110 protein-coding genes, 1 tRNA gene and 2 pseudogenes (1 of these 113 running past the window's edge) are annotated in these 115,343 nt (G+C 29.4%); 77 read left to right on the top strand and 36 right to left on the bottom strand.

Translation table 11 applies throughout. The annotated features are described in order from the left end of the window. Positions 1-1,584: the 5' portion of a M3 family oligoendopeptidase gene (locus CQA69_RS00550; RefSeq protein ID WP_137619895.1), read on the bottom strand. It extends 129 nt beyond the left edge of the window; only the first 1,584 of its 1,713 coding nucleotides appear in the window; its start codon is at positions 1,582-1,584; its stop codon lies off the left edge, out of view. Between the two features lie 9 nt (positions 1,585-1,593). Beyond that, positions 1,594-2,475, bottom strand: coding sequence for an aspartate carbamoyltransferase catalytic subunit (locus CQA69_RS00545; protein WP_137619894.1), 882 nt, complete (start codon positions 2,473-2,475; stop codon positions 1,594-1,596). 186 nt (positions 2,476-2,661) lie between these two features. Here CQA69_RS00545 and metK point away from each other — a divergent pair, with 186 nt between their 5' ends. The 6 genes from metK (at position 2,662) to CQA69_RS09240 (ending at position 5,727) form a co-directional block, all read left to right on the top strand. Next, positions 2,662-3,861, top strand: coding sequence for a methionine adenosyltransferase (gene metK / locus CQA69_RS00540; protein ID WP_137619893.1), 1,200 nt, complete (start codon positions 2,662-2,664; stop codon positions 3,859-3,861). An 85-nt stretch (positions 3,862-3,946) separates the two neighbouring features. After that, positions 3,947-4,048 carry a sugar transferase gene (locus CQA69_RS00535; RefSeq protein WP_137619892.1) on the top strand — a complete coding sequence of 34 codons (102 nt, stop codon included), beginning with the start codon at positions 3,947-3,949 and terminating at the stop codon, positions 4,046-4,048. A 137-nt stretch (positions 4,049-4,185) separates the two neighbouring features. After that, a complete protein-coding gene (locus CQA69_RS00530; RefSeq protein ID WP_137619891.1) occupies positions 4,186-4,611 on the top strand; it encodes a hypothetical protein in 426 nt (141 codons plus the stop codon). A gap of 12 nt (positions 4,612-4,623) precedes the next feature. After that, complete coding sequence (locus CQA69_RS08900) at positions 4,624-4,905, top strand: hypothetical protein (protein WP_171000279.1); 282 nt, start codon at positions 4,624-4,626, stop codon at positions 4,903-4,905. Continuing rightward, positions 4,865-5,497 (top strand): DUF2972 domain-containing protein, encoded by a 633-nt coding sequence (locus CQA69_RS09245; protein WP_171000277.1) that lies wholly within the window; start codon positions 4,865-4,867, stop codon positions 5,495-5,497. The genes CQA69_RS08900 and CQA69_RS09245 overlap by 41 nt, the downstream gene beginning before the upstream one ends. Beyond that, the gene (locus tag CQA69_RS09240; protein WP_171000285.1) at positions 5,491-5,727 is read left to right on the top strand and encodes a DUF2972 domain-containing protein; all 237 of its coding nucleotides are present in this window, start codon (positions 5,491-5,493) and stop codon (positions 5,725-5,727) included. The genes CQA69_RS09245 and CQA69_RS09240 overlap by 7 nt, the downstream gene beginning before the upstream one ends. A 25-nt stretch (positions 5,728-5,752) precedes the next feature. Here the strand turns inward: CQA69_RS09240 and CQA69_RS00520 are convergent. Next, positions 5,753-5,829, bottom strand: a tRNA-Ile gene (locus CQA69_RS00520). Positions 5,830-5,871: 42 nt separating this feature from the next. Beyond that, complete coding sequence (locus CQA69_RS00515; RefSeq protein WP_137619890.1) at positions 5,872-6,963, bottom strand: FtsW/RodA/SpoVE family cell cycle protein; 1,092 nt, start codon at positions 6,961-6,963, stop codon at positions 5,872-5,874. A gap of 81 nt (positions 6,964-7,044) precedes the next feature. Here CQA69_RS00515 and CQA69_RS00510 point away from each other — a divergent pair, with 81 nt between their 5' ends. From CQA69_RS00510 to CQA69_RS00430, 17 genes are all read left to right on the top strand, one after another. Next, positions 7,045-8,013: an RluA family pseudouridine synthase gene (locus tag CQA69_RS00510; RefSeq protein ID WP_137619889.1), complete on the top strand. Its 969-nt coding sequence runs from the start codon at positions 7,045-7,047 to the stop codon at positions 8,011-8,013. Beyond that, complete coding sequence (locus tag CQA69_RS00505; RefSeq protein WP_137619888.1) at positions 7,958-9,193, top strand: fibronectin type III domain-containing protein; 1,236 nt, start codon at positions 7,958-7,960, stop codon at positions 9,191-9,193. Before CQA69_RS00510 ends, CQA69_RS00505 begins: the two co-directional genes overlap by 56 nt. After that, positions 9,193-10,389 carry a tRNA (guanosine(46)-N7)-methyltransferase TrmB gene (trmB, locus tag CQA69_RS00500; protein WP_137619887.1) on the top strand — a complete coding sequence of 399 codons (1,197 nt, stop codon included), beginning with the start codon at positions 9,193-9,195 and terminating at the stop codon, positions 10,387-10,389. Before CQA69_RS00505 ends, trmB begins: the two co-directional genes overlap by 1 nt. A gap of 58 nt (positions 10,390-10,447) precedes the next feature. After that, positions 10,448-11,113, top strand: coding sequence for a cell division ATP-binding protein FtsE (locus CQA69_RS00495; RefSeq protein WP_137619886.1), 666 nt, complete (start codon positions 10,448-10,450; stop codon positions 11,111-11,113). Beyond that, positions 11,100-11,906 (top strand): ABC transporter permease, encoded by an 807-nt coding sequence (locus CQA69_RS00490; protein ID WP_137619885.1) that lies wholly within the window; start codon positions 11,100-11,102, stop codon positions 11,904-11,906. Before CQA69_RS00495 ends, CQA69_RS00490 begins: the two co-directional genes overlap by 14 nt. After that, positions 11,903-13,105, top strand: a complete 1,203-nt coding sequence (locus CQA69_RS00485) for a murein hydrolase activator EnvC family protein (protein ID WP_137619884.1) — start codon at positions 11,903-11,905, stop codon at positions 13,103-13,105. Before CQA69_RS00490 ends, CQA69_RS00485 begins: the two co-directional genes overlap by 4 nt. A gap of 50 nt (positions 13,106-13,155) precedes the next feature. Further along, a complete protein-coding gene (pyrH, locus tag CQA69_RS00480; protein WP_137619883.1) occupies positions 13,156-13,875 on the top strand; it encodes a UMP kinase in 720 nt (239 codons plus the stop codon). Between the two features lie 13 nt (positions 13,876-13,888). Further along, positions 13,889-14,113 (top strand): DNA-directed RNA polymerase subunit omega, encoded by a 225-nt coding sequence (locus CQA69_RS00475; protein ID WP_137619882.1) that lies wholly within the window; start codon positions 13,889-13,891, stop codon positions 14,111-14,113. After that, entirely contained in the window at positions 14,097-16,292 is a 2,196-nt protein-coding gene (locus CQA69_RS00470) for a RelA/SpoT family protein (protein WP_137619881.1), read from the top strand. Before CQA69_RS00475 ends, CQA69_RS00470 begins: the two co-directional genes overlap by 17 nt. Positions 16,293-16,301: 9 nt before the next feature. Beyond that, entirely contained in the window at positions 16,302-17,510 is a 1,209-nt protein-coding gene (gene tyrS, locus CQA69_RS00465) for a tyrosine--tRNA ligase (RefSeq protein ID WP_137619880.1), read from the top strand. Next, positions 17,507-18,601, top strand: coding sequence for a nitronate monooxygenase (locus CQA69_RS00460; RefSeq protein ID WP_137619879.1), 1,095 nt, complete (start codon positions 17,507-17,509; stop codon positions 18,599-18,601). The genes tyrS and CQA69_RS00460 overlap by 4 nt, the downstream gene beginning before the upstream one ends. Next, on the top strand, positions 18,598-20,580 hold the full coding sequence (locus tag CQA69_RS00455) for an N-acetylmuramoyl-L-alanine amidase family protein (protein WP_137619878.1): 1,983 nt from the start codon (positions 18,598-18,600) through the stop codon (positions 20,578-20,580). The genes CQA69_RS00460 and CQA69_RS00455 overlap by 4 nt, the downstream gene beginning before the upstream one ends. 4 nt (positions 20,581-20,584) lie before the next feature. Further along, positions 20,585-22,426, top strand: coding sequence for a bifunctional tRNA (5-methylaminomethyl-2-thiouridine)(34)-methyltransferase MnmD/FAD-dependent 5-carboxymethylaminomethyl-2-thiouridine(34) oxidoreductase MnmC (gene mnmC / locus CQA69_RS00450; protein ID WP_137619877.1), 1,842 nt, complete (start codon positions 20,585-20,587; stop codon positions 22,424-22,426). Positions 22,427-22,516: 90 nt separating this feature from the next. Beyond that, entirely contained in the window at positions 22,517-23,656 is a 1,140-nt protein-coding gene (locus CQA69_RS00445) for a hydrogenase small subunit (protein WP_137619876.1), read from the top strand. Between the two features lie 2 nt (positions 23,657-23,658). Next, on the top strand, positions 23,659-25,386 hold the full coding sequence (locus CQA69_RS00440) for a nickel-dependent hydrogenase large subunit (RefSeq protein ID WP_137619875.1): 1,728 nt from the start codon (positions 23,659-23,661) through the stop codon (positions 25,384-25,386). A gap of 9 nt (positions 25,387-25,395) precedes the next feature. Next, positions 25,396-26,088: a Ni/Fe-hydrogenase, b-type cytochrome subunit gene (cybH, locus tag CQA69_RS00435; RefSeq protein ID WP_137619874.1), complete on the top strand. Its 693-nt coding sequence runs from the start codon at positions 25,396-25,398 to the stop codon at positions 26,086-26,088. Further along, positions 26,085-26,618 (top strand): HyaD/HybD family hydrogenase maturation endopeptidase, encoded by a 534-nt coding sequence (locus CQA69_RS00430; protein ID WP_137619873.1) that lies wholly within the window; start codon positions 26,085-26,087, stop codon positions 26,616-26,618. Before cybH ends, CQA69_RS00430 begins: the two co-directional genes overlap by 4 nt. Here CQA69_RS00430 and recR read toward each other — a convergent pair. From recR to CQA69_RS00415, 3 genes are read right to left on the bottom strand one after another with little or no spacing between them, the layout of a single operon-like run. Beyond that, a complete protein-coding gene (gene recR, locus CQA69_RS00425; RefSeq protein ID WP_137619872.1) occupies positions 26,615-27,199 on the bottom strand; it encodes a recombination mediator RecR in 585 nt (194 codons plus the stop codon). The genes CQA69_RS00430 and recR overlap by 4 nt on opposite strands. Then, positions 27,189-28,430 carry an ArsS family sensor histidine kinase gene (locus CQA69_RS00420; protein WP_137619871.1) on the bottom strand — a complete coding sequence of 414 codons (1,242 nt, stop codon included), beginning with the start codon at positions 28,428-28,430 and terminating at the stop codon, positions 27,189-27,191. Before CQA69_RS00420 ends, recR begins: the two co-directional genes overlap by 11 nt. Then, entirely contained in the window at positions 28,427-29,098 is a 672-nt protein-coding gene (locus CQA69_RS00415; RefSeq protein WP_137619870.1) for a response regulator transcription factor, read from the bottom strand. Before CQA69_RS00415 ends, CQA69_RS00420 begins: the two co-directional genes overlap by 4 nt. 185 nt (positions 29,099-29,283) lie before the next feature. On the opposite strand from CQA69_RS00415, the gene dnaJ reads away from it, so the two are divergent. Then, on the top strand, positions 29,284-30,396 hold the full coding sequence (gene dnaJ / locus CQA69_RS00410; RefSeq protein ID WP_137619869.1) for a molecular chaperone DnaJ: 1,113 nt from the start codon (positions 29,284-29,286) through the stop codon (positions 30,394-30,396). A gap of 532 nt (positions 30,397-30,928) precedes the next feature. Here dnaJ and CQA69_RS00405 read toward each other — a convergent pair. Further along, the gene (locus CQA69_RS00405; RefSeq protein ID WP_137619868.1) at positions 30,929-32,167 is read right to left on the bottom strand and encodes a major outer membrane protein; all 1,239 of its coding nucleotides are present in this window, start codon (positions 32,165-32,167) and stop codon (positions 30,929-30,931) included. 242 nt (positions 32,168-32,409) lie between these two features. Continuing rightward, positions 32,410-34,110: a protein-disulfide reductase DsbD gene (gene dsbD / locus CQA69_RS00400; protein ID WP_137619867.1), complete on the bottom strand. Its 1,701-nt coding sequence runs from the start codon at positions 34,108-34,110 to the stop codon at positions 32,410-32,412. A gap of 161 nt (positions 34,111-34,271) precedes the next feature. Here dsbD and CQA69_RS00395 point away from each other — a divergent pair, with 161 nt between their 5' ends. The 3 genes from CQA69_RS00395 to CQA69_RS00385 are packed head-to-tail and all read left to right on the top strand — an operon-like array spanning position 34,272 to position 38,720. Continuing rightward, complete coding sequence (locus CQA69_RS00395; protein WP_137619866.1) at positions 34,272-35,432, top strand: efflux RND transporter periplasmic adaptor subunit; 1,161 nt, start codon at positions 34,272-34,274, stop codon at positions 35,430-35,432. Further along, a complete protein-coding gene (locus tag CQA69_RS00390) occupies positions 35,432-37,360 on the top strand; it encodes an ABC transporter permease (protein ID WP_137619865.1) in 1,929 nt (642 codons plus the stop codon). The genes CQA69_RS00395 and CQA69_RS00390 overlap by 1 nt, the downstream gene beginning before the upstream one ends. 1 nt (position 37,361) lies before the next feature. Further along, positions 37,362-38,720: a TolC family protein gene (locus CQA69_RS00385; protein ID WP_137619864.1), complete on the top strand. Its 1,359-nt coding sequence runs from the start codon at positions 37,362-37,364 to the stop codon at positions 38,718-38,720. 53 nt (positions 38,721-38,773) lie between these two features. On the opposite strand, the gene CQA69_RS00380 is transcribed toward CQA69_RS00385, so the two are convergent. Genes CQA69_RS00380 through ftnA form a run of 4 tightly spaced genes read right to left on the bottom strand, consistent with a single transcriptional unit; the run spans position 38,774 to position 42,852 of the window. Then, positions 38,774-39,949 (bottom strand): GDSL-type esterase/lipase family protein, encoded by a 1,176-nt coding sequence (locus CQA69_RS00380; RefSeq protein ID WP_137619863.1) that lies wholly within the window; start codon positions 39,947-39,949, stop codon positions 38,774-38,776. Beyond that, positions 39,939-40,937 (bottom strand): SGNH/GDSL hydrolase family protein, encoded by a 999-nt coding sequence (locus CQA69_RS00375; RefSeq protein ID WP_137619862.1) that lies wholly within the window; start codon positions 40,935-40,937, stop codon positions 39,939-39,941. Before CQA69_RS00375 ends, CQA69_RS00380 begins: the two co-directional genes overlap by 11 nt. After that, entirely contained in the window at positions 40,938-42,314 is a 1,377-nt protein-coding gene (locus CQA69_RS00370) for an MBOAT family O-acyltransferase (protein WP_137619861.1), read from the bottom strand. 43 nt (positions 42,315-42,357) lie between these two features. Further along, positions 42,358-42,852, bottom strand: a complete 495-nt coding sequence (gene ftnA / locus CQA69_RS00365; RefSeq protein WP_137619860.1) for a non-heme ferritin — start codon at positions 42,850-42,852, stop codon at positions 42,358-42,360. A 140-nt stretch (positions 42,853-42,992) separates the two neighbouring features. Between ftnA and CQA69_RS00360 the strand changes: the two genes are divergently transcribed. The 9 genes from CQA69_RS00360 to hypA all read left to right on the top strand — a co-directional run bounded on the left by CQA69_RS00360 (position 42,993) and on the right by hypA (position 52,150). After that, on the top strand, positions 42,993-44,309 hold the full coding sequence (locus tag CQA69_RS00360) for an MATE family efflux transporter (RefSeq protein ID WP_137619859.1): 1,317 nt from the start codon (positions 42,993-42,995) through the stop codon (positions 44,307-44,309). Then, entirely contained in the window at positions 44,285-44,935 is a 651-nt protein-coding gene (locus CQA69_RS00355) for a M48 family metallopeptidase (RefSeq protein ID WP_137619858.1), read from the top strand. The genes CQA69_RS00360 and CQA69_RS00355 overlap by 25 nt, the downstream gene beginning before the upstream one ends. A 53-nt stretch (positions 44,936-44,988) precedes the next feature. Beyond that, a complete protein-coding gene (locus CQA69_RS00350) occupies positions 44,989-46,509 on the top strand; it encodes a hypothetical protein (protein WP_137619857.1) in 1,521 nt (506 codons plus the stop codon). Beyond that, the gene (gene hypF / locus CQA69_RS00345; protein ID WP_137619856.1) at positions 46,490-48,676 is read left to right on the top strand and encodes a carbamoyltransferase HypF; all 2,187 of its coding nucleotides are present in this window, start codon (positions 46,490-46,492) and stop codon (positions 48,674-48,676) included. The genes CQA69_RS00350 and hypF overlap by 20 nt, the downstream gene beginning before the upstream one ends. 67 nt (positions 48,677-48,743) lie before the next feature. Beyond that, positions 48,744-49,478, top strand: coding sequence for a hydrogenase nickel incorporation protein HypB (hypB, locus tag CQA69_RS00340; protein ID WP_137619855.1), 735 nt, complete (start codon positions 48,744-48,746; stop codon positions 49,476-49,478). Then, complete coding sequence (locus CQA69_RS00335) at positions 49,479-49,760, top strand: HypC/HybG/HupF family hydrogenase formation chaperone (RefSeq protein ID WP_137619854.1); 282 nt, start codon at positions 49,479-49,481, stop codon at positions 49,758-49,760. Beyond that, complete coding sequence (gene hypD, locus CQA69_RS00330) at positions 49,744-50,835, top strand: hydrogenase formation protein HypD (RefSeq protein WP_137619853.1); 1,092 nt, start codon at positions 49,744-49,746, stop codon at positions 50,833-50,835. The genes CQA69_RS00335 and hypD overlap by 17 nt, the downstream gene beginning before the upstream one ends. After that, complete coding sequence (gene hypE, locus CQA69_RS00325) at positions 50,832-51,806, top strand: hydrogenase expression/formation protein HypE (protein ID WP_137619852.1); 975 nt, start codon at positions 50,832-50,834, stop codon at positions 51,804-51,806. Before hypD ends, hypE begins: the two co-directional genes overlap by 4 nt. Continuing rightward, a complete protein-coding gene (hypA, locus tag CQA69_RS00320) occupies positions 51,806-52,150 on the top strand; it encodes a hydrogenase maturation nickel metallochaperone HypA (protein ID WP_137619851.1) in 345 nt (114 codons plus the stop codon). The genes hypE and hypA overlap by 1 nt, the downstream gene beginning before the upstream one ends. On the opposite strand, the gene holA is transcribed toward hypA, so the two are convergent. Beyond that, positions 52,151-53,116 (bottom strand): DNA polymerase III subunit delta, encoded by a 966-nt coding sequence (gene holA / locus CQA69_RS00315; protein WP_137619850.1) that lies wholly within the window; start codon positions 53,114-53,116, stop codon positions 52,151-52,153. It lies immediately after the preceding gene. Then, positions 53,116-55,053: an RNB domain-containing ribonuclease gene (locus CQA69_RS00310; protein WP_137619849.1), complete on the bottom strand. Its 1,938-nt coding sequence runs from the start codon at positions 55,051-55,053 to the stop codon at positions 53,116-53,118. Before CQA69_RS00310 ends, holA begins: the two co-directional genes overlap by 1 nt. 187 nt (positions 55,054-55,240) lie before the next feature. Between CQA69_RS00310 and CQA69_RS00305 the strand changes: the two genes are divergently transcribed. From CQA69_RS00305 to CQA69_RS00290, 4 genes are read left to right on the top strand one after another with little or no spacing between them, the layout of a single operon-like run. Then, a complete protein-coding gene (locus CQA69_RS00305) occupies positions 55,241-56,383 on the top strand; it encodes a divergent polysaccharide deacetylase family protein (protein WP_137619848.1) in 1,143 nt (380 codons plus the stop codon). Next, a complete protein-coding gene (locus CQA69_RS00300; RefSeq protein WP_137619847.1) occupies positions 56,373-57,149 on the top strand; it encodes a DNA-processing protein DprA in 777 nt (258 codons plus the stop codon). Before CQA69_RS00305 ends, CQA69_RS00300 begins: the two co-directional genes overlap by 11 nt. Beyond that, positions 57,146-57,526 (top strand): Holliday junction resolvase RuvX, encoded by a 381-nt coding sequence (ruvX, locus tag CQA69_RS00295; RefSeq protein WP_137619846.1) that lies wholly within the window; start codon positions 57,146-57,148, stop codon positions 57,524-57,526. The genes CQA69_RS00300 and ruvX overlap by 4 nt, the downstream gene beginning before the upstream one ends. Beyond that, positions 57,516-58,394, top strand: a complete 879-nt coding sequence (locus tag CQA69_RS00290; RefSeq protein WP_137619845.1) for an RsmB/NOP family class I SAM-dependent RNA methyltransferase — start codon at positions 57,516-57,518, stop codon at positions 58,392-58,394. The genes ruvX and CQA69_RS00290 overlap by 11 nt, the downstream gene beginning before the upstream one ends. On the opposite strand, the gene CQA69_RS00285 is transcribed toward CQA69_RS00290, so the two are convergent. The 5 genes from CQA69_RS00285 to aspS all read right to left on the bottom strand — a co-directional run bounded on the left by CQA69_RS00285 (position 58,391) and on the right by aspS (position 63,377). Then, the gene (locus CQA69_RS00285) at positions 58,391-59,692 is read right to left on the bottom strand and encodes a Cj0814 family flagellar-dependent secreted protein (RefSeq protein WP_137619844.1); all 1,302 of its coding nucleotides are present in this window, start codon (positions 59,690-59,692) and stop codon (positions 58,391-58,393) included. The two genes, CQA69_RS00290 and CQA69_RS00285, sit on opposite strands and share 4 nt — an antisense overlap. Positions 59,693-59,981: 289 nt before the next feature. Then, positions 59,982-60,473 carry a peptide-methionine (S)-S-oxide reductase MsrA gene (gene msrA / locus CQA69_RS00280; protein ID WP_137619843.1) on the bottom strand — a complete coding sequence of 164 codons (492 nt, stop codon included), beginning with the start codon at positions 60,471-60,473 and terminating at the stop codon, positions 59,982-59,984. 48 nt (positions 60,474-60,521) lie between these two features. Continuing rightward, the gene (gene ppa, locus CQA69_RS00275) at positions 60,522-61,040 is read right to left on the bottom strand and encodes an inorganic diphosphatase (RefSeq protein WP_137619842.1); all 519 of its coding nucleotides are present in this window, start codon (positions 61,038-61,040) and stop codon (positions 60,522-60,524) included. Positions 61,041-61,050: 10 nt separating this feature from the next. Next, positions 61,051-61,626 (bottom strand): adenylate kinase, encoded by a 576-nt coding sequence (locus tag CQA69_RS00270; RefSeq protein ID WP_137619841.1) that lies wholly within the window; start codon positions 61,624-61,626, stop codon positions 61,051-61,053. Beyond that, positions 61,623-63,377 (bottom strand): aspartate--tRNA ligase, encoded by a 1,755-nt coding sequence (gene aspS / locus CQA69_RS00265; protein WP_137619840.1) that lies wholly within the window; start codon positions 63,375-63,377, stop codon positions 61,623-61,625. The genes CQA69_RS00270 and aspS overlap by 4 nt, the downstream gene beginning before the upstream one ends. Positions 63,378-63,462: 85 nt before the next feature. Here aspS and CQA69_RS00260 point away from each other — a divergent pair, with 85 nt between their 5' ends. The 12 genes from CQA69_RS00260 (at position 63,463) to mrdA (ending at position 74,212) form a co-directional block, all read left to right on the top strand. Continuing rightward, on the top strand, positions 63,463-64,323 hold the full coding sequence (locus CQA69_RS00260) for an NAD(+) kinase (protein WP_137619839.1): 861 nt from the start codon (positions 63,463-63,465) through the stop codon (positions 64,321-64,323). After that, complete coding sequence (locus CQA69_RS00255; protein ID WP_137619838.1) at positions 64,323-65,840, top strand: DNA repair protein RecN; 1,518 nt, start codon at positions 64,323-64,325, stop codon at positions 65,838-65,840. Before CQA69_RS00260 ends, CQA69_RS00255 begins: the two co-directional genes overlap by 1 nt. Before the next feature lie 87 nt (positions 65,841-65,927). Beyond that, positions 65,928-67,172, top strand: a complete 1,245-nt coding sequence (cbrR, locus tag CQA69_RS00250; RefSeq protein WP_137619837.1) for a bile resistance response regulator CbrR — start codon at positions 65,928-65,930, stop codon at positions 67,170-67,172. Further along, a complete protein-coding gene (locus CQA69_RS00245) occupies positions 67,163-67,981 on the top strand; it encodes a TatD family hydrolase (RefSeq protein ID WP_137619836.1) in 819 nt (272 codons plus the stop codon). Before cbrR ends, CQA69_RS00245 begins: the two co-directional genes overlap by 10 nt. Then, complete coding sequence (locus tag CQA69_RS00240) at positions 67,978-69,117, top strand: lytic transglycosylase domain-containing protein (protein ID WP_137619835.1); 1,140 nt, start codon at positions 67,978-67,980, stop codon at positions 69,115-69,117. Before CQA69_RS00245 ends, CQA69_RS00240 begins: the two co-directional genes overlap by 4 nt. Beyond that, positions 69,056-69,898 (top strand): septal ring lytic transglycosylase RlpA family protein, encoded by an 843-nt coding sequence (locus CQA69_RS00235; RefSeq protein ID WP_137619834.1) that lies wholly within the window; start codon positions 69,056-69,058, stop codon positions 69,896-69,898. The genes CQA69_RS00240 and CQA69_RS00235 overlap by 62 nt, the downstream gene beginning before the upstream one ends. 1 nt (position 69,899) lies before the next feature. Next, positions 69,900-70,388 carry an HAD-IIIA family hydrolase gene (locus tag CQA69_RS00230; RefSeq protein WP_137619833.1) on the top strand — a complete coding sequence of 163 codons (489 nt, stop codon included), beginning with the start codon at positions 69,900-69,902 and terminating at the stop codon, positions 70,386-70,388. Beyond that, on the top strand, positions 70,379-70,894 hold the full coding sequence (locus CQA69_RS00225; RefSeq protein ID WP_137619832.1) for a hypothetical protein: 516 nt from the start codon (positions 70,379-70,381) through the stop codon (positions 70,892-70,894). The genes CQA69_RS00230 and CQA69_RS00225 overlap by 10 nt, the downstream gene beginning before the upstream one ends. Further along, a complete protein-coding gene (locus CQA69_RS00220) occupies positions 70,876-71,343 on the top strand; it encodes an LptA/OstA family protein (RefSeq protein ID WP_137619831.1) in 468 nt (155 codons plus the stop codon). The genes CQA69_RS00225 and CQA69_RS00220 overlap by 19 nt, the downstream gene beginning before the upstream one ends. After that, positions 71,333-71,923, top strand: a complete 591-nt coding sequence (gene yihA, locus CQA69_RS00215) for a ribosome biogenesis GTP-binding protein YihA/YsxC (RefSeq protein ID WP_137619830.1) — start codon at positions 71,333-71,335, stop codon at positions 71,921-71,923. The genes CQA69_RS00220 and yihA overlap by 11 nt, the downstream gene beginning before the upstream one ends. Positions 71,924-71,927: 4 nt before the next feature. Beyond that, positions 71,928-72,410 carry a hypothetical protein gene (locus tag CQA69_RS00210; RefSeq protein ID WP_137619829.1) on the top strand — a complete coding sequence of 161 codons (483 nt, stop codon included), beginning with the start codon at positions 71,928-71,930 and terminating at the stop codon, positions 72,408-72,410. Further along, positions 72,410-74,212 carry a penicillin-binding protein 2 gene (gene mrdA, locus CQA69_RS00205; RefSeq protein WP_137619828.1) on the top strand — a complete coding sequence of 601 codons (1,803 nt, stop codon included), beginning with the start codon at positions 72,410-72,412 and terminating at the stop codon, positions 74,210-74,212. The genes CQA69_RS00210 and mrdA overlap by 1 nt, the downstream gene beginning before the upstream one ends. Before the next feature lie 228 nt (positions 74,213-74,440). Here mrdA and CQA69_RS00200 read toward each other — a convergent pair whose 3' ends face one another. From CQA69_RS00200 to CQA69_RS00160, 8 genes are all read right to left on the bottom strand, one after another. Next, positions 74,441-76,231, bottom strand: a complete 1,791-nt coding sequence (locus CQA69_RS00200; RefSeq protein WP_137619827.1) for an aminopeptidase P family protein — start codon at positions 76,229-76,231, stop codon at positions 74,441-74,443. A 928-nt stretch (positions 76,232-77,159) separates the two neighbouring features. Continuing rightward, positions 77,160-77,714, bottom strand: a complete 555-nt coding sequence (locus CQA69_RS00190; protein ID WP_137619826.1) for a hypothetical protein — start codon at positions 77,712-77,714, stop codon at positions 77,160-77,162. After that, positions 77,707-78,642, bottom strand: a complete 936-nt coding sequence (locus CQA69_RS00185) for a hypothetical protein (protein ID WP_137619825.1) — start codon at positions 78,640-78,642, stop codon at positions 77,707-77,709. Before CQA69_RS00185 ends, CQA69_RS00190 begins: the two co-directional genes overlap by 8 nt. 132 nt (positions 78,643-78,774) lie before the next feature. Continuing rightward, entirely contained in the window at positions 78,775-79,650 is an 876-nt protein-coding gene (gene era, locus CQA69_RS00180) for a GTPase Era (RefSeq protein WP_137619824.1), read from the bottom strand. Beyond that, on the bottom strand, positions 79,647-80,966 hold the full coding sequence (gene hslU, locus CQA69_RS00175) for an ATP-dependent protease ATPase subunit HslU (protein ID WP_137619823.1): 1,320 nt from the start codon (positions 80,964-80,966) through the stop codon (positions 79,647-79,649). Before hslU ends, era begins: the two co-directional genes overlap by 4 nt. Next, complete coding sequence (gene hslV / locus CQA69_RS00170) at positions 80,963-81,505, bottom strand: ATP-dependent protease subunit HslV (protein WP_137619822.1); 543 nt, start codon at positions 81,503-81,505, stop codon at positions 80,963-80,965. Before hslV ends, hslU begins: the two co-directional genes overlap by 4 nt. Further along, positions 81,505-81,948, bottom strand: a complete 444-nt coding sequence (gene rplI, locus CQA69_RS00165) for a 50S ribosomal protein L9 (protein ID WP_137619821.1) — start codon at positions 81,946-81,948, stop codon at positions 81,505-81,507. Before rplI ends, hslV begins: the two co-directional genes overlap by 1 nt. Before the next feature lie 14 nt (positions 81,949-81,962). Beyond that, positions 81,963-83,183: an argininosuccinate synthase gene (locus tag CQA69_RS00160; protein ID WP_137619820.1), complete on the bottom strand. Its 1,221-nt coding sequence runs from the start codon at positions 83,181-83,183 to the stop codon at positions 81,963-81,965. 152 nt (positions 83,184-83,335) lie between these two features. Here CQA69_RS00160 and CQA69_RS00155 point away from each other — a divergent pair, with 152 nt between their 5' ends. The 10 genes and pseudogenes from CQA69_RS00155 (at position 83,336) to CQA69_RS00110 (ending at position 94,094) form a co-directional block, all read left to right on the top strand. Then, a complete protein-coding gene (locus tag CQA69_RS00155) occupies positions 83,336-83,581 on the top strand; it encodes an RNA-binding S4 domain-containing protein (RefSeq protein ID WP_137619819.1) in 246 nt (81 codons plus the stop codon). Beyond that, positions 83,578-83,982, top strand: a complete 405-nt coding sequence (gene tsaE / locus CQA69_RS00150; protein ID WP_137619818.1) for a tRNA (adenosine(37)-N6)-threonylcarbamoyltransferase complex ATPase subunit type 1 TsaE — start codon at positions 83,578-83,580, stop codon at positions 83,980-83,982. The genes CQA69_RS00155 and tsaE overlap by 4 nt, the downstream gene beginning before the upstream one ends. Further along, positions 83,979-84,707 (top strand): LPS export ABC transporter ATP-binding protein, encoded by a 729-nt coding sequence (gene lptB, locus CQA69_RS00145; protein WP_137619817.1) that lies wholly within the window; start codon positions 83,979-83,981, stop codon positions 84,705-84,707. Before tsaE ends, lptB begins: the two co-directional genes overlap by 4 nt. Beyond that, complete coding sequence (locus CQA69_RS00140) at positions 84,707-85,957, top strand: RNA polymerase factor sigma-54 (RefSeq protein ID WP_137619816.1); 1,251 nt, start codon at positions 84,707-84,709, stop codon at positions 85,955-85,957. Before lptB ends, CQA69_RS00140 begins: the two co-directional genes overlap by 1 nt. Positions 85,958-86,073: 116 nt before the next feature. Continuing rightward, on the top strand, positions 86,074-87,630 hold the full coding sequence (locus tag CQA69_RS00135; RefSeq protein WP_137619815.1) for an anaerobic C4-dicarboxylate transporter: 1,557 nt from the start codon (positions 86,074-86,076) through the stop codon (positions 87,628-87,630). A gap of 82 nt (positions 87,631-87,712) precedes the next feature. Further along, positions 87,713-87,790 (top strand): annotated as a pseudogene (gene kdpF, locus CQA69_RS00130) (K(+)-transporting ATPase subunit F); the annotation flags it as partial. A 9-nt stretch (positions 87,791-87,799) separates the two neighbouring features. Beyond that, positions 87,800-89,491: a potassium-transporting ATPase subunit KdpA gene (kdpA, locus tag CQA69_RS00125; protein ID WP_137619814.1), complete on the top strand. Its 1,692-nt coding sequence runs from the start codon at positions 87,800-87,802 to the stop codon at positions 89,489-89,491. 13 nt (positions 89,492-89,504) lie between these two features. After that, entirely contained in the window at positions 89,505-91,550 is a 2,046-nt protein-coding gene (gene kdpB / locus CQA69_RS00120) for a potassium-transporting ATPase subunit KdpB (protein WP_137619813.1), read from the top strand. A 2-nt stretch (positions 91,551-91,552) separates the two neighbouring features. Then, positions 91,553-92,194: a potassium-transporting ATPase subunit KdpC gene (gene kdpC / locus CQA69_RS00115; RefSeq protein WP_137619812.1), complete on the top strand. Its 642-nt coding sequence runs from the start codon at positions 91,553-91,555 to the stop codon at positions 92,192-92,194. Further along, positions 92,163-94,094, top strand: coding sequence for a DUF4118 domain-containing protein (locus CQA69_RS00110; RefSeq protein ID WP_137619811.1), 1,932 nt, complete (start codon positions 92,163-92,165; stop codon positions 94,092-94,094). The genes kdpC and CQA69_RS00110 overlap by 32 nt, the downstream gene beginning before the upstream one ends. Here the strand turns inward: CQA69_RS00110 and uvrB are convergent. Continuing rightward, a complete protein-coding gene (gene uvrB / locus CQA69_RS00105; RefSeq protein ID WP_137619810.1) occupies positions 94,089-96,062 on the bottom strand; it encodes an excinuclease ABC subunit UvrB in 1,974 nt (657 codons plus the stop codon). The two genes, CQA69_RS00110 and uvrB, sit on opposite strands and share 6 nt — an antisense overlap. A gap of 160 nt (positions 96,063-96,222) precedes the next feature. Here uvrB and CQA69_RS00100 point away from each other — a divergent pair, with 160 nt between their 5' ends. From CQA69_RS00100 to CQA69_RS00085, 4 genes are read left to right on the top strand one after another with little or no spacing between them, the layout of a single operon-like run. Next, positions 96,223-96,453, top strand: a complete 231-nt coding sequence (locus CQA69_RS00100; protein ID WP_002776426.1) for a hypothetical protein — start codon at positions 96,223-96,225, stop codon at positions 96,451-96,453. Further along, a complete protein-coding gene (locus tag CQA69_RS00095) occupies positions 96,443-96,688 on the top strand; it encodes a hypothetical protein (protein WP_137619809.1) in 246 nt (81 codons plus the stop codon). The genes CQA69_RS00100 and CQA69_RS00095 overlap by 11 nt, the downstream gene beginning before the upstream one ends. After that, the gene (locus CQA69_RS00090; RefSeq protein ID WP_137619808.1) at positions 96,685-97,131 is read left to right on the top strand and encodes a type II secretion system protein; all 447 of its coding nucleotides are present in this window, start codon (positions 96,685-96,687) and stop codon (positions 97,129-97,131) included. The genes CQA69_RS00095 and CQA69_RS00090 overlap by 4 nt, the downstream gene beginning before the upstream one ends. Further along, entirely contained in the window at positions 97,128-98,966 is a 1,839-nt protein-coding gene (locus tag CQA69_RS00085; protein WP_137619807.1) for a primosomal protein N', read from the top strand. The genes CQA69_RS00090 and CQA69_RS00085 overlap by 4 nt, the downstream gene beginning before the upstream one ends. On the opposite strand, the gene CQA69_RS09045 is transcribed toward CQA69_RS00085, so the two are convergent. The 4 genes and pseudogenes from CQA69_RS09045 to CQA69_RS00075 all read right to left on the bottom strand — a co-directional run bounded on the left by CQA69_RS09045 (position 98,959) and on the right by CQA69_RS00075 (position 100,818). Continuing rightward, positions 98,959-99,411 carry a DUF2972 domain-containing protein gene (locus tag CQA69_RS09045; RefSeq protein ID WP_246023089.1) on the bottom strand — a complete coding sequence of 151 codons (453 nt, stop codon included), beginning with the start codon at positions 99,409-99,411 and terminating at the stop codon, positions 98,959-98,961. The two genes, CQA69_RS00085 and CQA69_RS09045, sit on opposite strands and share 8 nt — an antisense overlap. Before the next feature lie 50 nt (positions 99,412-99,461). Then, positions 99,462-99,911: a hypothetical protein gene (locus CQA69_RS09040; protein ID WP_246023088.1), complete on the bottom strand. Its 450-nt coding sequence runs from the start codon at positions 99,909-99,911 to the stop codon at positions 99,462-99,464. Next, positions 99,898-100,317 (bottom strand): hypothetical protein, encoded by a 420-nt coding sequence (locus CQA69_RS09035; RefSeq protein WP_246023087.1) that lies wholly within the window; start codon positions 100,315-100,317, stop codon positions 99,898-99,900. The genes CQA69_RS09040 and CQA69_RS09035 overlap by 14 nt, the downstream gene beginning before the upstream one ends. A gap of 38 nt (positions 100,318-100,355) precedes the next feature. After that, a pseudogene (locus CQA69_RS00075) lies at positions 100,356-100,818 on the bottom strand (adenylyl-sulfate kinase). Positions 100,819-100,933: 115 nt separating this feature from the next. On the opposite strand from CQA69_RS00075, the gene ispG reads away from it, so the two are divergent. Continuing rightward, a complete protein-coding gene (gene ispG / locus CQA69_RS00070; RefSeq protein WP_137619806.1) occupies positions 100,934-102,007 on the top strand; it encodes a flavodoxin-dependent (E)-4-hydroxy-3-methylbut-2-enyl-diphosphate synthase in 1,074 nt (357 codons plus the stop codon). Positions 102,008-102,035: 28 nt separating this feature from the next. On the opposite strand, the gene flgH is transcribed toward ispG, so the two are convergent. Next, positions 102,036-102,734, bottom strand: coding sequence for a flagellar basal body L-ring protein FlgH (gene flgH / locus CQA69_RS00065; RefSeq protein ID WP_137619805.1), 699 nt, complete (start codon positions 102,732-102,734; stop codon positions 102,036-102,038). A 103-nt stretch (positions 102,735-102,837) separates the two neighbouring features. On the opposite strand from flgH, the gene pta reads away from it, so the two are divergent. From pta to CQA69_RS00050, 3 genes are read left to right on the top strand one after another with little or no spacing between them, the layout of a single operon-like run. Further along, positions 102,838-104,343 carry a phosphate acetyltransferase gene (pta, locus tag CQA69_RS00060; RefSeq protein ID WP_137620027.1) on the top strand — a complete coding sequence of 502 codons (1,506 nt, stop codon included), beginning with the start codon at positions 102,838-102,840 and terminating at the stop codon, positions 104,341-104,343. 24 nt (positions 104,344-104,367) lie between these two features. Continuing rightward, positions 104,368-105,552: an acetate kinase gene (locus CQA69_RS00055; protein WP_137619804.1), complete on the top strand. Its 1,185-nt coding sequence runs from the start codon at positions 104,368-104,370 to the stop codon at positions 105,550-105,552. 28 nt (positions 105,553-105,580) lie between these two features. Then, positions 105,581-106,072 (top strand): hypothetical protein, encoded by a 492-nt coding sequence (locus tag CQA69_RS00050; RefSeq protein WP_137619803.1) that lies wholly within the window; start codon positions 105,581-105,583, stop codon positions 106,070-106,072. On the opposite strand, the gene CQA69_RS00045 is transcribed toward CQA69_RS00050, so the two are convergent. Together CQA69_RS00045 and rsmH are read right to left on the bottom strand one after the other, a co-directional pair. Then, entirely contained in the window at positions 106,060-106,971 is a 912-nt protein-coding gene (locus CQA69_RS00045; protein ID WP_137619802.1) for a hypothetical protein, read from the bottom strand. The two genes, CQA69_RS00050 and CQA69_RS00045, sit on opposite strands and share 13 nt — an antisense overlap. Further along, a complete protein-coding gene (rsmH, locus tag CQA69_RS00040; protein WP_137619801.1) occupies positions 106,958-107,899 on the bottom strand; it encodes a 16S rRNA (cytosine(1402)-N(4))-methyltransferase RsmH in 942 nt (313 codons plus the stop codon). The genes CQA69_RS00045 and rsmH overlap by 14 nt, the downstream gene beginning before the upstream one ends. 171 nt (positions 107,900-108,070) lie before the next feature. Between rsmH and CQA69_RS00035 the strand changes: the two genes are divergently transcribed. The 7 genes from CQA69_RS00035 (at position 108,071) to CQA69_RS08885 (ending at position 115,303) form a co-directional block, all read left to right on the top strand. Further along, positions 108,071-109,561, top strand: coding sequence for a peptidylprolyl isomerase (locus CQA69_RS00035; protein ID WP_137619800.1), 1,491 nt, complete (start codon positions 108,071-108,073; stop codon positions 109,559-109,561). A 2-nt stretch (positions 109,562-109,563) separates the two neighbouring features. Beyond that, entirely contained in the window at positions 109,564-110,946 is a 1,383-nt protein-coding gene (gene ftsA / locus CQA69_RS00030) for a cell division protein FtsA (protein ID WP_137619799.1), read from the top strand. 14 nt (positions 110,947-110,960) lie between these two features. Beyond that, a complete protein-coding gene (gene ftsZ / locus CQA69_RS00025; RefSeq protein WP_137619798.1) occupies positions 110,961-112,073 on the top strand; it encodes a cell division protein FtsZ in 1,113 nt (370 codons plus the stop codon). 146 nt (positions 112,074-112,219) lie between these two features. Beyond that, positions 112,220-113,032 carry a flagellar hook-basal body protein gene (locus CQA69_RS00020; protein ID WP_137619797.1) on the top strand — a complete coding sequence of 271 codons (813 nt, stop codon included), beginning with the start codon at positions 112,220-112,222 and terminating at the stop codon, positions 113,030-113,032. 21 nt (positions 113,033-113,053) lie between these two features. After that, positions 113,054-113,845, top strand: a complete 792-nt coding sequence (flgG, locus tag CQA69_RS00015) for a flagellar basal-body rod protein FlgG (protein ID WP_137619796.1) — start codon at positions 113,054-113,056, stop codon at positions 113,843-113,845. Between the two features lie 238 nt (positions 113,846-114,083). Continuing rightward, positions 114,084-114,686: a bacteriocin gene (locus CQA69_RS00010; protein ID WP_137619795.1), complete on the top strand. Its 603-nt coding sequence runs from the start codon at positions 114,084-114,086 to the stop codon at positions 114,684-114,686. Then, a complete protein-coding gene (locus CQA69_RS08885; RefSeq protein WP_171000275.1) occupies positions 114,683-115,303 on the top strand; it encodes a hypothetical protein in 621 nt (206 codons plus the stop codon). Before CQA69_RS00010 ends, CQA69_RS08885 begins: the two co-directional genes overlap by 4 nt. Positions 115,304-115,343: the final 40 nt, after the last annotated feature.

The following is a 115,343-nucleotide window of genomic DNA, read 5'->3' as shown; positions in this document are numbered from 1 at the left end:
AAGCATTTTTATATAAAGTTCTTTAAAGTTTTGATTGCTTTTTCTTTTATAAAGTCCATAAAGTGTAAGTACTAAAAGTTGCGCATAAGCATAAGCATAACAATAAAATGGACTATGGATAAAATGTGGAATATAACTCCACCAAAGTGCATAATTTTTAGTCAAATTTACACTTTCTTTAAACATTTGTTGAGATTCTTCCATCCAAATTTTAGAGATTTCTTCAGTGCTCAATTCGTGCTTATGACTATGAACACGTCTTTCAAAGCAGGTAAAATTGATTTGTCTATAAAGAGTAGCAAAAATATCTTCAATTTTTGCCGCATAGAGTGCGATGAGTTCTTCTTTTTTGAGTTTATTTTTCACATAATCAAAAACTAGCATTTCAGCAAAAACCGAAGCGGTTTCTGCGGTTGTAAGTGGTGTATTTTGGTTTAAAAAAGATACATTGTAAGATAATTTTTGATGTATGGTATGTCCTAATTCGTGAGCAAGAGTAAAGAGATCTCTTCTTTTATTGGTATAGTTTAGCAAAATAAAAGGATGTGAATCTGGCGTAGCAGAATGCGAAAATGCTCCTCCTTGCTTTTTATCCTGAGGATATGCATCAATCCAACCCTTTTCAAAGGCTTCCTTAGCTATATCTCCGAAGATAGGCGAGAAATCGTAAAAAGCTTCTAAAATAATTTTTTTACTCTCGTTAAAACTAAAATTTGCTTCTTTGCCAATAGGAGCATAGCGATCATAATCTTTTAATTGGTTAAACCCTAAAATTTGTTTTTTTCTTTTGTAAAAACGAGATACAAGAGAAAAATTTTTTTGAGCCGTTTTTATAAGCGCATCAACACTTTGCTTGGAAATTTGATTGTTTAGATGCCTTGGTGTTTCTGCATCTTCATAACCACGTAATTTACAAATATTGCCAAGTTCTGTTTTAATCATATTAAATATAAATGTGAGTAGATTTATATTTTTACTTAAGGCTTTTGTAAATTTTTTAGCGGCTTTTTTTCTTATTTTTCTATCATTATCATATAATTTGCTTAAAATTTCCTCTTCGCTTAATTTTTGATCATCAAAAGACACCTTTAAAGAACTCATACTTTCATCAAAAAGCCTACTAAAGGCATGTGCTCCGGTATTAGACATATAGAGCATAATACGTTCTTCTTTTTGACTTAGATTATAAGTTTTATTCTTGAGTAAATTGGAAAGATAAAAACTATAATCTTGACAAAATGCTATAAATTCTTTCGCTTTTTCTTCGTTTATTTTGCAAAATTCAAGTTCAAAAAATAACAAATTTTCTTCTGCTTTTTGACATTCTTGTTCATATTTAGCATAAAAAGAACCCTTGCTTGTATCTTTAGCAAAACATAAATAAGCATAAGTCATAATTTTAGAAAGGTTTAAATTTAAATTTTCATACATTTTAAGAGCATTTAAAAATTCATCTTGATTTAATAGTTCTAGTTTATTTTCATATTTTTTTTTGAATATTTCTGTTTCGTATATACATTGAGATGTTTGATTTTCTAATTCTTTTTCGCTTTGAAAAAGTATGCTAAGATCCCATTGAGTCATTATTTTTCCTTAGTTTTCTAAAATGAGTTTTTTTAAAACAGCCATTCTAATTGCGACACCGTTTTTGACTTGCTTTAAAATTAAAGCTCTTTGGTCTTTCATAACTTCATCGCTAATATCGATATTTCTATTAACTGGACCTGGATGAAGTAAAATAAGTTTTTTATCTTGTATGAGTTTGGAATTAATACAAAAATCATTAGCGTAATCTTTTAAAGAAGCATAAATCATTTTTTCATGTCTTTCAACTTGAGTTCTTAGACTCATAATAATATCTGTATTTTCAATTAATTCTTTGTTTAAGTGATAGGATTTGCGTAGTGAAGAATTTGGCATAAAATGAGGCGGAGCAACCAAAGTTATATCGAGTCCAAATTGACTAAGAAGTTCGATATTTGAAGAAGCTACGCGAGAATTTTTAATATCTCCAACGATTAAAATTTTTTTACCTTCAGTATTTCCTTGAAAGTGTTCATAAATTGTAAAAAGATCAAGTAAGGCTTGAGTGGGATGAGAGTGTTTACCATCTCCACCATTTACAACTGGACAATGCATACGCGAAGCTAAAATTTGTGGTACGCCAGAATTTGCGTGTCTTATAATAATAGCATTTGGACTCATAGCATCTAAATTTGCAGCTGTATCGTAAAGTGTTTCTCCTTTACTCGAGCTTGACTTTGAAACATCTAAACGCAACACTTTTGCTCCAAGTCTTTTTGCGGCAGTTTCAAAAGATGAATGGGTTCGAGTTGAATTTTCAAAAAAAATAGTTGTGATGCTTTTTTCTTTAAGAAAATCTCTAGGTTTTTCGTCTAAAAATTCTTTAGCTTCCTTGAAAAGCTCTATGATTTCATTTTTGTGAAAATCTTTTGTTGTAATAAGATGTCTCATTATTTTTCCATATTTTGTTAAAAATTAGTATTTTGATTAAGAAAAACCAAAATAAAACAATTATTTTTTTAAGTTTGATTTTACCGAAAATTTTCTTAATTTATATAAATTTATATGATGTTAATTTGTAAGATAAAGTATTTTTAGCTATAATACAGATTTTTATTTTAAAATAAAGGACTTTTTATGTATCTATTCACTTCAGAAGTCGTAAGCGCAGGTCATCCTGACAAATGTGCTGATATAATCGCTGATACAATAGTGGATATACTCTTGAAAAATGACAAAAATTCAAGGGTGGCGAGTGAGGTTTTTGTCGCAGGAAATAAGATTGTGATTGGAGGAGAAGTAAAATCAAATCATAAGCTTAGCAAGTCTGATTACGATAATTTGGTTAAAGATGTTTTAAAAAATATTGGTTATGATGGTGCAGGGCATTTTAGTAAAGATCAATGTTTGCATCCTGATGAAATTGATGTTATGGTATTTTTAAATGAACAAAGTCCAGATATTAATCAAGGTGTTGATCAAGAAGATGGAGAAACTGGAGCCGGAGATCAAGGCATAATGTTTGGTTTTGCAAGTTGTGAGGCCGATGAGTATATGCCAGCAGCTATTTCTTATGCAAGAATGCTTTGTGATAAAGTTTATGCTTACGCAAAAGCAAATCCGCATGAACTTGGGGTAGATATTAAAACTCAAGTGACTATTGATTATGGCACAAAAGAAAATTTTGAAAATTGTAAGCCACAAAGCATTCATACTATAGTAGTTTCTGCCCCTTGTGTAGAAAGTATGAAGATCGAAGATTTAAGATCTTTAGTGATGAAGCTTATTTTGGATGCAAATTTACCAAAAGAACTTTTTCATCCTGAAAAAACAAGAATTTTAATCAATCCTACCGGAAAATATGTTAATCATTCTTCATTACATGATAGTGGTTTAACTGGAAGAAAGCTTATTGTGGATAGTTTTGGAGGCTATTCTCCAATAGGAGGGGGTGCACAATCAAGTAAAGATTATACAAAGGTTGATCGAAGCGGACTTTATGCGGGTAGATGGTTAGCTAAAAATATCGTTGCAGCAGGACTTGCTAAAAAATGTATTGTCCAATTAAGCTATGCTATAGGTGTTGCTAAGCCAACTTCAGTGAGTGTGGATTGCATGGGGACTAATACGAGCGTGAGTGATGAGGTTTTGAGTGATTTTGTAATGCAAAATTTTTCTTTAACGCCAAATTGGATACGTGATAAATTTGGACTTGATAAACCAAGCAAAGAGACTTTTTTATATGCTGATGTTGCAGCACGTGGACAAGTGGGTCAAAAAGACTATCCTTGGGAAAAATTAGATGCATTGGAGCAATTTAAAAAACTTAAAAAATAAAAGTCCTACAAAGGACTTTTATTTATATACTTTAATTTGTGTTTATATTGTTGTAAAATTTTAAATTAAGTAGAAAGTTAATCTTATGCAAAACCCAAATTCAGCTTCAGAAAGAATTAAAAACCATTTAGCTTATAAATTCAGTCAAGCTATGATTGAATTTGATAAAAATGGGAGAGGTATTTAACCTTATTTAAAAAACTTTATAATATTAAAAAACAACATAAAAAAGAAAAACAAATCTATCGAGAAACCATTTAAAGTTTTTTCCACTCTTAAATATCCTGAATTAAAACATTGTCCTGACTATAATGAAGCTTTAAAATGTTATTTTCATTTATCTTATTGTTATGCGAAGCTTTAATAAAGTCTTATCAAACTTGGTATAAAGGCGGTGTATTTAAATTATATTTTTATATTAAAAAAGCTAATAAAGAATTTAAATTATTTCAAGAAATTTTTAAAGAATTGGAGCAGATTAATTCTAATATTCTTGAAGGTATATTAAACAATAAGCAATTACTTTTAAATCTATTAAACACTCATAAAGATTACAAACCCATTATAGAAAATATCTCTCATAATTTTGATTATGTTTTAAAGCATTTTAATCTTATAGAAGAATGGTTATTATCTGATGATTTTAATGAAAAATACAAAAAAGAAAACCATCCTTATCCATCTTTGCTTGATCCTAAAAAACTTAACGATGAAAAAGAAGAAATAAACTATACTAACATACCTGCGTAACTTGCATGGGAAATGAATTTACCTTTACCACCTAATTATGAGTTTGTGTTTTGGGGAAGTCATGGAGTAGGGAATTTTGGTTTCAGTAATTTTATGAAAAAATTAAATATAGAAAGAATTTATTATGAAAATAATAATCCATTTGAAGATTATTATAACTGCTATAATAAAATACTGTTTTTTAAAAAATCCGACAATAAAGCTTATTTTCAAATTAGAGAGTATTTAAATCAAAAAAGTTATTGGTTAGTTAGTGTTCAAAACAATATATGTATTAGTAAGAGATCCAATTAGCATTTTAAAAACTTTTTTAAATCTAAATCGAAGAAGTATTAATTATATAGACGAGTTACAATTTGGTTTTGATATTGATATTTTTTTAAAAAATAGAATAGCATATGTTGATGAGATAGGTAAAATAGATAAGCCAACTCTAAATGCTATTAATAGGGTTCTTCAAGATCATGGCTTGTCTTATTATTTTCATGATGATTTATCTGCAAAATTGTTCAATGTGTGTAATACACATTTTATTGATATGAATGAAATATTAGGCAATATGGCTTATAAAACGTTATGTAGATTATCTGATATATTTAATATAGATAAGCCAAATATCAATGATAAAGAATTTTATGAACATAATTTTGGAGAGTATAATACTTGGTTGCCTATAAAAATTAATTTATTTAATCTGATAGAAAACGATTTGATTGTAATTATTAGTGATAAACATAAAATGGAGTATCAGAACATTGACTATGTAAAATTAAATAAGTTTTTAGATTTAAGCAATGATAAATTTTTAGTTTTGCTAAAAAAAGATGATCAGGGTGTATTTTTTAAGAGTATTGATTGTTTCAAAAATAAGTTTGAAAAATATTAAATATTCTTTTTTCGTCTTTAGAGCGGCAAAAAGATATCGAACAGAAGAAAAAATTAACAGAAAATGATATCCTAAAATTTTTCAATCAAAATCAATTTTTAAGAAAAAAATTTATGCGAGTTATGGACGAAAATCATTTATCTTATATCAAAAAACATCGCCCAGATATTGTAGCTTCTTGGAAATACTACCAAGAATTTGAAAAAATATGTAAAGAGTTAGATGACTAGGTTTTGCTTAAACTTAAAAAAGTAATGGTGGATTTAGCAGGACTCGAACCTGCGACCAACCGGTTATGAGCCGGTTGCTCTAACCAACTGAGCTATAAATCCATACAAGGGGGAAATTATAGCTTATTATTGCTTAAAAATATTTTATTTATTTGTCCAATAATACCTGAAAGTAATTAAATGTTGCAATATTCCAAAAAAAATCATAAAAATAGTGAAAGAGCTTCCGCCATAACTAAAAAAAGGTAAAGGAATTCCAACTACAGGTGCAAAACCTATAGTCATAGAAATATTTACTGCGACATAGATAAAAATAAATAAAGCCACACAATTTACTACTACTCGAGTAAAATAGTCATCTCTTAGCTTATGATTGAGACTTAAAAGATGAAAAATAAGTAGAATATAGAGTAAAATTAAAATTAATCCTCCTAAAAATCCCAGTCTTTCAACTAAATACGCAAAGATAAAATCACTTGTAGATATAGGTAAAAAGTTAAAATGTGTTTGCGTGGCTTCATCTTCTGATTTTCCAGTAAGCCCACCATTTCCTATAGCTATCATTGACTGAGCGACTTGATAGCTTGGTTTTTCTGCTATGAAATCGTGGATCCTTTGTTTTTGGTAAGGCTTTAAAAGGTGAGTATAAATTATAGGAGAACTAATGCCTATAGCAAGAATAATACTTAACCAAATTTTATAATGTACGCCTATGATAAAAAGCACTCCAAAACCAACAATTAAAATAACCATAGCACTTCCCAAATCAGGCTCTTTTGCTACAAGCAAAAAGGGCAAAATAATAAAAAAACTTATTTTTAAAAATTGTTTAAGTCTATAGCCATTTATAGGAGGTGGATTTTGATATATAAGATAGGCAAGCATTAGTATAAAACTTGGTTTAAAAATTTCAGAAGGCTGGATTGTGAAATGAGTAAAAGGAATTTCTAACCATCTTTTAGCCCCCAATTTTTCAACTCCAAAAAGATCCACACTTAAAAGTAGAAAAATATTTATAAAATATGCTACAGGTATAAGCCAAATTAATTTTCGTATAGGAAGAATGAAAAAAATAAAAAATGCAATCAGGCCAACGCAAGTATAAACAAGCTGTTTTTCTGCTAATAAAGCATTTGCTTCAAAAATCAAAAAGAAAGAGAGAGCTATAATAGGAATAAATAATAAGGGCTGCATATAATCAAAATGTGTCAATATTCTTCTATCTAATATAAACAAGGTTTGCCTTTTAAATTTATAATAATGAAATTATAATTATAAACTAAGATTTTAAATTTAATAAGATAATTTAAGGGAAAAATGCAAACTTTTTTAGCAGATGAAAATTCAAGATTAGATATTTTTCTAGCAAAAACATTGAAGCAAAGTCGCAATCAAGTAGCATTGCTCATAGAAAAAAAATGCATCAAAGTTAATTCTCAAATTCAAAATAAAAATTCATTTAAGTTAAAAATTGGAGATGAAATTTCTTTAGAATTACCCTGCGTTGAACATAAAGAAAAATCGTCTTTCGATGTCGATTTTGATATAGAAATTCTATACGAAGATGAAGATTTACTTGTTTTAAATAAGCCTTCAAATTTGGTTGTACATGGGGCAAATAGCGTTAAGAGTTTGACTTTGGTGGATTGGTTGCTTGCTAAAAATTATACTTTATCTAATTTAGGTGGAGAAATTAGAGCAGGGCTTGTCCATAGGCTTGATAAAGACACAAGTGGAGCTATACTTATAGCTAAAAATAACTTTACTCATCAAAAACTTAGCGAACAATTAAGTGATAAAACTATGGGAAGAATTTATCTTGCATTAATTGACTTGTCACTAAAAGAGGATAAAATTGTAATTGAAAAATCTTTAACTAGATCTCAAACAAATGCTATTAAAAAAATAGCGGTGGATAATAAAGTTAAAGGAAGTAAATATGCTAAAAGTGCTTTTGTTAATTTAATAACAAATGAAGATGTCAATTTAATAGCAGCAAAGCTTTTTACAGGCAGAACTCATCAAATAAGGGCACATTTAGCGAGTATAAATCGTCACATTTTAGGTGATAAATTATATGGTTATAGGGGAAAATATGAATGTAGAGTTATGCTTCATGCTTATTTTTTATATTTTACTCATCCAAAAAAAAAGAAAACTATTTTTGTTAAAGCTCCTTTAACAGATGATTTTAAAGAGATCTTGCAAAATAAATTTATTTTAGGAGGGATTGATGAAAAAATTTCACTTGAATCTTTGCTTAAGCATTTTAGTTCTTTTGTTTAGTGCTTGTAGTGTTTCGCAGGTTCCAAATACTGAACTCAACAAAGAAACTTTGGTTAATGAAAGTTTGCCTAAGATGGATAATATAAAAAGTCTTAGTGATATAAGCAATATAGCTTTTGAATGGGAACCTTTATATAACGATAATATTCAAGGTTTTTATCTATATCGTTCTAGTGACAAAGATCCTCAATTTAAGCTTGTGGCGACAATTAAAGATAAATTTCAAACTCACTATATAGATACAAATCTTGAACCTAATACGAGATATTATTATAAAATGAGAAGTTTTGATAGTCAAGGATATATTTCAGAAGACGGCAAAATCTTAGAGGCAAATACGATGCCAAGGCTTGAGGCTATTCCTTTTGTACAAGCTGTAACTAATTTGCCAAATCGTATCAAATTAATTTGGCGCCCTCATCCTGATTTGAGAGTAAATTCTTATATTATTGAAAGATCAAAAAGTAATGAAGATAATTTTAAAAAAATAGCTGAAGTTAAAAATCGTTTAAGTGCTGAATACATAGATAAAGACTTAAAACCAAATGAAAATTTTAATTATCAAATCATTGCTGTAAGTTTTGATGGAATTAAAAGTGAACCAAGCCAAGTATTAAATTCTACCAGCAAAGCTTTGCCACCAGAAGTACAAAATTTAAATGCGAGTTCTAATACCTCTAATAAGATAATTTTAACTTGGAATGCATCTACTTACAAAGATTTTTCTTACTATAAAATCTATTCTACCAGTTCGAGTTTTCTTCCTTATACTCTTATTGCTAAAACAGATAAAAATTCTTATGAAGATATGGTAGAGGGATCGAATGAAACTAAATATTATAAAGTGACTATGGTTGATGTAGATGGTTTAGAAAGTCCTATGCCAAAAAATGGAGTTGAGGGCAAAACTTTGGGTATTCCTTCTTCGCCTAGTATTATTTTAGCTCAAAGTACATCCGAAGGAATTAATCTTGAGTGGATTGATGGTGATTCTAGAGCTGTAGAATATGAGGTTAGGCGTTATGGCGGAGAGCAAGATGCTATTTTTAAAGGTATTAAAGGAAAAAAATTAAAAGATATCAAAGCCTTGCCAGGTGTAGAATATAGTTATGAGGTTGTTGCTATTGATTCAGCTGGATTACATTCAAAGCCTTCAAAAAGAGTTAAGGCAGCACAATAGTGCCAAATTTTAAAGTTAAAAAAATTAAAAAATTGATTCTACCTTTTAGAAAAGACGAGGTAGAATTAGAATGGATGGCTGAAAATGATAATGTCATTTTGATATATACTAAAGTAAATGAAGAGAGTTTCTTTTTGCAAGTTAAAAAAGAAAAAGATAGTTTTATTATTAAAGGAGACAAGCATACCAAACCTTCTAAAATAGCTTATTTGCAAAAATCTTTACAAGTTTTTAGGGATTATTTTTGTCATAATGAAGATATTATTAGTGAAGCTTTTGCATTTAAACATAATGCATTGATCGAAAAAACTTCTTTGATTGCGTATGATTTTGATCAATTATTGGCACAAATTAAGGGAAAAATTTACATTGAAATAGGTTTTGGATCAGGTAGACATTTGCTTTATCAAGCTAAAAATAATCCAGATGTTTTAGTAATTGGAATTGAAATTTATAATCCAGCTATTACTCAAGTAGCCAAATTAGCAAAAAAACAAAATATAAATAATATCTTACTAATACAAAGCGATGCAAGACTTTTACTTAGTGTGCTTAAACCCAATTCTGTGGAAAAAATTTTCTTGCATTTTCCAGTTCCTTGGGATAAAAAGCCACATAGGCGAGTTATTGCAAGAAATTTTTGCGAAGAGTGTGCTAGAGTTTTAGGTAAGAATGGAAGATTTGAACTTAGAACTGATAGTTGTGAATATTTTGATTTTACACTTAAACAATTTTTATGTTTTAATTCTCCAAAATTTACTCTCAAAAAAAATGAAAATTTAGAAATTTCTAGCAAATATGAAGATAGATGGAAAAAGCAAAATAAAGATATTTTTGATCTTTGGGTGTGGAATTTAGATAATGTTTGCGATGGGCTAAATTTAGATGATTTTGATTTTTCTGATATTACATTTAATGCGAATGATTTAATTCTTTTAGAGAAAAATTTTAAGAATTTAACCTTAAAAGGAGATGATTATTTTTTACATTTTGAAAATTTGTATCAAGTGAAAGAAGGTTTAATTTTCAAAATAGCTTTTGGTGCCTTTAATAAACCTGAACATTGTTATATCGGTGTGAGTAAAAACATAGAATTTTTATTTAAAAAACCTTTCAAAATTAAAGAAAATTTAAAAGCAATAGAAAAATTAAAAAAGGTGCTTAAATTTCATTTTGATGTTATAGTATTTTCTTGAAATTTAAGTAAAAACAAAGCATAATTTAAAAATTTTGAAAAAGTAAAGAGGAAATAAAATGCCCAATTTAATTCAGGCAAATAAACTTTCTTTAGGTTATGACGAACTAGTTTTAAAAGAGGTAAGTTTTTCTTTTAAAGATGATGATTTTGTTTTTATTACAGGAAAAAGTGGTAGCGGGAAAAGCACACTTTTAAAATCTTTTTATGGAGATTTAGAACTTCTTTCAGGTCAACTTGAGGTTTGTGGCTCTTCTATGAAAAAAATTGGCAATTTAGATCTTTTAAAATTACGTCAAAGAATAGGGATTATTTTTCAAGATTACAGACTTATACAAGAATATAGCGTAGAGAAAAATGTTATGCTTCCTTTGATGATTAAGGGATATAGTAAAAAAGTTTGTCAAGATCAAGCAAATAAGCTTTTAAAACATGTTAATTTAACTTTTAAAGCTGATAAGCTACCTAATCAATTAAGCGGAGGTGAACAACAACGCGTGGCTATGGCTAGAGCTTTAGCACACAATCCTAAGCTTTTACTTTGTGACGAGCCTACTGGAAATTTGGATGAGTATTCTTCAGATATTATTTGGACGCTTTTAAAATCAGCTAGAGAACTTTTAGGAACTTGTGTAGTTGTAGTAACCCATAGAATACCGGTTAATTTAAGATTAAATTATCGCCGATTTAATATAGAAAATGGAAAAATGAATGAAATTTTTTAGAACACACTTATCTTTGATCTTACCTTTGCTTTTTATGATGTTTGCATTCGAATTTATTTTGCTTACAAATTCGACTTTAAAGTATTATGAGGAACTTGCAAATAAGGACTATAATATTATAGTGGTAAGTTCTAACGAGCTTGATCAAAATGTGATCAAAACAAAAGTACCGTCTTTTTCTAGCTTAGAAATTTTAGATCCTAAGAATCTGATAGAGCGTTTAAAAAATGATATTTCAGATAAAAATTTAAAAGCTTTAAAAAATTCTTTACCTAAATTTTATAGTATAAAATTAAATTATTTGCCAACTCAAAGCGAACTTGATACGATTAAAAATCAGCTTTTAAGTATTTCAGGTATTAGCAAAGTTGAAACTTTTGCTAAAACTCATGATAAAGTATATTCTTTGCTCGTGTTGATGAAATTTGTATTTTGGTTATTTTTATTTATTATTATTGTTCTTTCTTTTGTTTTATTTTTAAAACAAATGAGAATTTGGCTTTTTGAACATACAGAACGCGTGGAAATTATGTGTCTTTTTGGAGCACCATTTTGGTTTAGATCTTTTATGCTTTATAAGATTGTATTTATGGATTGTTTGATTGCTTTTATTGTTTTATTAATATTTTTTACGCAAATTTATGATCTTGAAATTATCCAAAGTCATTTAAAAGCTGTAGATATTATATTGCCTCCGATCAATTTTGTCTTGCAGCTTAGTTTGATTTTTTTAGCTACTTTATTTGTATGTCTATTGTTTGTAAATTCTGTAATGTTTAAGGTTAAAAAATGATAAAAAAGATTTTTTTTATCATTTTATTTTTTTTCCTATCTTATGAACAAATTAAGGCAAACGCTTTAAATGAAAAAGCAAAAAATTTAGAAGAAAATAAACGTATACAGCAACAATTAAGTAAAAAACTTGAAGATTTGGCAAATGATATATTGAGTGGAGAGAAAACTTTAAAAGATTTAAGTTTGCAAATTCAAACACTTAATTCTCAAACTATAAAGCTTGAAGAAAATGCAAAGGCTCAATATAAAGAACTCAATTTGCTTACAAGTCAAAATAGTGATCTTTTAAAAAGTAAAGCTAATATGGAAAGTAAATTAATAGCATTAATGGCGAAAGATTTTGCTTATGATTTACCTATACCTCAAGGTTATGTTGAAGGAAAAGAAAGTTTCATGGCTTTTGAAATTCTAGGTAATTTAGATCAGGTTTTAAATAGTGAGATTTTTAAGCTTTCAAAAGATTATGAAAACATTAGCAAACTTATTGACGATAAACAAGCACAAATTAAAAAAATTAATGATAGTTTAAAAGATTACAACGTGCAAATTGTTAAACTGCAGGATTTAAGAAAAAAGCAACTTGATGAAATCAATAAACAAAAAATGGATCGTGCAATTTATGTTAAAAAACTTCAAGACTTGCAAACGCAACAAGATGAATTAAGAAAAACCCTTGATCAATTAAGAATAATACAAAGAAAACAAGAAGAAAAACAAGAGAAATCTATTAATAATTCAAAAATTGTAAATAATAATCAAAAAATTCGCCAACTTGGTTCAAGTTATCAAGGCGGTGTAATCAAACGCTATACAGGAAAGAAAACAATAGCACCTCTTGATTCTTTTACGGTTAAGCAAAAATTTGGAAATTACATCGATCCAGTCTATAATATTAAAATCTTTAATGAAAGTGTTGTTTTAAAAAGCACAAAGTCTGATGCCGTGGTTAAAAATGTTTTAAATGGTAAAGTAGTTTTTGCAAAAGATACAAGTATGTTGGCACGTGTTGTCATTGTGGAGCATGATGATGGGATACATACGATTTATGCGCATCTTGATAAAATAGCTCCAAATATTAAAGTAGGAAAAAATATTAAAAAAGGTGCTATAGTGGGTAGGATTAAAAATGATTTAACCTTTGAAGTTACTCAGAAAAATTTTCATATCAATCCTTTGGAGTTGATCAGTCTAAATTAGCTAATTTTAATTCACTTTAAACTATAATTCACTAAGAATAAGGAGAGATTATGCAAGATGTAAAAAGAGTTTTAGTAAAATTTTCAGGTGAAGCTTTAGCTGGAGAAAATGGTTTTGGTATTGAAAATTCGATTTTAAAATTTATAGCGAATGAAATCAAAAAATTGGTTCAAAATAATATAGAAGTGGGTATAGTTATAGGAGGAGGAAATATTATTCGAGGTGTTTCTGCAGCTAAAGGAGGGCTTATTAAACGCACAAGTGGAGATCATATGGGTATGCTTGCTACTGTGATTAACGCTATTGCGATTCAAGAAGCTTTAGAAAGTTCTGGACTTGATGTTAGGGTTCAAAGTGCGATACAAATGGAAGCATTTTGTGAAACTTATATTATGAGAAGAGCACACAGACATTTAGAGAAAGGTCGAGTGGTGATTTTTGCTGCTGGAACTGGAAATCCTTATTTTACAACAGATACTACAGCTATTTTAAGAGCGGTAGAAATTAATGCAGATATGGTTATAAAAGCAACAAAAGTTAATGGTGTTTATGATAAAGACCCAAATAAATTTGATGATGCGGTATTTTTACAAACTTTAACTTATGATGAAGCTATGCAAGATAATATTAAAGTTATGGATGATACAGCTATTGCCTTAGCTAAAGATAATTCTTTGCCAATAGTGGTTTGTAATATGTTTGAAGAAGGCAATTTATTAAAAATTATACAAGGTGATACAAGCCTTTGTTCTATAGTTAAAAATCAATAAAGGAGAAAAATAAATGGATTGCAGAATAGAAGAAATAGTAGCAAAAGCTCTAAAAAAAATGGGAGATGATCGTTACCGTTTATCTTTAGCGGTGGCTAAAAGAGCAGAGCAATTAGCTGATGGAGCTATGCCTTTAGTTGATGTTGATAAAAATAAATTAAAATTTGCTGATATTGCTTTATTTGAGATAGCAGAAGATAAAATCACTTTAGAGGGTTTAGGTGAGACCGATCGATGAGGATTTGTTATTAGAAAAACTCATTGATGATGTTAAAAATTGTAAGGATTTAACAAGAGCAAAAGAACTTCTTTTTTGCATTTGTGAAAGTGATTCTACTTTAGAAAAAGCGGTAGAGTATTGTGTATTTTACCATGAGGGACAAGTGAGAAAAAGCGGTGAACCTTATGCCATACATCCTATTTTAGTGGCTACTTTGGTTGGCTTTTTAAGTGATAATAAAGCCGCCATTTTAGCCGCACTTTTGCATGATATTATAGAAGATACTGAATGCACTGAGGAAGAATTAGTCAAAAATTTTGGACATGATGTTTTAAAATTAGTTTTGGGATTAACCAAAATAATAGAAATTAGAGAAGATAATCTCATTCCTTCAAAATCGAAAAAAAATTTAACCAAATCCGCGCTAACATTTAGAAATATGCTTTTAGCAAGCACCCAAGATGTAGGTGTTTTAATCGTCAAGCTTTGCGATAGACTGCACAATATGCTAACCTTAGATGCCTTAAGAGAAGATAAGCAAAAAAGAATTAGTGAAGAAACCTTGGTTGTTTATGCTCCTATTGCGCATAGGCTTGGAATTTCTAGCATTAAAAATTACTTAGAAGATTTAAGCTTTAAATATTTAATGCCTGATGAATATAATATAATAGAAAATTATATCAATTCTAATGATCAGCAAATGCAATTAGGATTAAATGAATTTATTTCAAAAATAGAAATTTTATTTTTAAGCAATGGTTTTAGGCAAGGAAGTTTTAAAATTCAAAAGCGTATTAAGCATAGCTATTCTATTTATCTTAAGATGCAAAGAAAAGGTATAGGTATAGAAGAAGTACTTGATTTATTAGGCGTGAGAATTTTGGTTGAAAAAGTGAGTGATTGTTATTTGGCTTTAGGAATTTTACATACAAATTTCAATCCTTTAATTTCTCGCTTTAAAGATTATATAGCTTTACCAAAACAAAACGGATATCAAACGATACATACAACACTTTTTGATACAAAAAACATTATTGAAGCACAAATTAGAACTTTTGATATGCATAAAATTGCAGAATTTGGGATCGCTGCACATTGGAAATATAAAGAAGACGGTAGCATTGTTGCGCCAAATTTAGATTGGCTTACCGATATTTCAATACAAAGTGCCAACAATCCACAAAATGCGGAAGATTATAACGCTATTGAACTTTATGAATACGCCAAAGATAGCCTTTATGTAGAAGATATAGCTGTGTATTCTCCAAAAGGAGAGATTTTTACTTTGCCTAGAGGAGCAACAGTTCTTGATTTTGCTTATGAAGTGCATACTAAAATCGGACTTCATGCAAAAAGTGCTTATGTTAATCGGGTTAAAGTTCCTTTGCTTACAGAATTAAAAAATGGTGATATAGTTCGTGTTGTAACAAGTGAAGATAAATTTTATCGTTGTTCGTGGATTGATAGTGTTAAAACAGGAAAAGCTAAAGCTAGTATTAGAGAATTTTGTAAGCAAAAAATAAGAGAAATTAACCTTGCAAGTGCTATTAATATGCTTAGTTTTGTTTTTGGTGTGGATAAAAATAAAATAGAAGCTTGGATAGAAAAAGAAAATTTGGGAAGACGCATACGAGAAGTAACTAATGATAATACCTATCTTAAAGATATCGTCAATGGGCTTAAAAAATATGCAAAAAAATCTTATTGGTTTGATAAATATGAAATTCAAGAATATAATATAGGAAATTTTTTAATCTATTCTAATCATAAAATAGCCAATGTAGATTTTGACTATTGTTGTCACCCTAAAAGAGGCGATGCTGTGGTTGCTTTTGTAGAGGGTGGAAATGCTATTGTGCATCATAAGCTTTGTGATAGAGCTGAAAAAATGATAGAGAAAAAAAGAGATATGGTTTTTATCAAATGGGATTCTAATATACCAAAATCTTACAAACTTATTTTTTCTTTAGAAAATAAAAAAGGGGTTTTAGCAGAGTTTTTGGCAGTTTTAGCTAAAATGCAGATTAATTTATTAACAATCAATTTAGCAAAAGATATAAACTCAACCGTGGATTATTTTGAAATAACAATGGAAATACCAGAAAACATAAATCCAGATAGCGTTCGCGAGAGATTAAAAATTCATTGTAAAATTTTAGATTTTGTATCTTTAAGTGATGCTTATAAAGAAAGTTAAAGGATAAAAATGGATATTAAAGATATTTTAGCCGAAGTTAAAAGAGGGTGTGCAGAGATTATTGATGAAGAAAAAATAGAATCATTAATAAAAAATTATTATGAAAAGGGTGAAAATTTTTTTGTTAAAGCGGGTTTTGATCCTACAGCACCTGATTTACATTTAGGACATAGCGTGGTTTTAAATAAAATGGCTTTTTTGCAAAAACATGGAGCTATAGTGCAATTTTTAATCGGTGATTTTACAGGGCAAATTGGCGATCCAAGTGGCAAAAACGCTACAAGAAAAAAGCTAGATAAAGAGCAGGTTTTAATCAATGCAAAAACTTATGAAAAACAAGTTTTTAAAATTTTAGATAAAGAAAAAACACAGATCGCATTTAACTCCGTTTGGCTTAATGAACTTGGAGCTAGCGGTTTAGTAGAGCTTACTTCAACCTTTAGCGTAGCAAGAATGCTTGAGCGCGATGATTTTACAAAACGCTTTAAAGAGCAAAGTTCTATTAGTATTTGTGAATTTTTATATCCTTTGCTTCAAGGTTATGATAGTGTTTTTTTAAAAAGCGATATAGAAATGGGTGGAACCGATCAAAAATTTAATCTCTTAATGGGGCGGCATCTTCAAAGAATTTACAATACAGGCAAAGAACAAGCAATAATAATGATGCCTCTTTTAGAAGGATTAGACGGTGTTAACAAAATGAGCAAAAGTTTAAATAATTATATAGGTTTTACAGAAAAACCTAATGATATGTATGCTAAAATTCTAAGCATTAGTGATGAACTTATGTTTAGATATTATGAACTTTTAAGTCAAAAGACTTTAAAAGATCTTGAAAATATAAAAAATGATATAAAAAATGCTAAGTTACATCCTAAAAAGGCTAAAGAGGATTTAGCTTTAGAGATCGTAGAGCGTTTTTATTCTAAAGAAGAAGCGGTATTTGCAAAAGAAGAATTTGATAGAGTTCATAGTGCCAATGCTTTACCAAGCGAAATTAAAGAATTTGAATTTGAAGGTGAAAGTATTTGGTTGGCTAAGGCTTTGGTAGTATGCGAATTGGAAAATTCAACTTCTGCTGCAAAAAGAAGTATAAGTGCTAATGCAGTGAGCGTGAATTCGCGAAAAATTAATGATGAACAAATGCAATTAAATATTGGAGAATATATTTTACAAGTAGGTAAAAGAAAATTTGCAAAATTAAGGGTTAAAAAATGAGTTTTAAATCTCTTCAAATAGGAAAACATTTAATTAAATATCCTATTTTTCAAGGAGGAATGGGTTTAGGTATTAGTTGGGATAGATTGGCTTCAGCTGTGTCTTTAAATGGTGGACTTGGTATTATTTCATCTGTTGGAACAGGGTATTATGAAAATCGATCTTATGTAAGTAAGGAGTTAAATGCTAAGCCTTATGGAAGTGAGAATTTTTATTCGAGAAAAGGTTTACAAGCTTTAATAAATAATGCTAGAAAAGTTTGCGGCGATGCACCTTTAGGATGTAATATACTTTGTGCAAGTAATGATTATGCAAGAATTGCTCGTGATGCTTGTGAAGTTGGATTTAATGTGATTGTTTCAGGTGCTGGACTTCCTACAAATTTGCCTGAATTTACTATGGATTTTCCAGATGTTGCTTTAGTTCCTATTGTCTCATCTCCTAAGGCTTTAAAAATTATTTGCAAAAGGTGGCAAAATCGTTATAATCGTTTGCCCGATGCTGTAGTACTTGAAGGACCAAAAAGTGGAGGGCATCAAGGTTTTACTTATGAGCAATGTCTTGATCCAAATTATCAATTGGAAAAATTAATCACACCTGTTGTTGAAGAAGCTAAAAATTGGGGCTCATTTCCAGTAATTGCAGCTGGAGGAATTTGGGATAAAAAAGATATTGAAAATGCGATTTCTTTAGGTGCAAGTGGAGTGCAAATGGGGACACGTTTTATAGGTACTTTTGAATGCGATGCTAGTGATGAATTTAAAAATGTTTTACTTTCTTGCAAAGAAGAAGATATAGAACTCATTAAATCTCCTGTGGGATATCCTGCAAGAGGAGTGAGAACTAATTTGCTTAATTTGGTGGATAAAAGAATGGGGCCTAAGATTAATTGTATTAGCAATTGTGTAGTTCCTTGTGGCAGAGGAAAAGAAGCTACAAAAGTTGGATATTGTATAGCCGATAGACTTTTTGATGCTTGGTCTGGAAAAAAAGAAACAGGGTTATTTTTTACGGGAGCAAATGGATATCGTTTGGATAAATTGATCAGCGTAAAAGAATTGATAAATAAGCTTGTTAATGGCGAAGAATGATTAGAATTTTATTTTTCTTTTTTATTTTTTTAAATCTTTGTTTTGGGGCTTATGAAAAAGAGCTTGATAATTTTGATGATAATTTTATCAACTCAAAAAAAGATACACAAATAAAGCTTCATCAACAATTAAAAAGCCTTTATATTCAAAGTGTTATTAATGAAGATGAAAAAACTAAAATTGAAATTTTAAAAAGATTGATTATTAGCTCAAATGTCTTAAATTTAGATGATAAATCTTATGCGGAAGAATTAAAAGAAAGTGGAGTCAGCCAGTCAAGCATTAATGCTTTGAGAAAAGCTGTTATTAAAGATAAAAAAAGAGATAATTCTTCAAATAATACTGAAATTTCTACTTTTTCACAGACTCAAAATCAAGAAAATATTTCAAAGGAGAAAAAAAACCAAGATACAAAAACTTCTCAAGCGCAAAATAGCTCCCTAGAAACAAAAAAAGAAAATGATAAAATTTATATTTTAAGCTCAAATAAAATTAATCAAAGTGTTGAGCTTAGATTAAGTGCAAATTTAAATAAGAAAGATGTTAAAAGTTTTGTTTTGGATGAAAAAGGAAATTTCCGCTATATCAGTGATTTTGACGGAGTTTTAGAAGGAGGTAAAAAAGAATATAAAATGGATGACTATCGAGTGGTAATTTCTCAATATAATCCAAAAACAGTTCGTATTGTAATTTATGCCAAAGAGAAAATCCCTATTGTGCTTAATCTTGATGATAATAAAATAAAGATTTCTAAAAAAACTAGCACCACTTCAAAAAAACAAGAAGAGAAAGCATTGCAAAAAGATGCTAAAGATAGTAAACAAAATAAAAATTCTCAAGAGAAAAAAACAATAAAACAAACCAAGAAAGAACCTTTATATGTTTTAGATGTTGATAAAAATTCGAACGCTGTTGAATTAAAATTAAGCGATAGTTTAAGCAATGACGATATTTCAAGTTTTGAATCAAAAGATCGAAAATTTTTTAGACAAATTATTAGTTTTGAAGGGGTTTTGGAAGGCAATCGTAGAAATTTCACTTTCGGAAAAAATGCTATTACGGTTACTCAATATAATCCTAAAACGGTTAGAATAGTTCTTAGCTCTACTAAAGAAATTCATTTTTTTAAAAAAATAGATGATAAAAGTTTAACTTTAGGTTTTGGAGAGAAATTAACAAGTTCAAACAAAGACCAAACAAAAGGCAAAGTTCAAGCAAAAAATAAAGACCAAATAAAAAGCAAAGAACAAACAAAAAATATAAATAAAAATACTTTAAATTCTAATTTTAAATCCGGTAAAATTGTAGTGATTGACGCTGGGCATGGTGGAAAAGATAGCGGAGCCTTAAGCAATAAAAAAGGTACTTTGAAAGAAAAAAATATAGTTTTAAGCACGGCTTTAAAACTTGGGAATGAACTTAAAAAACGAGGTTATAAAGTCATTTATACTAGAAGTACAGATAAATTTATTAATTTAAGGGATAGAACCAAATTTGCTAATGATAAAGGTGCTGATTTATTTATATCAATTCACGCTAATGCAGCACCGAATATGAAAAAAGCTAAAAGTATTGAAGGAATAGAAACCTTCTTTTTAAGTCCAGCTAGAAGTGAAAGGAGTAAAAAGGCTGCCGAAAAAGAAAATCAGGGTGATTTTGAAGAAATTAATTATTTTTCCAAGCAGAGCATTCTAAATTTTTTAAATCGTGAAAAAATAGTAGCCTCAAATAAACTCGCAATTGATGTACAAAAAAATATATTAACTCAAACTCGTAAAAAATATAAAATTGTCGATGGTGGAGTAAGAGAAGCTCCATTTTGGGTTCTTGTAGGAGCACAAATGCCAGCGATTTTAATTGAAATAGGTTATATCACTCATCCAAGTGAAGGACAGAGAATAGCAAATAAGAATTTTCAAGATATTTTAGCCGAAGGTATTGCAGATGGGGTGGAAAGCTATTTTTACCACAATCGCTAAATAAATGGAAAAAGTAAATATAATTTTTAAAAATAAAACCCCATTTTCTCTTGATTTTGATGATTTTTATTTTAATTCACAAGATGGAATACAAGAGAGCAAATATATCTATTCGGAAGCTTTCAAATGGAACGATGAAGAACAATTTATCATTGCTGAAACAGGTTTTGGCATAGGGCTTAATTTTTTCCTAACCTTAAAAAGATTTCTCAAAGAGCAAGTCAATCAAAGATTATTTTATATCAGTATAGAAAAATTTTATATTGAAAAAGAGATATTAAGAGAAATTTATAAAAAACTTGGTTTTTATGAAGACTTCAAAGAAATACTTGAACCCTTTTTAAAATTTTATCCTCCTTGTAAAGAGGGGTGTTACCGATTTTATTTTAAAAATTGTTTTTTAGATCTTATTTTTGATGATGTTTCTGTTTTAAAAAGACTTGATTTTAAAGCTAATGTTTGGTTTTTAGATGGTTTTTCTCCTAGTAAAAATTTTGCTATGTTTGATGATAATGTATTACTAGAAGTAGCAAGATTATCAAAAAAAGGGACTCAAATTTGTACTTTTTCTGCAGCTAGTTTATTGCAGAAAAATCTTAAAAAATATGGTTTTAGCGTACAAAAAGTGAAAGGTTTCAGAAAAAGAGAAATGATAAAAGCTTTTTTTGAAAAAGATATAGTAGATCAGCAAATGAATCAAGAAGCGTATTTTCAAAGAGTTTTTCAAAAAAATGAAAATAAAGAAGTTGCGATTATAGGTGCGGGTATTTGTGCGGCAACTTTAGCCTATGAGCTTTCTTTAAGGGATTTTAAAGTCAGCGTTTTTGAAAAAAATACTTGTTTAGGAGAGGGTGCTAGTGGTAATGAAAGTGGAATTTTAAGCTCTTTGATTTTAAAACCAAACGTTGCTTTGGGTGAATTCTCTCAATTTGCTTTTGTTGAAGCGAGTCGTTTTTATCGTCAAATTTTAGATTTGAAATTAAATGGAGTGATAGAAATTGCACATAATGATTTAATGCAGGAGCGTTTTTTATCTCAAGAAAACAATATTTTGTTTAATATTAAAGACAATCAAGCTTTTTTACAAGATGGCGGACATATCAATCCAAAAAAACTCGTTCAAACCTTGTTTGAAAAAAGCAAGGCTAAGATTTATTTTAATCATAAATTTAAAAGTTATCAGTATAAAAATGGCATTTTTAATCTTTTTTTTGATGAGATAAAAGATATTTATCAATCAGAAATTTTAATTTATGCTATGGGCGCAGATACTAAGGATTTTGTGTCATATGAATTTATGAATTTAAGTAAAGTTCGTGGTCAAGTAACTCATTTAGAACCTTTTTGTGATATCGAATTTCCACTTTCATCAAAAGCTTATATTTGTCCAAAAAATGAAGGAATCCAAGTTATAGGGGCAAGCTATGATCGCTTAAATTGTAACCCTAATCCTCAAAGAGAAGATGATGAAGAAAATATTAAAAATATAAAAGAATTTTTAAAAGGAAATGAAAATTTGATCATCAAAGGCTCTAAAGTAGGATTTAGATCTTATTCTAGCGATAGATTTGCTATCATAGGTGCAGCTTATGATGAAGAGTTTTATAAAGCGTGCTATAAAGATTTATTATGGACAAAAAATAAAGATCAAAAATTACCCAAAAATATACCTAATCTTTATTTAAATTTTGCTCATGGATCTCGAGCTTTTTCCACAGCAGTTTTAGCCGCACGTTATCTTTGTGCTTTAATCAAGAACGAACCTTTATGTGTATATAAAGATTTTATTTCTTGTATTCATCCTGCAAGGTTTTTGATTAGAAAGCTAAAAAAAGGTTTAAAATAATAAGCATAAAAATATATTATTTTAATATTTTTATTTTATTTTAAATTATGTTATTCTATTATATAGTAATTTTATTTTAAGGAAAATTTCATGGTCGATTATAGTCAAATAGAGTCTCGCTTAGCGATGCTTGAAAAACTTCCTTCTTTAAATCCTGAAAATTCTATTCCTATGGCTTTAGAAAAAGCTGGATTTAGTAGAAGGGATTTTATGAAATGGGCAGGAGCAATGACTGCATTTTTAGCACTTCCTGCAAGTTTTACTCCTATGGTGGCAAGAGCTGCAGAATTAGCCGACAGACTTCCTGTTGTTTGGCTTCATATGGCAGAATGTACAGGCTGTAGTGAGAGTTTATTAAGAAGTGATACGCCAACTATTGATAGTTTGATATTTGATTATATATCTTTAGAATATCATGAAACTGTTATGGCTGCTGCAGGTTGGCAAGCTGAAGAAAATTTGGAAAACGCTATTAAAAAATATAAAGGCCAATATGTTTTAATGGTGGAGGGTGGTATACCTTGTGGAGAAAAAGAACATTATCTTACTATAGGACCACATGGAAAAAGCGGATATGAACTTGCTAAGATGGCGAGTGAGGATGCTTATGCTATTTTGGCAATTGGTACTTGTTCTTCTTTTGGTGGTATTCAAGCAGCAAGACCAAATCCAAGTAATGCACAGCCTTTAAATAAAGTAACCAATAAAACAGTCATTAATGTTCCAGGATGTCCTCCAAGTGAAAAAAATATTGTAGGTAATGTTTTACAACTTTTACTTTTTAAAGAATTACCAGCTCTTGATGTATATAATAGGCCAAAATGGGCTTATGGTTTAAGAATTCATGATCTTTGTGAAAGACGAGGACATTTTGATGCAGGTGAATTTGTGCAAAGTTTTGGAGATGAGGGTGCAAAAAATGGATATTGCCTTTATAAGGTAGGTTGTAAAGGACCTTATACTTTTAATAATTGCTCAAGAGAAAGATTTAATCAGCATACTTCTTGGCCTATTCAAGCAGGACATGGTTGCATAGGGTGTTCTGAACCAAATTTTTGGGATACTATGGGGCCTTTTGAAGAGCCTATGGCAAGTCACAAATTCGATACAGTCTTTGGTATGGGTGCTGATAGTGTATCGGATAAAATAGGAATTGGTGTATTAACACTTACCGGAGTTGCTATTGCTGCTCATGCAGTAATTGCTTCTATGAAAAAAAATGAGGAATAAAAATGAGTCAAAAGATAATAGTTGATCCAATTACAAGAATAGAAGGACATTTAAGAGTTGAGGTGGTTGTTGATGATAACAATGTAGTAAAAGAAGCTTATGCAGGTTCTACTTTGTGGCGTGGTATTGAGACCATCGTTAAGGGAAGAGATCCAAGAGATGCAGGTTTTATGACTCAAAGAATTTGTGGAGTTTGTACTTTTTCTCACTATAAAGCAGGCATTGTTGCAGTTGAGAATGCTTTAGGTATTGTTCCCCCTTTGAATGCATTGCTTACTAGAACTTTAATGAATGCCGCACTTTTTTTACATGATCATATTGTGCATTTTTATCAACTTCATGGGCTTGATTGGGCTGATGTTGTAAGTGCTCTAAGTGCAGATCCTAAAAAAGCAAGTGATGAAGCTTTTAAATACACTTCAAATCCTTATGCGACTGGATCTGATAAACTTCTTGAAGTAAAACAAAGACTTAAAACCTTTGTGGATAAAGGTAATTTGGGACCTTTTGCAAATGCTTATTATGGACATCCAACTTATCGTTTGACTTCAGAAGAAAATTTAATCATTCTCTCTCATTATTTAGAATGTTTAAGAATTCAAAGAATTATTGCTCAGTGTATGGCAATTTTTGGTGCTAAAAATCCACATCCGCAGAGTTTAACTGTAGGTGGTGTAACTTGCGTTATGGATCTTTTAAGTCCTTCAAGAATGGGTGAATATATGGCTAAATTTCAAGAAGTTCAAGATTTTGTTAATCGTGCTTATTATCCAGATCTTGTAATGGCAGGAAAAGCTTATGCAAATGAAGCCAGTGTTTTAAATGATATCGGAGTAAATAATCTATTTACTTTTCAAGAATTTCAACTTGGAAAAAATGAATGGTTATTTGAAAGCGGTATAATTAAAAATGGAGATTTGAGTAAAGTTTATGATGTAAATGAAGATAAAATTACCGAAGAGGCAACTCATTCTTGGTATGTAGATAATGAACCATTGCATCCTTATGAAGGCAAAACAAATCCAAATTATACAGGATTTATAGATGGTCAAAGCATAGATCATCATGGAAATAAAGTCGATTCTAAAGTTTTTGACACCAAAGGAAAATATAGCTGGATTAAAGCACCTCGCTATGAAGGAAGCCCTATGCAAGTAGGACCACTTGCAAATATAGTGGTTAATTACGCTAAGGGAAATAAAAACGTTGTTTCGGTGGTAGATGAGTTTTTAAAAGAAACAGGACTTCCTTTAAGTGCAGTATTTAGCACTCTTGGAAGAACTGCTACACGTTGTATAGAAGCAAAAATCATAGCCAATAATGCTTTAAGGGCATTTAATAATTTAGTAGAAAATCTAAAAGTAGATCAAACAACTTGTGCACCTTATGCTCCAGATACAAGTAAAATGGTTAATGGTGAATACAGAGGCCGTTATATTGGGCATGTGCCAAGAGGAACATTAAGTCATTGGTGTAGAATTAAGGACGGCGTGATTGAAAATTGGCAAGCTGTTGTTCCTTCAACTTGGAATGCAAGTCCAAAAGATGCTAATGGAATAGGTGGAAGTTATGAACAATGTTTAATAGGATTAAAAATTGCCGATGTGAAGCAACCACTTGAAATTATACGCAAAATTCACTCTTATGATCCTTGTATAGCTTGTGCTGTGCATGTTATGGATACTAAGGGAAATAATTTAAGCGAATACAAAGTTAATGTAAATTTATAGGGGGCTTTTATGCAAAACAAAAAAGAAAAATTGCAAAGAAAAGCTGAATATGAATTTAGTATAGGTTTGCGTTTGACGCATTGGATTCGTGCTATTGCTATAGTATTGTTAATAGGAACTGGATATTATCTTTCTTATGTATTTCAAAGTCCCATAAGCAATGGTGAGCCTATTAATTTTATGCAAGCTAAATATCGCTTAATCCATCAAGCAGTAGGATTTATTTTGATTGCCTGTATTATTTTTAAGGTTTATCTTTTCTTTTGTGATAAAGTAAGTCGTAAAGAACGCGTTTCAATTATAGATGTTTTTAATATTAAGCTTTGGATTCATCAAATTAAATTTTATATTTTTTTAGGCAAACATCCTCATTTAAGAGGGGTGTATAATCCTTTGCAATTTGTTACTTATTTTTTCTTTTATCTTGTAATGTTAGGTATCATTTTAACAGGACTTATTCTTTATATTCATACTTATCATCAAGGTTTAGGTGGAATGTTGTATAATCTTTTAAAACCACTTGAAGCAATGCTTGGAGGATTAGCTGAAGTTAGAACTTATCATAGAATTTTAATGTGGGTTATTATGATTTTTATCCCTGTACATGTTTATATGGCTATTTTTAATGCTCTAAAAGCTAAAAATGGTTCTATGGACGCGATTTTTAGTGGTTATAAATATGTAAAAGAGGAAGGAAATTGAAATTCCTTGTGCTAGGCATAGGAAATATAATGTTTGCAGATGAGGGTATAGGAGTTCATATTTGTAATTTTTTTAAAAAAAATTATGAATTTACTCACCCTATCCACACTTTAGATTTTATTGACGGCGGGACTTTAGCTTTACAGCTAAGTTATATAATTGCAAGTTATGATAAAATGATTTTAATTGATTGTATCGATGCAGATGATGCAAGTATAGGAGATGTTTTTTTCTTTCCTTATGAAGCGATACCAAAAAATATTAATTGGAGTGGCAGTGCTCACGAAGTTGAAATGCTCCAAACTCTACAATATATAGAACTTCTTGGCGATTTACCACAAACTCAAATTTTAGCTTGTATCCCTAAGCGTATAGAGCCGATGAGCTTTGAGCTTTCTAAAGAAATTTTAAAAGCGAGTGAAATTATGGAAAAGACCTTGCTTGATTATTTAAAAAAAGAAGGTTTTGATTACGAAAAGATTGCCGATCATTCTTTGCAGGAATTGGCAAATATTGCTTATAAAAATTAATTTTCTATTTTAATGCGATAGTTGATTGCTTTATTTAAAGATACCATATCGACATTTTCCAAACTAACTCCACTTGGAATCCCTTGCGCTATTTTGCTAAATTGTAAATTTAAATCTTTAAATCTATCCTCTATAAAAAAAATAGTTGCATCTGAATTAAGATTATGCGGTAAAGCAAATATCAATTCTTTAGCATTTTGTCTTAATATCATTTGTTCTAATTTATTTAATTTTTTACTATCTAGTTCATCTAAAACAAAGTAAAATCCTTGATAGCTTTTACTTTCTTCTATGGTTAGAATATCTTTTGGAGTTTGAACTATACATAAGGTATCTTTGTTTCTTTCTTCATCTGTACAAATTCCACAAAGTTCATTTTCACTTAATGCTCCACATTGTTGACAAGGTTTGATAAAGCGTAAAGCATTTTCAATATTGTGCGCAAGCTTCATACCTTCAAACTGATTGCCAGTGCAAATATGATAGGCAAGACGAATAGCTGTTTTTTTTCCAATAGTAGGTAATTTAGAAAAACTTTCTATGAGTTCATTAAATTTTTCTAGATCTTCTTTATAAGTCATTATTTTTTTTATCTCCAAAGAACACTTTAAAACAATGTTTGCCTTTCTCATAATAATAAGTAATCTCAAAATTATGTAACTTACATACTTCAAAAACTATATAAAGCCCAAGACCCATTCCTTTAGCTTGTTGGTGTTTTTCTCGAGTAAAGGCTTCAAAATAGTATTCTATGGGTTCGCTTAAGGCTTGTCCTAGATTTTTAATTACAAAAGAGTCTTTATAGCAATAAATTTTACAAGTCCCATCGCTTGAGTATTTTAAAGCATTATCGATTAAATTTTTTAAGATTAAAGGAAAAATTTCCATATCTGCATTGATTAAAGAATCTTGATTTAAATAAATTTTAACGATTTTGTTAAAATCGTCTTTCATTAAATAATTTTTAGCCTCTTCAAGTATGATACTAAAATGTGTAGGTTTAAAGTGTAAATTATGATTTTTTGAAAAGAGATTTTCAATTTTTGCAAATTCGTTAATCAAAGAATCCATGCGCGAAAATATATCGATAAGTCTTTCCTTTTGCTTTTGCTCTTTAATCATTTCAGCAATGATTCTTCCTTTACCTATAGGAGTTTTTAATTCGTGCATTATTGTACGTAGGAAAAGTTGTCTTGATTCTATAAGTTCTTGACTTCTTGTGAAAGCTTTTTTGAATTCAAAAGCAATCTTGCCAATTTCATCTTCTTGATATTCTGTAAATTCAAACTTTTTTCCATTCGCGGCTTTGGCAACTTGCTTTCTAAGTTTTTTAAGTGGTTCGAGTGATTTTAAAACTGAAAAATACATAAAAACGACTAAAAAAGAAAAGAAGAAAAATCCTACCAATAAAAGATTATAAACTCTATCATTTATATTTTCTTTATAGAGATTTTGAAAATTTTCACATTGAATATCAAGATAAAGATCATTTTGATATTTTAAAGAAAAATACTGACATATTTGATTATCGTTGTCATAAAAAAGAATTTTAGCATTTTTTTTAATTGCGTCTTTTAGGTTTGAATTTTTTATAATAGAAAAGTTATTGTTGTTAAAATAGGCATTTATATTAAAATTTGAATTATAAGAGCTTAACATATTTTTAACAAGAACCTTCTGTCTTATAACCCCTTCTTTTTCGTAGGAGTTTTCTTCAATTTTTAATAAAATTATAAAAAGAATACAAACTAAAAAAAAGGTTAAAACAAATAATACAACTAGTTTAGTAGAAATAGAATATTTTTTTCTCATCCTATTAGTTTATATCCTATACCCCTAACAGAAAAAATGTGTTTTGGAGATTTAGAATTATCATTTATTTTTGCTCTTAAACGACCAATGATAACATCTAGGCTCTTAGAATCTTTATCTTTAAGGCTTTTGCAGCGATTGACAAGTTGTTCTCTGGATACGCTATAGCTGTGTTGTTGAATTAAATATTCTAAAATCTCATATTCAGCTGGAGTTAAAGTTAAAACTTTATTTTGATAACTAATCTCGTGTCTTCTTTCATCGATTTTAAACGCTGAATTTATATTTTCATTACTAAAATTTTCAATTCTTTTTGTGCGACGAATAAGGCTAGTTATCCTTGCATACATTTCTTTTGGATCATAAGGTTTTGGCAAATAATCATCTGCACCAATTTGAAGTCCTACGACCTTATCGCTAAGATCTCCTCTAGCCGAAGAAACAATAATTGGAATATTGCTTTTTTGTCGGATTTCTCTACAGACTTCAAGCCCGTCTATCCCCGGTAAAGTTAAGTCCAAAATCAAGCAATCATAACCTTGTATTCCCATACTCAAAACTTCTTTTGGAGTTTCAAAATTTGTAATTTTTATATTAAACTGAGCTAAATATTCAGATAAAAGTTGTGCGAAGTCAGGATCGTCTTCTATCATTAATACGTTAATCATTTATGTTTTCCTTTAAAAAAGTATTTAATATTTATTATATTATAGCAAATAGAATATTTTACATAATTTTATTTAAATTTTGATAAATTATTGAGTTTATTTTTGCTAAAATTACGTTTTAATTTTTAAAATGTTTTTTAGTGGTATAAAATTTGAAATTTTGCGTTGATATTTAAGGAATTAAAATGGAATTAGACTATTATGAAATTTTAGAAATTACACAAGGTGCTGATAAAGATACCATAAAAAAGGCTTATAGAAAAATGGCTTTAAAATATCATCCAGATAGAAATCAAGGAGATAAAGAAGCTGAAAATAAATTCAAGCTAGTTAATGAAGCTTACGAGGTTTTAAGCGATGATGAAAAACGTGCTGTTTATGATCGATATGGAAAAGATGGCTTAAAAGGAGGCTTTGGCAGTAGTTCTGGTTTTGGTGGTTTTGAAGATTTAGGCGATATTTTTTCTAGTTTTTTTGGAGATGGCTTTGGAAGATCGTCTCGTCGTAAGAAAACAGGTGAAGAAAAATTTTCGAGTGATTTGATTGTAAATTTAAGATTGAGTTTTAAAGAAGCTGTTTTTGGATGTAAAAAAACTATAGATTTTATTTATAAGGATTCTTGTAAAACTTGCAATGGAACGGGTTCTAAGGACGGAAAACTTCAAACTTGTCCTAAATGTAAAGGTAGCGGCCAAGTAGGAATTTCTCAAGGATTTATCACTTTTGCTCAAACTTGCCCAGATTGTCAAGGAAGTGGTGAAAGTATCCGTGAAAAATGTAGCGATTGTAAAGGCAAGGGTTATCAAGAAGTTAAGGATCAAGTAGAAATTAGCATTCCTGAGGGTGTTGATAGTGGAATGAATTTAAGGGTTAATTCAAAAGGTAATATCAGCAAAAATGGTTCTAGAGGGGATTTGTATGTTAAGATTATTGCTGATGAGGATAGGACCTTTATAAGAGATGAAAATGATATATATATAAAATATCCTGTATTTTTTACTCAAGCTATTTTAGGTCAAAGTGTAAAAGTTCCTACTATACGTGGAGAAGCGACTTTGAATTTGCCAAAGGGTGCAAAAGATGGGCAAAGATTTGTTCTTGAAAAAGAGGGAGTAAAAGATGTGCATAGTTCTCACATAGGAAATCAAATCGTTCAAATTTCTATTAAATTTCCTACTTCTTTAAATGATGAACAAGAAGAACTTTTAGAAAAATTAAGTGAAAGTTTTGGTATCAAAGATGGAATGCATCAAGAACAAAAAGGATTTTTTGAGAAAATAGCTGATTGGTTTAAATAAAAAATATCAATTATCTATAAAAAATAATACTCTATAAATCTAAAATTATGTAATTTAATAAAAATTTAGTTATCGGCATATAATACGAGAATAAAAAGTGCATATACAAAATGATGATTATATGGAAAAAGCTAGTCTATTTAATTTTCTTTTCACAAGCATCACTTTTTGATTGGCAAGAGTCAAGATGAAATTAGAGTAGAGAGTAAAATTTTTTAAAAGAAACAATTAAACTATGCAAATACAATTCAAACAAAGTAAATTAAAAATACTAAAGGTAAAAATTATTAAAAAGATTTTTTTAAAGACAAGTAATTTTTTAAGATTTGAGAAAAAATATCAAGTTACAAGAGACTAAAAGAATATGAGATTAAAAATTTATTAAAGGAATTATTTTGCTCATTTTCTTGAAAAATGCCATAAGTATGACTTAACATCCAAAATTAATAAGATGAGTTTTATCAAAGGAAATTAAAAAATATTTTTAAAAGCTAGGTTGTTAAACCTAGCTTAATAGAGTTAAATTTTATTTTTAGAACTTGTAAAGAGCTTGAAGTCTTATAGCATTGTGATCGCCATCTCCATTTTTGTCCGCATCTACATCTAAGTAAGAATAGAATGCTGAGAAGTCAAGTTTTGGAGAGTATTTATAATCAACTCTTGCAACCGCTTCGAATTTTTTACCACCGCCTATATGAGCAGCTGTTTCAGTTCCACCATATACTAAGTCACCACCTATGCGAACTGTTTCATCGAAAGTATAACCAGCAGTTATATAACCAAAGAGATTTCTACCCATACTACCAGTTAAGTTAGATCCTTGAGAATAGAAAATTTCTTGTCCAGCTAAAACGCCACCGATATTTCCTTGATCTTCAATTGTAGTCATAGTGTATTTATCTTTGTCACCATAGTATAAACCACCAAGACTAGCATCCCAACCAGCAACTTCGATACTTCCTCTTAAACCAAAGAAGTTACCATTATCAGAACCAACTTGAGTATCATTATCTAAAGAGTTTCCTAAATATGCACCTTCAAGAGTCCAATTTACACCATCAAAGATAGTTGTACTATAAGCTACATCTAAAGCATAGAAAAATCCTACATTGTCCCAATAAGCTAACCATAATTGTGGATTAAAGTCACCACCAAGAGCTTCATAAGAACCTATAGCAGCAGCACCATAGATGTTACCTATTGAGCTACCCATAATGTTTGATAAAAACCCGCTCATATCACCTTCTTGTTCTTCAGTCATAAAGCTATCTACACCAAAAGCAACTAAGGTTAAGCCATCGATGCTGTTATTGACTACTTTTACACCTGTTCCAACCAAACCATCAACTCCGTTGTCAGTCCAGATAGTGTTAAGTTGTTGTTTACCAGCGATTACATTTGTAGCAACATCCTCATTTGTATAAGTTAAATACAATTGACGAACAGCAAGAGTTTTTTTCTCGTTTAGAGTTGCTTCGTTACTATAGCCACCATCTTTAGCACCATAGTCAAATTGAACGAAAGCTTTAAAGTTGTCTGCTATAGCAGCACTGAAATTAAATTGTGCTCTATATAAATGATTTTGTTTGCTCATCATTAAATCACTTTTTCTTCCTGGGAAGTCTTTATCGAAGTTAGCACCTTCATATCTATATCTTAATACTCCAGATACATCGATATCTTTGATTGCTTCTTCTACTGGAGTAGCGCTAGCTACTGAAAAAGCACCTGCAGTAAGAGCTGCGACTAAACTAAGTCTAATTAGTTTCATGAGAATTCTCCTTTTAAAATTTAAAATAAAACGATGTAATTGTAACATAAAAAACAGGAGTTTATCTTAAAAAATGCTTAAAGTTTTGAATTTCAGGTTTTTTGAAAGTAAATAACCTTAGCTAAAATAGCTTAGCTAAGGTTATTTAAGGAGTTTTCTCATGAATGTTTTTACTCATGTATGAAAGTATAAATATAGAAAGTAAATGATTGGATAATTTAAAATTTTTTATAATAACTTTTTTATGATTTTAATTTTTCTAACAAATCTTTTGCATTAATAAAACCTGTAATTTTTAATTTTTCTTTACCATTTTCAAAAAAAATCAAAACAGGAGGTCCAAAAACATCGAAATTTTGCATAGTTTTTATTTCTTTATCATTGTTTTGACTCACATCTACTTTGATAAGTTTGTAGTTTTTTACTTTTTGTATCACTCTTGCATCGCTAAAAGTAAGTTCATCTAAAAGTTTGCAATTTTCACACCAAGATGCGGTAAAGTCAAGCATTACATTTTGATTGTTTTTTATTTCTTGTTTGATTTGATCAAGATTGTTTATAAAATGATAGTTTAAAGTTTCATTTTGCTGCTTCGTGTTTATACTAAAAGGGTTTAAAAAATCTTTTGCTCCAAAAAGTCCACCTAAAAATAAACTTAGCGAATAACTTAAAACTAAAATCAAAATAGCTTTTTTAAATCGAGTCAAAAAGTCATCAGCTTTTTCAAAAAGTCCCATAAAAACGCTAAAAAATACGCCTAAAATTCCAAAGGCTATTAAAATATAGTTTGTTGCTACAATGCGAGAGAGTATCCAAATCGCCATCGCAAGCATAACAAAGCCAAAAAATAGCTTGATTTTTTCCATCCAAGCCCCAGGTTTTAAAAACCCTAACCCTAAGCCTATAAAAAGCAAGGGAATTCCCATGCCAAAACTCATCACAAAAAGAGCACTTCCGCCAAGCAAAGCGTCTTTGGTATTTGCGATATAGATTAGCGCTCCTGCTAAAGGAGCTGCTACACAAGGTCCTACGATCAAAGCCGATAAAAATCCCATGATGGCTATACCTACAATGCCTTTTTTATTGTCGCTTTTTTTGTGTATGAAATTTTGGAATTTTAAAGGAAGCTCAAAGCGAAAAACATCAAACATCGCTAAGGCAAAAAGAACGAAAATAAACGCAAAAGCGATCAAAACACTAGGCTTTTGTAAAATCCCTTGCACACTTGCACCTAAAAAACTAGCCATAACTCCAGCTATGGCATAAGCTAAAGACATAGAAAATACATAAACAAAAGAGAGTAAAAAGCTGTGTTTTTTAGAATTTTTTACTCCACTTTTTGCGACGATTAAAGAGGATAGAATAGGAATCATCGGTAAAATGCAAGGAGTAAGTGAAAGCAATAAACCATAGCCAAAAAAGCTTAGTAAAATCCAAAAAAGATTATCAGTAGCTAAAAAATTAGCGATCATTCCTTCTTCGGATTGGGAGTTGAATTTTTCTTTAGGCTGTTTATTTTGTTTGTAAGGTTTTGAAATGGAAAATTGGCTGTTTTTGTATGTAAGATCGAGGTACCAAATTTGCGGATTGTAACATAAGCCTTGTTTGGAGCAACCTTGAAATTCAAGTTTGATTTGGTTGAGATTTTTTTTAGCGTAATGTTCTAAAAGCAGATTAGGTAAAGTTAGATCAAGCTCTTGAAAATATACTTGTTCGTTGTCTTTTTGTGTGCTTGGTGGGAAATTTAAAAAAGAAGTTAAATCTTTGTCATTGATGTGAAGTTTTATTTTATCTGCGTATAAATAAATGTCTTTTCCTAGCTTGATATTGATATTTATCGAGCTATCGTAAGTTTTTGAATTGACGTGAAAGGCATCATTTAAAGATAAAATGGAAGCAAAAGAAATGCAAAAATTAAACAACAATAATATAATAAAACGCAACTTTACTCCTTGAAAGTATTTCAAACGCATTATAGTTTTTTGCGGTAAATATCCAAAAATTAATTTTATTAACTTGATTTTAACGTTAAAAATTTACAATAATTCACAAAAAATTCACTTTTAGTCTATAAAATTTTTAAATAATTAATTTAGGGTTTTTGATGAAAAAAAAGATTATTTTTATAGTAGTGTTTTTGATTGTTATTCTTGGCGGGGTTTATTATTGGTTTTTTTATGATAAGGAAAAGGTAATTTACCTCACTCAAAAAATACAAAGAGACAATATATCTCAATCCATAGAAGCCATCGGAAAGGTTTATGCTAAGGATCAAGTTGATGTAGGTGCACAGGTTAGCGGACAAATTGTAAAACTTTATGTAGATGTAGGATCTCGTGTAAAACAAGGAGATTTGATCGCACAAATTGATAAAGACAAGCAGCAAAATGATTTAGATATTACAAAAGCACAACTTCAAAGTGCTAAAGCGAATTTAGAAAGTAAAAAAATCGCCTTAGATATTGCTTTGAAGCAATACGAAAGAGAAAAGAAGCTTTACGCTTTAAAGGCGACTTCTTTAGAAAATTTAGAAACTCAAAAAAATAATTATTATGCTTTAAGAGCAAGCGTTGCTGATCTTAATGCACAAGTAGTTCAGCTTGAAATCACACTTAAAAATGCTCAAAAAGATTTGGATTATACAACCATAACTGCACCTATGGACGGAGTTATTATCAATACTGCTGTTGAAGAGGGACAGACCGTGAATGCAAATCAAAATACTCCTACTATAGTTCGCATTGCTAATTTGGACGAAATGGAAGTAAAAATGGAGATAGCAGAAGCAGATGTAAGTAAGATCAAAGTAGGAACAGAAATTAATTTTTCTTTGCTTAATGATCCTCAAAAAACTTATCAGGCAAAAATAGCAAGTATAGATCCAGCCGATACCGAGGTGAGTGATTCTAGCTCAAATTCTAGTTCTAGTTCTTCTAATTCCACTTCTAATGCGATTTATTATTATGCGAAATTTTATGTTCCCAATAAAGATAATTTTTTACGTATAGGAATGAGCGTTCAAAATGAAATTGTTGTAGCGAGTGCTAAAGATGTGATCGTTGTTCCAAGTTATGCAATAAAAAATGATGATAATGGTTATTATGTCGAGGTTTTGGAAAATGAGCAAGCGGTTAAAAAATATGTGAAACTTGGCATTAAAGATTCTATCAATACTCAAATTTTAGAAGGCGTGAATGAAAATGAGAATTTGATAGTTAGTTCTAGTGCGGATGGACTTGCATCTACGATGAAATTGAGATTTTGATGATTTACTTAAAAAATATTTGTAAAAATATAGGTGAGAATGCTATTTTAAAAAATGTAAGCCTTTGTATAGAAAAAGGAGAATTTGTAGCAATCATCGGACAAAGTGGGAGCGGCAAGACTTCTTTGCTAAACATTATAGGAACTTTAGATGTTCCAAGTAGTGGAAGTTATATCCTTGAAGAATATGAAGTCACAAAGCTTAATAATGATGAAAAAGCAAGATTAAGACGTGAAAAAATAGGTTTTATTTTTCAACGTTACAATCTTTTAAATTTGCTTAATTCTAGTGAAAATGTTTCTTTGCCCGCTGTATATGCAGGTAAAAGTGTGCAGGAAAGAAAACAAAAAGCCAAAGAGCTTTTAGCTAATCTTGAATTAGGGCATAAACTTAGTTCTAAACCAAATGAATTAAGTGGAGGGCAACAGCAACGTGTTTCTATAGCAAGAGCTTTGATGAATGGCGGAGAGTTGATTTTAGCTGATGAGCCAACGGGAGCTTTAGATAGTAAAAGTGGGATTATGGTGCTTGAAATTTTACAAGAATTAAACAAGCAAGGTCATACCATAGTTTTAGTAACTCACGATCCAAAAATTGCAGAACAAGCTAAAAGGGTGATAGAAATCAAAGATGGTGAAATTTTAAGCGATAGCAAGAAAGATGAAACTAATCTTCAAGAAGTTTTACCCAAAATAATGCAAAAGGAAAAAAAGACTCTAACTTTACTTAAAAATCAAGCTTTTGAGTGTTTTAAGATCGCTTATTCTTCTATAATCGCACATAAATTACGTTCCATTTTAACGATGCTTGGTATTATTATAGGTATTGCCTCTGTGGTTTGCGTTGTGGCTTTAGGACTTGGTTCGCAAGAAAAAGTTTTAAAATCGATTTCAGATCTTGGAACAAGCAGTATAACTGTTTTACCAGGTAAGGGGTTTGGTGATTTGCGTTCAGGTAAAACGAGACTTAATTTTAGCGATTTACAGACTTTAAGGAGTTTGAGTTATCTTGAGGCAGTAGATGCGTACTCTAGTACTTCAGGCGTGGCAACTTATACTAATATATCCTTGAGTGCTAAGGCTGAAGGGGTTGGGGTTAATAATTTTGCTATTGATGGCTTAAAAATTGATGTAGGAAGAATTTTAAGCGAAGATGATGTGCTTAATAGCTTAAATGTCGTTGTGCTTGATTTTAATGCTAAAAAGAATTTATTTCCTGATTTGAATAAAAAAGATGTGATAGGACGAGTGGTGATATTTAACTCTCAACCTTTTAAAATTATAGGAATTTTGCAAAAAGATCAAAATAAGATGTTTGAAGACAATGTTGTACGTCTTTATATGCCTTATACAACGCTTATGAATAAGATTACAGGTGATAGAAAATTGCGTGAAATTGTCATCAAAGTGAAAGATAATGTAAATTCTAGCTTGGCTGAAAATGCCATTATACGCGTTTTAACCATCAAAAGAGGGCAAAAGGATTTTTTTACTTTCAATTCTGATACTTTCAAACAGGCTATTACGGCAAATAAAAAAACAACGACTATACTTACAGCTTGTGTTGCAGTCATCGCACTCATCGTTGGAGGGATTGGCGTGATGAATATTATGCTTGTTTCGGTGAGTGAAAGGACAAGAGAGATCGGAATTCGTATGGCAATAGGTGCTAGAAGAGAAGATATTATGATGCAATTTTTAATTGAGGCTGTGATGATATGTACCATAGGAGCGGTTTTGGGTGTGATTTTATCGGTGTTTGTGATTTTTGCTTTTAATCACTTAAGTACAGATTTTCCTATGATCTTGAATTTTTACTCAGTGCTTTTAGGACTTTTAAGCTCTATGTTAATTGGCGTTATCTTTGGATTTTTCCCTGCGAGAAATGCAGCGAATTTAAATCCTATTAGTGCTTTATCGAAGGAATAAAATGAAAATTTTTCTAAGCATTTTTCTAAGCATTTTTCTAAGTGCTTGTGGAGCAAAACTTGTTTTACCAAAAGAAGAAATTAAAATCGATCAAAAGGACTTGAAAGATTTAAATATAAGTTATGATTGGTATAAGGCGTATGGTAATGAAAAATTAGATGAGTTTATAACTTATATCTTGAAAAATAATAGCAATCTTAAAACAGCAAGGCTTAATCTGCTTAGTGCTTTGGCAAGAGCGGATTTGATCGATTATGATCTATATCCTAGCTTGAGTGCGAGTTTGGGTTTTGGAAAAAGTAAAAATTTAAATTCGGGCTTAGAAAGCAAAAACTTCAATAACTCTTTAAATTTAAGTTATGAGCTTGATATTTATGGAAAAATAAGAGATAGCGCAAAAGCAAGTGAATTTAGTGCAAAAGCAAGTGAATATGATTTGCAAAATTTAAAAATCAGCATGGTTAATACAGCTTTAAATGATGTTTTTGAACTTGCGTATTTTAATGATGTACAAAATTTACTTCAGCAATATCTTAAAAATTTAACCCAAATGCAAGAACTTTACGCTTATAAATACGAACTTGGAAAAATAGAAAAGCTTGATTTACTGAATCTAGAGCAAAGTGCTTTAAAAGCAAAGCAAAATCTTTTAAACAATGAGCAAAATATAAATTTATTGATAAAAAATTTGCAAGATTTATTAGGTAAAGAAGAAGGATTTTCTTATATAGAGTATTTTAAAACCTTGTCTTTATCTGATTTTAAAGAGTTAAAACCTGAATTTAATATTCCTTTAAAAGCACTTGCTTATCGTCCAGATGTACAAGCTAAGATTAACAATCTAAAATCCGCTTTTAAAGATTACACTTCCATGCAAAAATCTATATTGCCAAGTATTTCTTTGGGTGGAATTTTAAATGGCAGTGATGAAAATTTTAATGATAGTTTTAAATTTGAAATTTTAAGTGGAAATATCAAAATTTCTCTTCCTTTTCTTGATTATGGAAGAGTGCGTCAAAATATCAAAATTTCAGAATTTGAGTATGATAAACTTTTGGTAGAATATGAGCAAATTCTACAAAGTGCGATCAATGAATACAAACTTAATTATAAAGACTATCAAAGCGATCTTTTGCTTTTGAAAAATTTAGAAAGTATCAATGCAAAACAAAGATTAATTGAAAAAGCTTATTATGAAAAATATAATTTAGGAAAAAGTGAATTAAAGGATTATTTAGATGCTTCTAACGCTTTAAATTCTAGCGATCAAGAGCTTTTAAGAGCAAGATTTAATCTTTTAAAAACGATTAATTTGTATTATCAAATCACAGCTTTGAGTGTAGATGAAAAAAATTATTAAATCTCTATCTTTAAAGTGTTTGGTTTAAAATTTTTAATTAGTACAAGCTTTTGTTAATAATGTATATATTTTTTTAAATCTTCGAGCATTTTTTTAGCCATTAACTCATAACCTTTCACGGTAAGATGAACATCTTTTAATGAAAGTTTTTGTTTTATCCACTCGTTTTTGCCTCCACTATCTTTCATAAATTCATGCATGTCGAAAATGAAGGTTTTTTCTTCTTTTGCAATTTCATAAAGAGTTTTTCGTATGGTAAAAAAATTATCAGCTAAAACATACTTTTTTCCTTTTTTTTGCACTACAGTTGGAGGAGAGATCAGCATAATAATGGCATTTTTATTGTAGTTTTTAAGTGTTTTTATCCAATGTTTAAGATTGTTTTTAAATTTTTGTTTTTCAAAACCTTTAAAGAGTGCATCATTGGAGCCATACGCAAGTATGATTAAATCATTGTGTAAAAGTTTTAATTCATTTTTGACGACAGACGGGTTCCAAGAAAGCCATATATCGCTTTTAGCACCATTGATAGCGACTGTATCTAAAAAAGAATTGTCTTTTTCATTGCTAATAAAATATCCCCCAAGTTCGGCATTTTTTTGTAAAGCTGTAATTTCCAAAGGAAAGGTTAGTTCAAGTTTTTTATATGACCATTTGTTGATTTTAAAAGAGCGTAATTGGAAATTTTTGCCTTGAGAATCTTTTATATTAAAGGCACTAGTGTTATACTTGGCCTTAAATAAAAATCCTATTTGAAATTTTTTTTTATCTAAGGTTGTATCAAGATTGATTTTAGCACCTTTTTCTTTGGCTTTTGCTATGATACCACCTAAGGGAAAGTTGAGTTTTGCGTTTGCAGCGCTTTTAGAATTTAGAATTTCAAAGTTCTTGTAAGAGTATTTGAGATTTAAATTTTGTTGATATTTAGGTTGTAATGCGTGAGCAAAACCGATCGCATTGGATTTAATCAGATAGCCTCTAAGTACTCTTGGAAAAAAATCGGCAGCCATGTGCGAATCACCAAAAATTCTAATACTTATATTTTTTTTATTCTTAAGTTTTTTTTCTAAGGTTTTTAAATCCTTTTGTGGAACATAACTTTTTAAAGCGGGATGATTTTTAGCTTGTTTGAGTATTTGTTCTGTAATGTCATCGTTTATATTGCTTGCATATAAATTAGTAAAAAACGCAAGAAAGAAAAAAAATATTTTTAATCTACTAGCTAACATTTTTGTCCTTAACTTCTATATGATCTAATAAAAGTTTTGACATAACCTTTGCACCATTGGATGTAAAATGAATTCCATCATCCGTTCTCATTTTTATGCTTTTGTTGTTTTCATCTTTGATATAGGTGGAGTATTCATTATCGACGCTAAAAGACAGTTTAGTATTGATGAAAATTTCTTTGTTTTTAACAAGCTCTTGATTGTAAATCTCGTTTAAGATTTGTATTTTTTTATTTAAACTATCTTTTTTAACTGGAGGAATTTCAAACCATAAAATTTTAACTTTATGCTTTTGAGCTATTTTGATAATTTCATCTACACGACTCGTATAAATCTCTTTCCAAGGTGGAGTTCCAAAATGAAGATAATTTCCTCCTTTTTTTATATCCCAAGGATCATTTGCCCCTAGTAAAATAACTAGATATTTTATATTAGGATTTTTAGAAAGCGTTTCTTTTGTAGCTTGCGCCCAATTAAAATAAGATTTATAAGAAAGTCCTGTATTTTGCCTACTTATATCCGTTGCCTTTAAGCCTAAATTTCTTAAATTTTTATTTAAAGCTACTGCAACTCCTTGCATTAAAGAATCACCTATAAATAAAAACTCTTGATTTGGATCCACTTCTAATCGAGTATGGTTGGAAAAATTGATATTGTGTTCGAGAGTAGTATTTTCTTCTTGTGCTGTTTTGTTAAAATTTTGTTCCACGCTAGTATTTAAATCTGTATGATTGTCAATATCAATAGTTTTATTATTTACTTGAGTTTCTATTTCTATATTTTCTCTAGGTAAGGGTTCGTTGCTAAGTATGGCGCGAATTTGTTCTAGTTTAATTTTAAAACCATTTGCTTCCTTTAAAATATCATTTTGCGGATAGAATATAAAATGATATTTTTGTTCTATATATAAACTAATACTTTGATTCATAACAATTAAAACTAACAAAAACACCGTTACTAAAATAAAGAAAAATTTAACTATTTTCATTTAAAAACTCGAGTAAATAAAATCAGGAATTCCATCTGGCATAAAAGCAAATACCAAAAGTAAAATAAAGGCGATAATAAAAGGCTTTAGTAAAAATGGAGTAAGGTTTAAAATTTTTACACAATATTCTCTAAAATTAACAAACAAAGGATAAATCATAAAAAGAATAGCAAAGCTTACAAGAACATAGATGTCGTTATAACTTGGCACTTGGAAAAAATTATAATAGCAAGCTTTAAAATATTCTATTAAATCTTCTAAGGCTTTATTATAATAAAAGAAAATCCAAGCAAAACATACAAATTGAAAGGTTAAAAATCTTCCAAGAGCTGGAATTTTTTGTAAGCTAAATTTTGTTAAGGCTAATAAATGTAAAAAAGCAATGCCAATACCGTGCAATAAACCCCAAATTAAAAAACCTAAAGTATTTCCATGCCATATACCCGAGAGTGCAAAAGCTATAAAGATATTTGCTATGGTACGTGGCAAGCCTTTTTTACTTCCCCCTAATGGAATATAAATATAATCTTTTATAAATATTGAAAGACTAATATGCCATCTTGACCAAAATTCTTTAAGATTTTTTGAGAGATAAGGCATATTAAAGTTAAGCGGTAGGTTAAAACCTAACATCAATGCAAAAGCGCATACTAAATCCACATAACCGCTAAAATCACAATAAATTTGGACAGCATATGCATAAACTGCACTGAGAAGTTGGACAAAATTATAAGATTGTGGAAAATCTAAAATACTTTTAGAATAAATTCCTAAGTAGTTAGCTATGAGAACTTTTTTAACTATACCAAAAATAAGTAAAACTATAATCAAATCCGCGTGTTTAAATTCGCGTTTTTTATAAGCTTGCTCAAAAAAGAATGAACTTCGCATAATTGGCCCTGAAAGCAGGGTAGGAAAGAAGGATAAAAATATGGCTAAATTGAGAAAGCTTTCTAAGCGACGTTTTTTATGAACTTCTACAAGATAAGTAATGGAAGCAAAGGTGTAAAAACTAATTCCTATTGGGAATATGATATCTAAATTGATAAAATCCAAGCCGAAAAAATTCATTACAAGATCAAAGCTGGTTTTTATGCTTGAAAAATACTTGAAAAAACATAAATTTAAAATAATAAAAGCCACACAAGTAGCAAAGATATAACATTTTCTACGGACAAAAATCAATAAGGCAAAATAATGTATAAAAAAGGTATATACAAATAAAATTAAGGCAAAATAAGGATTGATTAAAATATAAATAATATAAGAAAAAATTAAAATTGAAATATTTTGTATTTTATAATCATCATGAAATAACCAGTAGATAGCAAAAAACACTATCATCAAGATGCTAAATTCTAAAGAAAAATAAGTCATATAATATCCAAATCAATATTATTTTACCTTGTTGGCAAAATTTTTATTTTAGTTTTATATTTTTGATGTATTGATCAGCTAAATATAAACCATTTCCACTTTCGCCGATGAGTTTTATTTTATCAACTATACCACGGAAAAGTGCTTCTTCTTCATGCTGTTCACTTACATACCATTGCAAAAAATTAAAAGTAGAATAGTCTTTATTGGCAAGCATATGTTCTACAAGTTCGTTGATAGATTTTGTAATGCTTTGTTCATGAGCATATGTTTTTTCAAAAACATCTAGCAAAGAAGCAAAATTTTGTTCAGGTTGTTTAACTTCTTTAAGCTCAACGTGAGAATCTGTTTCATTAAGATAAGTTATGAGTTTTTTTGCGTGTTCACTTTCTTCACTTGCGTGAGCAAACAAAAATGACCCTGCACCATCAAAACTATTTTCATAGCACCAAGAACTCATACTAAGGTATAAATTTGCCGCATACATTTCTTTATTGACTTGTTCATTAAGTAATCTTACCACTTCTTTTGAAAGCATTTTCTCTCCTTAAACACTAAATATTTTATATGGTAATATATCTAATTTTTTATTATTTTTATTTTAATTTAACCATAATTTATAAGATTTAAGAAAAATTTCGTTAAAATCTAATTTATTATGATTAGGAAATAAACAAAATGGCCAAAAAGCAGTTTTCTTTATCTAAGCTTAGCATTCCTATTTTCTGGGATTTATTTTTTAGATTTCTCAGTGTTATTGCTAGTACTGCCATGGTGTCTCATTATTCTAATAATTTAGTTGGAGCTATGGGTGCTGGTAATGAAATTATTGATTTATTTATCACCGTTTTTAGTTTTTTAAGTGTGGGATGTAGTGTTGTTGTTGCTCAAGCGATCGGTGCAAAAGATACAGCCTTAGCTCGAAAAGTTATCCATCAAAGTTTGTTTTTGAATTTGCTTGTTGGTTTGGTTTGTGGGAGTTTTATTTTATGGCAAAGTGAGTTTTTGCTTCATCTCTTAAATATACCTCAAGAATTATTAAAAGATAGCCAAAATTATCTTGATATGCTTGCCATATGCCTTGTTTTTGATGCAGTTGGTTTGATACTATCAGCAATTATTAGAGTTTATAATAAAGCTTATTGGGTAATGTTGGTTGGTTTTATGATGGATATTATTGTGGTTATTGGGAACTTTTATGTTCTTCATTTTACCCAACTCGAACTTTTTGGAGTAGGGGTGAGCAATATCGTTGCTAGAGTGGTTGCAGTCATTGCTATGTTTTTAATCGTAGTTTATAAGCTTAAAATTCATCTAAAAATCAAAGAGATGTTAAAACTTGAAAAGGATGTTTTAAAAAAAGTTTTCAGTATAGGGGGATTTTCAGCTGGAGAAAATCTTATTTGGATCAGTCAATATATCATTAGTTTTAGTTTTGTTGCAAGTCTTGGAAAAGAAAATCTTAGCGTCCAAACGATTTATTTTCAATTATCTTTATTGATTATGATGGTTGGGATTGCAATGAGCGTGGCTAATGAGATTATCGTAGGAAAATTAGTAGGTGCAAGACATGAAAATATAGCCTATAAGCATACTTGGCAAGCGCTTTATTTTAGTGTTATAGTTACAATTTTGGTTGTATTAATTCATTATAGTTTAAAAGATTTTACTATGAATCTTTTAGATTTAAAACAAGTTCTTAGAGAGATTATGCTTCCTTTATTTACACTTTCTATTTTTCTTGAAATCGCACGAACTTTTAATATCGTTATGGTAAACGCTTTAAGGGCGAGTGGAGATGCGAAATTTCCATTTTTTAGTGGTATGGTATTTATGTTAGGAGTTTCTTTGCCTGTGGGATATATACTTTGTTTTCATTATAATCTTGGAATTTTAGGAATTTGGATAGGGTATTGTGCCGATGAATCTTTACGAGGGCTTGTAAATGCTTATAGATGGAAAAGTAAAAAATGGCAAGGCAAAGCTTTGGTATAAAGGAATTTTTTTGGAGAGAATGGGTATTTTTTTATCAAAAAAAATCCATTAAAAATGTATATTTAAGGTTAAATGAAAAAGGTGAATTTCATTTAAGTTTACCTTATAATTATGCTTTAGAGGATATTGAAAGATTTTTAATCAAAAATGAAAACTGGATCAAAAAAACGTGGTTAAAATTTCAAAATAGGGTAATAGATGATGAAAGCCAAGTTTATTTTTTAGGCAAAAAATATCGATTGGTTTTAAAAGAAAATCTTTTCAAAACAAAAATTTTAAAGAATGAAATTTATACTCCTTCAAGGTCGGGATTTGAGTCGTTTTTAAAGAAAAATTCAAAAATTATTTTTCTTTTTTATCTTAAAAAATGGACTCAGAAAACCAAGCTTAGCTATACACATTTAAGCATTAAGAAAATGAAAACACGCTGGGGTTCTTGTAATCATAAAAAAAGGTATATTAATCTAAATTTAAAGCTTTTAGAAAAAAGTTTAAAAGCTATAGAATATGTTATTTTGCATGAAATAGCGCATTTGAAATATCCTAACCATAGTCAAGAATTTTATAATTTTTTAGCATTTTATATGAAAGATTTTAGAGAAAGAGAAAAAGAATTTAAAAAGTAATTTGATTAAAATTTTTGCTATACTTATGGAATAAATAAATTAAGGAAAATGGTTTGGTTTTAGAATTTGAGTTTGAGTATATTGGGGATAATGATTATTTTTTATATCTTTTAAAATTTTACGCAAAAGAATATCGATATAGTTTTGATAAGCAAGAAGATAAAATTATATTTCAAATCGAGGGTAGCGAAGATGAATTAAATTCTTTTTGTGAGAATTTAAAGGGTATGAGCAATAGTGTTTTCTTAAAGAAATTTGATGTAAGAGCGGCAAAAAATTTAAATAATTTAGATTTTTGCATTGATGATTGTGAAAAATTTCCCTATATTACGCATTTAAATTCAAGTGCTTACGTAGAAAAAAAAGAACTTTTAGCTAATGAGTGGGATATTTTTTGTGAAAATGAGTTTTCGCTTGATGGTTTGAGTTTTGAAAAAATAGATAAAAATAATTTTTGCATGCTTCTAGAAAAAGCCTTACAAAGACTAAAAAATAAGCAAGAAATTTATCTTAAAAATCATAAAGGAAACTACAAGCTAAAACTTTTTGATGGAGAATTCGAGTGTGATTTTTTGATGGCTTGCGATATAAAAGCCATCCAAGCGATTTTTGTTTGTTCTAATGAGAATTTAAAACTCCTTGCAAGTTTAGAAAAGCCTTTAATCAAGTTAAGATTGAATGCAATGTTTAGAAAAAAATATGATTTAGACCTAAGTGAATTTAAACTTGCTTTGGCACAAGATTTGTTTAGTTTTGCTTTATGCTATGGACTTTACAATCAAGATTTTCATTTTTTAAGCGTTAAAAAGATCGAAAAAAAATCAAAAGATTTTGAAGTGATGAGTTTAGATGAAAAAGTTGTTGTTTTGGAAGGTTTTGAATTTATCAACCATAAAGCAAGAGAGCTTATTTTTTCTAAAGAAGATAAAAATATGGCAAGAATTTCTTATATCTTAAGTCGCTTCAAGCAAGAAGCCTTTGTTTTGGAGCTTAGTAAAGATTATGAAGATATTTTGCTTGTTAATAAAGAATTGAATTTATTGCAATTTTCTTTACCTAGTAGTTCTCAAAAACTTTATGAGCAAATTCAAGAAGATGAACTTGGAACCAAACTTCTATCCAATTTTTCGAAAGAGTTTCCACTTTTAAGTGAAGATTTCGTTTTAAAAAATAATTTTTATTCTTTATTTTGCATTTTAGGAAGAATTTTAAATTTGGATGAAAATTTTAATACTGCTGGAGAAAAGCTTTTAAAAATAGCTGATGAAACCAAAATGCCGCGTGGAGTCAAGATAGATTATCGTTTGAAAGAGGATAAAAGTTTTGATTATACAAGAACTTTGCGTTCTGCTATGAGTTTTATGCTCGCAGGAGTTGATAGTACCAATATCGCTTATGGAGCGGTGGAGAGTTTGAGTTATTTTTTGCGTGATGTGTATGATGAACTAAGAGAAAAAAAACAAGCTGAAATAGCTATTGTAAGCGGATCTTTATTTGAACATAAGTCTTTGCTTAAAAATACTTTAAAACATCTTAAAGATTGTAAATTAAGCGATGTCCCACTTAGGATTTAAAATCAAGATTTCAGGACTAGTCCAAGGTGTGGGATTTCGTCCTTTAGTCTATGAATTAGCGCTTAAGCTTAAGCTTTTAGGGGAAGTAAAAAATGATGGTTTTGGAGTAGAAGTTTTACTTCTTTGCTCCTATGAAGAATGCCTTGAATTTATTAAGCAATTAAAAAACAATTTACCGCCTCTTGCAAGAATAGATAAAATTAATATTTTAAAAGACACTTTAAAAGCTTATAATTGTTTTTCTATCGCTCCTTCAGAGCAAAGTGCAAAAACAACTCCTATGTTAAGTGATTTTGCACTTTGTAAAGAATGCAAAAATGAATTTTATGATCCCAATAATAAACGTTTTCATTATCCTTTTATCACTTGTACGCATTGTGGGCCAAGATTTAGCATCATAAAAAATTTGCCTTATGATAGAATCAACACTACAATGAGTGAATTTATAATGTGCGATTTTTGTCAAAATGAATACAAAAATCCTTCAAATCGTCGCTTTCACGCTCAGCCCATTAGTTGTCCTGAATGCAAAATTTCTGTGTATTTGAAAAACAACCAAGGTGAAATTTTATCTACAGATGAAAATGCTTTTATTGAGTGTGCAAAGCTTTTAAAGCAAGGAAGTATTCTTGCGATCAAAGGAACGGGTGGTTTTCATCTAATGTGTGATGCCTCTAATGAAAAAGCTTTAGATGAGCTAAGAATAAGAAAAAATCGCCCTAAAAAACCCTTTGCCCTAATGTGTAAAAATATAGAAAGCGTCAAAGAACTTGCATTTTTAAGCAAGAGCGAAGAAGAATTAATCAGTGGAGTGCTTGCGCCTATTGTTATTTTAAAATCAAAAAAAGATTTTTCTTTAATTGCTCCTGATATTGATAAATTAGGAGTTATGCTTGCTTATACTCCTTTACACCTTTTGCTTTTTGAATATTTTAAAGGCGTTCTTGTAGCAACAAGTGCGAATTTAAGTGGCGAAAGTATTATTAAAGATGAATACGATTTAAAAGCTAAATTGGATCAAGTGTTTGATTATTATCTAGATTATGATAGAGAAATTTTTAACTCAAGTGATGATAGCATCGCTCAAGTTATAGGTGATGATATTATGTTTTTGCGTACTTCTAGGGGGATAAATCCTTATTATATAGAGTCTAATTTTAATAAAAAAGGAACTTTTTTAGCTTTAGGATCGGAGCTTAAAAACGAATTCGTGATTTTCTATGAAAATAAATTTTTAATTTCTCCTTATATTGGAGACTTGAAAGGTGTAGATACTTACGAGAGATTTTTTAAACTTTTGAATTTTTTTCAGCAAAACTATGATTTAAAATTCGATGCTATTATCTGTGATAAACACCCTCATTTTTTATATACAAAAGATTTTAAACAAACATTTAAAATTCAGCATCATTATGCACATTTTTGTGCGGCTTATTTTGAATATGAAGAAAATTTCAAAAAAGATGAAAAGGCTTTAGGATTTGTTTGGGATGGAACGGGTTATGGCGATGATGGAAGTATTTGGGGAGGAGAGATTTTTATAGCCAACTTAAAAGAGTATGAAAGAATTGCTCATTTTGACGATTTTAAACTGATCAATGCTGATATAAAAAATATATATAATTTGGCTTTAAGTGTAATCTGGCATTATGATTTAGAAAATTTTGCTCAAGATTTTTTGAGTAAAATTTCTCAAGTTAAACTTAAAAATCTTAAAAAAATTTATACAAATTCTACTCTTAAAACAAGTTCTTTAGGGCGTATTATTGATGCTTTTGGAGCTATTGTTTTTGATTTAGAACAAAGTTCTTATGAAGCACAAATTGGTCTTATGTGTGAAAGTTTTTATAAAAAAGATCTAGATTTTTCTTATAAACTTTATGTAGAAAATGGAAAAATTAATTTTAAAGAACTTATTTTAGGTGCTTTAAGGGATGAAAAAAGTAAAGCTGTTACAGGTATGCTTAATGCTTTAGCGAATTTTATTATAGAATATAGTCAAAATTATGATTTAGAAGTGATTTTAAGCGGTGGAGTTTTTCAAAATAAAACTTTAATTGAGATTTTAAAAGCTAATAAATTTGATTTTTTTATGCCTTTAAAATATCCTTGCAATGACAGTTCTATAGCTTTAGGTCAGATGGTGCATTTTTTAAAAAAAGATTAATTTTTAACTCATTAAAATTTAATACTTTTAAGGATACAATGGAACAAAAATTTTATAAGGGGCAAAAATGTGTAAAGATTGTGGATGCTCAATAAATTCTCACGAACATTCTTCTATGCATCATCACGAAAATCCAAGTTTAAAAGAGAGTAAAACCATAGAAGTGATTTCTAAAATTTTAAGCAAAAATGATGAGCAAGCTTTACATAACCGAAGTCATTTCAATGAAGCACATACTCTTTGTATCAATTTAATGAGCTCTCCAGGAAGCGGAAAAACCACTCTTTTAGAAAGCACAATTAAGGCTTTAAAAAATGAATTAAAAATCGCTGTGATTGAAGGAGATTTAGAAACCAATAATGACGCGCAAAGAATCAAAAATGCAGGGTGCGAGGCGTATCAAATCACAACGGGACAAAGTTGTCATTTAGATGCTTTTATGGTTCATGATGCTTTGCATCATTTAGCTATTAATGATGTGGATTTGCTTTTTGTAGAAAATGTAGGAAATTTGGTTTGTCCCGCAAGCTATGATTTGGGTGAGCATTTAAATGTTGTTTTGCTTTCAGTAACCGAAGGAAGTGATAAACCACAAAAATATCCTGTTATGTTTAAAAAAGCTGATGTTGTATTGATTACAAAAGCAGATTTGGCACATCATTTTGATTTTGATATCAAGGAGGCAACTAGGCTTATTAAAAATTTAAGTCCAAGAGCAGATGTTATAGTTTTAGATGCTAAAAATGGAAGTAATATGGAACTTTGGTATAAATTTTTGAAATTAAAAAAGGAGCTTTTTTAAATGTGTTTATCAATCCCATCTGAAATTTTAGAAATTGATGAGTTAAATAATGCTACTGTGCAGACTTTAGGTGTTAAAAGAAAGGTTAATTTAGATCTTATTGACGAACCCTTGCAAAAAGGAGATTATGTTTTGATCCATGTAGGAGTTGCTATGGAAAAAATCGATAAAGAATCTGCTTTGGAGAGTATAAAAACTTATCAAGAGATTGTAGAAAAAATGAACAATGGGGAAATAAAAAACGATGAAGGGGATTTAGGCTTAAATGAATTTCATCGATGAATTTAGAGATAAACAAAGTATTTTAGCTTTAAAAAAAGTCATAGAAGAAGAAATTAAAACTCCGATTAATATTATGGAAATTTGTGGTGGACATACGCATAGCATTATGAAATATGCCCTACCTTCTATTTTACCTAAAGAAATTAATTTTATCCACGGGCCAGGTTGCCCCGTGTGTGTTATGCCTAGAAATCGCATCGATGTGGCTATAAAATTAGCCTCTATGAAGGATAATATTTTCTGCACTCTAGGAGATCTTTTAAGGGTGCCAGGAAGCGAGTTTTCTTTACTTGATTTAAGGGCTAAAGGAGCTGATGTTAGAGCGCTTTATTCTCCACTTGAGGTTTTAGAAATCGCTAAAGAAAATCCAAATAAAAATATCATTTTTTTTGCCATAGGTTTTGAAACGACTACGCCTATGAGCGCACTTTTGCTTGAAAAAGTTATAGAATTAAATTTGAAAAATATTTTCTTTCATATCAATCATATTACCGTTCCAGCGCCTGTTGAAGCAATAATGAATGATGAAAATGTTAAAATCAATGCTTTTTTAGGACCTTCTCATGTGAGTGTTATTACGGGTTTTGGAATTTATAAATCTATAGCAGCTAAGTTTAAAACTCCTATAGCGGTAAGTGGTTTTGAGCCGGTTGATATTATGGAAAGTATTTTAAATATAGTAAGACAGATCAATAATGGCACTTTTGAAGTGTATAATCAATACAAAAGAGCGGTAAGCGAAGAAGGAAATAAAAAGGCACAAGCTTTGGTTAGAAAATATTTTCAAGAATGTGATTTTGAATTTCGTGGTTTAGGGCTTATTGAAAATGGTGGCTTGAAATTAAGAGAAGAGTTTAGCGATTTTGATGCAAGTAAAAAATTTGATTGTATGGTGCAAAGTAAAAATGAGAGTAAAGCTTGTATTTGTGGGCAAATTTTAAGAGGTTTAGCTAAGCCTTATGATTGTAAAGTTTTTGGAAAGGCTTGTACGCCAAGAAGCCCCATAGGAAGTTGTATGGTTTCAGGAGAAGGAGCCTGTGCGGCTTATTATAAATATTCAAAGGTGAATGTATGAAAAATATTTCTTTAGCCCATGGTGGCGGCGGAGAAGAAATGAATGAGCTTTTAACTAAGCTTTTTAAAATTTTTGACAACGATATTTTAAATGCAAATAATGATGCGGCAATTTTAGGAAATTTGGCACTCAGTACAGATTCTTTCGTTTTAAATCCTATATTTTTAGATGATGAAATCAATATTGGTAAACTTTGTGTTTGTGGCTCTATAAATGATGTTTTAATGGTAGGAGCGAAGCCAAAATATCTTAGTTTAGCTTTTATTTTAGAGGAAGGTTTTGAAATAGAAAAACTCAATAAAATTTTACAAAGCATACAAAAAGAGTGTTCTAAAGCTGGAGTTTTACTTGTATGCGGCGATACCAAAGTTGTCCCAAAAGGCAAAGGAGATGAAATTTATATCAATACAACAGCTTTAGGAGAAATCCTTGATAAAAAAGAAACTAAAAATATTAAAGCAGGTCTTAGTGTGTTAGTTTCTGGAGATATAGGAAGGCACGGTGCGAGTGTTTTGATCAAAAGAAATCATTTAGAGGCTAATATTAAGAGCGATTGCAAGGCTTTAAGTGAAGAAGTTTTAGAGCTTTTGGAGAAAAACATTAAAGTTGTAGCTATGCGTGATGCGACTAGAGGTGGTTTGAGTGCAGTTTTAAATGAGTGGGCAAAGCAAAGCGGAAATGATTTTTTAATTTTTGAGGAAAAAGTCATCATACAAGATGAGGTATTAGGACTTTGCGAGCTTTTTGGTTACGAGGCATATGAACTTGCAAATGAAGGAACTTTTATACTTTGTGTAGAAAAAGAAGATGAACAAAAAGCTTTAGAAATTTTAAGAAAATATAATAAAAATGCTAATATTATTGGTGAAGTTTTGGAAGAAAAAAAATCTCGTGTTATCTTACAAAATTCTTTTGGAGCAAAGCGTTTTTTAGAGGCTCCAAAAGGTGAGCTTTTGCCGAGAATTTGTTGATGCACGAACTTAGTATTGTAGAATCTTTAATCGATCTTTGCGAAGAAAATGCTTTAGCCAATCAGGCTAAAAATATACAAGAAATTTATGTAAAAATAGGGCGTTTAAGTGGAATAGAAGTTGATCTTTTTAAACGCTGTTTTGAAACCTTTAGAGAAAATTCACCTTTTTGCAAAAATGCGCAACTTTTTATTGAGTTTGCTCCGCTTGAAATTTTATGTTTAAAATGCAATCAAAATAGCATTTTAGAAGAAAATGTTTTTAAATGTCCATATTGTGAAAGTATAGAATATAAGATCATTCAAGGAGAAGATTTGCATCTGATGCGACTTGTTATGGAGTGATTAAGTCTTTAAAATTCTTGCAAGTTCTAACAAACTTGAGATTAAAAATTCTTTTTTAACCAATTTAGAATTTGTTTTTAATTCATATTCACTTTTGAGTAAGAGATTAAAAATTTCTTTATATTGTTCGATTTTTAGACTAAAAGCTTGTTGGCTTAAGTTTTGACCTATAATAGGAGGAGGGGTATAACCTAAGAGTTCTTTAAAATCAATTTTGCCGTTGATTTTAGCGTAAATAGCAATTTTAAAAAGACGATAAAAAGTAGCACTTAGGTAATTAAGTAATGCGATTTCATTGTAATTTTCTAAAATTCTTTCAAGTTCATTTTGAAAATTGATTCTTTTTATAATTTTTTCAAAAAAGCTTTCAAAATTTCCAGAATTTAAACTATAGCAGTATTGTTCTATATCTTTTTCGTTGATTTTTAAACCTATAAATTTGTTTAGCTCGCTTGCTGCTAGATATAAATTTTCATCAAAAGTTGAAAACAAGGTGTATAATGCATTTTGCGTGATTTCTATATTTAGCTCTTTTGCTTTCATAGCTAAAAGTTCAATCCCTTCTTTTGTATTGTTTGGTTTAAAAAAGCGTGCAAAATTGTTTTCAAAAATTTTTTCTATATCGCTTTGTTTTGAAATTTCATCATAAAATTCCAATAATAAAAAATTATCTTGATTATTTTTACAAAGTTCAACTAAAATTTTGAGTTCTTTTGTAGGAATTTTTTTATTTGTTTTAATTTCTAAAAGTTTTTTTTCGCTAAAAAGCGATCCTCCGCTTAAAAAATCACTTGCTCTAGTAAAATTGTATTCTTCAAAAAACAATTTTAAATTTTCATCACAATTGTATTTTTGCTTTATAAAATTTGCATACAATTCGCTTTGAAAATTATCAGCCCCATAGAGAAAGAAAAAATTCGGGAAATTATTTTTTGAAAGCAGTATTTGCAAATCTTTTCTATACATTACTTTGCCTCAAGTTCGGTTAAATTTTTAGTGATTTTAGCATAAATTTTAGCCATAATGATATCTACTTCTATGATCTGAATTTCTACTCTTTGTAATAAACTCGCGTGTGTGTCATAAAGGATAATATCAGCTCCTTTTATTTCATCATCAAGTTTAGCAATACAAATTCCATCATTTTGCGTGATTAAAGCTTTAAAGTGCTTTCCTATATTTTTAGCAGCCCATCTTGCAAATTTTCTATCCATAAAATCAAAAGCAACCTTATCGGCCTCTCTTTCAAGTATGCTTAAATTTTCGCAAGTGCTTTGTATATTTAAAAGCAAATAGTTAAATAGTCTTTCATCTTTTTTTTGTTTGGCTTTTAACAAGCGGTGTAAAATAAGATCAGAGTATCTTCTAATTGGGCTAGTAAAATGTGAATATTTATCAAACCCTAAACCAAAATGACCTTGATTTTCACTTGAATACTCAGCTTTTTTTTGCGCTTTGATTATAAGCTTATCCACTTCTGCTCTTAAGTTAAGCTCATCGGCTAAAACTTGAATGTCGCGTATAAGATTAGGAAGATTGGAGTTAAATTTGATATCGATTCCAAGTTCGATTAATTCATTGAGAAGTCTATTAATTTTTCTTATATCTGCACTCAAGTGATTTCTAAAGATTCCAATATCTCCTAAAAGTTTTGCAGCAGCTTTATTAGCTAAAAGCATACAATCTTCTATTAAATTATGCGAAGGTGTATCTTTTTCAAAAAGGGTGTTTTTTAGGCTTAAGTTTTGATCTAAAGTCATTCTTAGTTCTTCTGTTCGAAATTCAAAAGCGTTTTTAAGTCGTTTTTTGCGTAAAATTTGAGTGATTTTAAAAAGTTCGTAAAGCCAGTTATGTTCTTTTAGATCCGGTTTTTTTGATAAAATTTCATCCACTTCATCATAATTAAAGCGACGTTTTGAATTAATAATTCCTTCAAAAAGTTCTTCTTTAATAACTTCATATTCGTTATTTAATGTAATTTTAAAACAATATACTAAACGATCTTCATAAGGTTTTAAAGAGCAAATATTTTCACTCAAAGCACGAGGAAGCATTGGAATAGCAATATGTGGAAAGTATATCGAAAATCCACGATTTCTAGCTTCTTTATCAATAGCACTATAAGCATAAACATATTCACTAACATCTGCAATAGCTACGTAAATTTCTCGTTTTTGTGTGTCAAAATAGATTGCATCATCAAAGTCTTTTGCGTGTATAGGATCTATGGTGCAAAATGGCAAAGTTCTTAGATCGATGCGGTTTTCATACATACTCGCATCAACACTATCGCCATTTGCTAAAGCTTCTTTAATACAAGTATCGCTAAATTCATTATTTTTATTAAAAAGCGCGAGAGAAATTTTTTCATCGATCTTTTCATCATCAATGTGTCCTAAAACTTCTATAATATTATTATTTTCGTTTTCTATTTTTAATATTGTTCCTAAAGGTAAGACCTTTAAAGATTTTTGAGAGGCTTTTAAGGCGGTACTTAATCCGGTTTTAATATTCATTCCAAGCACTGCTTCGCCGTATTTTTTAGTGATTACTAGTGAGGTTTCATTGGCTCGTTTTAAAACCAAAACAACCTTAGCACTAGGTCGTTTTTTCTTTATAGGTAAAAGCTTAACAGCAACGATATCTTTATAATTAGCTCCTTTTAAATTCTTATTCTCAATGAGCAAATCTTTTTTAAAGTTCTCATCAAAACACTCTAAAAATCCTGTTCCTTTGCTTGAAATATCGAGAATTCCAAAGGTAAAACCATTATTTAAATAAAATTTGTTTTTATATTCTTTTATGATTTGGTTCGCTAAAAGTTCTCTTATAGTTTGCTTAAATTCATTATTAATTTGATTGATGCTAATGCCGTAATTTAAGCTATTTAAAAATTCTTTCATTGATTATGCTTTTGTAAATTTTTAAGAAATTTTACATAAAGTTTATAAAAAAAATATGAAATTTATACTTTAATTGTTATAATATTATGCTTTTGATTTTTTTGTTTTTAAGAGGTAGAATGTATGTATAAAATTTTTACAATATCTAATTTATTTTAAATTTTTATTATCAATATAAGAAAATATTTTGTCAAAGAAAAAATTAGTTCAAATTCAAAAAATTTTAATTATTGTTATCCTTTTTTTATTGTGTGTAGCGTTAGCTTTGGGAATTTTAATCAAATATCAAAATTCTAATACCATGAAAATAAATACAACTACAACAGAGCAAAAAAAACAAGATAATTCTATTTTATTTTATGATAATAATACTGATAATAAACAAGACGAAGCAAACGTTTTTAATTATTCCTATATTCAAGATAATAATGAAATTACTGAGTATCATAAAGATAATAACCATTCCTTAAGCATTTTAGAACAAAAAGCACAGATTGTTGATGCAAATTTAAGCTTTCAAGATAAAAATATTACAGAACAAAATACAAGTATTACAGAGCAAAACATTACTACAGAGCAAAACACAAGTTTAAATGACTTAAACCTAAGCTATGATGCAAATTTAAGCTCTAATAAAAACTTGATCATCTCTAATCCAATTCAAAAAGAAAAAATAAATAAGAAGCCAAAACTTGCTATTATTATTGATGATATGGCAAGTGCAAGTCAGGCAAAAGGTTTAAAGGCTGTAAATTTAAAACTCAATCCTTCTTTTTTTCCGCCCGATAAAAACCATCCAAATACTCCAAAATTAGCCTCTAGTTTTAATTTTTATATGGTGCATTTACCTTTAGCAGCCATTCATTATAATCAACCAGAACTTGATACTTTAAATCCAAATGATAACAAGGAAAGGATTTATAAAAAGATTAAACAAATTAAAAAAGATTTTAAAAATCTAAAATTTATCAATAATCACACAGGAAGTTTATTTACAAGTAATGAAAATGCTATGAGAAAGCTTTATGAAGCTTTAAAAAGTCAAAATTTACTTTTTGTAGATTCCAAAACCATAGGTAATTCCAAGGCATTAAAAGTTTCTAAAGAAATGAATATGGTTTATATACAAAGAGATGTATTTTTAGATAATCAAGATAATGTAGCCTATATTAAAAAACAACTTGCAAGTGCTGTGAGATTAGCACAGAAAAAAGGATTTGCTATTGCCATTGGTCACCCAAGAAAAAACACTTTTAAGGCTTTAAAAGAAAGTAAAGAATTACTTAGTAAAGTAGAGCTGGTTTATTTGAGCGAAATTTATGGAAAGTAAAATTTTAAGTGATGAATTTCTAGAATTTTTTAAAGATTTAAAAAAACCTCCAAAAAAACTCTACTATAAAGGAAATTTAGAGCTTTTAAAGAAGCGTAAAATTGCAATTATTGGTTCAAGGCGCATGAGTGTTTATACGAAAAATTGTGTTTTTTCTTTGGCAAATATGCTTAAAAATTCAGGAATTTGTGTAGTTAGTGGAGGAGCTTTGGGGGTTGATATCAGCGCAAGTATCGCTGCTATGCCTTATACGATAGGAATTTTTGCAAATGGTTTAAACCAAATTTACCCTAAAACAAATGAAAAAATTATCAAGCAAATATATCAAGAAGCCTTGGCTTTGAGTGAATATGAAGAAAATTATATTCCTAAAAAGTATGATTTTTTACTTAGAAATCGTTTGATTATTGCCTTAAGTGAAGCTGTGGTAGTTGCACAAGCCGATGTTAATAGTGGCTCTATGCAAAGTGCAAAACTTGCTATAGAATTAAATAAACCTTTATATGTTTTACCACATAGGATTGGTGAAAGTACAGGGACGAATTTTCTTTTAAAAGAAAAAAAAGCGGAGTTAATTTATGATTTCAAAGAATTTGTTGGCCAGTTTGCGAAAGTTTATGAAGATAAACAAGATGAATTTTTGGATTTTTGTAAAAAAGGTGTCAGCGTCGATGAGGCTTTAGCACTTTATGGTGAAAAAGTCTATGAATATGAACTTGAGGGTAAAATTTCTATCGAGGGTTTATGGATAAGAGTTTTAAAATGAGAGCATTGGCATTAGATGTGGGTTTAAAGCGTATTGGAGTGGCACTTTGTATCGATAAAATAGCACTTCCGCTTGACGCTGTATTAAGAAAAAATCGCAATCAAGCCGCTGCAGAAATAAAAAAAATATTACAAGAATATAATATTTCTTTATTGATTGTGGGTATTCCAAAAGGGGGCTCAAGCGAAGAAGAAATGCAAAGACGTATTGAACATTTTGTTTCTTTACTTGAATTTAAAAAGGAAGTGATCTATGTTGATGAAAGCGGCACAAGCAAAGAGGCTTTAAAATTTCAAAGAGTAAATACTCGAAAAAAAGATGGAAAATTAGACTCTTTAGCCGCTTTTATTATGATAAGGGATTATTTTGCTCTCTAAGATCAAGGCACTTTACACGGAAAAAGAATTTGCACAAATTTTAAATTCTTTTGAAAAGAAAAAAAATATTTGCGTCTTTTTAAATTCTTTAAGATGTAATGCTAAAGAATTAGAAAATGATTTTTTTAATGCTCGTTTAGAATGGAAAAAAATCAATCAATATTGTTATTTATTTAAAGCTGAAGATAAAAATATTTTAAGTTCTATGAAAGCTTTTAATGAATTTAAATTTTACATACAAAATTATTCTTCTTATTTATGTGCTTTAAATTTGGACGTAAAAGCGGGAGAAAGTGTTTTAGATATGTGTGCCACTCCAGGTGGCAAAAGCATTAATCTAGCTAATTTTATGCAAAATACAGGTTATTTAGCTTGTAATGAAATCAGCAAGGATCGTTTTTTTGTTTTGCAAAAAAATCTTCAAAATTATGGAGTAAATGCAAAATGCTTTATGAAAGATGGTAAAACAATAGGAAAATTATGCCCTTTAAAATTTGATAAAATCTTACTTGATGCCCCGTGTTCGACTTTTGCAAAAATGGGTTTTGATTTAGAAAAAAGTTATAAAGAAATAAAAAATATAGCTAAAACGCAAAAAAAGCTCTTGCATTCTGCATTAAAGGCTTTAAAAGTAGGTGGAGAGCTTGTTTATAGCACATGTACATTTACCGAAGAAGAAAATGAAGAAGTCATAGAAAATGCCTTAAAAAGCGAATTTAAACTTGAAATTTTAGATATCAATTTAGAGCATGTTATAGCAAAAGATGCGCAAAGTGAGTCTTTTAAAGAAATTTCAAAATGCAAGAGAATTATTCCAAATTCAGATTATGATGGATTTTTTATAGCTAAACTTAGAAAATTATCTTAAACCCTAGTTTGTCCTATGAGATTATTTAATCTATCCATTATAGATCCAACATAAGAATTGATACTTTCACTACTTGCTTTCCAGCCGTTAGCTTTTGCTTGATTAAACTGATTATCAAACCAAGCTCCACCATAACCTATGTGATTTTGCCATTTAATTCCTTTTTTCATTGCATAAATATCTGCGTCAAACCAACCATCTTGTGCATAGCCTTTTAATAAACTTGCAAAATCAACCTTACCTGTCATGATGTCATCTAAGGAAGCTAATGATCCATCAAAGCTTTCTTTAGCCATAGTTGCTTGATAACTTTCTATTCTAGGATTTAAAGTAGCACTATCTTCTCTTAGTGGCACACCTGTAGATTTTAAAAAACTCATAAATAAATTTTCTTTAGTATAAGTTCCATCTTCATTTTTTGGATAAAATGACATATCAGGATTAAAAGTATCTCTTGCACTGTCTTGATCTAAATTTTGAGTTTGCATACTTTGAGGAGTAAAATTTAATGGCTGCAATCCTGTATTGATACTTGCAATCGTTCCCAATTGTTCCATTTCATCGTATTGCTCTTGGGTGTTGTAATAATTTGTAATTTGCAATTTATCATAATTTTTTGGCATAACACCTATGGTTTTGTCATTACTAGAATAACTTACACCTTTAGGTAAACTATTTAAATCTGCTTCACTAAAACTTGTTTTATTGGTATCGTTAAAAGTATGATTTATAATTTGATTAAATTGATTATAGTATTGTTTAATAGTATTTGCCATATCTATATTATCATAATATTTATCCACACCTAGATATTCTTTTATTTTTGCATTATAAAAGTTATTTTCAGCTACCCTCTCTATCTCATCTAAAGTAGATTTGTGTATCTTAAAATCTTTTGGCAATCCTGCAGCTTCATTAAAGTCTTCTCCCATATAACCATCTTTATCTACACTATAACCATAGGCTGTATTGGTAGAAGTATTATTACTTATATCTGCTTGTTTGAATTTTAAAGTATAAATAGAGTTTTTAAATTCACTAGATATATCATAATTAGGAGAATTTGTTTTAGTGTAATAGTTTTTATTGATATTATTATTGTTAGTAGAATTTAATACTTCACTTCTTATTAAAGTTTGTGAATTTTTATTTTCTATATCATTTAATTTAGTAGCATTTTGTTTTAAGAAAGCATTGGCAAAATTTATTTTTGAATTTTCTTTACTTTCTTTATTAGCTTTTGCTTGTGAAAGTATAGAGCCATAGTTTGAGTTATCATTGATACTGAAGATACTCATATTTATTCCTTTGATTTTAGAATTGTTCTGCCTTCAAATCTAAATATCTTATAAATAAATATAAGCAAGAAGTGTTCCGGTTTGGATTAAAATGGCTTTAAAAAGCGTGATTAATAATTTTTCACATTTATTTTTTAAATTCATAAAGAAACTTAAAAAACAATAAATATTTTTTTTATTTTTTAAAAGCTTAAAGTCCTATTTTATGGTATTTTAAAAAGAAATTCACATCGTGAAAAGGGTGTGAATAAAGTGTATTTTTTTAAAAACTTAATCGGATAATTTTTAATTATTTTATATTTTTTAGTTTTGGAGCGATAACAAATTTGCAGTAAGCTTGATTTGGATTTTTTGTGAAATAATTTTGATGATAAGATTCTGCAGGATAGTATCGATTTAATTTATAAATACAAGTTACTATAGGTGAAGAATAATTATCTTGTTTGTTTGTTATAAAATTATCAATAATTTTTTTATCCATATCATCTTGATAAAAAATTGCCGAACGATATTGTATACCTACATCAGCCCCCTGTTTATCTATAGAAGTTGGATCGTGGATTTTAAAGAAAATATCTAAAATTTCCAAAAGAGAAATTTTTGCATCATTATAATCTAATTTAACAACTTCGATATTTCCATCTCCCGCACAAACACTTTCATAAGTTGGATTTTCAGGTCCTCCTGTGTATCCAACTTCACTTTGTATGATGCCTTCCACTTGCTCAAATACAGCTTGCGTGCACCAGAAACAGCCTCCGCCTAAAATAATACTTTTCATAAATTAATTTCCAAAATAAATATTTAGCCTTTTGAAAGGCTAATAAAGCTATTTATAGTTTTTAATCGCTTTTTCAAGAATTTCGATAGCCTTTTTTTCATCTTTAAAATCTTGAACTTTTACCCATTTATTTGGTTCAAGAATTTTATAAGTTTCGAAAAAGTTTTTAATTTTATTTAGAGTTGCTTGTGGCAAATCAGTGTAAGATTTGATATTGTCATATCTTGCGTCGATTTTTGAGTGAGGTACGGCCAAAAGCTTTTCATCCATTCCGCTTTCATCTTCCATAATCAAAACGCCAATTAAACGACAAGGAATAACAGCTCCAGCTTGAATAGGATATTCATTTAATACTAAAATATCTACAGGATCGCCATCATCTGCTAAAGTATTTGCGATAAAACCATAATTTGCAGGATAAAACATTGCACTAGCCATTACACGATCAACCATAATAGCACCGCTATCTTTGTCAATTTCATATTTGATATTTGATCCATAAGGAATTTCAATAACAGCATTGATTTTATTTGGAATGTCCCCAATTTTAATTTTACTTAAATCCATTTTTTTCCTTTTATATAGCTTGAATTTTTTTGATTAATTCTTTCATATCGGCTACGATAGGTTCTATTGTGCGTTCGCCATCAATTATAAAATGAAGTTTTTTCTTTTGATAAAAGTCAATAATTTCATTTAAAGGTTCAGTATAAACTTTCATTCTATTATAAAAAACTTCTTCATTATCATCTGCTCCACGATTTCTTCCTAGAACTCTATCTTTAGCAATTTGCTCACTTACCCTTACTTCTATAACGCCTTTAAGTTCTATTTCATTTTGTTCGCTAAGAACTTTATCAAATTCCATCATCTGCTCGACACTTCTTGGATAGCCATCAATGATAATTGTTTGAGTTGGAGCATTTTTGAGTGCTGTAACTATTGTATTTATGACTACATCTAAAGGTACTAAATTTCCTTTTGAAATAAAACTATCGATTGTTTTTCCAAGCTCACTTCCCTTAGCAACTTCTTCTCGTAAAAGATCTCCTGTAGAATAATGAGTAATGCTAATATCTGATCTTGCGATCAAGCTTGCATCTGTTGTTTTTCCGCTTCCGGGTGCGCCTATAATTAAAAATAATTCTTTCATTTTGTAATTTTCTCCCTTAATTTGATTCCTAATTCTCTTAAAGCTTCATTGTTAGGAGCTGATGGTGCATCTGTCATCAAGCATTGTGCTCTTTGAGTTTTTGGAAAAGCTATCACCTCTCTTATACTATTTGCACCTGTCACTAGCATAATAAGGCGATCAAGTCCTATAGCTATACCTCCATGTGGTGGTGCTCCAAAACTTAAAGCATCAAGTAAAAAGCCAAATTTTTCTTTTTGTTGTTCTTCGTTAATATTAAGCAATTTAAATACTTTTTGCTGGATATCATTTTTATGGATTCTAATACTTCCACCGCCCAATTCTACTCCATTTAAAACAACGTCATAAGCAATAGAAGAAATTTCTTCTAAATCGTCAGCTTCGATATTTTTTGGCATAGTAAAAGGATGATGCATTGCTGAATAGCTTCCGTCATCATTTTGCTCAAACATAGGAAAATCAACAACCCAAAGAAATTCTAAAACATTTGGATCAATAAGTTTTAGTTCTTCTGCTAAAAAGATTCTAAATCTCCCCATATAATCAAGCACGGTTTTTTTAACTCCTGCGCCAAAGAAAACAACATCTCCAATTTCTAATTCACAACGCTTGCTGAGTTCTTTTAAATCAACTTCATCAAAAAATTTACAAAGTGGCCCTTTAAGTCCATCTTCTTTAACTTGTATAAAAGCTAAACCTTGTGCTCCAAATTTTCGAACAAATTCTTCAAATCTTTGCATTTGTCTTTTAGAAAAAATAGTATCTCCTTTTGGGACACGTAAGGCTTTGATGCGATTTTTCTTTGTATCTTTTGCAATATTTGCAAAAATTTCATTATTTGATTTTGCAAAGATATCAATTACATCAATGAGCTTTAAGTCAAATCTTAAATCAGGTTTATCACTTCCGTAAACTTCCATTGCTTCTTTGTATTGCATAATACGAAAAGGTGTTGTTATTTCTTTTCCACAAGCTTTAAAGATATCTTTTAAAAAAGTTTCTGCAACCATCATAACATCTTTTTGTTCGCAAAAACTCATCTCAACGTCAATTTGCGTAAATTCTGGTTGGCGATCCGCTCTTAGATCTTCATCTCTAAAACATTTTGCAATTTGAAAATAACGATCAAAGCCACTGCACATCAAAAGTTGTTTAAAAAGTTGTGGACTTTGTGGTAAGGCGTAGAATTCACCTTGATGAACTCTAGAAGGAACAAGGTAATCTCTTGCACCCTCTGGGGTTGCTTTGGTTAAAATCGGAGTTTCAACTTCTAAAAAACCCATATTAGCTAGAGAATTCCTAGCCGCTATACACGCTTTTGAGCGTAAAGCAAAATTTTCATAAAGTTTAGGATTTCGTAAATCTAAAAATCTATATTTTAATCTTAACTCCTCATTGACACTTTCATCTGCTATAGCAAAAGGAGGAACGGCACTTTCGTTTTCTATAATGAGTTTGCTAACAATAACTTCAATTTCACCTGTTTTTAATTTAGGATTGATAAGTCCTTCACCGCGAGGGCGGATTTTGCCTTCTGCAATGAGAACAAATTCATTTCTTGCGCGAGAGGCAATCTCGTGAGACTCTTTGCTATCGTTTGGATCGCAAACAAGTTGTATGATACCGCTACGATCTCTTAAATCTATAAAAATGACTCCTCCGTGATCGCGGTAGCTATTAACCCAGCCACAGAGTTTAACCGTTTCTCCAATATTGGAAATTCCTAAGTCTGTATTGTAATGACTACGCAATTTTTTTCCTTGAAATTAAAATAATTATTTTAAAATTATAGTATTTTTATTCTTTTGCTTAGCTAAGTTTTGTTATAATTTTTTTATGCAAAAAAAGATAGATCACGAAAATATAAAAAAAGTCGGACTTGTAGCACGACCAAATTCGAATTTGGATAATGAAATTTTGGTTTTAAAAGATATTTTAAAAAAATATAATATTGAACTTTTGCTTTTTAAAGAAAGTTCTAAAATTTTAAAGTTGCCAAAATATAATCTTGATGAATTATTTCAAGTATCTGATTTTATTATCTCTTTAGGTGGCGATGGAACTTTAATTTCTTTATGTCGAAAGGCTTGTAAATATAATAAAGCTATTTTAGGAATTTATGCTGGAAATTTAGGTTTTTTGACCGATTTGAAAGTAGAACAGGCTGAAGAATTTTTTCAATCTTTTTTTTATGGTGATTTTAAAATAGAAAATCCTTTTTTATTAAGTATTAATTTGAAACAAAAAAATGGTCAAAAAATACAAAATTATGCTTTTAACGATATAATGATAAAAAGCAACAATCAAGTTTCTATGGCACATATTGAAGTTTATCATCAAGGTAAGAAATTTAATGAATATTTTGGAGATGGATTGGTTGTTGCAACACCCGCGGGATCAACAGCTTATAATTTAAGTGCTAATGGTCCTATAGTTTATACTTTAGCACAAGTTTTTATACTCACTCCAATTTGTTCTCATTCTTTAACCCAGCGTCCTGTTGTGCTCCCAAAAGGATTTGAATTGGAGATAAGAGCAAAAGATTGTATTTTTTGCATAGATGGACAAGAAAATTATAAAATGGATGATTTTGAAAATATAAAAATAGGTTTAAGTCAGAAAAGTGTTTCTTTAATACGTCCAAAAGATCGTGATTATTTTCAAATTTTAAAAGAAAAATTAAATTGGGGAAATTGATGATAAGTAAAGTCTTTATAAAAGAAAACTTAGGTTTTAAAGAAGCAAAACTTGAAATTTCAAAAGGACTTACGGTTTTTACAGGACTTAGTGGAGCTGGAAAATCCATACTTTTTAAAGGAATTCTATCTGCTTTTGCTTTAAGTGAAAGTGAAGCGAAGGTTGTGGAATTAGAACTTGATGATGAATTGAATTTAGAAGATTATGGAATAGAAGGCGAAGAGGAAAATATTTTTAAGCTTTTAAAGGAAAAAAATACAAAATATTTTATCAATAATCAAAATATAGCTAAAAAAAGTTTGCAAAATTTAAGCAAAGGTTTTGTTAAATATTTAGGTGCTAAAGAAAATAATGAATTCAGTAACGAAAAATTTTTAAAACTTTTAGACACCTTAGAAATGCAAAACAATCCTAAATTCAAAGAATTTTTAGATGGATTTAAAAAAGATTTCGAAAGTTATACTCAGATTTCTTCTGAATTAAATCAAATTTTAGAAGAAGAAAAAAGAGTTGAAGAATTAAAAGAAATTGCCAAAATGCAAATTGAAAAAATCGAAAGTATTAATCCAAAAGTAGGTGAGTATGAGGAACTTTTAGAGCTTAAAAAAAAGCTTTCAAAAAAAGATAAATTACAAGAAGCTTGGGAAAAAGCAAGTGTAATTTTTGAATTCGAAAAAGCTGTAATAGATGCTTTAAATCTTAGCGATAAAGATCCAACTTTTTTTAGTGAATGCTTGAATGAATTGCGTTTGATAGCCGAAAATGAAAAAATGGAAGATTTCGAGTTTGATATTGAAGGGGTGCTTGATCGAATCGAAGATTTATCTTATTTGATTAAACGTTATGAAAGTATAGAAAATGCATTGCAGACTTTAAAACAGAGAAAAAAAGAACTTGGGCATTATGAAAATTTAAGTTTTGAAAAAAAAGAACTTGAAAAAAAAATTGAAAATATAAAATGCACAATAGATCAAAATGCTATAGTTTTAAGCCAAACAAGAAGGAATAATTTAGAAAAATTGCAAAATTGTTTAAATAGCTATCTTAAAAATCTTTATATGGAGGATGCGATTTTAAGTCTTGATGAAAACAAGGCAATATCTTCTACGGGCAAAGATGAGATTATTTTAAATATAAATTTTTCTAACTTAAAAAATTTGAGCTCAGGAGAGCTTAATCGTTTAAGGCTTGCGTTTGTTGCTACAGAGTGTAAAATTTTAAATCAAGGCAAGGGTATATTATTTTTAGATGAAATTGATGCGAATTTAAGCGGAAAAGAGGCAATGAGTATAGCAAAGGTTTTAGATGAACTTTCAAATTTTTATCAAATTTTTACTATTTCACATTTGCCACAACTTTCTTCAAAAGCACATAATCATTTCTTAGTTGAAAAAAATGGTGATGAAAGTTTTGTTAGAAAACTGAGTCAAGAAGAGAGAATCAAGGAGCTTGCTAGAATGGTAAGTGGAGAAAAAATAAGTGATGAGGCTTTAGAATTTGCCAAAACTTTAATTTAAGATTTAAGCGAATTTTTTATTTATTTATATTATAATTGATTTCTTTAAGTACTTTCAAAAAAATAATTAAGAAGGCGTTTATATTCTATGAGTAAAAAAGTTTTAATTGTTGATCATAATAAAATGCTTGCAAAGCTTTTAGCTAAGAAAATTCAAACTGCTTTGAATTATGAAGTTGATACTGTTTTTAGTTATGCAGAAGTAAAAGAATTATCAAGTAGCGAATATTGTTTAGTTTTTGCGGAATTATATCTAACCGATGCTCCAAATGGAGAGGTGGTGGATTATCTTCTAGAAAAAAAAATGCCCGTTACAGTTTTAACTGCAAATAATGATAAAGCTGTAAGAGATAAATTTATAGAAAAAGATATATTAGAATATATTTTTAAAGAAAGCGAGACTTGTATCGATGAAATTATAGAGTCTATATCAAAACTTGAGCGTTATTCTGAAACTAAAATAATTTTAGCTTTAAGCAAACTTCCTGAGCGTAATGAAATTAAAAAAATTCTAACCCAAAGACATTTTAAAGTTTTAGCAGCTGCACACGGGGAAGAGGCTATGAGTTATCTTAACGATAATAGTGATGTTCGTTTGGTTATAGCCGATGTTAATATGCCAGTCATTAGTGGAAGTGAGCTTTTAAATGAAATTAGAGCTCGCTATAGTGAAGATGAGCTAGGTGTAATACTTTTAGGTGAAAAAAATGATATTTTAGAATCTGATTTATTTAAAAACGGCGTTAATGAATATCTTATTAAACCAATTAAAAAAGAAAGTTTTAATTGCCGTTTAGATCGATGCTTGGTTTATATGGATAATATGAAATTTTTAAATACTTATAATAATCTTGATCCGGTATCTGGGGTTAAAAACTATGAAGCATTAATGGATTCAGTTGAAAACTATTTAAATGAAATTATGATTAAAGAAGAGGAATTTGCTTTAGCTTTTCTAGATATTGATGATTTGAAAATTTTAAATGAAAAATATGGTCATAGTGTAGGAGATGAAATTATTAAAATTTGTGCCAACGAGATTGTTAATGAGGTTAAGGGTAGAGATATTGTAGGTAGATTTAGTCCTGAAAAAATTTGTATTTTGCTTAAAAATATTTCTAATGAAAAAGTAGTAAAAATCTTATCTCGTATTCGTGTTAATATAAAAAAAGTTGGTATTTTGGTGAATTTAGACGAAGTATTTTTCACCGTTTCTATAGGTGTTGTTTTTGGTAAAAATAAAGATAAACTTGATGTTTTAGTTGAAAAAGCTACAAGTGCTCTCACACAAGCAAAATCTAATGGCAAAGACCGAGTGGAAGTATGTTCTTAAATCTTGAATTTAAAGATGGTCTAAAGATAGTCGATACTCACTGTCATATAGACAGCGATGTTTTTAAAGAAGATTTGGATGAGCTTTTAAAACATTCTTTTAATAATGGTATTGAAAAAATAATTATTCCTGGGGCACACATTAAAGATTTACCTTATGCTGCAGAGTTAGCAAGAAAATATAATCAGGTATATTTTGCAGCAGGAGTACATCCTTGTGAGCTTGAAAATTTTGATGAGAATATTTTAAGAGAATATTTAAAACAAGAAAAATGTGTTGCTGTAGGTGAGTGTGGATTGGATTATTTTCGTTTTCAAAGCAGTGATTTGCAAGAAATCGAACATCAAAAGAACCTTCAAAAACATTTTTTTAAAATTCAGCTTGAATTAGCTAAAGAATTTAAAAAGCCTGTGATTATTCATACGCGAGAAGCAAATAACGATACCTATGAAATTTTACATCAATATTCCAAAGAACTTTTTGGCGGGGTTTTGCATTGTTTTAATGCAAGCGAACATTTACTTCGTCTTAGCGATGAAGGTTTTTATTTTGGAATCGGTGGAATTTTAACCTTTAAAAATGCTAAAAAATTAGTAGAAATTTTACCTAAAATTCCTAAAGATAAATTATTGATTGAAACAGATGCTCCTTATTTGACACCAGAACCCTATCGCGGAAAAAGAAACGAACCCTTATTAACTCAGTTGATAGCAAATAAGATGAGTGAGATTTTAGATCTATCAAGAGAAGAGCTTTTGAAAATTTGCTTAGATAATTCTAAAAAATTATTTTTTCAAGGTTGTTTATGAAAAAGATATTATTTTTTATTTTTTTAACTTTTAATTTTCTTTTTTCACAAGTTAATTCTCCTGAGTTTTATGAAAAACAAATAAAAATTTTAAGAGATTTAGATATAGAATCAAATTTTATCAGTAGTTTGGTTTTTGTTCAAAGCCAACAAGATATAAAATCTAAACATACTAAAACTTTAATTGACGGTATACAAGAATTTTCAAAAATTACTCCTATGATAAGAAAAATTTTAGCAGATCAGGAAGTTCCTGAAGAAATTTTATATTTAGCTATGGTAGAGTCTGGTTTAAAAGTAAATAGCGTTTCTAATGCTAAAGCTGTAGGAATTTGGCAATTCATGAGACCTACAGCTAAAAATTTAGGACTTAGAATCGATGCTTATGTTGATGAAAGGCGTGACCCTGTAAAATCGACTTATGCAGCGGTTAATTATTTAAAGGAATTAAAAGCAGAATTTGGAAAATGGTATTTGGCAATTTTAGCTTATAATTGTGGTAATGGAAAATTACGTCAAGCTATTAAGCAAGCTGGAAGCGATGATTTAAATATTTTACTTGATTCTGATAAAAGATATCTTTCTTTGGAAACTCGTAATTTTTTACGTAAAATTTTAACTCTTGCTTTTTTAGCCAATGATAGAGATTTTTTAATTGAAAAAAGTGCGTCTTTGGTAAATTACACTTTAAGCAATGATTTTATTAAGGTTGATACTCCATCTTCTGTATCATTAAAAGATATAGCTAGAATTTTAAATATCGATCTTGCCACTTTTAAAAAATATAATCCTCATTTTAAGCATAACTTTACCCCTCCAGGAAAGGGTTATTATATGTATATTCCCCTAAACAAAGTGGCTTTTTTCAATGAACATTTTGAAGTAAAAAAGCTTACAAAAGTTGATACGACTATACCTATGACTAAAATTTATATTGTTAAAGCAGGAGATTCTTTATATAAGATTGCAAGAAAACATAATACAACTATAGATAGTATTCGGGAGTTAAATCGTATTTATAAAAATCATTTAAGCATAAATCAAAAAATTTTAATACCAATAAAGGAGAAAAAAAATGCAAACATTAAAACAGCTCAAAGCAATTCTAAAAATTATTCCAATCTTGTCCGTAATTAGTATTTTTACGGGATGCGGAGTAAGCGGTTTATTGTCTGAATCTAGTAACAATACTCAGGTTTATTATCCAAGCAATGATTTTAGGAGTGATCCTAGTTCTTCAGGCGGTAAGGGGACTATGAAGCCTTATACTATTAATGGAAAAACTTATTATCCGACTGTTGTTTCTGTTGGAGAAACTGCAGATGGTATCGCTAGTTGGTATGGTCCTGGATTTCATGGCAAAAAAACTTCAAATGGTGAAATTTATGATCAAAATGCATTTACTGCCGCTCATAAAACTCTACCTATGAATACTATTTTAAGAGTAACAAACTTAAATAACAATCGTCAAACAACTGTTCGGGTAAACGATCGTGGACCTTTTGTGGATAATCGTATCATCGATCTATCGAATGCAGCTGCAAAACAGATAGATATGGTTCGTACTGGAACAGCACCAGTTAGACTTGAAGTAATAGGTTTTGGTTCTTCGAATTCTAGTAGTAATGATATTGTGCATTCTAATGTAGATTATGGTAGCGGTGGAGAAATTTCAAATAATGGCCAAATTTATGAAGGTGGAAATTTTATGGTTCAAATTGGTGCTTTTAAAAATCCAGAAGGAGCAAAAACTATAGCATCAAGATATAAAACTTACAGAACTTATTCTTCTACTATACGCACTAGCACAGTAGATGGCTTAAATCGCGTTTTTTTAACTGGTTTTAGAAGTGAAGAAGAAGCACGGGATTTTGCTGCAAGTGGAGCATTTGCAGGAGCTTTTATAGTAAGAGAGTAAAATGATAGAATTAATTTTTTTAGATGTAGATGGTTGCTTAACTGATGGAAAAATCATCTACACCTCGGAAGGAAATTTTATCAAAGAATTTAACGTAAAAGATGGAGCAGCAATTGAAGCTTGGATAAAACTTGGCAAAAAGGTTGCTATTATTACAGGCAGGAATTGCCCTTGCGTGGATAAAAGATCTAAAGATTTAAAAATAGATCTTTTATTTCAAGGAGTGAAAGATAAATTAACTTGTGCAAAAGAAATTTTACACAAGTTAAATCTTGATTTCTCTCAATGTGCCGCCATTGGAGATTATTTTAATGATAAAAATTTACTTGAAAATGTTGGGCTTAGTTTTAAGCCAAAAGACGCTCATAAAGATCTAAAAGTTGATGTAATTCTCGAGTATAAAGGCGGAGAAGCCGCAGTAGCAGAAATGATAGAATATATTGTGAAAAAAAATAATATGCAAGAAGATTGGAATCAAATTTGGCTATAAAAATTTTCGGTATTCTTATCGCTCTTTTTGCAATTACTTTTATAGTTTTATCACTACAAGACCCTTATTCTTTAGATATTAAATCTTACTCTTTAAATTTCAAAAATATTGAGGCAAACCATTTAAAAGCTTATGATATCAATCAAACAGCTATTAAGTCTTACTATAAAGCCAATTCTTGGATACGATATACCAATAAAGATGAATTTGATCATTTTACAAATTTTAATTTAGATTTTAATTTAAGCGCAGATAAATTAGTGCTTTTAGGTCAAGATATAGATAAAATAAAGTTTGAAGGAAATGTTACATATTTAGGATTAAACAATATTAAATTCATTGCCGATGAAATAGAATATGAACCAAAAAGCAAAATTTTGAGTACCAATACTGGGTTTAATGGTTTTATCAATGAAAATATTATTAACGGAAAAAGCTTACAATATGATATAAAGAATAAAATTTTAAGGATTCAAGGAGTAGATGCATGGTTGCAAGAAAAATAATTTTATTATTCTTTTGTATTAGTGTATCTTTGGCAACAAAAATTGAAGTTAAGGCTTTAAATTTTTATTCAGATGAAAATAAAGGAGAAAGCATATTAACTGGCAATGTAGAAGTTAAGCGAGGAGATGATATTTTAAATGCTGAAAAGTTAATTATCTATACAGATAAAAATCGAAAGCCAGTGCGTTATGAAGCCATGCAAAATGCTAGTTTTAAAATTAGTCTAAAAGGAAAAATTTATCAAGGCAAGGGAGATAAATTCATTTATAATGTAACCAACGATGTTTATGAGATTAACGGAAATGCTTACATAAGCGAACTTAAGAGTAATCAAAAACTTTATGGAGATAGAATCATTGTCGATAAAAAGAAAAATATTTATCAAGTTCAGAGCAAAGATAAAAAGCCTGCTCGTTTTGTTTTTGACCTAAAGCAAGATGATAATTAGTGCAAAATTTGTTACTTCTTTAAAAAAATTTGATAAAGATTTTAGTTCAAATATTAGCGAAGTAGTTTTTTTAGGACGTTCAAATGTTGGAAAGAGTTCTTTAATCAATTCTTTATGCAAACAAAAAAATCTTGCTAAGAGTTCATCTACCCCTGGAAAAACTCAATTGATTAATTTTTTTGAAGTTTTGTGTGAAAAAGATAAAGAAAAATTTAATATTCACTTTATAGATTTGCCTGGTTTTGGTTATGCCAAGGTTTCAAAAAATGTAAAAGAAGAATGGAATATTTATTTAGATGAATTTTTAAAATTAAGAACTTCAATAAAACTTTTTATCCATTTGATTGATTCAAGGCACACTAGTTTAGAGCTCGATCAGTATTTAGATAATTATTTGAAAGGTTTTTTAAGACCTGATCAAAAAATAATAAAAGTTTTTACAAAATGTGATAAGTTAAATCAAAGTGAAAAAACCAAACTTAAAAATAATTTTAAAGAAGCTATTTTGGTGTCTAATTTAAATAAAATTGGATTTGAAGAGTTAGAAAGCGAAATAATAAAACAAGTTTTAGGCTTATAAGACAATGAAAAATCATAGAGTAAGTATTAATGGTGGATATATATTTTTAGGATTTTTTTATGTTATATATCAAATTCTAGGGTCTGTGTTTATATATACCCCATTACTTTATGGAATATTTTTTTGTTATATGTTTTTTCTTTTAGAGCAAAGTCAAAAAACTTTTAATAAACTTGATTTTAGATGGTATTTTTCTTTATTTTTTTTATGTTTTACAGATATAACTTATAATTTTTTTATATTTTCATCCTGGCTTGCATTTGCTCTTTTTTATTATATTTGCGCAGATTGGGTTAAAACAAGTTTAAAATTAGGAAAATTTATCCCAGTTGCTCTTGTTCTTTGTGCTTATTTTTTTATTTTTCTTTTGGATTTTATTTTTTCTTATATGGATAATGAAAGTATTAAAATTTTAAGTTTTAGTTATTTAATATCAATTGCGATTGAAAGTGTTTTAGCTTATATATTTTTTAAAGGTAAAATTTAATGCGTATGCGTTTAATTATTGGGTTTATATTTTTATTTTTTATTTTTTTATTGAGTCGTTTATATTATTTGAGTATAAAATCTAATGTCTATTATGAGGAGCTTGCTAAACAAAATGCAATTAAAACACAAATATTAGCTCCTATTCGTGGTCAAATATTTGATCGTAATGGAACTCTTTTGGCTATAAATGATCTAGGGTTTAGTATATCTATTAAACCCTATTTAAGTCTTAAAAAATCTGGTATTAAAATTTTAGAAAAAGAATTGAATCAATTGCAAAATTTATTCCCAGATTTAAATACTACAAAACTATCTAGAACTTATAAACGAAATGATTCTTACTATAATCAAGATTTTATTCAAATTGTGGATTTTATCCCTGCAGAAGAAATGATGAAACATTATTCTGAATTAAATTTAAATAAAAACATACGTATAGATCCTGCTGTACAAAGAAAATATCCTTTTGGAAAATTAGCCTCTCATATCATAGGTTATGTAGGTAAGGCTAATTTGCAAGATGTTAGAGAAAATGAGATTGCTAAACTTACAAATTATATTGGAAAAAGTGGGATAGAGCGTTATTATAATGATGTCTTGCAAGGAGTAAAGGGAACGAGAGTTTATAAAGCAAATGCTTTAAATCAGGAAGTAGCGCAAATTTCTTATTCTTCTCCAATTTCAAATAATATACAACTAACTATTGATATGGAATTGCAAAGTTTTCTAACAAGCATTTTTGAAAATAATGCCGGTGCTGCTATTATTATGGATATTAATGATGGATCTATTTTGGCAGCTGGGAGTTTTCCGGAATACGATCTCAATCCTTTTGTAACTGGAATTTCTTTTAAAGATTGGGATGAGCTTTCTAATAATCTTGATCATCCTTTTACCAATAAATTGATCAATGGATATTATCCTCCTGGTTCTGTTGTTAAAATGGGAGTTGCTTTAGGTTTTTTAAATTCTGGGAAAATTACACCTTCTACACAATTTTTTTGCGGAGGTAGCGTAGAGCTTGGGGGAAGATTGTTCCGATGTTGGAATAGATCAGGACATGGAGATATAGACTTAAAACATGCTATAAAAGCAAGTTGTGATATATATTTTTATGATGGAAGTTTGAAAGCTGGCATTAATCAAATCAGTCAAACTTTATCACGAATTGGTTTTGGCACTAAAACAGGAGTTGATTTACCAAACGAGTTTGTTGGGGTCTTGCCAAGTAGAGAATGGAAAATGCAAAAATATAAACAAAACTGGTTTCAAGGAGACACTTTAAATACTGCCATAGGACAAGGAAATTTTTTAGCTACTCCTATGCAAATTGCAAGATATACAGCTCAAATTGCAAAAGGAGAAGAAGTATTGCCGCATTTTTTAAAAAGTGTAGAAAATAATCATACTATTGTAGAAAATAAATTACAGGGTAATGAACAAATTTTTACTTTGTTTGAGAAAAGCCAACTTCCCTATATAAGAGATGCTATGTATGCTGTAGCAAATGAGCAAGGAGGAACCGCTTATCGCTATTTGCATAATCTTGACGTAAAAGTCGCAGCCAAAACAGGAACAGCACAAGTTGTAGGATTTTCTCAATCAGATAGAAGTAGAGTTGACGAAAAACAAATGCAATATTATACGAGATCTCACGCTTGGCTTACTTCTTATGCGCCTTATTCAAAGCCACGCTATGTTGTTACTGTTTTGCTTGAGCATGGAGGAAGAAGTACTACTTCTGGAGAAGTGAGTGCAAAAATTTATCAAAAAATGATTAGTCTAGGATATTTTAAATGATTTTATAACTATATGTTTTATTAAAAAACTAGGAATTTTTCTATAATGCAATATTTAAGCCAATAAAACTTTAAAAATGTAATTATTATAGAAATAAGACTTATAAGGGAGTAAAAAATATACAAAATTATAAATTATAGAGATCTTTTTTAACGTAACTGATATTTAAACATCTAAAGCGTGTCAGAAAATAATTATGTTTATATTATTTAAAAAGCTATCTCTTATTTAGGAGATAGCTTTTGTTCTTTTTTCAAGCCAAGCTAAGGCTTTTGGGTGATCTTTTAACTTAGGAGAAAGTTTTTCAAAAACTTCTTTATGATAATTATTTAACCAAGTTTTTTCTTTTTTGTCTAGTAAATTTGTATCAATACAAGATATTTCAAAAGGACAAAGAGTAACGGTTTTAAAATATAAAAATTCTCCAAAATCAGTATTTTTAGGATTTTCTACTTTAGTGTGAATAACTAAGTTTTCAAGCCTTATACCCCATTTATTTACTTTATAAATACCTGGTTCTATAGAGGTTAACATTCCTTCCTTCGCTTTTGTTTTTTCAAGTACAGGAGAAAAATAAGAAAGCACTTGCGGTCCTTCATGCACATTTAAAAAATATCCCACACCGTGCCCTGTACCATGTATATAATCTAATTGTTCTTGCCATAGAGGTGCACGTGTAATAGAATCAAGCAAAGGCATAGCTATATCTTTTGGAAAAATCACGCTTGAAATAGCAATATGTGCCTTTAAAACCAAAGTATAATCATGAATTTGTTCTTCATTTGGTTTTCCTATAGGTACAACACGTGTAATATCTGTTGTGCCATTTTTGTATTGTCCGCCAGAGTCAATAAGTAAAAGCCCATCTTTTTCAAGGTAGGCAAAACTTTCTTTTGTAGCTTTATAGTGTGGATATGCAGCATTTGCATTAAAACCTGCAATGGTTGCAAAACTATCGTTTAAATAATACTCGCTTTGTGCTCTAAATTCGCTAACTTTAGTGTCTATATCTAATTCACTTATTGATTCATTATTTTCTATTGCCTCTTCAAGCCAAGCAAATAATTTGCACAAAGCCACCCCATCTTCTATCATAGCATCTTGTATGTGAGCTATCTCTTTAGCATTTTTAGCTGCTTTTAAATGCGTACTTGGATTAATTTCTTCAATAATCTTTACACTTTTATCTAAAGAGTCAATAAAAAGAGCAGTCATTTTTAAAGGCTCAATAAGTAAATTTGTATTTTGAAGTTTTTTAAGATCTGTAATAATTTCATCATAATTTTTAAGCCAAATTCCATCTAAATTTAGTTTTTTTTCAAGTTCAGAGTCAATTTTTAAAGAATCAACAAAAAGCAAAGCTTTGTCTTCTAGTATAAGTAGATGACTTAGAAATACAGGATTATAATCTACATCATTACCTCTTAAATTTGTAAGCCAAGCTATATCGTCAAGACTAGAAATCAAGTGAGTGTTTGCATTTAAATTTTTCATTTTTTGGCGCACCAATTTTAGTTTTTCCTCTCTTGAATAAGAGCAATAATGAGCTTCGTGTTCGTAAATTCTTTCCTTTGGTAAAGCAGGGCGATCATGCCAAAGTGGAGTGATTAAGTCAATATGTTTCAAACTAGCTTTGCAAGTTTTTTGCAAATCCTTTTTTAAAGATAAAGGACAAAGCGCAAAATCAACACCTAAAATTTGATTTGTATTTAAATTTTTTTCTAACCATTTAGTAAAGGTATTTTTGACATCTTGTTTTTGTAAAACTATTCCACTACCTTGCAATTCTTTATCTGCTTGAAGCCAGTATCTTCCATCTACCCATAAAAAGGCTTCATCTTGTGTTATAAGCACTGTTCCAACAGATCCTGTAAAACCACTTATAAAAATTCTATTTTTATAATACTCTGGTAAATATTCGCTTAAATGTGGATCTGCACTTAAAATCAAATAAGCGTCTATGTTATTTTTTTGCATTAAAGTTCTAAGTTCTGATACTCTTTGTTTGTAAATATTCATTTTTTTCCTTTATTAGTTTTTTAACATCTTATTGATGGGTTTTTTAAGTATAAATAAAATTATAGCAGCGCCAAGTAATATCCACATACATTCTAAAAATAAATTTGGCAAATAAGCTATATTTTCTTTACTTGACTCACCAATAAATCTGGCTAAAGTATTGCTAAAAAGTACTTACTATAAATCCCAGAGCTATAACTTAAGATTTGATAAGCTAAGTGTAATCTTTGTCATTATAGAAAGCATTACAGGTGAAAGACAAAGTTCCTCTTAAGATGGGAAGCGAAAAACTACTTATAAGGTCATCATCAAGAGGTAAAACTAAAATTAATTTTTAGAGTTGCTTGCAAGGTGTCGGCCCAACCATTTAAATTTGATTACATAATTCGAAGCTAGGGTTTTAAAATACCAAACCTGTACTAAAAAGTACTTGTGTAAATTTAACAATGGATGAGATTTCTTTGATTATTTTTTACAATAAATCCAAAAGTACTTATAGATGTAAAAAGTATAACAAATAAACCTCTAAATCATAGAATATGGTCTTATATGTCATTTTTTCGGCAAAAAATAAAAAAGTGTATTGGTACTTATATACTAACCAAAATAAGAAAATGTTAATAAAAGTCTAAAAGCTTATCGTTAAAGCAACCAATTAAAATAGCTTTTTTCTGACTCAAGTAGCTATTTGTAAGTCCGCTTACTTAGTGAAGCAGTATAATTACATTTGCTTCTTCAGTTTTTAAATTTGTACTATTTTTTCTAAATTTGCTATCATAAAAAGATAAGAATAAAGGATGAATTTTATAAAAAGAAAATCTTTCATATAAAGTTCGACTAAAAAGGTTTTAGATTCCTTATATTAGGAGAATTAAAATTTATATATTTTTGTAATATTTTTTACTGTTCGTATAAATTTGTTACTTTTTTATAGAGTTAAAAAAGAAATGTCAAGACTTAATTCTAGATTTAAAGTATTTATATTTTGTATTTCAATCGTATTTAATTGATAATAAAAATCCGAATTTTCCAAAACTTTTATAAAAGACATTAGCTCGTTAAAGTTTCCATAAGCTTCAAGAAATAGTTCATATTTGTTTAATTGATTTTTTTGAGTATTTACTGTTTGGGTAATATTTTTGATGTTAATTTTATTTTTAGATGCAAGTAGATTGATATTATTTAAGTATTGATTATTTTCTTTTCGAAAAGAGTTTAAATATTGTTTATATATTAGTATTTGATTTTGAATTTGTTGCAGTTCTTGATTTAGTTTTTGTATTTTTTGTTCTAAATTTTTATTGTCAAGTTGTTCTTTTTCTGTATTGATATTATCAATGAAAATATCTTGATTAAAAAAGAGATTTGAAAACAAATGATCTGCTTTAAAAGCTAAAAATACAGCCAATAATACTACAATTATGGCAATGAGAACTTTTTCTCTTAGATTTAAATTTTCTAAAAAAAATTCTATTTTATCCATGGATTAACTCTAAAATAATTTGATACAGTGCATCGTTTTTGGATATAAGCTTAAAATCGGTTTTTAAATTTGTAAGAGCATTTTGATAATTTTCTTGATTATTAAATTGTATGATGATGTTGTAATCTTTTAGTTTTAAGCTAGAAATTCCTAAGGAATTTTGATTGAGCCAAGTAAAGATATTTTTTAAAATCAAAGTTTTATCTTTGTTTGGTTTGAAATTTTTTACAATTTCACTCAGTTGGTTAAAATTTTGATCAAGAAGTATTTTTTTATTATAAAGAGTTAAATTTAAGTCTTTGAGTTTTTTTTCTAAGATTATATTTTTTTCTTTTTCTAGTTTGTAAAGCTTATCTTGAGAATTTTTATTTTGAGTTTGCAAGTTTTTATTCTCTTGATAATTTAAAAAATTAACAAAAATTAAAATTCCACTTAAACTTAAAAAGACTAAGAAAAATAAGAAAATTAGTTTCAAATATAAAGGAAATTGTTTTTTAATTGTTTTGATAAAGTTTGCATTTTTATCTAAAAGCGGTATGCTTAATTTTGCAAGCGTATTTTTATTCTGTATGAAAATTTTACAAATAGCTCCATTTTTTTCTAATTCTTTTATTAAATCACTATTTTTAAAACTGATTATAATTTCACTTTCATAGTGTTTTAAAAGTTCTAATATGTGTGTTTTTTCTAAAAATAATTCTAAAGTTTTTTCATATTTAAATTTTTTAAAAGCTTTAAATTTATCTTGTTCATAAAAGCACAAATACACTTCATTTAAATGAATTTCTAAAAAGCAAAAATTATCTTCTTTGATCAAATTATTTTTAAATAAAGGTTTAAAAATCAATGGTTCTGGAAAGCAAAATTGGCTTTTAGGTAAATTTTCAACCGAAGTTAAAAAACAATGATAAATTTCATTCTCTTTCAAGAAAGCTATTTGATAATCAAAAGGAGATTTTTTATGTCACATTCTTTGATTGCTTCTTGAAAGAGTATATCTTCTTCAAATTTACCATTTTTTTGGATATAAACGAGTTTTTCAAAATTTACAATTTCAATTTTATTCTTCATAGTTTAAATTTTTTTTCAAAAAATCTTCATCTTTTTGCCAATTTTTTTTCACTATAACATAAAGATTTAAAAGAATTTTATTTTGAGCTAATTGAGAGATTTTTTTTCTAGCATCTTTACCTATTCGTTTTATAGTTATTCCATCTTTACCTATTAACATAGCTTTATGTGAATGAGTGTCTGTAATGATTTGAGCATCTATAATGATTAAGTTCGATTTTTCTTTGGCTTTAGTGACTATAACTTCGCTAGAGTAGGGTAATTCTTCGCTTAGATTTTCATAAATGCTTTCAAGTATGAAATCCCTGTAAAGTTCTTTTTGGCTACTTGGAGTTAAAAAATCAGGATCATAAAAATATTCGTGCTCATCTAAATATTTTACAATTTCATCAAGCAATAGTTTTTTATAGGTCTTTTTTTTGCAAGAATAAGGGATGATAGCTTTAAAATGATCGCTAAATTTAGCATAATCGTTAAGTTTTTTTAAAAGAGTAGCATTATCGGTTAAATCAACTTTGTTTAAAACGATAATATGAGGAACCTTTGGCTTTAATGTTAAAAATTCTTCATAATTTTTTAAATCATCAAATACGCTTGCCACAAATAAAATCAAATCGCAATCTCCCATGGCTTTTATGGCGCTTTCAACTAACATTTGATTTAAGGTTGCGCTGCTTTTATGTAAACCAGGGGTGTCAATAAAAATAATTTGATCTTTTTCATGCATCACTATGGCTTTGATTTTTCGCCTTGTAGCATTTTGTTTATGAGAAACTAGAGTGATTTTTTCTTCAAGCAAGGAATTAACCAAAGCACTTTTTCCGGCATTGGTTCTTCCTATGATGCTAACAAAGCCACTTTTCACAAAATATACCTAGCTAAATCTTTATTTTCTATAATATCTCCAAGTTTTTCTTCGACCATTTTTTTATCAACGATAAATTTCTTACCCGCGTATTCATCAGCCTCAAAACTTAAGTCTTCAAGAAGTTTTTCTATCACAGTATGCAAGCGTCTTGCGCCTATATCTTGCATTTCTTCATTTGCTTTAGAAGCTATTTTTGCAATTTCTTTTATGGCTTCATCGTCAAATTCAAGTTCTAATTTTTCAGTTTTTAAAAGTTCGGTGTATTGTTTTAAAAGTGAATTTTTAGGACGGGTTAAAATTTCATAAAGAGCTTTATCATCTAAACTATCAAGTTCAACTCTTAAAGGAAAACGTCCTTGAAGTTCTGGAATTAAATCACTTGGTTTACTTAAATGAAAAGCACCTGCAGCGATAAAAAGTATATGATCGGTTTTTAGGGTTCCGATTTTAGTTTGAACGCTAGATCCCTCAACGATTGGCAATAAATCTCTTTGTACTCCTTCTTTACTTGGATCTTGTCGGTTCGAATTTCCGCTTGAAACGGCTATTTTATCGATCTCATCTATAAAAACAATCCCTTCATTTTCTGCTCTTTTTAAAGCTTCACTTTTGATACTTTCTTGATCTAAAATTTTATCTCCAGCTTCGTTTCTTAAAGCATTTTTAGCATCTTTAATTTTCATTTCTTTTTTGACTTTTTTGCTGCCCACACCAATAACCTTAACAATGTCTTGCATTGCCCCCATTTCAGGAGGTAAATTAGGATTAGTATCGAACATACTTTGTGAAATTTCTATTTCTATATTGCTTTCATCTAAATCCCCATTTCTAAGTTTGGTTCTCATTTTTTCAAGGCTATTTTTGTATTCTTCTTGTTTTTCATCGCTAATGCCTTTTGGTAAAGGTGGCAAGAGTTTTTCTAAAATTTTATTTTCAATAAATTCATCGATTTTATCTTTATTTTTTTCTTTTTGCTCATTCTTGACTAAGTTTAAAGCCGCATTGGCTAAATCTCTTACCATACTCTCTACATCACGCCCCACAAAACCCACTTCGGTGTATTTGCTAGCTTCAATTTTTATAAAAGGAAAACCCATCATTTTTGCAAGTCTTCTTGCAATCTCAGTTTTACCAACTCCAGTTGATCCTATCATTAAAATATTTTTTGGCATAATATCATCTTGAAGTTCTGGGCTTAATTGCATTCTTCTGTAACGATTTCTCAAGGCTATAGCGATGATTTTTTTAGCTTTTTTTTGACCGATAACATAATCATCTAAAAATTTGACTATTTCTTTTGGAGTTAAGTTCATTTTTCATCCTCTATTGTATAGGTTTTTATGTTTGTGTTAGTATAAATGCAAATTTCTCCCGCAATTTGTAAGCTTGATTTTACAAGTTCTTCTTCATCTAAGGAAGCGTGTTTTGCTAGAGCTCTTGCAGCTGAAAGTGCATAATTTCCTCCACTTCCTATAGCTGCGATTTCTCCATCTTCAGGTTCTACCACATCGCCAGTTCCTGAGAGTAAAAAAATATGATTTCTATCAAGTACTAGCATCATGGCTTCGAGTTTTCTTAAATATTTATCTTTTCTCCATTCTTTGGAAAAATCTATAGCAGCCTTTAAAAGATCGCCTTTAGAACTTTGTAATAAATTTTCAAACATATCAAAAAGATTAAAAGCATCTGCTGTACTTCCCGCAAAACCTGCTAAAACTTTACCATTGTTAAGTTTTCTAATTTTAACCGCGTTGCCTTTTAAAACCGTATTTCCAAAACTAACTTGTCCATCTCCTCCAATTACGGATTTATTTTTACCTTTATAGGCTAAAATTGTAGTTGCGTGAAACATTATTCTGCCTTTATATCAATTTTAAATTTTGCATGAATTGCATGACCTAATTTTACACTGATTTCGTGAATTCCAAGACTTTTTAAGGTGTCGCACTCTAAACTTTTTTTATCAAGCTCTATATTTTTTTGCTCTTTAAGCGTATGAGCGATTTCATCTTTTGTAACCCCACCAAATAAATTGCCATTGGCTCCAACAGGTTTAAAAATTTCAAGAGTGATTTTACTAAGCTCTTCTTTTAGCTTTTCTAAATTTGCAATTTCAAAGCGTAAATTTTCAGCCTCTTTTTTCTTATCACTTTCATATTTTCTTAAAACTTCTGTTGTAGCAGCTTTAGCTAGTCCTTTTCCGATTAAAAAATTTTGTCCATATCCATCTTTAACTTCTTTAATTTCTCCAGCCTTTCCAAGTCCTTTAACATCTTTAATTAATAATATTTTCATTTTTGTTTCCTTAGTTAAAATTTTCTTCCATTTTTTCCTGCAATGATAAAACGCAAAGCATTGAGTTTTATGAATCCAGCTGCATCTTTTTGATTATAAACTTCATCTTCTTCAAAAGTGCAATAAGCTGTATTAAATAAACTATCGTTTGCGCTTTCGCGACCTCTAATTATGACATTGCCTTTATAAAGTTCAATGCTGACTTTTCCATTAACGTATTTTTGCGATTCGTCAATTAACGCTTGAAGCATTAGCCTTTCAGGGGAAAACCAATATCCATTATAAATTAAATTTGCATATTTTGGCATTAACTCGTCTTTTAAATGCGCAGCTTCTCTATCAAGAGTAATACTTTCAATAGTTCTATGAGCTTTTAAAAGTATAGTTCCTCCTGGAGTTTCATAACAACCTCGACTTTTCATTCCAACATAGCGGTTTTCAACCATATCAAGGCGACCAATACCATGTTTTGCACCTAGTTGATTTAGCTGAATTAAAAGTTTTGCTGGTGAAAGTTTTTTTTCATTGATTGCAATGAGATCTCCTTTTTGAAATTCAAGCTCTATAATTTCACTTTCATTCGGAGCTTCTTTTGGATTTTTTGTCCATCTCCACATATCATCTTCTGGAAAACAAGCTGGATCTTCTAAAACAAGTCCTTCATAGGAAATATGAAGTAAATTTGCATCCATAGAATAAGGGGATTTACCTTTTTTTTTGGAAATATCTATGCCGTGTTTTTGAGCATACGCTAAAAGTTTTTCTCTGCTATTTAAATCCCATTCTCTCCATGGTGCTATGATTTTTAAATTTGGGTTAAAAGCTAAATAACCTAATTCAAAACGCACCTGATCATTTCCTTTGCCTGTGGCACCGTGGCTAACCGCATCTGCTTTGGTTTGGATAGCAATTTGTGCTTGAGTTTTTGCAATCAACGGACGTGCTATACTTGTTCCTAATAAGTACTCTCCTTCATAGAGTGCATTTGCTCTAAACATAGGAAATACATAATCTTTAACAAATTCATCTTTTAAATCCTTAATGAAAATATTTTCTTCTTTAATTCCTAAGGCAAGAGCTTTTTGTCTAGCGGGTTCTAGTTCTTCTCCTTGTCCGATATCGGCTGTAAAAGTTATAACTTCACACTTGTATTCATCCTGAAGCCATTTTAAAATAATGCTCGTATCAAGACCACCAGAATATGCTAAAACAACTTTTTTTATTTCATTTTTCATAAAATAGATTTCCTCGATTTTTGCGTTATAAAACTTTATTATAGATGCATTGTATCTAAAATTTTATTAAAGATTTAAGAATTTAATTAAAATTTTATCTCATAAGCAAAATATGTTCCAAAATTTGATTTTTTTTGCTAAAATTCATTCTTATGAGAGTGGATAAATTTTTAAATGTGGTAAATATTACCAAAAGAAGAGCAATTTCTGAAGATATGTGTAAAAGTGGGGTTGTAGGGATTAATGGTAATATTGTTAAAGCAAGTAAAGAGGTAAAGATAGGAGATATCATTAGCTTGCATTTTATGGAATATACTCAAGAATATAAAGTTTTAGCTATACCAACGATGAAAAGCATTCCTAAAAACGCTCAAAATCAATATGTAGAAAAGCTATGAAAGAAATAATTTTAAGCCAAAGCGAACTAGATAAACTTTTAATCGATCTGCCAAAAAATGGAGTGGTTTTGTTGCAAGGAGATTTAGCTAGTGGAAAGACTAGTTTAGTTCAAGCTTGGGTTAAATTTTTAAATTTAGGCGACCAAGTGACTTCTCCAACTTTTTCTATCATGCAAAAATATCAAAATGAAAATATTTGTGTATATCATTATGATATCTATCAAAAAGGATTAGATGGGCTTTTAAAGAACGGCTTGTTTGATAATTTATTTGAAGAAGGTTTGCATTTGGTAGAATGGGGAGATGAGGAGCTAAGAAATCAATTATTACAATTTGGAATTTCAAGCACGGTAATTAAAATTAGCGTTGAAAACAATAAAAGAAAGTATGAAATTTTATGAGTAAGTTAGAGATATTGAATTTAGAGAAAATCATCAAAAAAACTAAAATCATACAAGATATATCTTTAGAATTAAATAGCGGAGAAGTTGTCGGACTTTTAGGACCTAATGGAGCAGGAAAAACAACCACTTTTTATATGATATGTGGATTGATTTCTCCAAGTAGCGGCAGAGTGCTTCTTGATGGCTTAGATATTACAAAAGAACCTTTAAATAAGCGTGCAAGAAAAGGAATAGGGTATTTGCCACAAGAAAGTAGTATTTTTAAAGATTTAAGTGTGGAAGATAATTTGCTTTTAGCTGCGCAAATTTTTTACGAAGACAAGGAAGTTTTAAACGAAAAAGTAGAGCAAATGCTTGAACTTTTGAGCATAGAACCGATTCGCTTAAGAAAGGGATTAAGTTTAAGTGGTGGTGAAAGAAGACGTTGTGAGTTGGCAAGGAGTTTAATGTGTGAACCTAAATTTTTACTTCTTGATGAACCTTTTGCTGGAGTTGATCCTATTGCGGTTTCTGAAATTCAAGCTTTAATTAAAGAGCTTAAAAAACTCAATATTGGAGTTTTAATTACAGATCACAATGTACGTGAGACTTTAGCTATTTGTGATAGGGCGTATGTTATTCGTTCAGGTTCTTTATTGGCAAGTGGAAATGCTGAAGAAATTGCCAATAATAAAGATGTAAAAAAATACTACTTAGGAGCGGAGTTTAAACTCCTAGACTGATGTTAAAGCAAAAGATTACTCAAAGTGCAAAAACAAAAATTTCTCAAACTTTGCGTTCTTGGCTTCCTATTTTACAAGCAAATATAGAAGATTTAAAAGAAAATTTGGATAAATTTGCAGAAGAAAACCCTTTTTTAAGTGTTCAAGATGCGATTAAAACTTCTGAAAAAGGAAAGAGTTATTTTGATTCTTTTTATAAAAATAATACAAATTCTACTATGATTGAAAGCATGGGGGTCGGTAAAAAAAGTGTTTATGAGCTTTTAAATGAACAAATTATCCCTCCACTTTTTCCTACAAAAAAATCTCAAGATATTGCAAATAAAATCATACAATGTTTAAATCATGAAGGGTATTTTGAATTTGATGAAGAAATTATGCAAGATGTGGACGAAAAAGATCTTGAAAATATAAGAATGCGTTTTAAATTCTTAGATCCTATAGGGGTGGGTGCTAAAGATTATAAAGAAGCTTTTTTATTTGCCCTTGAAAATGAAGATCTCGATGAAGAACTTTACGATTTTTGTAAAATGCTAATATTAGATTTTGAGAACATACAAGATTACACGAAAGAAAAAAAATATACTCAAGCAATTGCTGCTATCAAAAAATTCAGTATTCCTCCATTTTTAGAATATTTTGAAGATTCTCAAGCTATTATTCCAGATATCTTTATTTTTCGTGAAAATAATGAAATTAAAGTAAAAATTAACGATGAGTATTATCCTGAAATTTCTATAGAAACAGATGGGATTAATCATGAATATTTAGCACATTATATTAAAGAGGCTAAAAATTTAGTAGATGCTTTGGCTATGCGAAAAGCAACTTTATATAAAATTGGATTGATGATAGTAGAACATCAATATGATTTTTTTATAGGTAAAGACATTAAACCTATGACTTTAAAAGATATTGCTGAAGATCTCGATCGTAATGCCTCTACAGTTTCAAGAGCGATTGCAAATAAATATTTAAGTTGCGAAAGAGGATTGATTCCTTTGAAAGATTTTTTTGCTTTTGCGCTTGATGAAGAGGGAGAAACTTCCAATACTAGTGTTAAAGATTTTATTGCAAATTTAGTTAAAAATGAAAATCGCTTAAAACCTTTAAGTGATAGTAAAATTTTAAAACTTATACAAGATGAATTTAAAATCGATATAGGGCGTCGTACAGTTACGAAATATCGAAAACATCTCAATATTGCAAGTTCTACAGATAGAAAAAAACTTTACGAGCTTGAAGGATAAACTTTAAGACTTCTTATATTTAATTTTTATTTATATTATTTAATAAATATTATATTTATTTTTAAATTATGATACAATTGTGCAATTGTTTTTTATAATTTAAAAAGGGATTGATTATGGATTTTTTAATTGATCTTAGCGAAGGATGGCAATTTTTTATTCAAATTGTAGTTATATTAGTTTGTCTTTTTTATGGAGCTAAGAAAGGTGGAATAGCTCTCGGTTTATTAGGCGGTATAGGCATTTTGATGCTAGTTTTTGTTTTTCATATAAAGCCTGGAAAACCTGCAATTGATGTTATGCTCACTATTTTAGCTGTAGTAGTTGCAAGTGCAACTTTACAAGCAAGTGGTGGTTTAGATGTTATGCTTCAAATTGCTGAAAAAATTTTAAGAAAAAATCCTAAATTTTTGACTATTTTAGCTCCTTTTGTAACTTGTTTTTTAACGATGCTTTGCGGAACAGGACATGTGGTATATACTATTATGCCTATTATTTATGATATTGCAATTAAAAATGGTATTCGCCCAGAACGTCCTATGGCAGCAGCTTCTATATCTTCACAAATGGGAATTATAGCAAGTCCGGTTTCTGTAGCGGTTGTAAGTTTAACCGCTTTACTTTTAAATGCTTCTCATAAGCTAGTTGGCTTTGATGGTTATATTAATTTACTTCAAATCACTATACCTAGTACTCTTATAGGAGTTTTATGTGTTGGAGTGTTTTCTTGGTTTAGAGGTAAAGATTTAGATAAAGATGAGGTTTTTCAAGAAAAATTGAAAGATTCTGAGTTTAAAAAGTATGTTTACGGTGACTCTAAAACTCTTTTAAATATTAAATTACCTATAGGTAATTGGATTGCGATGTGGATTTTTATAGCCGCTATTTGTTTGGTAGCTATTATTGGTATATTTGATAGTTTAAAACCTAACTGGGGTCAAAAAATGATATATCAAACACATATTAATAATACCATAGAATGGACATTAAATGGAGAAAATAAGGGTATTATTGATCTTAAAAAATTAGGTTTAAAACCGGATAAAAGTCAAATAAATACCTTGGAAGAAAATTCTAAAATTGTAGCTATTCCTCAAAAAGATAAGCTTGGAAATCCAAGTTATAATTACATTTCTATGGTGTCAATCATTCAAATGTTTATGCTTTTAGCGGGTGCTTTGATTATTATTTTTACAAAAACTGATGTAAAAAAAGTCAGTTCAAATGAAATTTTTAAGTCAGGAATGGTAGCTCTTGTTGCAGTTTTTGGAATTTCTTGGATGGCGGATACTATGTTTGCAGTTCATACCCCTATGATGAAGGCTTTGCTAGGAGATATAGTTAGAGAGCATCCTTGGACTTATGCTTTAATGCTTCTTTTAATTTCTAAATTTGTAAATTCTCAAGCAGCAGCTATTTCAGCTTTTGTTCCTTTATCTTTAGGAATTGGCGTTGAGCCAGGTATTATTATAGCTTTTGCGGCTGCTTGCTATGGGTATTATATTTTACCAACTTATCCAAGTGATTTAGCAACCATACAATTTGATCGATCAGGAACGACTCGTATTGGTAAATTTATTATTAATCATAGTTTTATTTTACCAGGGCTTATTGGTGTAACAGCTTCTTGTGTAGCAGGTTATTTTATCGCAATGATAGCTGGATATCTTTAAAATGTTTAAAGCAAATTATAAGTCTAGCAAGGATAGAATTAAAACCCTTTATATGTAATGATTTTTATTAATAGGATTTATAATGATCTTTTTATTGATTTTAAGTTTAGCACTTGCTTGTTATCTTTTTTATGCACTTTTGTATCCTGAAAAATTTTAAAGGAAAAATATGTTGGAAATTGTGGTAATACTTCTTATATCTTTTATTTTATCTTTAATTTTTGGACGTTACTTATATAAAATTACTAATTTTAAAAAAACTATTTTTGATTTTATTTTTAATCCTATAGATGATTTGATTTATAAAATTTGTACTGTTGATAGAAAAAATATGACTTGGAAACAGTATTCTTTACATTTGTGTATTTTTAATTTTTTAGCAGCTATTTTTTCTTTTGTTATTTTTTTATTACAAGATAGAATTTTTTTAAATCCTAATTCTATAAAATCTATGCCTTTAGATTTGAGTTTAAATACCGCCATTAGTTTTATTACTAATACTAATTTACAGCATTATAGTGGAGAAAATGCTTTAAGTTTATTTTCTCAAAGCACAGGAATATTGCTTACTATGTTTGTTTCAGGTGTGAGTGGTTGTTGTGCTTGTATGGCTTTTTGCAGGGCATTTTGTGGTATGCAAATGGGAAATTATTATGAAGATTTCACTCGTATAATGACGCGTTTAGTACTTCCTTTAAGTTTTATCATTTCTTTAATTTTTATTTCGCAGGGTGTAGTGCAAAATTATGATTCTAATTTTCACCTTATAACTTTAGAGAATAAAATCCAAGCTGTTGCTACAGGCCCAGTTGCTGCTATTGAATCTATCAAACATCTAGGAACCAATGGTGGAGGATTTTTTGGAGCTAACTCCAGTATGCCTTTTGAAAATCCTAACGCTTTAACAAATCTTATACAAATTTTATCCATGATGCTTATTCCAAGCTCTTGTGTTGTAGCTTTTGGTTTGATGATTCATCATAGAAAAGAAAATCAAGGCTTTGTTTTAATGGGTAAGCAAGGTGGAGTCATTTTTGGAGCCATGAGTCTTATTTTCTTAATTTCTTTAATTATAATTTATCATGCTGAAACTATGCCAAATCCTAATTTATCTTCTTTAGATTTAAATCAAACCTCGGGAAATTTGGAAGGCAAGGAATTAAGATTTGGAACTAATTTATCTAGTCTGTTTAGCGCTGTTACAACCGCTTTTACAACTGGAAGTGTTAATAATATGCACGATAGCTTAAATCCCTTAAGTATAGGAGCTACTATGCTTAACATGATGCTTAATGTTGCTTTTGGTGGCGATGGTGTTGGACTTATGAATATGATGATTTATGTTATTTTATGTGTGTTTATTTGTGCTTTGATGATAGGAAGAACTCCAGAATTTTTAGGAAAAAAAATAGAAAGCAAACAGATGAAACTCATTGCCTTAGCTATTTTAATACATCCTTTATTGATTCTTGTTTTAAGTGCTTTGGGAGTAATTTTTGCAAAAGATAGCATCTCAAATCCTAGCTTTCATGGTTTAGCTCAAATTTTATATGAATTTACATCTGCAACTGCAAACAATGGATCTGGGCTTGAAGGCTTAAAAGATAATAATTTATTTTGGAATTTAAGCACAGCTTTTGCTATGTTTTGTGGACGTTATCTTATTTTGATTATACAATTAGCTATAGCAGGATCATTTTTAAGTCAAAAAACTCAAGAAAATAATACAAATACTTTAAAAACAGATACTTTAACTTTCATGTTTGTTTTAATTTGCATCGTTTATATTTTTGCGGCATTAACTTTTTTTCCAGTATTAACACTTTCTAGTGTAGCAGAATACTTATCTTTATGGCATTAAATAAGGAGAACTAATGTCTAAAAAACAAAATAAACTTATCACAAAAGAGATTTTAAATACTGCAATTAAGGGAGCGTTTTTAAAATTCGATCCGCGTTTTATGGTAAAAAATCCTACAATGTTTATTGTTGAGATTGGTTTTATGATTACTTTGATTTTAAGTTTATTTCCTACTTTATTTGGAGGAGATGATCAAGAAAGAATTTATAATATTTTAATCACCTTGGTACTTTTTATCACTTTATTGTTTGCAAATTTTGCAGAAAGTATAGCAGAGGGTAGAGGTAAGGCACAAGCAGCCACTTTAAAGCAAAGTAAAAAAGACTTTAAAGCAAGGCTTATTAAAAACGATGGCAGTGAAGAAATGCTAAGTGCTAGTAAATTAAAAATCGGAGACATCGTTTTAGTTCAAGCAGGAGAACTTATACCTAATGACGGAGAGGTTATTGAAGGAGCGGCTAGTGTCGATGAATCAGCTATTACTGGAGAAAGTGCACCTGTGATGCGTGAAGCAGGAGGTGATTTTTCTTCTGTAACGGGTGGAACGACAGTTTTAACAGATTTTTTAAAAATTAAGATTTTAGTAGGTGCTGGAGAAAGCTTTTTAGATAAAATGATAGGTTTGGTTGAAGGTGCTGCACGTCAAAAAACACCTAATGAAATTGCATTAAATATTCTTTTGATTGTTCTTAGTCTTAGCTTTTTAGTTGTAGTTGTAAGCTTGTATCCTTTTATACAATTTTTAAATGTCAATTTGCCTATTTCTTGGCTGGTTGCTTTGCTTGTATGTTTAATCCCTACAACTATAGGAGGACTCCTTTCAGCTATAGGTATAGCAGGAATGGATAGAGTAACTCGTTTTAATGTAATAGCACTTTCTGGAAAAGCAGTAGAAAGTTGTGGTGATGTTGATACTATGATCTTAGACAAAACTGGCACCATTACTTTCGGTAATCGTTTGGCTGATGAATTTTATGAAGTTGAAGGAATTGATAAGAATAAATTAATCCGTGCTTGTTTATTATCTTCTTTAAAAGATGAAACTCCAGAAGGTAAAAGTATTGTTACATTGGCAAGTAAAATGGGTTTTCAGTGTAACCAAGAAGAAATTAAAGAAGTGATTGAATTTAATGCTCAAAATAGAATGAGTGGGGTTAATTTAAAAGATGGCACTCAAATTCGTAAAGGAGCTTTTGACACTATCAAGGTTTATATTGATGAAATGGGTGGAGAAATTCCAAGTGATTTAGAAGAAAAAGTCATGCAAATTTCAAATCTTGGAGGAACTCCTTTAGTAGTGAGTCAGAATAAAGAAATTTTAGGAGTGATTTACTTAAAAGATACCGTAAAACCAGGGCTTAAGGAACGATTTGCTAAATTAAGAAAAATGGGCATAAAAACTCTTATGTGTACAGGGGATAATCCCTTAACAGCAGCTACAATAGCCAAAGAAGCTGGACTTGATGGATTTATAGCAGAATGTAAACCAGAAGATAAAATAGAAGCTATAAAAAAAGAACAAGCTGAAGGTAAAATTGTTGCAATGACAGGAGATGGTACCAATGATGCTCCAGCACTCGCACAAGCTGATGTGGGAATAGCGATGAATTCAGGAACAGCAGCCGCTAAAGAAGCTGCAAATATGATTGATCTTGACTCTAACCCTACAAAAATTTTAGAAATTGTTGAAATAGGAAAGGGTTTATTGATCACTAGAGGAAGTTTGACAACCTTTAGTATGGCTAATGACATTGCTAAATATTTTGCCATTTTACCAGCTATGTTTAGCGTGGTTTTGCCACAGATGCAAATTTTAAATATTATGCATTTAGCAACTCCGCAAAGTGCTATTTTATCAGCATTGATTTTTAATGCTATTATCATTCCTTTGCTGATACCTATTGCTATGCGTGGTGTTAAATTTAGACCTATGAAAAGTGAAATGTTGCTTTTAAGAAATCTAGGAATTTATGGAATAGGAGGGATTATTGCTCCTTTTATTGGTATTAAAATTATCGATATTCCTACGGCTTGGTTTTTAGGAATTTTAGGAGTTTGATTATGATTAGAACTTTATTTAGTTTTTTCATTGTTATGTTCGTTTTGTGTTGTGTTATTTATCCCTTTGCATTAAATGAAGTAGCTAGGTTTATTTTTCCCTATCAAGCAAGTGGAAGTTTAATCGATAAAAATGGACAAGCTACACTTGATATAAATAAAGCTGTAGGTTCAAAGCTTTTAGGTCAATTTTTTAACAAGCCTTATTTTTTACATGGAAGAAGTTCGGCTATAAATTATAATATAAGTGATACTAATCAAAGCAGCGTTAATTCAGGTGGTTTTAATTATGCTATGTCAAATCCTGTATTAAAAGAGCGTATAGAAAATGATTTAAATCAATTTTTAAAACAAAATCCAAATGTTTCAAAAAAAGAAATTCCAATTGATTTATTAACAAGTTCTGCTTCAGGACTTGATCCTCATATTAGTAAGCAAGCAGCTTGGGTGCAAATTCCTCGTATTGTGAAATTTTCAAAATTGAGTCAAAAACAAGTAGAGGAAATAATTAATAATAGCACAGAAGATAAATTTTTAGGCATTTTTGGCGAAACGAAAGTCAATGTTTTAAAAGCCAATATAGCTATAAATAAAGCCATGAAAAAGAGTAAAAATGCAGCGAAAAACACCCGAACAAATTCTTAAAAAATTTGAAGTAAAAGCTAAGGAAGAAGAAAAAAATAAATTTGCTAAATTAAAAATATTTTTAGGTTATGCAGCAGGATCTGGAAAAACCTATGCCATGCTAAGTGAAGCTAGAAATTTATTGCAAAATGGAGTCGATGTAGTTTTAGGTTACATAGAACCACATGATAGACCTGAAACTATGAATTTGACTAAAGGTTTTGAGAGTATCAAAAATCTTGAAATTTCTTATAAAAATATTGTTTTAAAAGAGTTTGATTTAGATGCTACTCTAAAAAGAAAACCGGCTTTAGTTTTGGTTGATGAGTTAGCGCACACAAATGCAAAAGGTCTTAGAAATGAAAAACGTTTTCAAGATATAGAAGAGCTATTAAAAGCAGGAATTGATGTTTATACCACTTTAAATATTCAGCATTTAGAAAGTTTAAATGATTTGGTAGCAAATATTAGCAAAATAGAAGTTAAAGAAAGAATTCCTGATCGAATTTTTGATGAGGCTGATCAAGTTGAGCTCGTAGATATTGAGCCCAATAAACTTTTAAAAAGAATGCAAGAGGGTAAAATTTATAAAGAAAAACAAGCTAAATTAGCTTTAGAAAATTTTTTTAGACAAGAAAGATTGATAGCTTTAAGAGAGATAGCTTTAAGAAGACTTGCATCTAGAGTGAATTTAAAAGCCAACGAACAAAGACTTATAAATGATGATTTAACCTATCATACAGGAGAGCATATTCTAGTTTGTATCAATGAGACTAATGCGAAAGTTATTAGATCAGCAGCAAGGTTAGCAAGTGCTTTTCATGCAAAATTAAGTGCTATTTATATAAAAAATTCCAATCTCGAAGAAGATAAATTACTGAAAGAAAATTTGGAACTTGCTAAAAGTTTTGATGCTGAAATTATTAGTATTTATGATGAAAACATAGCAAATCAGATTGCTGAATATTCAAATATTAGCAATGTTTCTAAAATAGTTTTGGGAAAAAGTAAAAACAGGAAAAAATTTAAAGAAGAGATCTTTGAGGCTGTAGCAAACAAAGCTCCTAATATTGATTTATATTTAGTTAATGAAAGCGAAATTAAAACGCCTAAAACATTTAAAAAGAGAAGTTTTAATTTTTTAAATTTTATCAAAATTAATGCAATTTTGTTTTTAGCGATAATCATAGCTTTTGCATTTCATAGATTTGACACTCAGCCAAGTAATATAGTTATGGTTTTTATTTTAGCCGTTTTTGCTTCTTCTTTTATATCAGATAATAAATTTTACGCACTTTATTCTTCTTTAGTAAGTGTTTTAATTTATAACTTTTTTTTCTTAAATCCTTTTTTTAGTTTCAAAATTCATGATAGTGGAAATATTATTACCTTTGCAACGATGTTTATAGTTGGATTTTTAACTTCTGTTTTTACAAGAAGGTTAAAACTTCAATCTAAAGATCTTGCAAAAAGAGCTTACAGAACTGCAATTTTGCTCGAAAATAGTGAAAAATTAGCAAGAGTAAAAAGTAAACAAGAGCTCTGGGAACAGCTTGGAAATCAAGCCTTAAAACTATTAAATTTACCTATTATTATCTATCCTATGAATAAAAATAATATATTATCTAAGCCTTTGTTGTTTTTTAACGATGATAAACAAATGTTAAAAAATTGTTTTAGTGCCGATGAAATTGCTATAGCGCAATGGGTAGCGACAAATCGTGAAAAAGCAGGAGTTTGCACCAATACTTTGCCAAATGCTAATGCTATGTATTTGCCTATAGAGGATGGGGAAAAGACAAAAGGAGTTATTGGTATAGTTTTAAAAGAAAAGCGTCCTTTGCAAGATTTTGAATATGAAATTTTAAACGCTTTGATTAATGAGGTTGGCGTGAGAACGAGAGATATATTTCTATTATAAGGTTTTTATTTTATTAATCTCATCTCTAATAGCAGCTGCTTTTTCAAATTCAAGAGCTTTTGCTGCTTCTAGCATTTGTTTTCGAAGTTCCTTAATAAGCTTAGCTCTTTCGTTAGCGGGCATTTTTTCGAGCTTTTTACCTTTGCGGTAAATTTCTCCTAAATCTTCTTCATTTTTCAAACTTGCTTCTATGTGTCGTTTAACTGAAGTTGGAGTAATTTTATATTTTTTATTATAACTTTCTTGAAGTTTGCGACGTTCATTTGTTGTATCCATAGCTTCTTGCATGGATTTTGTAATTTTTTTGCAAAAAAGCAATACTTTTCCATTGACATTTCTTGCAGCTCTTCCCATAGTTTGAATTAGACTTGTTGTGCTTCTTAAAAATCCCTCTTTATCAGCATCCATAATAGCAATGAGCGAAACTTCAGGCAAATCAAGCCCTTCTCTAAGTAAATTAATACCTATTAGCATGTCAAAAGCTCCGCTTCTAAGATTTCTAATGATTTCGTTACGTTCTATCGCATCAATATCTGAGTGCATATATTTTACTTTAATGCCAAGCTCTAAATAATACCTTGTAAGTTCTTCAGCTAATTTTTTAGTGAGTACTGTTACTAAAACGCGTTCATTTTTATCGATCACTTTTTTAGCTTCATCAAATAAAATTTCAACTTGATTATCGCTATCTTTTAATTCAATAAGTGGATCAAGCAAACCGGTTGGACGCATAATTTGATGAAAAATATTATTTTTGCTTAGTTCAAGTTCTAAGGGTGCTGGAGTAGCTGAAACGAAAAGAAATTGACAATTTTTATGTATAAATTCATCAAACATTAAAGGACGATTATCAAGGGCTGAAGGTAAGCGAAAACCATAATCTACTAAAGTTTGTTTTCTACTTCTGTCTCCTGCAAACATTCCACGAAATTGAGGTAATGAAACATGACTTTCATCAACGATGACAAGAAATTTTCTATTTTTAATAGCAAAATAATCAAATAGGGTATATGGAGTATCTCCAGCCTTTAACCCTGTTAAATGTCTAGCGTAATTTTCCACGCCTTTGCACATACCTGTGCTTTGTAGCATTTCAAGATCAAACTCAACACGTTGCTTAAGACGTTGATATTCTACAAGTTTGTTTTCGAGTTCAAATTGTGCTAAGCGTTCTATTAATTCTTGCTTGATATCTTTAATAGCTTGTTTTAGGCGCGTTTCTCCGACACTAAATTGACTCGTAGGATACAAAATAAAGCGTTTTAAATCTTTGCCTTTTTTATTTTCTAAGACATTATAATGATACATAGCATCAAGTTCATCACCAAAGAATTCAAGCCTGATTACTTCATCTTCATAGTAAGCAGGATAAATATCTATAGTATCGCCTTGGACACGAAAATCTGCACGATCAAAAAAATTATCATTTCTTTTATACCCCATATCTACAAGTTTTTTAAGAAGTTCTTTTTGTGAAATTTGCATACCGAGTTCAAAAATCAAAACCATTCCAATATATTCGTTTGGATTTCCAAGTCCATAATTAGCTGAAACGCTAGCAATACACACAACGTCTTCATAACTTAAAAGTGAAGCTGTAGCACTAAGTCTTAATCTTTCTAGATCTTCATTAGTAGAACTGTCTTTTTCTATAAAAACATCTGTACGTGGAATATAAGCTTCAGGTTGATAATAATCATAATAAGAAATGAAATACTCTACATGATTTTTAGAAAAAAAGCCCTTAAACTCGCTATAAAGTTGAGCACATAAGCTTTTATTGTGACTCATAATGAGTGTTGGCATTTGAAGTTCTTTGATAACATTGGCCATAGTAAAAGTTTTTCCACTGCCTGTAACCCCTAATAAGGTTTGATACTTATTACCTTTTTTAATGCTTTTTACTATGCCTTCTATAGCTTGTTTTTGATCAGGACTTGGTTTAAATTCGCTTGTAAGTTCTAACATTATTTTACTTTTGATAAAAATATTTTAAAATTAAAAATTTTAAAAAAAAATACTTTAATTAAAATTAATCCTTTAAAAAACATAAAAATTTATTTTTTTTTGCTACAATTATAAAAGTATTTTCTATAATTTAAATTTTCAATTAAAGAAGGCGAAAAATATGTTTGATGAAAAAATTATTAACACTATGTCAGATAAAGTTAATGAGCTGATTGAAAAATATAATGAAGTGTGTGAAGCAAACGAGAATTTAAGAAATGAGCTTGTAAGCGTCAAAGCACAAAATGAAGCAAAAAGCAATCAAATTATGCGTCTTGAAGAAGAATTAAAATCTCGCAATATAGAAAGTGAAGATATTTTCAAAAAAATCGAGGCAGTTCTTGGCAAGTGATAATTTAAAACAAGTAATTATCAATGTTTCTGCAAAAGATTTTATTGTTAAATGCAGTGAAGAATTTGCCAATGTTTTAGAAGATGATATTGCTTTTATTTCTGGCGGAACAAGAAAAATAGAACTTAAACGTTTTGTAGATGCTTTTGTAAAAAAAAGCTATGAGAATTATATTTTAGAAAGAGAATTAAAAAAACTTATAAAAGCTATCAATGAAGAACTTCCAGTAAAATGAAAAGAGCTTTTACTTTACTCGAGCTCATTTTTGTTATACTTATCTTAGGTATATTAGCAAGTTTAGCTTTAACTTTTACAGGTAGAAATAAAGATGAAGCAAAGCTTTTGAAATTAAAGATAGATTATGAAATGTTAAATTCAGCTTTATCATTTATGCGTACTCAGACTGAACTCAAACAAATAAATGGTTTTATATTAAACCTTGATAATGCCAAATTAAATACTTCAAAAGAAAAACTTTTTTATTGTGTAAAGGCTAAAGAATGTGATTATTCCTTACTTGATTCTCCTATTTATTCTGATTTTAAATCTTGGATGAAGATAGCGTCTAATCGATATAGATTTTTCCTTAATTCAAAGGAATATATTGATTTTTTTTATAATTCAAAAGATGGTATTTTAGAATGTATAAATTCAAAATATTGTAAAGATTTACAATGAAATATTACGAAGTTGCTATTTTTGGATTATATTTGCAAAATTTAGTTTTTCATAGCCAAGAAACAATTCCTTCTTTAAGTGAAGTAATTGTAGATGTAAAAATGAAAAAAAATCTTAGGGCTTTAGTGATTAAAGAATGCGAAAAACCAGATTTTCAAACAAAGGCTATTAAAGAGCTTACATCTTTTTCTTTAAGTAAATCTCAATTTGAACTCGCAAAATTTATTTCTTATTATTATGCAGCTAAGATAGGTTTTGTTTTAGGCTTTTTTTTAACGAGTAAAGAATATAGCTGTAAAGGGATAGAAATTACCAAAGAGCCCAATTTAAGTTTGGAGCAAAAAAAAGCTTTGGATTTTATAAAAAGCAATTCTAATTCTTTACTTTTTGCAGATACGGGAAGCGGTAAAACTGAAATTTATATTTCTTTGATTAAGGATTATTTAAAAAAAGGGAAACAAGTTTTATTTTTAATGCCTGAAATTTCACTCACTTCTCAAATAAAAAAACGTTTAGAGATGTATTTTAAAGATAGTTTATTTTTATGGCACTCTAAGGTTTCTAAAAAGAAAAAACAAGAATGTTTAGAAAGTTTTAATGAGGGCAAAGCGTTATTAATTGCTGGGGCAAGATCGGCACTTTTTTTACCTTTTAGAAATTTAGAATTGATTGTTGTTGATGAAGAACATGATAATTCTTACAAAGCTTCAAATCAGCCTTATTTAAATGTCCGCGATTTAGCACTTTTTTTAGGAACAAAATTAAATATTAAAGTTGTTTTAGGTTCTGCAACCCCATCTTTAACGAGTTTTTATAAGCAAAAAGCGTTTAGACTTAGAGGAACATTTTTTGAAAGCAAAAAACATTTTTTATATGATGAAAATGAGTTATCTTTAAGTCCTATGCTTTTAAGTGAAATACAAGCAAGTTTAGGAAGACATAAACAAGTTATTATTTTTTTACCTACTCGTGCTAATTTTAGGCAGATTTTTTGTAAAAATTGTGGAGAGACGATAAAATGTCCATTTTGTTCTATTGCTATGAGTCTGCATAAAAATAGAAATTTGTTAAAATGTCATTATTGTAATTTTACAAAAAGTATCGATCAATCCTGTCCTTCTTGCCAAGGATTGATGCTAGAAGCTAGAAAAATGGGAACAGCTGAACTTAAAGAGCTTTTAGAATCAAAATTTATCAATGCTAAAATAACAAAGTTTGATAGCGACGAGATTACAAGCGTTAAAAAATTAAATCATATTTTAAAAGAATTTAATGATAAAAAAATTGACATACTTATAGGAACTTCCATGCTTGCTAAAGGGCATGATTACCATAATGTTGATTTGAGTGTGATTTTGGGTATTGATGAGTACTTATTTAGACCGAATTTTAGGGCAAGCGAAGAAACTTTAGCCCTAGCTATGCAAGTTGCAGGTAGAGCAGGGCGTAAAGGAGAAGCTAGAGTGCTTTTGCAAACTAAAAATCGTGCTTTTTTTGAAAAATATATACAAGATTATGATGCTTTTTTGCAAGATGAGCTTGAAAATAGAAAAGGTTTATATCCTCCATTTAAACGCCTTTTAAGGCTAATTATAGAAGATAAGGATAGATTAAAAGCACAAAATTTATGTGAGTATTTAGCTGAAAAATTAGCAACAATAAAAAATATAGAACTTATTGGTTATGGGGCTTGCGGGGTTGAAATGATTAATGCAAAATATCGTTTTCATATTCTTATCCGCAGTGATTCTTACAAGGCTTTAATTGCTATAGAAGAATACGTTTTACAATTTAAAAATGTCAATGCAGATATTGATCCTATAGATTTTATGTGAAATCATTGTTTTTAAATTTTTGATAATATTTCCAAGAGTTGATAATATCTGGACGATTTTGTTCTAAATGTTGATATTCTTTTTGAAAAATATTTAAAAATTTCGATGCTAAAGTCTTATTGGAATTAAAGATAGATAATACCTCTTCTTCTTTCATCATAAGTTCATTTTGTTTATCGATCTTTTTTATTTCAAATAAAAAGTTATGTAAATACTCTTTAACAGTATTAAAAAATTGAGTATCATTTTTAAATTTTTCTAAATCTTCTTTTTGAATATATAAAGCTATATCATTTGATAAATCATCATCAATAATTAATTTTATTATATCAATTTGTTTGTTTTGTCTTAGTCTATCTAAAGTAATAGCAATACTATTTAAAGGATTGATTTCTGTGCTGTATATATGATTTAATCTATTGTTTATATCTTTTTTTATTGGCATAAAGCGTGATAGGAAAAAGATAGCGGATATAGCCCTTAAATTCTTGAATTTTAAAAAAAGATTGTTTTTCTATAGTGGGGGGGGGTAAAGCTGAATTTTCGAGCAAGAAAATCCAATGTTTTAAAAGCATTGTCTGGAATAATCGAGTTCATATCTAAATAATAAATTTTATCTTGATTGAAATATCGCAATAAAAAATTTAAGATAAAAACTCCATTATTCAGCTCTTCAAAATCAACTTTAATTTCAGTTTTTTTATTGTGAGTTAAAAATTCAATATAATTTCTATAATCATAAGTGAGATTAAAATCACGTGGATAATTTCTTGAAACTTTTGTCCAATCTCTTCCCCAATTGTGTTTTAAAATCCCTATAGGGTCTCTAACACCACAAATGATTTGTGCATTAGGATCAAGTAAATTTAGAAATTTATCAAAATTAGGAATATTAAGTTCTGAAATATTTATAGCATATTGATCAATATTGCTATTTAAATACATATAATGGATGCAATATCTTTCTTAGCATCATTAGGAGAAGTCGAAAACATAAAACATTACAACCCTCATTAAGATATCTTAAAAATGCAGCAGTGCTGGCTCCATGAGGCGAAATATAGATAAATTTATAGTGTTTAGGTAAGGGCAAATTTAAATCCCAAGCAAGTTCTGCGCAATATCTGCTCGAATCTGTGTCTATGAAGTCAGGATTAATCAAAGGAGGATAAGCGCTATTTAAATAATTTTCTTTAAATTCAAGTGAGTTTAACCATGTGCAAATAATGTTAATATTCTCCATAACAAAATTAAAAAAGTTTTCATTATGGGAATTTTTTAAAGCTTTTGATAAAATTTGGGCCTTAGTTGGATTTAAATTATCCCGTATAAATTCTAATAAATTTTGCATATTTTATAGGTATTTTTGAAAGTGATCTAAGATTATAGCTATTTTTTTTCAAGATTATCAAGTTTAGAATTATCTACAATCAGATCAGGATGTGGATCATCAAAATCAATATCAACTCCCACAACATTTTTAATATCACCTTTTAAAGCACCGCTATAGAGCCCTTTTTTATCTCGTCTTTTTAACTCTTCGAAATCGCATTTTATATAAATTTCAAAAGTAATTTTTAAGTCGTTTTCGGTTGTATGTATAAATTTTATCCCACATGGAAATCGTACTTACAATAACTATCATTCCTTGAGAACTTAAAAAATGAGCGAAATTAGAACGTTTTAGTGAAACTTCATACGTCCTTCTTTTTCATAGCCATAATGTCCCAAAAGATCTCTTAATTCATCTCTGTCAAATAGATAATATTATTTAATTTTTCTCTCAATTTTCTACATAATTCTTCAGCAATATTGTTAGCCAAATCACTCCACCATTTTTTAAATCTTGCATTATTTTTTCCATATATTTAATAAAATTTAGATGTAGAGATTATATAAAAATAAACTTTAGTTAAAGCAAAAAAAGTTAGAATTTTAAAAATAATATTCATAAAAAGAGTTTGTGTATGAAAGTAGAGAGATTTAAAACAAAGCAGATTAAAGTGGGAAATGTTTTAATAGGGGGAGATGCACCTATTTCAGTTCAATCGATGTTATTTACAAAAACTAGAGATATAGAGGGTTGCTTAGAGCAGCTTAATCGTCTTTATTTTGCCGGAGCAAATATAGTGCGTTTAGCTTGTTTAGATATGGCAGACGCAAGGGCCTTAAGAGAAATTAAAGCAAAGAGTCCATTGCCTTTGATAGTTGATATTCATTTTAACCATAACTTGGCTGTATATTGTGCTGAATTTATTGATGGCGTGAGAATTAACCCCGGAAACATTGGCTCTAAAGAAAACATTAAAGAAGTCGTAAAGGCTTGTAAAGAACGCAATATTCCTATACGCATAGGAGTAAATCATGGCTCTATAGAAAAACAATTTAGTGATAAATTTGGATATGGCATAGAGGCTATGCTAGAAAGCGCTTTATATAATATCAAGCTTTTAGAAGATTTAGATTTTACAGATATTAAAATTTCAATGAAAACTTCAGACGCTCAAAAAACAATAGAAGCTTATGAAAGATTACGTCCGCTTTGTGTTTATCCATTTCATTTAGGTGTTACAGAAGCAGGAACTAAATTTCATAGCACAGTAAAAAGTTCCATAGCCTTAGGGAATTTACTTCTTAAAGGCATAGGCGATACCATGCGTGTATCTATGACAGGAGAACTTGAAGAAGAAATTCGTGTTGCAAAGGCAATTTTACAAGATAGTGGAGTACAAAAAAGCGGGGTTAATATCATCTCATGTCCGACTTGCGGAAGGATACAAAGTGATTTGCTTGGTGCTATTAAGATTGTAGAAGAGAAAACCAAACATATAAAAGAGCCGATTAATATTAGCGTTATGGGTTGTGTTGTTAATGCTTTAGGTGAAGCTAAGGGAGCTGATGTTGCTATAGCTTTTGGAAAAAATCAAGGGCTTGTTATAAGACATGGCGAGGTTGTTGCCAAACTAAAAGAAAAAGATTTGGTTGATAGATTTTTATTAGAAGTTGAAGATGAGGTAAAAAGTAGAACGATAAAAGATTGATTTTAGCAAGGTAAAAAACCTTGCTTTATTAAAATGGCCAGATAGCTTCTATTACTTTACTTCCCCAAGGTTTTCTAGTACTTCTATCTACTTCACCTTCAGTTTTATAAAGAATTTTTGCATCTGCAATGTATTTGCTATCTATAGTATTATCTTGTCCGATATCATAAGGACGGATCACTCCGCTTAATTGAATGATTTGTTTTTCCCCGTTGATCAAAAGTTCTCTTGAACCCTCGATAAAATAATTACCATTGGATAAAATTTTGATCACTCGAGTTGAGATGGTTGTATTAAAGCTTTCATTGCGGCTTTGAGATCCTGATCCTTGATAATTATTTGTACTGTTAGTTTGAAAACCTATATTAGAATAAGCATTAACTTTGTTAATTGCACTCGCTACTATTCCAGAACTGCCTGTTAAAGCTCCTCCTCCCAAATTTGAAGTGTTAGTTCTACTTGTAGCTTTATTAGCTTGAGTGCTTTGAGTAGTACTTTCTTGAATAACTACGGTAACCAAATCATTAACATTCATTGCTTTTTTATCAGAAAATAAAGGATTATCTCCTTTACCAAAAAGTGATCCTGGAGCTGTTTCTATATTATTACTCTGCTTTGGGGCAAGTTCTTCCACGTAAGCAGGTGGTTTCATAGAAATTTGAGGATCTACTGTTGCAGAACATCCAAAAAATATAAATGGCAATATATAAAATAAAATTTTTTTCATGAAATCATCCTTTACATTATGAATTTTTATTTTTTTTTGTTAAAATAATGTTTATAAAATACAAAAGCAAAGAGTGTTCCAACTTTTTAAAAACAAAGGAGAAATAATGGCAAATCTTTATTTGATGAGGTCTAGGAGCGATGAGCTAAATACTACTATTTGTACAAAGTTATTGGAAAATTATAGTAAAGTTTATAAAAATATAGCAATTTATTGCCCAGTGATTTATGTGCATCGAGTTTCAGTACTTCAAGGGTGGCTTGAGCAATTTAATATCAATCAAAATTTAAAAAGTGCTTACGGATTTACTTTTAGAGAAGCTATGGAAGAATTTAGCAAAGATCCACATAATTTTTTTAATACAATTTTAAAAGAATACGAGGAACTTAATCGTAAATATGATTTTGTTTTAGTGAATAGTTTTTGTGAATTCGGTATTTTAGATGGTTTTGATTTGAGTGTAAAAATAGCTAAAAATCTTAATACTCCTATTGCAGCTATTGTAAATGATGAAGATAAATTAATTGCACAAAAATATTTTAATGAGGCTTTAGGTGGCAGAAATTATGCTTTAATTAATGAAAATTTTAATTTTGAAGAAGTCTGTCAATTAAAAGCCTATGATTTTACAACTCCGCATCGCTTTAAATATGAATTGATTGAAAAAAGTATTAAAAATAAAAAAACAGTTGTTTTGCCAGAGGGTGATGATGAAAGAATTTTAAAGGCTAGTGAAATATTGTCCAAGAGTGGTGCAGTTGAACTTATTATATTGGGTAATGAACAAGAGATAAGACAAAATGCGAAAAAAATATCACTTAATCTAAATACAATAAAAATAATTGATCCGTATAATTCTGATTTAAGCGAAGAATTTGCCACTATGTTATACGAAGCAAGAAAATCCAAAGGTATGACCCTTGAACAGGCTAAAGAATTGGTTAAAGATAGGACATATTTTGGAACCTTGCTTGTACATAGCGGAAAGGCGGATGCTATGGTAAGCGGTGCCTCTACAACTACAGCAGATACTATCCGTCCTGCTCTTCAATTGATTAAAACTCAAGAAGGAGTTAGTTCTGTTTCTGGAATATTTTTTATGGGACTTGAAGATAAGATGTTGGCTTTTGCTGATTGTGCGGTCAATCCTAATCCAACTGCTGAACAGTTGGCTGCTAGTGCTTATGTAAGCGCAATGACAGCTAAATCTTTTGGATTGGAACCTAGAATCGCTTTACTTTCTTACTCTAGCGGAGATAGTGGAAAAGGTGAAAGTGTAGATCTTGTTAAAGAGGCTTTAAAAATTGCTAAACAAAAATATCCAGAATTAAATATAGATGGTCCTATGCAATTTGATTGCGCTTATGATCCTAAAACAGCGGCTAAAAAAATGCCAGAATCTAAAATAGCAGGGAATGTTAATGTATATATATTTCCAGATCTTGATGCTGCAAATATTGGATATAAAGCGGTACAAAGAACAGCTAATGCTTTAGCAATCGGACCAATTTTACAAGGACTTAAAAAGCCAGTTAATGATTTAAGTCGAGGATGTTTAGTTGATGATATTGTAGATACTGTCATTTTAAGTGCTATACAAGCACAATAATAATTTTTAAATAAAGGAAAATAAATGAAAATTTTAGTTTTAAATTCAGGTTCATCATCTATAAAATTTAAATTTTTTGATGATAAAGTAGTAAAAGCAAGCGGTTTAATTGAAAAAATAGGAGAGCAAACTTCTAAGGTTGTTTTAAAAAATACTTTAAATGACCAAAAATTTGAAAGAGATGATGCTATAAAAGATCATGAACACGGTTTGCAAGTTTTAAATGAGCTTTTTAAAGAATCAGGAATTTTAGAAGATCTTAAAGTTCTTGATGGTTGTGGTCATCGTATTGTTCATGGAGGAAAGACTTTAACTAAGCATTGTTTAATAGATGATCGAGTGCTTAATGAAATTGATAGAGTAAGTGTTTTTGCACCTTTACATAATCCAGCTCATTTAGCAGGCATTAAAACAATGATTAAAGCTGCACCAAATGTGCCAAATGTTGCAGTTTTCGATACAGCTTTTCATCAAACAATGCCTGATTACGCTTATATGTATGCCTTGCCTTATGAGTTTTATGATAAAGATAGTATAAGAAGATACGGTTTTCATGGAACTTCTCATGCTTATGTGAGTTCAAAGGCTGCAAATTTATTAGGAAAAAGCAGTGTAAATGTTATTTCAGCTCATCTTGGAAATGGGGCAAGTGTTTGTGCGGTAGAAAATGGAAAAAGTGTAGATACTTCTATGGGCTTTACTCCGCTTGAAGGTCTTATTATGGGAACACGTTGCGGGGATATGGATCCTGCAATTATACCTTTTATCAGCAAGGCAAGAGGTTTGAGTATAGAAGAAATCGATAGTTTAATGAATAAAAAAAGTGGGGTATATGGAATTTGCGGTTATAATGATTTTAGAGATATTGAATCGAGAGTTGAAAAAGGGGAGGATAGGGCACGTTTAGCTTTTGATATGTTTTGTTATCGTTTGGTAAAATATATAGGAGCTTATCTTGCTGTATTACCGGGAACTGATGGTATTATTTTTACTGGAGGAATAGGTGAAAATTCTGCCTTGGTAAGACAAAAAGTTTGTGAAAGATTATCACATCTTGGCATAGAGCTTGATTTAAATTTAAATAGTCAAAGAATATCAACTGAAAGAATAGTAAGCACTGTAAATTCTAAAATAAAAGTATGTATTATTCCTACAGATGAAGAATTTGAGATTGCAAGAGTTACAGAAGAACTTGTAAATAAAGGTTAAAATTTTAATTTTATATTAAGATAAAATTATGGAAAAATTTAAAAACTTTAGTCTTAATTTTCTTTTTAAAATATCAGATCAGCCGGTAATTTTGCGAGATTTACTTGAGGCTAATGCTTTATTTAATGATGGAATGCTGGTTGATCCTTCCAAACTTAATTTTAATTTTAAGGTTTTAAATTCTTATTTATATTTTAGCGTTCTTTGTGTGTTTATTTTATTGCCTTTATTACTAGCTACGCATTATTTTCTTACGCGTCTTGATTTTCATATTAGTATAATTAGTGCTGTTGCTGTAACAGCTTGCGTTTTTATATCTTATGATATTTTTAAAATTTATGCTCGTAAAATGATTTCTAAACGACTAATAAAAAAAGCTTGGGAACTACATTTTCCTTATTTCGCATACGAAAAATATTCCTTAACAGCAAGTGAGCTTTATAAAGAAGCCTTAAAAGATGATATTTTAAAAACAAATTTAGAAAAATATATTTTAGAAAAAATTATTCATTCTAAATAGTCTAAAATTTGATTTCGAAAACGCATATTTTCTAATCTTCTTTTTAAATCCTTATTTTCTTCATTTAAGACATTTTCTTCTGTTTTTAAGGTTGCAATTTCGCGACTTAGGTAATAAATTTGATTTCTTATATAAATTTGCGGGGCAAATAAGAATAAAACAAAACTGACAAATAAAGTTGCAAAAAGCAAATGGTTAAAATTTAAATTCCTATCCTCTTTTGTTGCATCACTGAAACCTTCTAAAAGTGTGTTTTTAGCTTTTTGAGTATCTTCATTATAATAAGTTTTTGGTTGGTTAGAAATTGGTTTAGGTGTATTATTTTGTTTTATGGTTACTTTTTTTTGTAAATTTTCTAAACTTTGCTTTATATCAACTTGGGGTGTTTTAGAATTTTTATTATCGATTTTAATATTTTTTTTGTCGAGATATTTTAAATCGTTTTTATCATCATGATTATTTTTTTTGTTTAAAGTAATTGCTTCTATTTTGTGTTTTTGATGAACTTTTTTTGCCATTAAATCATTTTCTGTTTTTTTAAAAAGAATCGATTGTTTATCGGATTTTTTAGTATGTGATTTTTTTTTCTTTTCTTTGATTTTAGAAAAAATTTTTTTGGCCAAAGATTGTTTTTCTTCTAATTTTACATTAATTAAATCTTCTTTTAAATATATATTGGACTTTTTAGAATTTCTTATATCATCATATTCATCATCGATTTGTTTTAGTAAATTATTCGATTGTTTTTTAAGACGTCTTTTGAAAATATCATTGTTAGAAATTATTTCTTCTTTTAACTCGTCATCCAAAGGCTTTCCTTGATTGATAGCACGAGAGAAGTTAAGCATTTTTTGTCGTATGTTTTGCTTTTCTTTTAAAAAATCATCATCTTCTAACATTATTTTTTTCCATATTCTTAAAATGAAATAAACGCATTTTTGCACAACTTGATCTAGGATTTTTAATGATTTCAGTTTTACCTGGAATGATAGCTTTTTTGCTTAAAATTTCTCCTAAAGCATTGTTATTTCCACATTCGCAACGTAAAACTTTTTCATCGCAAATACAACTTTTAGCCCATTTTTTAAAATAATTTTTTACCATTCTATCTTCTAAAGAATGAAAACAAATTATTGCTAGAATACAATCTTTTAGTTTTATTTTTTCTAATTTTTTTAAAAAAAAATCTAAGACATCAAGTTCGCGATTAACCTCAATTCTAATAGCTTGAAATACTAAAGTTGCTTTAGATATCTTTCTATTTTTTTGTTTTGCTGTACCTATAATCGTTTTTAGCTCTTTTGCGCTTTTTATTGGATTTTTAATTCTTGCTTGACAGATTTTTTGTGCAATTAAGTGAGCATCATTTAACTCACCATATTTTTTTAAAACAGAACTTAATTGATCAAAGGTATAAGAATTTACTATATCAAAAGCTGAAATTTTTATTTTCTGATTCATTCGCATATCTAAAAAATCAGAATTAAGATTAAAACCACGTTCATTATTATCTAGCTGATAAGAAGAAACTCCTATATCGGCTAATATTCCTTTTAAGTCTTTGTAGGGAATTTTATCAAAAATTTGACTAAAATTAGATGATATAAATTGAGTTCTATTTTTAAATTTTTCGAGCCGCTTTTTAGAAAATTCCAAAGCTTCTTCATCTTGATCGCAAGCTATGAGTTTTATATCAGGGTGATTTTTAAGTATAGATTCGCTATGACCTCCAAAACCTAAAGTACAATCTAAAAAATATCCCGTATGTAAATTTTTAAATGACTCATTAACTTCATTGAGCAAAACTGGAATATGCGGAGCTTTCAAAGTGTATCCTGTAAATTTAATATTTTTAAATAAACTATATCAAAAATTATAACTAAATTTTGTTTTTAAATCAAAAATAGTAAATATTTTATAGTAGATTTTCATAAATTAAACTCTACTTAAAGACTTCTACGTTAAAATACCCGCGGTTTAATTTTTATAAGGAATGCGATGCTTACTTGGATGCAACATCATAAAAAATATCTTATTGTTACTATATGGATTAGTACGATAGCTTTTATTGGGGCTGGTTTTGTAGGCTGGGGTGCTTATGATTTTAATCTTAATCGTAGCTCAAATGTTGCTATTGTAGGGAATGAAAAGATAAGTTATAGCGAATTTAATATAAGATATAATCAAATTTTTAATTATTATAACCAAATTAGCAACGGTGGTTTGGGTGAAGAAGATGCTAAAAAATTAGGTCTTGAAAATGTAGCATTAAATTCACTAATTGAGGATAAACTTTTATTAAATTTTGCTAAAGATTTGGGTTTAAATTCAAGCGAAAATGAAATAATACAAAAACTTGCCGAAACAAGGTATTTTCAAAATCCTGTAGGAGATTTTAATAAAACTCTTTATTATGAAATTTTAAGTGCAAATAATTTTACCCCAAAAGATTATGAAACAATTCTTTCAAATGAAGCAATTATTGATAAGCTTAATAAAATTTTTAACATACCTTCAAAAGAAGATGAATTAAAAATGTTAGCAGCAAGTTATTTTATGCAGGATTCTTTGAGCATTGCTGAAATTAACTATGACAAAAAAAATATAAAAATTAATGAAGATGATTTGAAAAAAATTTGGAATGAGCATAAAGAAGATTTTAAAACTGAAAAAATATATGAAATTTCCACTTATTTTTTACCAATAGGGGATAAAAAATTTGATGATAATGAGTTAGAAAAGTTCTACAATGAAGATAATAATAAATTAAATTATAGAGATGAAAATGGTAAAATTATGGATTTTAAATCATCGAAAGATAAACTTACTAAAGATTATGCATTGATGCAACTTAAAAATTTAGCCAATGCCAAATTTTTAGAATTAAAAAATAATAAAGAGCAATTTCAAAAAGATGAAAACATATCTGATTTGAGCACTTATTATCCACTAGAAGTTTTATCTAAGGTTAAAAGTGGAGATATTTTAAGACCTGTAAAGTATAAAGATGGCTATATGATCGTTAGGCTTAACAAAATAGATCCTGTAAGAATAAAAACTTTCGAAGAGGCAAAAAGTCAAGTTTTGCCTATATATCTAAGCAATGAAGCTAGGGCAAATTTAAAAAATGAAGCCAAGAAAGAATTAGAAAATTTTAAAGGTGTAAATATAGGTTTTGTAAGTAGAGATTCTTTAAGAGATAGTGATAAGGTTGATGATAAAATATTAAATGATGCTGAGTTTAGTTATTTTTTAATGAATGTATTTAATTCTGACCAGAATAGCTCTTATGTAATCTTAAACGACAATAAAGCAATACTTTATAAGATAAATAAACAAAAACTCAATATAAGCTCTGATAAGTTAAAGCAGTATAAAAATATGCTTGAAAGGAATTTACAAACTTTAAAGGCTAACGAAATTAAAGAAGAATTAGTTGAAGAGCTTAGAAAGATATATCCAATAAAAATTTATTACAAAGGGAATTAATTTTGAATATACTAGGAATTGATTTAGGTTCGACACAAACTTGTGCTATTATTACTCAAAAAGATGAAGAAGGTTTAAAGATCATTGGTTTTGCAAAGACAAAAACAAATGGAGTTAAAAAAGGTGCTATTACAAATATTGAACTCGCTTCAAAATCAATTGAAGAAGCGGTTAGAAATGCTGAAATGATGAGCGGTGTTCATTATGATAAAGTAGTGGTTTCAATTTCTGGAGCATATACTAAAAGTGTGGATAGTATAGGAGTAGTTAATATTCCAAACCACGAAATTGGAATTAAAGAGATTCATCGTGCAGTAAGCACAGCAAAACATACGGCCAATCTTCCAAGCGGATATGAAATTATTCATGTTTTACCTTATAATTTTAAAGTCAATGATTTAGAGCACGTAGATGATCCTTTGGGAATGAGTGGAAGCCGCTTGGAGGTTTCAACGCATATTGTAATTTCTCAAGAATCACATATTAAAAATTTAAAAAAAGCTGTAGAATTAGCTGATTTAAGAGTCGATAATATAGTACTTTCTGGCTATGCTTCATCTATAGCTTGTTTAGATGATAGCGAAAAAGAGCTAGGATCAGTGCTTATTGATATGGGTGGTGCGATTTGTGATATGGTGGTACATACTGGAAATTCTATCCGTTATAATGATTGTTTACAAATTGGATCTATCAATATTACGCAAGATTTATCTATGGCTTTACATACTCCTTTAAAAGAAGCGGAAAAAATCAAACTCAATTACGCAGCTTTATCTCAACAGCCAAATGTGCTTATACAAATACCTTCTATGGGAGATGAAAGAAGAGTGAATGAGGTTTCTTTGGATATTATTTCTAATGTTATTTATGCTAGAGCTGAAGAGACTTTAATGATTTTAGCGAAGATTTTAAGCGATAATCGTTATGCAAATAGCACAGGAGGAGGCGTTGTGCTTACTGGAGGGATGACAAAATTAGCAGGTATTGATGAATTAGCTCCTGCCACATTTGACAATCGCTCCATAAGACTTGCTACTGCAAGAAAAGATTTAATTATAGGCTTTAATGAGATATTTAATGATCCAGAAAATACTTGCGCAATTGGACTTTGTCTTTATGGCGCAGGTTATTTTACTCCTTATGAGCTTGATTCTAACGAAAAATTAAGATATAAGGGTGAAATAGAAAATTATAACCGCCAAATTAGACAAGAAATAATTTTGCAGAAAGAAAAAGAAAACGAAATAAAATCTGATTTTCTTGATGAAAATTCGCAAGAAAATGATACAATAACAATTCAAGAACAATTAGATTTTAAAGAATCAAAAGAAAAGAATTCTGGTATTTTTAAAAATTTATGGAATAAAATTACAAATCAATTTTGACAAGGAGAGAATTTATGAATGAGTTTTCAGTAGAGGAGATGCAGCACAATAAGGGTGCAAAAATTAAAGTTATTGGCTGCGGTGGTGGTGGCGGTAATATGATTAATCATATGGTAAAAATGGGTTTAAATGACCTTGATTTAATCGCTGCTAACACTGATGCACAAGCTATTTCAAACTCTTTAGCAAAGACTAAAATTCAACTCGGAGAGAAAAAAACAAAAGGACTTGGAGCGGGTATGCTTCCTGAGGTTGGAGCGGAAAGTGCTAGAGAAAGTTTTGAAGAAATTAAAGCAAGTTTAAGTCAGAGTGATATTGTCTTTATTGCTTCTGGTTTTGGAGGAGGTACTGGGACAGGTGCTACACCGGTTATAGCACAAGCAGCTAAAGAAATTGGCGCTTTAACTGTTTCTGTTGTAACTATGCCTTTTGCTTTTGAAGGAAAACAAAGAAAAAAGCTTGCCGAAAATGGACTTCTTGAACTTAAAAAAGAAAGCGATTCTATCCTTGTAATTCAAAATGAAAAACTTTTAAGTATTATTGATAAGAAAGCGGGCATCAAAGATGCTTTTAAATTAGTTGATGATATTTTAGCTCGTGCTGTTAAAGGTATGGTTTCTATACTTTTAGATAATGGCGATATTAATGTCGATTTTGCAGATGTTAGAACAATTATGAGTCACCGAGGACTTGCTCTTATGGGTGTTGGAAGTGCTAGTGGTGAAAATGCTATAGAAGAAGCGCTTTCTAATGCAATTGAATCTCCATTACTTGATGGTATGGATATTAAGGGTGCAAAAGGTGTGATTTTGCATTTTAAAACTAGTTCTAATTGTTCTTTGATTGAAATTTCTGCAGCTGCAAATAGTATAGAAGAAATTGTTGATGAAAATGCAAAGATTATATTTGGTTCTACTACAGACGATAGCATGGAAGATAGAGTAGAAGTTACTATTATTGCTACAGGATTTGAAGATAAAGATACTATGGCGAAAAAATCTTCCGAAAACACTGAAACTACCAAGAAAAATCCTTATTTAAATCTTAAAAAAGTAAGTGGTGGTTTTGATGAAGAAATTATGGCTCAAATCGAAACTCCTACTTTTTTACGTCGCCAAATGGATTAAAAATTTCAAGCAAGGCTTTAGTCTTGCTTGCTCTATAAAATCTTAATATTTTTTTCTTACGACTTCATATTTTTTCGGTTTTTAAAAAAAGTTGGAACACTCTTTGCTTTTTATATTTTTGTAAAATCAATTTTATAGGTGAAAATATGCAAAATGGATATTATCAAGCAGCGGGTGGTATGGTAACTCAGTTTAATAAACTTGATGTTATTACAAACAATCTTGCTAACATTAACACAAGTGGATACAAAAGAGATGATGTTGTCATTGCAGATTTTAAAAGGATTTTTAAAGAAACTCAGGACGAGTTGCCTATAGAAAATCATACAAGAGACGCTTCGCGTTTTGTGAATACTACTATAGACACTATTCCTCAAGTTTCTCAAGAATATACGGATTTTAGTTTAGGTTCTTTAAAAGCTACTAATAATCCTTTAGATTTTGCAATAACTAGAGAAGATGCTTTCTATTTGGTTCAAACTAAAGATGGTGAAATAAGATTAACCAAAGATGGTAATTTTCAATTAGATGATGAGGGATATTTGGTTAATAAACAAGGTTACAGGGTGCTAAGTAGTGATTATTTTAATAATCCTCAAAATGCAGGAATTCATATTTCAGATGGTGCGGTACAAATAAATGCCGATAAAAATGGAAATATTGAAGTTGATGGCATAAGAAATGCAAGGTTATTTATCGCACAAGTTGATGATATAAGAGCTTTGCAAAAAGATGGAGATAATGTTTATAAAATCGATGATTTAACCCGTATTAGAGATCTGGATAACTCCAATGCCGTAAGACAAGGTTTTTCTCAAGGCTCTAATGTCAACCCAGTTACCGAGATGGTGGGTTTAATTGAAGCCAATAGAATGGTTGAGATGTATCAAAAAGTTATGACAGCTCATATGGATGATTTAAATCAAGAAGCTATTAATAAGCTTGCATCTGTTAAATAATAAAAATTAAAGGATAAAAAAATGATGAGATCACTTCACACTGCAGCTACAGGAATGGTGGCGCAGCAAACACAAATTGATGTTACTTCTAACAATATTGCCAATGTTAATACAGCTGGTTTTAAAAAGAGTCGTGCCGAATTTGCTGATTTGATGTATCAGGTTATGAAGTATGCAGGAACTTCAACTTCTGCTACTACTCTTTCTCCTTCAGGTATAGAAGTGGGAGTTGGTGTACGTCCAACAGCAGTAACAAAGGTTTTTACTGAAGGAAATTTAAAAGCGACGAGTACAGATAGTCTTGATATGGCAATTGCTGGAAATGGTTTTTTTCAAATTCAACTTCCTGATGGAACTATAGGATATACAAGAAATGGGCAATTTACAAAAGACAATGAAGGTAATATTGTAAATTCTGATGGATATAGACTTTTGCCTGAGATGACTATACCAGAAGGTGCAACTGCTATAAATGTAGCAACAGATGGAACAGTTTCAGTTATGCTTCCAGGAGAACAGCAAGAAACTCAAATTGGACAAATAGAATTAGTGCAATTTATTAATCCAGCAGGACTTCATTCTATGGGGGATAATTTATATCTTGAAACGGGTGCAAGCGGTGCTCCAGTTGCTGGAATTGCAGGACAAGATGGTTTAGGAACTATTAGACATGGATTTATAGAACTTAGTAATGTTCAGCTTGTTGAAGAAATGACAGATCTTATTACAGGACAAAGAGCTTATGAGGCTGGATCAAAAGCTATTACTACTAGCGATGATATGCTTAGTATTGTAAATCAATTGAAACGATAATTTAAAATTATTATATTGAATTTTATAGTGTATATTTACACTATAAAGTTTATTTTTTTTACCAATTTGCACACTATCATTAAATTATATTAAAAAATAAAAAACTTTTAAAACGCTATGAATTCATTACAAACTTTACTAAAATATCTATAAATTAGATCTTTTAAAAATTTGATTTAAAATTATCATTTATGATAAAATGATTTTATATTATATTTTTACATAGAAGCGGCAAATTATGATCAAAAAATTATTAAGCGTTGCAACTTTAGGTGCTTTATTAGCAAGTTCTGCTTTTGGAGATGATTTTTTAGCTAAAGTCAGTAATGGTGCACTCAGTGATAATAGTGTAGGCGTTAAAGTTCTTAGTCTTAATGAGATGAAAGAAGTTAAGGGTGGGTATCAGGTTGGATTTTTAAGCAATGGAACTAAATGGAATCCAACAACTGAGTTATATGCTGTGGCATTATATACAGAAGGCGAACGTCAATATATAATTAATTATTTTAATAATTCAAATAAACCAAAAGGTTTATGTGGTATAGGCCAAGATTCTTGTTTAAATCCTAGTAGTAATAGATTAACGGAATTTCTTCAAGTAACACAAGGAGCTATAAATTTATTACCTGTTTATAGTGTTAAAAGACAAGTAAAAGTTTCAGGTTTAGGAAAACCTTATGTTTTATTTACATATGGAGTTGGAGCTTATGATCCTAATACTTCGCAGTTGTATAAATTTAATTCTAGTCCAATGTTAAATAACAACATGATAATCAAAGAAATGGCTAATAAATACAAAGAGCAAATGGAATATGCTCTTGGAGGTTGGAGTGTAAGATGATGCTCTTAAGCTCTTATTATAAATATCACGGAAATAACCCTCTAAAAGATCTCATTAAACTTAAAAATGAAGTTATTAAAAATGAAAATCTTGAACTTACAAAACAACAAAGAATAAATTTGGGCAACAGCCTTATAGAGGAGTATGAAAATGATGTAAAACTAAGCAATAAAGTAGGATTGATCGAGGGTTCAATAGAGGATAAGCTTAGAAAAAATGAATTATCAAAATCAGAAGCTAAAAATTTATTTAAATGGATTAGTGAAAATACTAATTCACCTCATTGGATGTATATTGATGGGGTAAGTTATGATGAGGCATATGTTAAAGTTTTTCAAACAAGCAAAAGCATAGATGAATTTAAAACAAATTATCTTGAGTTTCAAAAAAAATATTTTGCTGATTTGAGTAAGCCAATTAATGAATCACCAGAAATACGAGAAAAAACCAAAACGCCTCAACCCATCCAAGCAGAAAGCAAAAACAAAGAAACTTACAAAGATGAAATAAAAAATAGTTTTTGGGAACAATTTTTAAAAGTTCAAAAAGAAAATGGAATAGATATTTTAGAACTTATGGAAAAACTTAATGAAAAAGGTATAGATAAAAGAGTTTAAAAAAATAATTTTAAAACTTAAAACGATTAAAAACAAATTT

Source organism: Campylobacter estrildidarum, from assembly GCF_005406205.1.
GTDB lineage: Bacteria > Campylobacterota > Campylobacteria > Campylobacterales > Campylobacteraceae > Campylobacter_D > Campylobacter_D estrildidarum.
This window is presented reverse-complemented; position numbering and strand designations above follow the sequence as displayed.

Excerpts from the sequence above, each read along its gene's own strand:
- CQA69_RS00545 (WP_137619894.1), bottom strand. The coding sequence starts at position 2,475 with ATGAGACATCTTATTACAACAAAAGATTTTCACAAAAATGAAATCATA.
- metK (WP_137619893.1), top strand. The coding sequence starts at position 2,662 with ATGTATCTATTCACTTCAGAAGTCGTAAGCGCAGGTCATCCTGACAAA.
- CQA69_RS00535 (WP_137619892.1), top strand. The coding sequence starts at position 3,947 with ATGCAAAACCCAAATTCAGCTTCAGAAAGAATTAAAAACCATTTAGCT.
- CQA69_RS00530 (WP_137619891.1), top strand. The coding sequence starts at position 4,186 with ATGTTATTTTCATTTATCTTATTGTTATGCGAAGCTTTAATAAAGTCT.
- CQA69_RS08900 (WP_171000279.1), top strand. The coding sequence starts at position 4,624 with ATGAATTTACCTTTACCACCTAATTATGAGTTTGTGTTTTGGGGAAGT.
- CQA69_RS00510 (WP_137619889.1), top strand. The coding sequence starts at position 7,045 with ATGCAAACTTTTTTAGCAGATGAAAATTCAAGATTAGATATTTTTCTA.
- CQA69_RS00495 (WP_137619886.1), top strand. The coding sequence starts at position 10,448 with ATGCCCAATTTAATTCAGGCAAATAAACTTTCTTTAGGTTATGACGAA.
- CQA69_RS00490 (WP_137619885.1), top strand. The coding sequence starts at position 11,100 with ATGAAATTTTTTAGAACACACTTATCTTTGATCTTACCTTTGCTTTTT.
- CQA69_RS00485 (WP_137619884.1), top strand. The coding sequence starts at position 11,903 with ATGATAAAAAAGATTTTTTTTATCATTTTATTTTTTTTCCTATCTTAT.
- pyrH (WP_137619883.1), top strand. The coding sequence starts at position 13,156 with ATGCAAGATGTAAAAAGAGTTTTAGTAAAATTTTCAGGTGAAGCTTTA.
- CQA69_RS00475 (WP_137619882.1), top strand. The coding sequence starts at position 13,889 with ATGGATTGCAGAATAGAAGAAATAGTAGCAAAAGCTCTAAAAAAAATG.
- tyrS (WP_137619880.1), top strand. The coding sequence starts at position 16,302 with ATGGATATTAAAGATATTTTAGCCGAAGTTAAAAGAGGGTGTGCAGAG.
- CQA69_RS00460 (WP_137619879.1), top strand. The coding sequence starts at position 17,507 with ATGAGTTTTAAATCTCTTCAAATAGGAAAACATTTAATTAAATATCCT.
- CQA69_RS00455 (WP_137619878.1), top strand. The coding sequence starts at position 18,598 with ATGATTAGAATTTTATTTTTCTTTTTTATTTTTTTAAATCTTTGTTTT.
- mnmC (WP_137619877.1), top strand. The coding sequence starts at position 20,585 with ATGGAAAAAGTAAATATAATTTTTAAAAATAAAACCCCATTTTCTCTT.
- CQA69_RS00445 (WP_137619876.1), top strand. The coding sequence starts at position 22,517 with ATGGTCGATTATAGTCAAATAGAGTCTCGCTTAGCGATGCTTGAAAAA.
- CQA69_RS00440 (WP_137619875.1), top strand. The coding sequence starts at position 23,659 with ATGAGTCAAAAGATAATAGTTGATCCAATTACAAGAATAGAAGGACAT.
- cybH (WP_137619874.1), top strand. The coding sequence starts at position 25,396 with ATGCAAAACAAAAAAGAAAAATTGCAAAGAAAAGCTGAATATGAATTT.
- recR (WP_137619872.1), bottom strand. The coding sequence starts at position 27,199 with ATGACTTATAAAGAAGATCTAGAAAAATTTAATGAACTCATAGAAAGT.
- CQA69_RS00420 (WP_137619871.1), bottom strand. The coding sequence starts at position 28,430 with ATGAGAAAAAAATATTCTATTTCTACTAAACTAGTTGTATTATTTGTT.
- CQA69_RS00415 (WP_137619870.1), bottom strand. The coding sequence starts at position 29,098 with ATGATTAACGTATTAATGATAGAAGACGATCCTGACTTCGCACAACTT.
- dnaJ (WP_137619869.1), top strand. The coding sequence starts at position 29,284 with ATGGAATTAGACTATTATGAAATTTTAGAAATTACACAAGGTGCTGAT.
- CQA69_RS00405 (WP_137619868.1), bottom strand. The coding sequence starts at position 32,167 with ATGAAACTAATTAGACTTAGTTTAGTCGCAGCTCTTACTGCAGGTGCT.
- CQA69_RS00395 (WP_137619866.1), top strand. The coding sequence starts at position 34,272 with ATGAAAAAAAAGATTATTTTTATAGTAGTGTTTTTGATTGTTATTCTT.
- CQA69_RS00390 (WP_137619865.1), top strand. The coding sequence starts at position 35,432 with ATGATTTACTTAAAAAATATTTGTAAAAATATAGGTGAGAATGCTATT.
- CQA69_RS00385 (WP_137619864.1), top strand. The coding sequence starts at position 37,362 with ATGAAAATTTTTCTAAGCATTTTTCTAAGCATTTTTCTAAGTGCTTGT.
- CQA69_RS00380 (WP_137619863.1), bottom strand. The coding sequence starts at position 39,949 with ATGTTAGCTAGTAGATTAAAAATATTTTTTTTCTTTCTTGCGTTTTTT.
- CQA69_RS00375 (WP_137619862.1), bottom strand. The coding sequence starts at position 40,937 with ATGAAAATAGTTAAATTTTTCTTTATTTTAGTAACGGTGTTTTTGTTA.
- CQA69_RS00370 (WP_137619861.1), bottom strand. The coding sequence starts at position 42,314 with ATGACTTATTTTTCTTTAGAATTTAGCATCTTGATGATAGTGTTTTTT.
- ftnA (WP_137619860.1), bottom strand. The coding sequence starts at position 42,852 with ATGCTTTCAAAAGAAGTGGTAAGATTACTTAATGAACAAGTCAATAAA.
- CQA69_RS00360 (WP_137619859.1), top strand. The coding sequence starts at position 42,993 with ATGGCCAAAAAGCAGTTTTCTTTATCTAAGCTTAGCATTCCTATTTTC.
- CQA69_RS00355 (WP_137619858.1), top strand. The coding sequence starts at position 44,285 with ATGGCAAGGCAAAGCTTTGGTATAAAGGAATTTTTTTGGAGAGAATGG.
- hypF (WP_137619856.1), top strand. The coding sequence starts at position 46,490 with ATGTCCCACTTAGGATTTAAAATCAAGATTTCAGGACTAGTCCAAGGT.
- hypB (WP_137619855.1), top strand. The coding sequence starts at position 48,744 with ATGTGTAAAGATTGTGGATGCTCAATAAATTCTCACGAACATTCTTCT.
- CQA69_RS00335 (WP_137619854.1), top strand. The coding sequence starts at position 49,479 with ATGTGTTTATCAATCCCATCTGAAATTTTAGAAATTGATGAGTTAAAT.
- hypD (WP_137619853.1), top strand. The coding sequence starts at position 49,744 with ATGAATTTCATCGATGAATTTAGAGATAAACAAAGTATTTTAGCTTTA.
- hypE (WP_137619852.1), top strand. The coding sequence starts at position 50,832 with ATGAAAAATATTTCTTTAGCCCATGGTGGCGGCGGAGAAGAAATGAAT.
- hypA (WP_137619851.1), top strand. The coding sequence starts at position 51,806 with ATGCACGAACTTAGTATTGTAGAATCTTTAATCGATCTTTGCGAAGAA.
- holA (WP_137619850.1), bottom strand. The coding sequence starts at position 53,116 with ATGTATAGAAAAGATTTGCAAATACTGCTTTCAAAAAATAATTTCCCG.
- CQA69_RS00310 (WP_137619849.1), bottom strand. The coding sequence starts at position 55,053 with ATGAAAGAATTTTTAAATAGCTTAAATTACGGCATTAGCATCAATCAA.
- CQA69_RS00300 (WP_137619847.1), top strand. The coding sequence starts at position 56,373 with ATGGAAAGTAAAATTTTAAGTGATGAATTTCTAGAATTTTTTAAAGAT.
- ruvX (WP_137619846.1), top strand. The coding sequence starts at position 57,146 with ATGAGAGCATTGGCATTAGATGTGGGTTTAAAGCGTATTGGAGTGGCA.
- CQA69_RS00285 (WP_137619844.1), bottom strand. The coding sequence starts at position 59,692 with ATGAGTATCTTCAGTATCAATGATAACTCAAACTATGGCTCTATACTT.
- msrA (WP_137619843.1), bottom strand. The coding sequence starts at position 60,473 with ATGAAAAGTATTATTTTAGGCGGAGGCTGTTTCTGGTGCACGCAAGCT.
- ppa (WP_137619842.1), bottom strand. The coding sequence starts at position 61,040 with ATGGATTTAAGTAAAATTAAAATTGGGGACATTCCAAATAAAATCAAT.
- CQA69_RS00270 (WP_137619841.1), bottom strand. The coding sequence starts at position 61,626 with ATGAAAGAATTATTTTTAATTATAGGCGCACCCGGAAGCGGAAAAACA.
- CQA69_RS00260 (WP_137619839.1), top strand. The coding sequence starts at position 63,463 with ATGCAAAAAAAGATAGATCACGAAAATATAAAAAAAGTCGGACTTGTA.
- CQA69_RS00255 (WP_137619838.1), top strand. The coding sequence starts at position 64,323 with ATGATAAGTAAAGTCTTTATAAAAGAAAACTTAGGTTTTAAAGAAGCA.
- cbrR (WP_137619837.1), top strand. The coding sequence starts at position 65,928 with ATGAGTAAAAAAGTTTTAATTGTTGATCATAATAAAATGCTTGCAAAG.
- CQA69_RS00245 (WP_137619836.1), top strand. The coding sequence starts at position 67,163 with ATGTTCTTAAATCTTGAATTTAAAGATGGTCTAAAGATAGTCGATACT.
- CQA69_RS00240 (WP_137619835.1), top strand. The coding sequence starts at position 67,978 with ATGAAAAAGATATTATTTTTTATTTTTTTAACTTTTAATTTTCTTTTT.
- CQA69_RS00235 (WP_137619834.1), top strand. The coding sequence starts at position 69,056 with ATGCAAACATTAAAACAGCTCAAAGCAATTCTAAAAATTATTCCAATC.
- CQA69_RS00230 (WP_137619833.1), top strand. The coding sequence starts at position 69,900 with ATGATAGAATTAATTTTTTTAGATGTAGATGGTTGCTTAACTGATGGA.
- CQA69_RS00220 (WP_137619831.1), top strand. The coding sequence starts at position 70,876 with ATGGTTGCAAGAAAAATAATTTTATTATTCTTTTGTATTAGTGTATCT.
- yihA (WP_137619830.1), top strand. The coding sequence starts at position 71,333 with ATGATAATTAGTGCAAAATTTGTTACTTCTTTAAAAAAATTTGATAAA.
- CQA69_RS00210 (WP_137619829.1), top strand. The coding sequence starts at position 71,928 with ATGAAAAATCATAGAGTAAGTATTAATGGTGGATATATATTTTTAGGA.
- mrdA (WP_137619828.1), top strand. The coding sequence starts at position 72,410 with ATGCGTATGCGTTTAATTATTGGGTTTATATTTTTATTTTTTATTTTT.
- CQA69_RS00200 (WP_137619827.1), bottom strand. The coding sequence starts at position 76,231 with ATGAATATTTACAAACAAAGAGTATCAGAACTTAGAACTTTAATGCAA.
- CQA69_RS00190 (WP_137619826.1), bottom strand. The coding sequence starts at position 77,714 with ATGGATAAAATAGAATTTTTTTTAGAAAATTTAAATCTAAGAGAAAAA.
- hslU (WP_137619823.1), bottom strand. The coding sequence starts at position 80,966 with ATGAACTTAACTCCAAAAGAAATAGTCAAATTTTTAGATGATTATGTT.
- hslV (WP_137619822.1), bottom strand. The coding sequence starts at position 81,505 with ATGTTTCACGCAACTACAATTTTAGCCTATAAAGGTAAAAATAAATCC.
- rplI (WP_137619821.1), bottom strand. The coding sequence starts at position 81,948 with ATGAAAATATTATTAATTAAAGATGTTAAAGGACTTGGAAAGGCTGGA.
- CQA69_RS00160 (WP_137619820.1), bottom strand. The coding sequence starts at position 83,183 with ATGAAAAATGAAATAAAAAAAGTTGTTTTAGCATATTCTGGTGGTCTT.
- CQA69_RS00155 (WP_137619819.1), top strand. The coding sequence starts at position 83,336 with ATGAGAGTGGATAAATTTTTAAATGTGGTAAATATTACCAAAAGAAGA.
- tsaE (WP_137619818.1), top strand. The coding sequence starts at position 83,578 with ATGAAAGAAATAATTTTAAGCCAAAGCGAACTAGATAAACTTTTAATC.
- lptB (WP_137619817.1), top strand. The coding sequence starts at position 83,979 with ATGAGTAAGTTAGAGATATTGAATTTAGAGAAAATCATCAAAAAAACT.
- CQA69_RS00140 (WP_137619816.1), top strand. The coding sequence starts at position 84,707 with ATGTTAAAGCAAAAGATTACTCAAAGTGCAAAAACAAAAATTTCTCAA.
- CQA69_RS00135 (WP_137619815.1), top strand. The coding sequence starts at position 86,074 with ATGGATTTTTTAATTGATCTTAGCGAAGGATGGCAATTTTTTATTCAA.
- kdpA (WP_137619814.1), top strand. The coding sequence starts at position 87,800 with ATGTTGGAAATTGTGGTAATACTTCTTATATCTTTTATTTTATCTTTA.
- kdpB (WP_137619813.1), top strand. The coding sequence starts at position 89,505 with ATGTCTAAAAAACAAAATAAACTTATCACAAAAGAGATTTTAAATACT.
- kdpC (WP_137619812.1), top strand. The coding sequence starts at position 91,553 with ATGATTAGAACTTTATTTAGTTTTTTCATTGTTATGTTCGTTTTGTGT.
- CQA69_RS00110 (WP_137619811.1), top strand. The coding sequence starts at position 92,163 with ATGCAGCGAAAAACACCCGAACAAATTCTTAAAAAATTTGAAGTAAAA.
- uvrB (WP_137619810.1), bottom strand. The coding sequence starts at position 96,062 with ATGTTAGAACTTACAAGCGAATTTAAACCAAGTCCTGATCAAAAACAA.
- CQA69_RS00100 (WP_002776426.1), top strand. The coding sequence starts at position 96,223 with ATGTTTGATGAAAAAATTATTAACACTATGTCAGATAAAGTTAATGAG.
- CQA69_RS00090 (WP_137619808.1), top strand. The coding sequence starts at position 96,685 with ATGAAAAGAGCTTTTACTTTACTCGAGCTCATTTTTGTTATACTTATC.
- CQA69_RS00085 (WP_137619807.1), top strand. The coding sequence starts at position 97,128 with ATGAAATATTACGAAGTTGCTATTTTTGGATTATATTTGCAAAATTTA.
- CQA69_RS09045 (WP_246023089.1), bottom strand. The coding sequence starts at position 99,411 with ATGCCAATAAAAAAAGATATAAACAATAGATTAAATCATATATACAGC.
- CQA69_RS09040 (WP_246023088.1), bottom strand. The coding sequence starts at position 99,911 with ATGTATTTAAATAGCAATATTGATCAATATGCTATAAATATTTCAGAA.
- CQA69_RS09035 (WP_246023087.1), bottom strand. The coding sequence starts at position 100,317 with ATGCAAAATTTATTAGAATTTATACGGGATAATTTAAATCCAACTAAG.
- ispG (WP_137619806.1), top strand. The coding sequence starts at position 100,934 with ATGAAAGTAGAGAGATTTAAAACAAAGCAGATTAAAGTGGGAAATGTT.
- flgH (WP_137619805.1), bottom strand. The coding sequence starts at position 102,734 with ATGAAAAAAATTTTATTTTATATATTGCCATTTATATTTTTTGGATGT.
- CQA69_RS00055 (WP_137619804.1), top strand. The coding sequence starts at position 104,368 with ATGAAAATTTTAGTTTTAAATTCAGGTTCATCATCTATAAAATTTAAA.
- CQA69_RS00050 (WP_137619803.1), top strand. The coding sequence starts at position 105,581 with ATGGAAAAATTTAAAAACTTTAGTCTTAATTTTCTTTTTAAAATATCA.
- CQA69_RS00045 (WP_137619802.1), bottom strand. The coding sequence starts at position 106,971 with ATGTTAGAAGATGATGATTTTTTAAAAGAAAAGCAAAACATACGACAA.
- CQA69_RS00035 (WP_137619800.1), top strand. The coding sequence starts at position 108,071 with ATGCTTACTTGGATGCAACATCATAAAAAATATCTTATTGTTACTATA.
- ftsZ (WP_137619798.1), top strand. The coding sequence starts at position 110,961 with ATGAATGAGTTTTCAGTAGAGGAGATGCAGCACAATAAGGGTGCAAAA.
- CQA69_RS00020 (WP_137619797.1), top strand. The coding sequence starts at position 112,220 with ATGCAAAATGGATATTATCAAGCAGCGGGTGGTATGGTAACTCAGTTT.
- flgG (WP_137619796.1), top strand. The coding sequence starts at position 113,054 with ATGATGAGATCACTTCACACTGCAGCTACAGGAATGGTGGCGCAGCAA.
- CQA69_RS00010 (WP_137619795.1), top strand. The coding sequence starts at position 114,084 with ATGATCAAAAAATTATTAAGCGTTGCAACTTTAGGTGCTTTATTAGCA.
- CQA69_RS08885 (WP_171000275.1), top strand. The coding sequence starts at position 114,683 with ATGATGCTCTTAAGCTCTTATTATAAATATCACGGAAATAACCCTCTA.